This is a genomic window from Clostridium sp. CF012 (assembly GCF_018861755.1).
In the GTDB taxonomy this organism is placed as follows: domain Bacteria; phylum Bacillota; class Clostridia; order Clostridiales; family Clostridiaceae; genus Clostridium_AD.
On sequence record NZ_JAHLEF010000008.1, the window covers coordinates 1 to 113,380 of the forward strand.

Consider the following 113,380-nt stretch of genomic DNA (forward strand, 5'->3'; position numbering starts at 1 on the left):
CCATCGCAGAAATTCTATGAAAAAAACGGATTTGAAACACTTTGTGATTTGATAGTTCTTGGTAAATAGTGTGGAGATAAAATTAAGTATATAGATAGTTATATAAGAAAATAATGTTTCGTCATATTCTTAAGTGACGACATGGTAGATTATTGTCTCAAATAGTCTTTTTTAAAAGAGTCTATATAATATAATAAAAAAATTAGGAGGTAGCTGAAATGAAAGGAAAAATTTCACTTATTACAATTCTGACTAATGATGTAGAAAGTATGCTAAAATTCTATAATAAAGTTCTTGGCTTTAACATAAGTATCCAATCAGGCGAGTATTTTGAACTTGAGAATGAAGGTGTTCGATTTGCAATCTGTTCAAGAAAAGTAATGTTTAATTTTACTAATTATCAACAATTTCAAGATATTCCAACAGGTCAAAGATTCGAATTAGCATTCCCTTTGTCATCTAAAACAGAAGTAGATAGTACATATTCTGAAATCATCAAGAAGGGTGCTGTTCCAATTAAAGAACCCTCAGATATGCCATGGGGACAAAGAACTGCATTTTTTGCCGACCCTGATGGCAATGTCCATGAGTTATTTGCAGATTAAAGTCTGAGAAATATAAGTGTAGTGTGAGTTTTATTAGGCTTTCTTTTTATTATGCGTCACAAGTAATTTGTGTCCCAACTGTAGAAAAATGCGTCACAGTTGATTTAATAATAAGAAATGTTATAAGTTTTTAAAAACAATATTTAATGATATTATATTCCTAAACAATAAAATTTAATTGTTAACCAGATTAGGGGGTGCATTATGCCAAAAAATGATAATATGCTAGCAATTTTATGGATGCTGAATTCAGGTACAAAAATAACTGCAAAGCAAATATCCGAAAGGTTAGAAATAAACATACGATCAGTTTATCGTTATATGGATGCACTGTGTGTTAGTGGAGTGCCAATAATATCGGAGCCTGGTCATAACGGCGGATATAGTTTGCTTAACAATTTTATCCGAGCACCCCTGTTTTTTGATCTTGAAGAGAAAAAATCACTTTTGCATGCTGCTGTTTTTGCAATGGAATCAGGATATCCTTTTATGGAATCACTAAATAATGCAACATCAAAGTTAAAGATGTTTTCGAATCAAGAACAAGAAAAAGTTCTCAATCGTCATTTAGTTGGATTTGAGGTAGTGAGCCGTATTTGCGATCCAGCTGTCAAACCTATATTAATGGAACTCGAGCAAGCTGTTGCAAATGAATGCTCTATGGAAATTGAATACTGTACAGGTTATGAAGGGCATCCCAAGCATAGGGTTGTTGACCCCTATGGGATGCTTTACTGGAACAATAAATGGTACGCTATTGCATTTTGCCATCTTAGGAATGAAATTCGTAACTTTAGGGTAGATAGAATAATAAATATTATAAGCACTAAAAATACGTTTAAGCGTCCTGAAGCTTTTTCGGCACGTGAGTTTTTTACAGAAAGCTTATTATCGAATATAGAAAGTAAAGTAGGACTTTGCACTTTAGTAATTGAGGGCAAGTCAGAAGCATTGAATGACCTAAGTGCACATTGGTTTTTAGGATATCATCTGATAAAACGAACTGAATGCAGAACGATTTTTTTAATGGATGAATACTCAATCCATACCTATGTTCCTCATATTCTACTTCCATATGGTAAAGCAATAAAGGTGCTTGAACCAAATAGTTTTAAAGCTGCTATGGCATCAATTCTTAAAGATTTGCTGGACTATTATCTCCACTGACTGAATTTGTCAGTAAAGATAATATATAATTGATTAAGATGGAGCTTGAAACCATCCTGTGATAAATAGTACTAATAAAATGAAAGTGGAGGAATAGCAAATGAAAAACAAAGTATATCTTTATGTATTTGATACAATGGCAGACTGGGAAATAGGTTATTTAAGTACTGAAATCAATTCGGGAAGGTACTACAAAAAGGGATTAATGCCTCTAGAAATAGTAACTGTAGGAATTAACAAGAACCCTATTACTACAATGGGAGGTTTAGAAATATTGCCAGAAATTGAACTTAAGGAGTGTATTATTGAAGAGACAGTTGCTTTGATTCTACCTGGTGGGAATACATGGACAGAAGCAATTCATGCTCCTATTATAAGAATGGCTGAAGAATGTTTAGAGAAAGGTATTGTTGTAGGGGCAATTTGTGGTGCTACAATAGGACTTGCTATGGAAGGAGTATTGAATAAGCGAGCTCATACAAGCAATGACCTGGGATATCTTAAAATGGTCTGTCCAAGCTATGCAGGAGAAAAATATTATAAGCAAGAATACGCAGTAACTGATAGAAGTTTGATTACTGCCTCTGGAATAGCTCCTCTTGAATTTACTTTGCACATATTGAAAATTCTAGAGGTGTTTTCACCACAAACATTAGATTCTTGGTACAATCTTTATAAAACTCAAGATGCAAAATATTTCTTTGAGTTGATGGGATCGATTCAATAGTAGAAAATTGAGTGAATCAAAGTTATTTATATAAATATAAAAGTATAAAGCCAAATGCGGAGTTGGAGATTATTATAGACTTTCAAGTGAGTCTGTTTCAAAGTTTATGTAAACTTCCATGATTGATATAGAATAAATATAAGTCATGGAGTTTTTTTATGGAAAGAAGTTAATACTACTCTGAAAGCTTATGAACCAAATATATCTATGCTTCTTCAAAGGTTAAAAGAACGCTATAAGGGGTAGAGCCAATTTAGAGGAAGCCCTTAAATTATGGATAATATCTTTTAATGCAGGATTTTCAACAAACTTTGATACTAAAGAAATTCTAATAAGGTACTTAGATATAAATCCTAAATTCAGTTCCGTAGCTTGTACAAAAGCTAGGGAAATAGTTGGTGCTTTAATGTGTGGACATGATGGTAGAAGAGGTTCTATTTATCATGCAGCAGTTTATAATGAATATAGAAATAAAGGGATTGGCAAAAGGATGGAGCAACGTTCTTTGGAAGAATTAAAAAAAATTGGTATTATTACAGGATTCTTATTTATTAACATTAATAATCCTGGTTCTAAAGAATTTTGGAATTCCATTAGATGGATTGTTATCTCAGACATAAAATACTTATATAAAGAGTTTTAATTTAGGCCATAATTTTCGTATATAGTGAAATGAATTAGTTGAGATTCACCGCTTATTAGGAGTGTAATGCATAAAATATCGCATAATAAAATGTTGCCATTCGCCTTGGCTCGTAGAGTACTCAACATGATAGATGTTGTACTGAAGTATATCTTTCAAATTCAGAAAATATTAAAACAGCCGCCAAGCCATGTCTGGAAAGGCTCAGCAACGTCGGAAACACGAAACATTAGTGGAAATCCCTGAATTCAATACTATTAAAATCATAGAGATGGAAAATCATTAAGATTCATTTCTAGAAGATTTAAACTAATGTGCATTTGTATAAAAAAGGAGGAGAATAAATGAGAGTTGGAGTTTTTCAGTTCAAAGGTAGTGACAACATTTCGGACAACCATGAAGCAATAATTAGGGCTATTACTAGAGCATCTCAAAATAAGGTTAGGCTTCTTGTTTTTCAAGAATGTGCAACTTGCGGATATCCGCCTGTTGAAATACCTATTATTAAAGAAATAAATTTTGAAATTCTAAATTCATATTTACATGGTCTATCAAAGTATTTCTGGCATTAGCGGAAATTGAGTATGAAATAAAAAAAAGGGGTATAACCTAATGTTAATTGCAAAGGAAATATTAGGCGATATTGTGATCAGTTATCATAATATTTTACAGAACAATCTTATTGGTATTTATGTACATGGATTAAGGTTAAGTGAAATTGCTATCAATGAGATCACGCGCCCCACGTGGATTGAGAGGAAAGGGTTTTGAAGAAGAATATTGTTTATTTTAAGTACGAAAGGGGTTTTAAAGTGGACACAATCGAAGCGATTTATAAAAGAAGAAGTATAAGAAACTATTTAGATAAGCAAGTTGAAAAAGATACGATTATAACTTTGTTGAAGGCTGCTACAGCAGCACCAACGGCAGCAAATTGTCAACCGTGGGAGTTTATAGTTATTGATGAAGCTGAAAAACTTCCTGAACTGAAAGATAAATTGATTTTCGCGAGATACAATGCACCTGTTGCTATTGTTGTGTGTGGGAATATGAAATTATCTTTTAAAGGCCCATCTCAAGAAATGTGGGTTCAAGATTGCAGTGCGTCGATAGAAAATATTTTGATTGCGGCAACAAGTGTTGGGCTTGGTTCAGTTTGGATAGGTATATACCCTCTTGAAAGTAATATAAAGTCATTAAAAAAAATACTAAATATGCCTGAATATGTTACTCCACTCGGTATTGTATATGTTGGATATTCTGCAGAGGAAAAAGAAGCGAGAACACGGTTTAATGAGAAAAGAGTATATTGGCAGGAGTATGAACCTAGCCGTAAACACAAGACAAAGGATAAGCCTGTTATAGGACATTACTAGAGGTTTTACTGGGTATCGTCCGTGGTCACCTCGGAACAAGTGGGGCGACCAACTTCATTTTAGCTGGATTTAATAAGGAAGAGATATACGTTGCCCTAGATATTAATCACAATTGTAAGGGTTTCATATGGTTTATTTTAGAGGGGGCATTTCATTCATTTCCATATCTTCACATTATCGCAGTCAAGAAAGAAAATCGCAAACTTGGAATAGGGAAAAAACTATTAGAGTTCCTTGAGGACATTTGCTTTATAGACTATACAAAACTATTTTTAGTATTTGCAGATTTTAATATAGGTGCCAAAATGTTGTATGAAAGTATTGGATACATAGAAATTGGTATTATACCTAGCTTGTACAGAGAAGGAATAACTGAAGATTTAATGATGAAATTAAGAGAAGCGAAAATATGCTAAAAGGTACACGAAATATTAATGGTTTGGCGTCCGCCTTGACTGGTGGGCTCTTTTTATATAGCAATGTGTAAATTTATGGTATATAATCTATATATAGGTTATCACTTAACTATCTCCAAGTCATGTTATGTGAAATTACTTGCTCCTTGCGTTTACTACCCCTAAAATCATTATGTTAATAATTAATATCCCAAAATGAGGAGGTATATATGATTAATTTTAAAAATCTTACAAAAAAATATAAAGGTTCAAATATAGTAGCCCTTGATTCATTTACTTTTGATGTTAATGATTGTGAAATTATTTGTTTATTAGGTCCTAATGGTGCTGGTAAAACTACATTAATAAAATGCTTAGCTGGCTTAGTGATTCCAGACAATGGAGAAATTTATATTAATGATGAAAAAATTAATATAAAAAATAATAATTATTTAAAGGATATAGCCCTATGTTTAGAAGGAGCTAGAAATCTTTACTGGAGGATAAGTGTAAAGAGCAACTTTTATTATTTTGGGGCCTTAAAGGGAATTAGTAAAAAACAAATTGATGCTGATATAAAAAAATATAATGAACTATTCGATATTAATGATCTTTTAAATAGAAGGGTCAATACATTATCTTTAGGTCAAAAGCAAAAGGTATCAATACTTGCAAACATATTACTTACGCCTAAGATACTAGTACTAGATGAACCCTCTAATGGATTAGATATTGAGGCTAAAGAAATGCTATTAAGATTATTAAATATTATAAAAAAACAAGATAATACTACTGTACTAATAGCTTCACACGATGTGGATTTCATTAGAAAAGCCGTTGATAGAATTGTAATTTTAAATAAGGGAAAAGTGCAAGATATTTTAGTTAACGATAATATCTCAAATAGTTTAATTGAGAATAAATATTTGAAAATTGTTTCATCTTAATCGCAATATTCAACTCAGAGGGGAGAACTTAAAATGAAGTATTTAGATGCATTATGTGCTGAAATAAAAATTTCTTTAGAAAGTGAATGGTCTTACAAAATGAAGTTTATAAGTGACATCATATTTATGGGAGGATTGTATATAGTTTTATTGTATATGAATACTGGAACTAGTCTAGGTGATTATTATGCATCACCTAAAGATTCTAAATCCTTACTATTAATAGGATATATATTATGGAGTTTTTCTATACTGGCAATAAATTTAGTTAGTTCTAATATAGACGCCGAAGCTACAAGAGGAACCCTGGAACAAAAGCTAACCTCAATAATTCCATTATATGTTTTAATGATAGGAAAACTTATTTTTTGTATGTTAATGGAACTTATAGAATTAGCTATAATACTTACGATATCTGTTTTAATCTTCCATGTAGGCGTATCCATAAATCTTAAAGCTATTATTATTTTATTAATTACTATTGCAGGAATGTATGGTATGGGATTAATTTTTGGTGGACTCACACTGAAGTTTAAGAACATAGGTAGAACAATGTATATCATTCAAACATTATTATTGTTTTCTTCAAATACATTAATGGTTGTTTCAAATAAGTTTTCAATTATTAATTTAATCCCATTAACTAATGGAAATGACCTTATTAGAAAGGCTCTTATAGGACAGGTAATTCCTATGACAGATTATTTAGCATTAGCTGCAATTTCTCTAGCATGGCTTGCAATAGGGATTGTTACTTTCAATTATTTCAAAAAATTGAGTAGAATTGATGGACTTGTAGGCTCCTATTAACATACTTTTACATGATTTTAATATAGTTGGAAGTAGTGAATATAATCCACAGGAAACACATCAAAAGGAGTATGGGAACTTTCAAATTTGCTATTAGTATAGGTCAAAATTATGTTTTAAAAACGTTTGAAGGAAAGAAATATGAATATTTTATTAGATGGGTTAGACTTTGATAAAGCGTGGGCATATGATACATTAAAAAACATAATTAAGGCGGACTGCAAAATCACTATTGTTCCTTTTTCTTTTCATGAAGATTGGATAAAAAACGCTGAGGAATGGGGAAGTCTTATAATAAATTAAACGGTGGATATTATAGCAATATTGTACTGCCATTTCTAGCGTATGGGATAAGGGAAGACAATATAAGGTGGGTTAATTATTTTGAAGATGATAAAGATAGCTCAAAAGATAAAATCGATACTAGTGATATTATCTTTTTTACCGGTGGTTTTCCGGATAAGATAATGAGTAGATTAGCAGAATTTGATTTAATTAATACAATTGAACATCATCAGGCTATTATCATGGGGTGGAGCGCTGGTGCAATGATGCAGTGCTATAGTTATTATATCTCACCGGATAAGGCTTATCGAAAGTTTAGATACGAAATAGGATTGAATTGTATTAAGGATTTTGCTGTTGAGGTTCATTATAAAAATACAGAAGTGCAAAATGCAAGTATTAAAAAAAATATAAATGAAACTGGAAAAAACGTATATACTACAGAGGCTCAAAGTGCAATTATAGCAGATGGTTGTAAGGTTATATTATTAGGAAATGCAAAGGTATATAAGGGATTAAATAAAGTATAAATCTATATAAAGCTCAAGTAACAAAATGAAAGAAATTATGAAAAACCCAAATGTTGCATTAAATCACAATCTGTTTATAGCTCATGGTATAGGGGAAAATATAGGGAATCCGCTAGAAGAACAAAACAGAGAACTAAAAGAAGAATTAAAGAAGATATTCTGTACATTTTATCATAAACATGTATATGAAGAAGATACAAACACTTGTATTTTGAAAATCACCTTAACAGATTCACTCGTATTTGCTCATGACTATAAGTACTTCGTCGATTTTAAACAAAAAACTGCTACGCGAGAAGAATGTGTGATTGATATAGTATTTTAAATGAGACAATCCTATTGGAGTGAGTGCTAATTAAGGGCATCTATTTCACATTTAGAAAATTACGTTACAAATTTGACTAAAGGGAGATGTACATATATGAAAAAATGTTATGAACAAGGAGTGCCCACCATAGATGAAGCCAGATTATTATTGAAGGAAGCAGAAGATTTATTTCCGGGACCATGGGTACAACATTCACTTTGGACTGCTCAAGCAGCTAAGCTAATATCTGAAAATTATGAAGAGCTGAACCCAGATGTGGCATACGTATTAGGGATGCTCCATGATATTGGGAGGAGAAATGGACTGCCAAAGGGTGTAACAACTATTGGACACCTGTTAGGTGGCTATAACTATTCTAAAAAACTAGGATATGATTTTTTAGCAAAAATTTGCATAACCCATTCTTGCCCATCTAAAAGCATTAATGATATTGAAGAAGTTGTAAATAAAAGCTGTAGCCATGAAGATTATAAGTTTGTTGAGGCTTTTTTTAATAAACTGAAATATACTGAATACGATAAATTAATACAATTATGTGATGCTTTAGCATTACCTGATGGTTTTACACTGATAGAAAAAAGACTGATTGATGTTGCCCTGCGATATGGAGTGAACGAATATAATGTTCCAAAATGGAAAGCATTCATCGAACTAAAAAATTATTTTGAGGAAAAAATAGGAAAATCTGTATACAGCATATTACCAGGCGTTATTGAAAATACTTTTAAATTATAAAATTAAATTTTCTCTCAAGAAGATACCAATTTAATCCTACCTAATGTTTATATTAAGAGTTAGATAGGATCGCATTATTCATTTATTCCAATAGTACAGAGTTGAGGAAGTTAAAACTATTGAAAAAGCGAGGGTACAAATATTCCATCTGCTAACAAAATGTTCAAGTTCGCTTTGCATGAGAAGATTGCAAAGCACGCCGAGAAGCTAAGTGCGGTCGCACTAAGCTTCTCGGTGTATTGAACACAAAACGTTATATGAAATTCAAGCTCTAGGAATAGGTTTTAAAGATAAAATAAATATTAACTTTATCTTAAGAGAGGAGATGGTATTGATGCAAACAAATGGGTTTGCAGGAGTCAATGAAACACAACTATACTATGAGGCAACAGGAGAAGGAGAAGCCATTGTCTTACTTCACAGTGGATATACGGATTTAAGGCTATGGGATGACCAATTTGAACTATTTGGAAGGTATTTTAAAGTTATTCGGTATGATATAAGGGGCTTTGGCAAGTCTAACAGACCAAGCCACCCATTTTCGCATTCAGAAGACCTAAAAGAGCTGCTGAATTATCTTGGGATTGATAAGGCACATTTGGTTGGGGTATCTATGGGTGGAGGCATTGCTATTGATTTCACTCTTCAATATCCAGACTCGGTGGAATGTTTAATCTTAAGTGGCCCCTCATTAAATGGCTTTAATTACACTATCGACGAGCCCACTAGGCAAAGATCTTTGGCGGGAATGTCTATAGCAAAGAGAGATATAAATTTTGATAAATCGGTTGAGTTCATGCTCAACGATCCAATGTGGAGGCAAAGTAATTTAAATGCTCATGAACGTTTAAAGAATATGTTTACAGATACATCATTAGAATGGGCTATAAAAGACATGGAAATAATAGCCTCCCCACCTGCAGCAGAAAGACTCTCTGATATAACTAAAAATACACTACTGATTGTTGGTTCAGAAGAATCAGAACCTATCTTAGAAGTTGTAAATCAATTGGAATCATGTATAACTATGGCACAAGAAGTTATTATAAACGATACTGGGCATTTACCTAACTTAGATAAACCTGAGATGTTTAATGGAATTGTACTAGACTTTTTACTGAAATGTTCGAACATCATATAACAAAAGGTTGCCGTTAGCTTTGGCCAAGAGTAATTTGAATAAGACCAAGTTATTTATGAAAGTGTATCTATCAAATTAAGAGAATCATAAACCAACGCCAATCACATTCCCACCCCAAGTGCGGTCGCACTAGGGAAATTTTTTTATAAAGGAGTATTTATAGAACGAAATGAATATTGAGAAGAAAGTATGGGGGGGAACTCAGTTATAATCTAACACGCATATAATGATTTTGTATATTTTATATGGGGGAGGGATAATGTGAAAAAATTATTTTTCATAGTAGGATTTACTTTAATTATGATAATGTTGTTTGTTGTCTATAAAAAAACTAATGCTATAGTTACTATAACTACCGTCAGAAATTCATATTCTCCTATGATGTCTTATGGAAGTGGAGGCATTAAAATGACACCTAATTTTAAATCTAAGAAAAAATACACTAAATTAGAGTATCATTGGATTACTGATGAAGGGGAATTTATTAGCGATTTTACTCATTTGGGTAAAGAAGTAAAAAATCAAGGTGAAACTGTATTATGGAGTGCCATTGAAAATGATAAAGTTGTAGATATAAAAAGTCCTTTTGATATACGATTAGAAGTCATAGATTGTGAGGGGCGGGAAATATTAGCGAATACGAAAGTAACCATTAACCCAAATAAAGATTTTTATGAGATAAAAAAATAGAATTAGTAGCTTCAAATCAGTGCTAATATTAATTCGCATATTGCATATATTTCACCATGATTATTCTGTAGTATGAATCATATTTAAGGATAGCTGGAGTAGATATTGCTCAAAGTGTAGTGCCTAAAATGACCTATAACAAAATGTTGCCGTCCGCCTTGTCTGGTGGACTCTTTTTTTATAGTAATGTGTAAATTTATGGTTTATAATCTATATATAGGTTATCGTTTAACTACCGCCAAGGCGCATTCCTTTACCAAGCGATCGCGCTAAGGTTCAGAAACGTTAGCAGACATGGCCACATTATTTAATATTTAATCGATAGGGGGTATAGTATGAAAATTCAAGGCGTTTATGTTCCACTTATAACACCTTTCATAAATGACAAAGTTGATTTTAATTCTTTCAAAAGAATGATTGACTACTATTCAAGTAAAGACATCAGTGGAATTATTCCATTGGGTACTACGGGGGAAAGTCCAACTATTTCTGATTATGAGTACGAAGAAATAATATCAAAAACCATGGAGTATAATAACAACCGTCTTCCAGTATTTATAGGAATTGGTGGTAATAGCACAAGTAAGGTTATTAATCAATTAAAATTAGTAGAAAAGTATAATATTGATGGTATATTATCTGTGTGCCCATATTATAATAGACCCGACCAAAGAGGTATATATGAACATTTTTTAAAAATTTCAGAATCAACTGATTTAAATATTATTATATATAATATACCTTATAGAACTGGTAGAAATATTGAAAATGACACTATTTACAAGTTAGCAGAATTGAAAACCATAGTTGCTCTTAAAGATTCTTGTGGGGATATAAAACAAACAGCAAGCCTAATTCTAAATCCACCTAAAAATTTTTCGATTTTAACAGGAGAAGATGTATTATTTTATACCACTTTAACACTTGGTGGTGATGGAGGAATTCTGGCTTCTTCACATCTAAATACAGAAGAATTTATTGACGTTTATAATGCTGTGAAAAATAACAATCATCAATTAGCACTTGAAAAATGGAAACCCCTATCTAAATTTATCCCGATGTTATTTGAAGAGCCTAATCCTGCTCCAATTAAATACTGTCTAAATAGGTTGGGCCTTATTAATTCTGCTGAAGTAAGATTGCCTTTAACAGAAATTACAGATGATTTAAAGAATAGACTTGAGAATATTCTATTTGATAAATAATTTGTCTAAATGATTATAATTATATGAATTAGTATACAATTTTTATAAACTATATCACAACATTCTTATAGTATACAACAATCATTACGTTAACCTCTCTATTTCAAGAAATGAAATTAAGGAAATTTATAACTTAGTATCACAGCAGTACTCAATAGATAATAATTGTATACTAATTGGGGGATTTTCTGGTGGTGCTATTGCATCTATTGATGTTACCATGTCTAATGCAATACCTATAAAGGGTTTTATTGCTCTGGGTCCAGGATTAACATAATCATTTACTAAAGAGAATGTTAAGTTAGCTGCTAAAAGAGGTGTAAAAGGGGTATTCATGGAAGGGGAGCTAATAATGCCATTGCCAGAACAAGAAGAAATGGTAAATACGTTTGAAAAAAGTGGATTTACACATAAATTCTTTATAAATCAAGGAATAGGACATGCAATTCCAGAAGATTTATCATATAAATTAAATCTAGCAATTAAATTTATATGTAATTGTTAATTTTAAAACAATATTTAATAAGAGGTTTTATATCTGGCACTTCTGCTAACAATGCACTCCCATTCGCTGTGGCGGGTAGTGTAATTTTTATAAGTTTATGTGTTAAAATATGGCTTGAAGACAAAATTAAGTATAATGAAACAAGCCACAGCCAACCTGCAAGCCTAAGAAAAGAGTTTTCTAAGGCTTGCAGGTTGCGGGAGTGCGGAACGTTAGTTGCAATTCCAGGTAAGATTTCTCACAGTACTTTGAAAATGTGAAATAGAATTTATTTATATTTGATGAAGGAGATAAAATATGCTACTAAGAGATTTAATGCAAAATATGTTTTTACCTAAGAAAGAAATTTTCATAAATAAAATAGTTAAGATTAGGGAAATTGATCTCCACTTAATTTCTATAACTATGGAAGAACACAAGAATGTATTATGGGCAATGTATCAATTGCCGTGCCATCTTGATGAAGGGATAGATTCAGAAGAAAAAACAGAGTACACATCAAATCGAAATGAGATGATTAATAATATTAGCAAAAGAATGAGTTCTCCTCATATTCATATATCTGAAATAATGATTCAAAAACAAAAGATGATATTTTCTTCTTCAAGTGAAAGGTCTATGTCTGATAGAGCTTGTGAAGGGTATATGCAACTGCAGCATTTCATCGAAAAAGGAATGGATACAACAAATTGGAATGAAGTTGATTTGGCTAATATAATTATAGTAACTTATGAGCAAAAGGAAAGTGAAGAATTTCCTGCAATAGATTTGTCAAAGAAATTAGATATTACTTTAAAAGTTAGTAAAGACTTTAAGCAAGTGCTAATAAATCAACCAATAACCCTCGAATTTGGTGAAGTTGAAAAAGGTGAAAAACTTTATTTCTATGACTCCATTGAAAAGAAAAACCGCATTTTTTATATTGATAAAATGAATCATTATGATATTTGGGAAGAAGTAAATCGTAATCTTGAAGATCAATTGATGCAAGTTTTGCCCAAAGAACAGATTATGGAGGTGAAAGAACAATATCTGATTGGTCTAGAGAAAACTTGCCCGGAAGGAATGAACTTAGCAATGCTTGAATATGAAACCCAAGATGGTGTGCAGCTTGATTTTTATTGCAAAGAATATTTGGATGAAGTACCAGCGCCTAAAACTTCTTCAGTATCCACGATGCTTTTTAAATCAGATAGAGAACTTGGTAGTAATGGGTTTAAAAGTAGAGTGCGCATGATTAAACCAGTAGAAAAAGACTTTAATGGTAGCATTGACGTTGAGCTATTTTCATTATTCACGGAAATACCGGAAGAAATAATAACGGTTTTAAATTAATATTTACCATATAAATTAAGGTTTAGCCTCACTTATTGCACAGCGTTCTTGAAATATATATACAAGAATTAACATTAATAATATTAGTACTCTTAATATTGAGGTGCATAATTTGCATGTTAAAAATAGAAAGATATTGTGGAGATTATTTTTATAACAAAAGTGGTAACTTAATGCAGCAATCTGACTTCCATAAATAATTTATGGAAACCGAAAAGGAGAAAGAATATGATTAAACAGTTAGAAAATTTTGAAATAGAAGAAGTTATGGAGATATGGGTAAAGACTAATATTACTGCTCACAGTTTCATACCAGAAAAATATTGGATTGATAATTATAACGTTGTTAAAGATGAATACATGCCCAATTCTACAACTTTTATTTACAAAGAACATAATATAATTAAGGCATTTATAAGCATTATGAACAATTCATTTATTGGTGCATTATTTGTTTTACGAGGTTATCAAGGGCAAGGCATAGGCCGAAAACTACTGGAATACTGTAAATCTTTATATTCAAGTTTAGAATTGGGAGTTTATACAGAAAACATAAGTGCAGTTAACGTTTATAAACATTGTGGTTTTGTAGTTAAAACAGAAAAGCCCAATGAAGATTCTGGACATCTGGAATATACAATGTTTTGGACAAAACAAGAACAATATTAAGTCACAACGGCAACAAGAAACGTTATCTGAAGTTTTAGGCCCATGGAAGTTTATTTTTACGCATTTAGTGATACAAAGAATAGGTAACAATTATATAATTATGCGCAAGTCATGCTCAATTAAAGTATGGAGGAATTAAAATGATTTTTCAATCAAAAGGTTTTTATATAGATTTAGTTCAAAATAAAGATTTAAAGGATATTGTTGAAGTATATAATTCAAATAAGTATTTTTTAATAAATCATATGGATATTGACAATGTTAAATATGAATGGATACTTGAAGAGTTAGAATCCATGAAAAAAGCCAATTTTTATTCTTGTAAGGTAGTTGAAAAAAGTTCAGATAAAATAATCGGGATAGTAGATTTCAAAATAGGTGAGGAAACTTATGTATCATTATTAATGATACACAATGATTATAAAAATAAAGGGTTTGGAAAATTAATCTATCGAGCTTTAGAGGAATATGTTAAATCAGTAAAAAGTAAATGTATGAGAGTAGATGTAGTTATTAAATATGATGATACCGTACTTAATTTCTGGGTTGAAAATGGTTTTATAATAATTGAGGATATAGAATTAAATTGGACAGGAAAAATTTTGCCAGCAGTTATTATGAGGAAATTTCTGTGATTATTTAGTTGAATCTTTCGCATATTCCCTATTAACATTAGCAAAGAAGTAGAGAAAATTTATTCGCTACTTTCTTATTTTGAAAATTATATGGTAAGAGATTCAGTCTGATTTGACCTAGTTGAGACGTAAATATTATTAACAGTAAAATAAATTTTAAATCGCTGAAACTTTTTATATAGGTTCTGAATCTTATTGTTGTAGAAAGGAAGTGGGATAGTGAAAGGTGAAATAGATGTCTCCATGATAGTTAAGAGCATCAAGATAGGACACATTGAGAAAAAATAAAAAGAAGACCTTTAAGAGTACTTTTGATTGCTGCAGCGATTTTAACCATGTCGGTAGTTACCGTATTTGCAGCAAGAGAGCCGATTATGAAACTAATAAAACGAATAAGCCTTGAATCACGGATTAACAATATAGTAGAAAAGGGAATGGGTGACAGACTTAATATATCTAAGATAGACAAGGATATTAAAATTACTATAACAGATGTAGCTGCAGATGATATTCAAACCTTAATATCATTTAAAATTGAAGATTTAAAGAGTGGAAAAGAGTATAGAGTGAAATATGATGAAGGAATAGATATAAGGGAAAGATGGGGAGGACAAATAAAAGATACAACTATAAAAATGTATAACTCTGTTTTTAACACTGGAGGGGTAAAGGTACGCTGAACTTATATCCTATTGATACTGACAAAAAAACAATAAACCTTGCTTTTGTAAAGATTGAGACAAACACAGGTGATATTAAGGAAGTAATCCAAGGAAGCTGGAATTTTGAGATTCCCATTAAGAAATATTCTGGTAAAAGCTACAATATTAAAGCAAGTATAAAGGTTGATGACTATGTAATTTTTTTTAATAGAATAACCATAGCGCCTACACTTACAACACTTTATTTTAATCACAGCAGTGGGTATAATCGAAATGAAGAAATATCAGGGCTTGAGGATATGAGAATAATATCAAAGGGTAAAGAATATAAGCCCTATAACTTTGGCAATGGAGACTGGAACCCATATTCAACTATAGGCTATGGAGATAATGAAATGATATTTGATTCTATGTATTTTGAAAATGCTAAGGATACCCCAATAAAGCTAAGCCGGCTAAGTACAAAAATTACTGAAGAAAAGCCAAAGGAATTTGTTATCAAGCTGGATGAAACTAGCCCTCAGGAATTTGAGTATCTTGGCACAAAGCTATATATTAATAATTTAAAGGTAGGCCAGGATATTGCATTATAGACAATGCTAGAAAAGTAATTGTATTTAAAAGCGAAGAAAGATTATTAATATTAGTCCCTATTGGAGGAAAGAAAATGAAAGACTTCTATTCTGATAAGTTCATTGAAGCATTAAAGAAACATGACATACATAAATTAAGAACGATTCCAAAATCAGATTTGCACAATCATTTTGTATTAGGTGGTAGTAGAGATTATATTCAACTTCAAACTGGAATAGAAATTCCTTTTTTAAAAGGAATTTTAGCTAGTATGAAAGATATGAATGATTGGAATAACATGTATATTGGCGAAAGATTTAATACCAAAGAAATGCGAAAACTGCTAATTGATGCAACTTTCGTTCAAGCGAAAGAAGATGGAATTAAAATTCTTGAGATTGGAGAAGACGTTTGGGGGTTAGGAGAATTTTTTGATAATAGCATAGAAGAGTTAATTCGTGTATTTCAAGAGGCTAACCAAAGGATAGCACCAGAAGTTGAAATTGCGGTTACAAATAGGATTATCAAGACATTGTGACGCAAATTATCTATTAAAGTGTTTAGACCCTTTCTGGGGACACAATATTTTTTATTCGATTGATTTATATGGTGATGAATTAGCACAACCAATTGAAAAATTTATCCCGATTTATAAGAAAGCTAAAAATGAGGGATTGAAGCTTAAAGCCCATATTGGAGAGTGGGGAACTGCTGATGATGTGAAAAAGGGAGTTGAACTGTTGGGATTGGATGAAGTGCAGCACGGAATTGCTGCGTTCAGTTCAGAAGAGGTGATTCAGTTTTTAATAGATAATCATATTCGGTTAAATATTACACCTACAAGTAATGTCAAACTGGGCAGAGTTCAAGAATTAAAAACACATCCTATTAGAGATCTTTATCGTTGTGGAGTCGATGTAACTCTCAATTCTGATGATATACTTATTTTTGATAGCGGTATCTCCAAGGAATACTTAAGATTATATGATGCAGAAACATTAACCGCAGAAGAGCTTGATGATATAAGAGTTAATGGTTTGCGAAGATTATGAACAATATATCAATTTACATTTATGTTAGAATATTCTTCTGACGCACCACAATTATTATGAAGTATGAAGCTAAGAAATGATAACTGGAGCAGGTATTGCTCAAAGTGTAGTGCCTAAAACTGCGTATAATAAAATGTTGCAGTCCGCCTTGACTGGTGGACTCTTTTTTATAGCAATGTGTAAATTTATGGTTTATAATCTATATATAGGTTAGCGTTTAACTACCGCCAAGGCACATTAAGGTGTTTCTGAAATTGAGGATTATAATGTTTAAATCAGCTCCTATGAAGGCTATTTATATAATCTATAAGAAGGAAGGTTTTTAGAATGAATAACAAAATGGTATATTTAAAGATAAGCTCAGCTGATTATGAAATACTAACAAATATAATGACTTCTGCATTTAACGAAGATACATCTATGCACACTGATTTCGAAGAAGACGGTCCTGGTGGATACAATGACGGTAGTTTACTTAAATTGCTCAATGAACATGAAGGTTTTCAAAGCTATAAAATAGTTTATCAGAATAATATTATTGGTGCTTATACTGTTGCAATTAAACAGGCTAATGAATACGCTTTAGAAATGCTATTTATCGATCCACATTACAGAAAAAATCATTTAGGAATTATAGTGTGGAAAGATATAGAAGAAAAATATATAGATGCAAAAAAATGGACTGTTGAAACCCCAGATTATTCAAAGAGAAACCACCATTTTTACACTAAAAAGTGTGGATTTGTATTTAAAAGAGAAACCATATGAGATAACGGTGCTAAATCTTTTATTTTTGAGAAACAGAAATGACATTACAAGTATTAGATTTATGGAACATAAATCTGTATTTCAATGATTTATTTATTATTGATACTTTAAAAACAATACAATTTTAAAATTGATTATATAGGTTTTCAAAAGTTATTGGACATGCTTTTATTAAGATGTAGTTGTAATTTATCGCAAATTAAATTTCTTCTAAAAGGTGGAGATAACATGGTTCATGATACAGAGAAGATCATAGATACATTAATGAATAGTATTTCAACAATGAGGGATGTACAATCAATCGGCATAAGTGGTAGTAAAACTCCGCTTCCCAAGGCAGGAGAGAGTGATATTGATGTTTTTATATATTGTGATATGATACCTGAATTTGAGAAGAGGCAAGCCATAATAAATCATTTAGGTGACCAGATACAGGAAGGTAAAATCAATGTCTTTAAAGAAGGACATTGGGGGATAGGAGATTTTATACTTATAAATGGTATTGAAACTTGGTTAATGTATTTTACAGTAAGTGAAACTTTAATTGATGTAGAATCTATACTCAATGGTGAATATCCAGACAAATTGGATAATTATTATTATCCTATAGGTCGATGTGCCATGTTAAATAATATAAATGTTTTATACGACAAAAATGATTTTTTATATGAATTGAAAAAAAGATTATCCGAGTATCCTGATAAATTGGCAAAATTACTTATACAATATCATTTGGATGAACTCGAAGATACAGAAGATTTAGAACGTGCTGTAATCAGAAAGGATGTACTTTTTTATCACTTTGCAATAGATATTGCAATTGACCATTTCCTTCAAGCACTGTTTGCTATTAATAGAACCTATTTCCCAAGCCGAAAAAGAACACTTGATTTCATTGAAAATTTTAATATTAAACCCCAAGAATGTAGCGAAAAATTATTAGAAGTTGTTAACTTAGGTAGTTTCTCAGAAGGTATTAACCAATCTTTTATGTTGTGGAATAATATGGTTAATTAATTGAAAAAAATGGATAATATCTAATATTATTAATTCGCAATTTTCATATACTGCACCACAATAATTATGTAGTATGAAATATATTCAAGTAAGCACGGTCGCGCTAAGGCTCAAGAATGTAAGGAAAAGCAAGTATTGGCTTGTTTATTTATTAAAAGATGTGAGATTGAATGATAAAGTTTTTGATAAGTACAAGCAAACTTATTGTTACTTATATAATACGAAATATCTAGCATAAAACTCGAGGGAGGTTGCGGTAATGGAAATTGAAAAATATTCACAAGAAAAAATTGATATATTTTGGAAATCATTTTTGAGAGAAACGAGCAGATATGAAACAACAAAGTATTTAGAGGTATTTCATTTTGAATTAACTGAAAAATGTGCCAATGAATTATTGCGTTTGGTGTTAATTGGGCAAAAGAAGGCTACGGCAAGTAGTTTATGGGGGTATGAAATTGAAGGTGAGCGTGCACCAGAGGTTGGTGATTTAAGTATTGTCACTGATTGGGAAGGTGTACCACAATGTATTATTGAAACAATTGCAGTAACAATTATTCCATTTTCAGATATTACTTATGATATTTGTAAGCGTGAGGGCGAGGATGATACCTTGGAATCTTGGCGTGCGGGACATATTCATTTTTTTAAGGAAGAAGGAAATGAACTTGGGTATGAATTTAGGGATGATATGCCAGTGATTTTTGAAGATTTTGAAGTAGTATATCAAGTATAGATTTTATAGGTAAAATAAATCTAATCTCTATTGCTATAGTTGAGACATAACATTCTTATAGTACGCAATAAATCTAAGGATAACTGGAGTAAGCTTTGACATGCTTGAAAAGTAGTTGTGCTTTTATACGAACCTATAAATTGTTCAGATTTTGCTTGCACCTTACGCAGCGTAATCATTTATACTTTCTTTACGATATTAATTGTATATTAATAATTCAAGGAGGAGAAGAAATGAAGCTAAAAATTCAATGTAATTGTTTAAATATTGATTGGGATTATGTATCTGAAATATTGAAAAAAGTTGGAATGGCATATTTTGAAGGAGAAATGCATAAGAAAGCCTTCGAAAATAGTCATACGGTTATATTTGCTTTTGATGATGATAAGCTAATTGGATTTGGTCGTGCAATTTCAGACGGAACCTACCAGGCTGCAATTTATGATGTAGCTGTATTACCTGAATATCAAGGTAATAATGTAGGTAGGTCAATTGTTAATGGTATTTTAAAATGTATTCCACAATGTAGTATTATATTATATGCATCACCTGGCAAAGAAATTTTTTATGAAAAGTTAAATTTTAAAAAAATGAAGACGGGAATGGCACTATTTAGTAATAAAGAAAAAATGCAGGAAAAAGGTTTTACTCAATAATTTAAATAGTAATGGTATTTATTTTGTGTTACCGTTGGTTTCTTATTTAATTTAGTTCGTATCTTTCTTTATATTGCACAACAGTTATTCATACCTCCGTTTTGATCAAAACTAATGATAATAAATTTGCTATTGGTGAAATGAATGAGGGAACAGCATTTCCTTTTAAGCTTCATTATGTTGGCGGAGGGATAGATAAGAGTGATATTAAAGGATCCATTTTAGATTTAAAGCATAATATTAAAAAAGAAATTTTTGAAGAGATAGGTATCGAGGTTGAAAATAAAAGAATTATGAAAAGCTTGAAGCCTTGCTATTTAAAAAGTGGGGGTCTAAGTAACTTTATATCAGCTATTTACATATTGGAATTATTAATTAATGAAGATGAGCTTAAAATACTACTAAATAAGCATAATGAAGAGTTAGCATTAAAAATGGAAATGCAAGAAATAAGATCCTTAATTTTTCTTGATGCTTAAAGACAAGCTATAGAGGAATTTGTAAATAACGATAAAAGAGAGAATGATGGGAATCTTATAGCAACATTGGAGGCAGTAGTTGGAATAAGACCAGTTTTAAGATTCAAGTAAATAAGGGGGTGATATATGGGTAATAAAAGTGTTAGGTACATAATTATATAAGTGTAAATAAAAAAACAGTGCAAAAACTATTTTTTAAATATGACAAAGAGGCTCAAGTAGAAAATTTACAACTATTGAAAAGATAGCCAAGCTGCACATGCGAAGCAAAGCGAAGTCGCTTCTAAGCTTCTCGGCGTTAGGAATTAGTAACGTTAGCTGAAGAATACGCTAACGTTACTATACATCAAACTAATCCTAAGTTATAAATAATGAAATAAAAAAATGTTTCCGTCTTCCTTGGTTGGTGGACTATTTTTTTATAGCAATGTGTAAATTTATGACTTATAATCTATATATAGGTTAGTAGTGAATCTACACAAAGGCACATTTACCCGTCTAAGTGTGCGGTCGCACTAAGGCGGTTATTATATGCCATTCCAAAGATAGTTACTTAGGATACGTTAATTAATGTTATTAAAGATAAGGTACAAGCATGAAAAATTAGTTGGAACAAGGTGTGCCAACTATGGAGGCTGCAAGATTGCTATTGCTAGAAGGATCAAAGTTAAAACCTGGTCCTTGGATTGAACATTCAATTAATGCCGGAAGAGCGGCAGAGTTGATATCAAAGATATAAGAACTAGAACTTGTTTTGGAAGATGGGATTACTGTAGTGATGAAGTATGGTTGATGTGGCATTAAGGCATGGGACACATGAGCATATTATTACTAAACGGAAAGCAAATTTCAAAATAAACTATATTTTGAAGAGGAAATGAGAAAGTCAATATATAGTGTATTACCAGGTATTATAGAGAATACTTTTGAATTATAAAGGTTGTTATTTGGTTTGACCTGATTGAGACGTAGTTGTAGTATGTGACGAACTGTTTAAAATCGCTAATAGAAGTAAACAACAAATATAAATTTATTAAGGGGAAACAAAGATGAGTATTTCGATAAACAAAACTAAAATGGAATTTAATAAAGTAGCAGAAGAATATGATTTTATGGAATCATTATTTGATAATAGTGAATTTTTCGTTTTAGAAATGTCAGATAACAAAGGTTCCGCATTGGATATAGGTTGTGGTTCAGGTATTTTGGCATATAAATTGTCAAAATATTACGATAAAGTAATAGGTATTGATATATCGGAAGAAATGTTACATATTGCTTCTAGTAAAAGACAATCACCAAATATCAAATATATAAATATGGATGCTAATGAGTTGAGGTTATATAAAAAGTTTGATTTGATAACAAGTCGGACAACTTTTCATCATATAAATAATATTCCATTATTACTCACCGAAATTAAGGATATGGTTAACCCTGGCGGTAAAATTGTAATTGTAGATGTTATATCTAACTTTGAAAAAGAACCAACGATATTTAGTATTATTGAAGCATTTGCAAGACTTATACCTAATTGTAAAATGTTTGGTGCAAAGATTGGATTTAGAATATTTAAATTTAATATTTCAAAGGATTGGCTAAAGCATTTAGCTTCAGATAGGTATTTATCAGAACAGAAATTCAAAAATTTATTTACTACTTATTTGCCAGGATGTAGAATTGTCAAAAATGGTTATCAAATGCAGGTTATCTGGGAAAATAAAAATATATAGGATAGGATACTGCAGTTAATACACTATGGAAGTTAAAAAAAGCAAAAAAGAATTTGTAAACTGTATTTTAGAGTGTGGCAACACGAAACGTTAGGCGAAATATTATTTAAAATAGAAATGGAGATGGAAAATGAAAGATTTAATAAGCATAGAAAAACTTACAACAAGAGAAATCGTAAATTTATTGGATTTCGCAGATGACATTAAGGAATGGCATAAAAAAGGAAAGGAATATAAACCATTAAAAGATAAGACAGTTATAACATCATTTCCGGCAACAAGTCTTAGAACTAGAATCTCATTTGAAACGGGAATATTCCAATTAGGTGCAAACTCAATTAATATGGAAATTGAATTTGCAGGAAAAGAACCCTTAGTTGATAAAGTAGGATATTTAAACTGTTGGATAGATTTTTTAGTTATTAGGTATCCACGTCAAGATATTATAGAGCAAATAGGGAGAAATGCAAATTTTTCAGTTGTGAATGCAATGTCAGGGCAAAGTCATCCTTGTGAAATTTTGAGTGATCTACAAACAATAAGAGAAAAAAGAGGTAATTTAAAAAGTTTAAAGTTTGTTTTTGTTGGAGAAGGAGCGAATATATCTAATACATGGTTTGAAATAGCTGCAAAGTTAAACTTGAATTTAACGCAGGTATGTCCAGAAGGATATGAAGTAAATGAAAGACTATATGAATATGCAAGAATTAATTCTAAAGGTGAGATAAGTGTAACAAATGACATTAAAAAAGGATTGAAAAATGCAGATATTATATTAACAGATGGTTGGCCAGTGAAGAGAGAAAATCAAGAACAATTTAAAAAATTTCTACCGTATCAGATTAATATGAATACTATTAAAATTGCAAATACTGATTGTCTTATAAACCCTTGTCCACCATTTACAAGGGGAAATGAGATTGATGATGAAGTAATAAAATCAACCCATTTTATTGGATATAGTGCAAAAGAAAGATTATTACATATGCAAAAGGCAATCCTTGCTACACTAAAAAAATAGAAAGTTACTCCGCCTGTTGCATATTCACTCTCTGAATGAAATTAGATATATTTATGAAACACAAAATGTTGCTGTCCGCCTTGATTGAAGGGTCCTTCGAGTGTGGTCAAGTTACTGGTCGGCTATTACTATAATGTATCAAGGTTATATGGATTAGGCGATGATTTCATTGATAAGTTTAATCTTTATAAAAATAATATTGAACCTAAAATAGTTATGCCATTTCCATATGCACTAGAAGTATGTAGAAAGTTTATTACATTGGGTGGAAGAAACTATATTCTAACTCATGGAGGAAATTCAACACTAAAAATTCTTCAGCATTAGTAATTGGGGATAGAGAATGTGAGATATTAGGAGGAAATGCGGCAGGAATTAGGGTATGCCTGTACAATACAAATAATATTGAATTTAATGAAGCACAATCTTTGTTATTTACTACGCCATGTTTTTAAAAATTAAGTAAGGGAGGTAAGTTATACTATGATTATGTATCATACAGATAAAAAAGTTGATTATGAAAAGTTAAAAATCTTATTTGATGAGGTAGGATGGAATGATAAAACTGAGGATATTAATAGATTAAAAACCATGGTAAAAAATTCTCAAATAGTAGTTACTGCATGGGATGAAGAAATAATGGTTGGATTTGCCAGGTGTACAACTGATTATGTATTTAATGGACAAATAAATAATGTAGTAGTGGATTCGAAATACAGAAGAAAAGGCATTGGTAAAGTTTTAGTAAATAAGATAGTAGATAGTAGCAAACAAGTTACCTACATGTTAAGGGGAAGTAGCAGCAATGAGGAGTTCTATAGAATTCTAGGTTTTGAAAATGGTCCAATATCTTTGATTTATAAACGCAAAGATTAAGGAAAATATCTCTTTAAATCTATTATAATAACGAAAAAACGATATTAGTTACTTTAAGGGGCAGGGGGGAATATAAATTGGATATTAGCAATGTTTTTTTCGAAAAAATGATTGATAAGATAAATAAAGTAAAACCATTTTCGGGAGTAGTATTAGTTCAGCAAAACGATAAGATAATTTTTCAAAAAGCATACGGGTTTGCAAATATAAGTGAAGAAATTGCAAATACAATGGATACAAGATTTGGTATTGCTTCTGGATGTAAGATATTTACTGCAATAGCAATATGTCAATTAGTTGAAAAAGGGGTATTATCATTTAATACTTTATTAAGAGATTTTTTAAATACTTCATTTATTGAATTTGATCAAAATATTTCTATTCATCATTTATTGACACACAGTTCAGGTATACCAGATTATTTCGATGAAGATACAATGAATGATTATAGTGCATTATGGAATGATATACCGATGTACCGTATGAAAACCCCTAAGGATTTTATTTCAATGTTTGCTAGTCAAAAAATGAAATTTAGTCCTGGAGACAAATTTCAATACAACAATGCAGGATTTATCTTATTGGGATTAATTATTGAACAACAAACAGGTATGCATTTTACAGAGTATGTTGAAAAAAATATTTTTCTTCCCTGTGGTATGTATGATTCAGGGTATTTTTCTTTAGATAAGTTACCTAAGAATGTTGCATATGGATATATTAAAAATGAATTAGATGATTCTTGGAAAACAAATATTTATTCTATTCCTATTATCGGAGGCCCTGATGGAGGCGCATTTATAACAGCACTTGATATGATTAGATTTTGGAAGGGGCTTTTGGGGTGCAAGTTACTAAGTAAGGACTATGTACAAAAACTTACGACAGATTATATTTCAGCTGGTAATGATGAGTATTATGGATATGGTCTATGGATAAATAACCGAAGGAATGAAATTTTTAAATATCATGCTATGGGTGGAGATCCTGGTGTATGTTTTAGATCATCAGTATATCCAAAAAAAGATATTCAAATTGTAGTTATAGGAAATAAAGAGTATGGTGCTTATGCTATCACAAAAGAAATCGAGAATAGTATATTGCTCCAGAATTAAAGCACACAGAAGGGTCTCGGCGTCTAAAGTATGTGAAATTATAGCATCTGATAGGATATATTCATGATATTTAAGAGGATTTAAAATTGAGGGGGAAAAGTATGAATGAAAAAATAAGATTAGAAGCTGCATTAGATACTGATGCAAAGCAAATAAGAAATATGATGATTTATGTTGAAAGTGATGAAACTGACAGATGGTATGATAATGGTGAAAGACCTTTTATACCTGGTTATAATTCTATTGATATGCAAAAATATAATTACTTTCAAATTTAGAAAGCAATTAACATAACTCATCAGATAACAAAATGTTGACGTCCACCTTGGCTGGTGGATTTTTTTATATAGCAACGTGTAAATTTATGGTTTATAATCTATATATAGGTTGATTGCTTAAGCATTTAGTAAATTTTATTTTTAGTCATATTAATGTGAGTTGGATTTTTAGAATATTAGTACAAAAAAGTCATATGACGAAAGGAAGCTTAGCATGTTTGAAGAACTTAACAGGGAACTTATAAATGTCAAAGAAAAACTATTGAGAAAAAAGAAATTTCAAAGTTCAGTTAACCAGACCAGGGAAGCATTGCAAAAGGAATTAGAAAGAAAGCTAGAGCTGGAAAACATTCTTAAAGATGAGGATAATGATGTTAAAAAACTTGAATCATTAAGTATTACTAGTATATTTTATTCAATACTTGGGAGTAAACATCAACAGCTTGAAAAGGAGAGGCAAGAATTGCTTTCTGTCAGGCTAAAGTATGATGAGTGTTGCAAATCAGTTTTAGCATTAGAGAGTGAACTTGTATCTTATAAATCCTCATTAAACAGTCTACTTGGCGTAGATTGTGAATATGAAACTGTATTGAAGCACAAAGAAGAGTTTATACTGCAATTAAATGATGGTAATTCTCAAAAACTACTTCAACTTATAGAAACCCTAGCTGACCTTGAAGCACAGAGGAAAGAATTGAAGGAAGCAATTGCATCAGGTGATGCTGTACAAATAGAACTTGGACATGTAATAAATTCTCTTGAAAGTGCTGAAGGCTGGGGAACATGGGATATATTAGGTGGAGGTTTACTTGCCACTGCGGCTAAGCACTCACATATTGATGAAGCTAAGGAATATGTACATCATACAAAAATTGCATTGATTCGATTCCAAAATGAATTATCCGATGTGAATTTAATAATGAATATAGATATAAATATTGGGTCTTTCGAAACCTTTGCAGATTATTTTTTTGATGGTCTTATATCTGATTGGGTTGTACAATCAAGAATTCATGAATCATTAGACTGTGCACAGCGTGTTGCAAACAATGTAGACAGTGTAATAGGTTCACTGAAAGAAAAGTTAAATACTACAGGAAGCGACTTGCTTTCAACAGAAAAAAATATTAAATTTCTTGTTGAACAAGCATAAATGCAGCTTGAGAGCAATTATTATTTGTTTAATTTACGATATATGATTGGAGGATGAATATGATATTTAAAGAATTTGGCAATAAAAATATGCCAGTTATTATTTTTATTCATGGGGGCGGATTGTCATGGTGGTCATGGAAAGCACAAATTGAAGCATTAAAAAAGGATTTTTATATTATTACCCCCATTATTGATGGGCATGGTGATGCTTGGGATACCACATTCGTAAGCATAAAGGAATCAGCTGAACAGGTTATTAAATACATAAAAGGAAATTATAATGGAAAAGTTTTCGCAATCTGTGGTCTTTCTATTGGTGCTCAAATTACTGTTGAAATATTATCCAAAGAATCTGATATTACTGAAAATGCTGTTATAGAAAGTGCATTGGTTTATCCTATCAAAATGGCAATTGCACTAACTGTACCAATGTATAATATGTGCTATGGTTTAATTAAAAAAAGATGGTTTGCAAAATTACAGGCTAAAACATTGAATGTACCAGATGAATTATTTGAGAACTATTATAAGGAAAGTTCACGAATGACAAAAGAATCACTAATCAATTTTACTATAAGTAATGGGGATTATCCAATGCCGGAAGCTTTATGCAACACAAAAGCAAAAACATTAATATTAGTTGGTGAGAAAGAATTATCAGTAATGAAAAAATCTGCAAGGTTACTGCACGAAACCATTATCGGAAGCTTTTTAAAAGTAATTGAAAAAAGCGGACATGGCGAAATTAGTTTAATCTATCCAGACAAATACCTTAATCTGTTGCAACAGCTTTTTATAAATAATATTAAATGAGAACAATTGTCCTTTGTAATAACTAGCTCCCATATATCAAAATGATCAAGATTTTGACCATAGCAAGGGGCGTGGGCAACACGAAGCTTAGGTGTAATCTTTTATTAAAGATGAAAGGAGAATAAAGCATGAAAATTTTAGTCATGGGTGGAACCGAATTTGTAAGCAGTTCTTTAACGAAATATTTAATATCAAGAGGTTATATCGTGGATATATTTACAAGAGGAATTAAGCCTACTAGCTATAGTGGAATTAGAAAGCATTTAAAAGGCGATAGAAAATCAATTGAAGATTTAAAACTAAATATCTCAAATGAAAGTTATGATTATATTTTTGATACATCAGCATATGTAAAGGAGGATGTGCAAAAATTAATTTCAACTTTAAATAAAGAAAATTTAAAAAGATATGTATTTTGTAGCTCAGGGGCTGTGTACACACCTTCAGATAAGATAAATACAGAAGAATTTACACGAGGTGAAAATGTAAATTGGGGAAGCTATGGATTAGATAAAAAGAAAGCTGAAGACTATTTATTTGGACTATGGAAAGAAGAAAAATTTCCTATAACTATATTTAGACCAACTTACATATATGGAGAAGATAATAATTTATATAGAGAAACCTATTTATTTGATAGGGTAACCAAAGGATTAGATGTTCCTATACCAGATGGGGATGAAGAAACACAATTTGTATATATAAGCGATTTGGTTAAAGTATTTGAAAGTGCTATACATACAGATAAAACAGTAGGACAAGCATACAATGTAACCAATAGCGAGACAGTAACTTGGCAACAGTTAGTTGAAACAACTATGAAGGTAGTGAATAGAAAAGTAAATATAATAAAGGTTGATAGTGAAAAAGTAAATATAAGTATAAGAGATTATTTTCCTTTTAGAAATGTCACATATCTCTTAGATACAAAAAAAGCTGAAGAAGATGGGTTATATATGCCACAAATTGATTTATTTGAGGGATTAGAACTAGCATATAAATGGTATTGTAATGCTAAGCCAGAAGTAAAGGATGAAAAAATGAATAAAATTGATTTAGTATTAGAGATATAAAGAAGACTACACTTAGTGGAAATCTTATTGAAAATTTGAGTAGAGGTGTTGTATGGAAATAACGATAGTAAAAGGAAGTATGGATTATATAGTTGATTGTGAAGATTCATTATTAAATTCTGAACTAGGAATAAGATATTTTTCAGAAAAAGGAAGTGCTAGAAAGGCGTTAGAAGATGGGTTTAAGAAGGATGAGATATATGTTGCCCTAGATATTAATCACAATTGTAAGGGTTTCATATGGTTTATTTTAAAGGCAGCATTTCATTCATTTCCATACCTTCACATTATTGCAGTCAAGAAAGAAAATCGTAAACTTGGAATAGGGAAAAAACTATTAGAATTCTTTGAGAATATTTGCTTTATTGACTATACAAAACTATTTTTAGTAGTTGGAGATTTTAATCACCATGCCAAAGTGTTGTATGAAAAGATTGGATACATAGAAGTTGGTATTTTACCAGGTTTGTATAGAGAAGGGATAAATGAATATTTGATGATGAAAATAAGAGATGAGGAAAAATCTTATTTAAAATGAAAAAGAAACAAAAACAGCCCCGCGAAAGGTTTTTAACTGCATATAACAAAATATTGTATATTTATAATTATCAATGAGAGGTGAAAAGTATTTTATGAGAATTGCAGTAGTTGCTGATATACATAGTAACCATATTGCTTTTGAAGCAGTATTAAAGGATATAAATAATAGAGATATAGATATGATTTTTTTTCTAGGTGATTATATTTTTGGAGGTTATGGATCAAATGAAACTGTTGATTTGTTAATGCATTACCAAAAGCAAAGTAAAAAACATTTAATTATATCAGGTAATATTGATGAATTCATAGCTCCAATAGAAGAAAATGCTGATTGGATATATCCGGTAAATAAACAAATATACAACGAACTAGGTACAGAACGTGTATCATATTTGAAGGCTCTTCCATCAAATGTTTTAGTTGAAGAGGAAGGAATCTCTATGTATTTGTGCCATAATCCATCAGATATTGAAGTCTTTACAGTAGTTGATAGTTTAAAAAGAGAAAATAATATTCCTAATATAAGAGGGCTTGCTGAGGTTGCCATGGGTATGGAAAGTGATGTTTGTATTTTTGGGCATTATCATTTGTTTATGGATGAAGAAGTAAATGGGAAAAGGTTTATATGTCCTAGCTCTGTAGGAATGCCATTTAATGGAGACCCAAGAGCACAGTATATTATATTAGATATTTTTGAAGGTAATATAACAACATCAAGGCAGTATGTTGAATATGACAGACTAAAACTAGTAGAAGGCTTTGATAAAAAGGGGTATTTTGAGAAAGATGGCAATTGGTCGATGAATATGGTTACTACTATATTAACAGCACATAATTATATTGGTACACAAGATCTTAGGAAGTAAGGTTAGTAGAATTAATTAGTCCATACAAAAGGTTATATGACATAGACCTTCTGGTTTCTATGTACTAAAAAAAGGAATTGATATTATGAATTTAATATATGGAACCTATAATCCATCTAAGTTAGAAAGCATGATAAAGATCCTGGGCGGATTGAATATTACTATTACTGATCTCGGAACTCTCGATATGGAATTAAAAGAGGCTGAAGAAACAGGGAAAGATCCATTATCAAATGCAACCCAAAAGGCCAGATCTTATTTTGAACAGATTAAACAACCCATATTTTCTTGTGATACTGGATTATATTTTGAAGGGGTTGATGAAAAAGACCAACCCGGTGTACTTATAAAAAGAATTCATGGAAAGAATTTGACTTATATAGAGATGCTCAGTTACTATAGCAATTTAGCAACAAAATATGGTGGGAAGTTAATTGCATATTATAAGAACTCCATATGTTTGGTAATGGATGAGAATAATATTTATAAATATGAGGGCGAAGATATATATTCTGAAAAATTTTATATTGTAGACAAACCACATAAAAAATATAGAGAAGGTTTTCCGTTAGATTCATTATCTGTAGAGATAGAAAGCATGAAATATTATTATGATTTAGAGGGTAGTGAGAGTGAAAATTTAGGAGTTATTTATGGATTTAGAAATTTTTTTATTAAAAGTCTATCTGATTATTTAAATATTAATTCGTTTTAAGTTTGTTGAAAACTAACAAAGTTCTATGTACTATAACAAAATATTGCATCTACCTTTGCTGGTTGAACATTTTATATAGCGCTATGTAAATTTATTACTTATTAGTGGTCATGCATATACCCAATTGGATAAAGTAAGGGAGAGACAAATTAAAATATTTAATACACATGATTTTGAAACCCATGGTGTTCCTGAATGGTACTTAAGCATCTGAGCTTGGTATTATGTGGTGAATTTATTAAAATGCTAATACATTTGGAGGATAACAAATGTTATATAAAGAAGATATAATTAAAATACTTAAGTATATGGACTTGCCTTTAAGCGAATATTGGATAACCTCTGGTGCAGGATTAGTACTTCATGGAGTTAAAGAAAGAACAAATGACATTGATCTAGGGTGCACCACTAATTTAATTGAGTATTTTCTGAAAAAAGGTTGTAAGTACAGAGTGACGGAAGATAATTCAAGAATTATGGAAATAAACGATAAATAGAAATACTAGAAAATTGGTTTGTTGATGAAATAGAATTCATTGATGCATTACCTGTAGGTACTTTAGAAAGCATTAAAAAGCAAAAATCAGAGTTAGGAAGAGAAAAAGATATAAACGATATAAAAATGATAGAAAAATATATCGAAAGCAAAAATTAGTGAATATTATTCTTTATATAAAATTGTAATGCCATTTAATTCATTTGACTTTACCACAGTTCGTGAAAGGGGTGTACTATGGAAGAGAAATTTATTAAGGCACTAGAAAGTAACGATTTAGATGAAATGAGAAAAATACCAAAAGGAGATTTGCATAACCATAGCACAAGAGGTGGCAATAAAAGATATATCGAAGAATGGGCAGGCGTAAGTATACCTAAATGTCCCAAACTTAAGGATCTTAATGACATGAATACCTGGAATGCACAATATATTAAACCATTAGTTATAGGCACTTTGGGCTTTGAAAAGCGAATAGAAGCAGCTTTTATGCAGGCTAAGATGGATGGCGTAACGGTACTTCATATGAGTGTCGGTTTTGGGGAAGCAGTTTGGTATGATAACTCTGTAGATGATTTGGTACAAGCATTAAAAAGAATTCATCAAAGATTTGCTCCAGAGGTTCTTTTTATACCAGAAATCGCATTGAGCTCATTTACACCTATTGATGAAATGAATGAAGGGTTAGAACAATTTTTATCTCAGGATTATTTTAAATCTATTGATATGTTTGGAGATGAATTTGCTATACCAACTTTTAAAAAAGTATTTAGAAAAGCTAAAGAAAAAGGATTAATCTTAAAAGCGCACGTGGGTGAATTTGGAACTGCTGAATTAATTAGAGAGGCAGTAGAAGAATTAGAACTTGACCAGGTACAGCATGGAATAGCTGCCGCAAATTCTCAGAGTATAATGAGATGGTTATGTGATAATAAAATACAGCTTAATGTATGTCCGACAAGTAATATTTTACTTAGTAGAGTAGAAAGTTATAAAGTTCACCCTATTAGAAAACTTTATGATAATGGCATTAAAGTAACTATAAATACTGATGATATGCTTATTTTTGATCAAAGTGTTTCTCAGGAATTTTTTAACCTTTATAATGCTGGTTTGTTTAATGCAAATGAACTAAATGAAATAAGAGAAAATTCACTAAATTTAATTAGGGGGAAGGGACAATATGGATAGATTAGAAATGGTTCGAGATATTGTTGATGAAATTTTAAGACAACAACTCAATAAGGAAAAAAGTCGCTGTGGCTTTGTTCATCTTTACGGAGTAGCTTCTCTTTGTGGCTTACTAGCACTTAAAAGAAATTTAAATTCAGAATTATGTTCAATTGCAGGGATGTTGCATGATATTTCAAGTTATAAAACAGGAGATTATGTTGATCATGCAAAATTAAGTTCTGATGAGACAAAAGGAATAATGGGCGAACTGTGTTGTTTTACTGAAGAAGAGATAGCAATAATTTGTGAAATGATTTTAAATCATAGTGATAAGCAAACTATTAATGGTATTTATAGTGAATTGTTAAAAGATGCAGATGTTCTACAACATTACCTTTATAATACCTCATTTGAAATAAATGATCATGAGAGAAAAAGGTTAACAAGAATAATTGAAGAATTGGGAAGTAGTATAGAATAATAAAATTAAGATTAATTAAATGCAAGGCAAAACTAATCATACTATTATTATCCAGGATTGTTTAGCATATTGCCACACTGGAACTTTATGTTAATACAATATTTAGAGGTCGGGGAATAGCTAAAGAACTAATGAATCAATTAGAATTGTTTACAAAGAAATTAGGATTTAAAGATTTATATTTAAGAACAGATCATACAGCAGATTATTATAAAAAACTAAGTTAGGGATATTTTTTTGAAACAAAAGACGAATTTGGAATAAGTACAGAAGTTTTTAAGAAAGATTTATAGAACTTATTTGGCGAATTTAACGACTATCAAGTCTAATTGGTATAAGCATCACATAACAAAAATTCTTCATTTAGCTTGGATTGAAAAGGCATCAATGCAAATAAATTTATGGGGGAATAATTTATGAATTCAAAATATATTATATCAGCCGATGGTGCTAAAATTGCATACAATGTTTTTGGAAAAGGCTTGCCACTTGTACTAGTTCATGGTATGGGATCAAATAAAGAAATGTGGGTTGATAGAGGTTGGATAGAAATCTTTAAGAACTATTTTACTGTCATTACAATTGATATAAGGGGTAATGGAGAAAGTGACAAATCATATAACCCAAATTTTTATTCAGCAAATAATATACTAGAAGACATTAATATCGTTGTCAATGAATGTGGATTTAATGAGTATAGCTATTTCGGGCATTCATATGGTGCAACTATTGGTTTACAATTATGTAAACGAAATAAAAATATAAAAAAAGTTGTATGTGGTGGTAGTATTTTTGGCAATAAATTTTTCAAGGAAATAGTACCGGAATGGATTAATGAATATGAGAGCTTGCATTTAAAAAAGAAAAATAATATGCTAGATCAACAAAATCTATCGAAAGATGATGTAGAATGGATAGAAAAAACTGATTTTAACTTAGCAATTGCTCAACTTAAAGCATGGGCTAATTGGGAAGGCATTGAAGTTAAGGATATTAAAACAAGTTTAGCAGTGTATTCAGGAACTGAAGACAATCCACAAGTTTTAGAGAATTTAAAAACTAATGAAATTGAAATAAGGAAAAACGATATTGCTTTAAAAATATTTGATAAGCTTAACCATTCTGATTTAGTAGGCAAAGCAGATATTGTATCACCTTGGGTTTTAGATTTTTTGTTAAAATGAAAAATAAAAGGGAGTGATGCAAATGAATTACATACTTGCTGCTATAGGGTATGAAGCAAGTGAATTAAGTAGGATAGCAATTAAATCGGAGTCATATTGGGGCTATGATTATGATTTTATGGATAAATTCAAGGTTATTTACGAAGTAACTGAGGAATTTATCAGAAAAAATCCAACATTTATCATTTATGAAAATGATAAAATTGTAGGATTTTATACTATTTTAATTAAACCGGAAGGAAATTCAATAGAGTATTTTTATATTGAACCTCAATGTATAGGAAAAGGTTATGGAAAAAAGATGTGGGACCATTTAGCAAATTATTGTAAAGCACATAGTATAAAGGATTTTACACTAGTAACTAGTCCACAAGCTAAAGAGTTTTATGAAAAAATGGGAGCTATACAAATAGGCGAAGTCGAATCTACTTTAAAAAAGGGAAGAAAAATTCCAAAACTCAAGTGTAACTTATCAGATATTTAATTCAGCTATCTAAATACGTGTGGTACTTACTTCAGCGGGTAGTAGTCAACAGAACAAATTGTTGCAGTCCGCGTTGGGTTGTATCAGAACTATAGAAAATTGAGGAGGCAAAAAATTATGCCAAAAGTAAAGCTAACCATAAAAGAAAGTGAATGTAGGTGCGGTTATTACAATAAGGGTAATAGTTTTATTGTTGATAATATATGTCCACCTATTTGTCATGAACTTTGGAATAGCATTTATCCAAGTGTGTATGCTCTTCTAAATGGTGCTACATTAGACTGTGGCGATTGTAAAGATACAAAATTTGAAATGAAATGTCCTGATAATGGTAGGGTTGTTATTTGTGGAGAAATAGAAGGGAAGGGAGATAAGTAATTATCTTCTTATCATTAAATTTTCGGGAGGGAAAAGATGGGTAAAATCGATTATACAGAGTTTACAAATACATATTCTATTGTTGCATTTGATCCTATTAAACATCAGTTGGGGATTGCAATGCAAACCCACAACTTTGCTGCATGTAACCGCGTCATTTACGCAGAACCTGGTGTTGGTGTAGTTGCAAGTCAGTCATATACAAATCCTAGTTATGGATTTGAAGGCATTAAAATGATGAGAGAAGGGAATTTGCCGGAACAAATACTAAAAGATTTAATAGAACAAGATGTAGATTCAGAATATAGGCAAATTGGTATTATAGATGCTAATGGTAATGTTAGTGCACATACAGGAAGTAATTGCATTAGAGAAGCAGGACATAGAATAGGTAAACATTATTCATGTCAAGCAAATATGATGTTGAAAGATACAGTTTGGGATGCAATGGGAAGTGCATTTGAAAGTTGTGATGGTGAATTAGCTGATTGTATTATGAATGCAATGGAGGCCGCTGAATCTGAAGGTGGGGATATTCGCGGAGCACAATCTGCAGCAATCACTATAGTTACATCTGATCCAATTGACAAACCATGGTTAGGCTACATTTATGATTTTAAGGTATATGATAATCCTAAACCCTTAAAAGAACTCAGACGACTCATTAACTTAAAAAAAGCTAATAACTGCATTGATAGTTCTCATATTATACTTCATGAAAGTAGCTTAGATAGTACAAAAATATCTTCATCAATTAAGCAGTTTACTCTTGCTGTAAATAAAATACCTAATGAAGATAGTAGAGTACAGCAACAATTTTATTATGCGCTGAGCTTATTAAAGTGTGGTTTAAAAGATGAGTCAATTTCTTTGCTTAAAAGCGTATTTACAGCTGAACCAATTTGGAAAGAGGTTGCATCTAGAATTGCAAAAGCAGAATCTAATGAATGTCTTTCTGAAATAATAGATAATCTTTAAGCTTAAAGGATAAAACTTATAACATGAAAGGGTGTGCATACTATGTCGCCAAAAATCATGATTGACTGTATTAAATATCTTGAAGAAAACAATTATATCATTAAAAACCCAACTAAAAAATCTGTTGAACTAAAAAAATTAGCGATAATTAGAGTTTAGTTGCAATACAAATTGCTTTAAATTTATTATAAGACTAGATGTGCTAAACATGATGACATTTAGCTGAATTAAATTAAGAAATTAGAGGAGGGATACTATGGAAAAAACAAAGATCTACAGAAATATTGCTAAGCTAAAGAATATTGACATGTTTTATTTTGATACCAAAGCTGAAGGGCCAACTATTCTTTGTCTTCATGGAAGATGGGGAAGAGCAGAAACCTGGTATGATTTTATTAATCACTATGGAAAACAATACAGAATTATCGCACCAGATAAAAGAGGACACGGATTGAGTAGTAAACCTTTAGCGGAATATACGACTGAAGAAATGGCTGAGGATATAATTGAACTGTTAAATTTTTTAAAGATAGATTCAGTTATTTTAGTAGGCCATTCTATGGGTGGAGCAGTAGCTGGATATTTAGCAGCAGTATATCCTAAGTACGTAAATGCATTAGCTATACTTGACAAATCTGCAGCAGAACCTGCAGAGCTAAACGATTTACCGTTAGATAAAAGTCAACTCAGTGATCCTTTAACAAAAGACTGGCCTTTACCATTTGCCACACTAAATGCAGCAATGAATTTTATTAAACAAGCTACGGATTCAAATTTGGAATATCAATATTTTATGAATAGTTTGGTGGAAACTGTAGAAGGATATCAGATGATGTTCAGTCCTAAGGCTATGGCTATTGGCATTGCACATAATAAAGAGTGGTATAATCTATTACCAAACATAAAGTGTTTAGTACTGTTAATCAAATCAAAAGGCAACGAGGTAATACCAGATGAAGACTTTATAAAAATGCAATCTCTACTTCCAAATTGCATTGCCCGTGAAATGTCACATCCAGACCACAATATTCATTTAAAAAATATAGAAGAATTTTATAAATATTTTGATGAATTTTTAACATATTAATAAGTATAAATTATTTACAAAAACATTTTATCCGAAAAACTGACAACGTATTAGAGAAAATAATTATGCCCATTTATATGTTGTATTTATTGATAAGGAAGTTGTTGGTTGTGGACAGTTTCAAGTTTTTGGGGAAACAAGGACGAAAGTATACTTTTAACAATATTTTTTATACCTGAATTGGAATAGGAAGAGCGATAATTCTATAAAATTGGTTGAAACGCTTATCAAAAAAATATGCAAAACCATTGTATGTTAAATTAACGATAATAATTACAATGATACTGAAAATAAATTAGAGAGCGTTTAGATTGTTCTATTTCCTAAAATCAGACGAGGTAGTATGGGGAAATAAAGACAGAAAGAAGGTGGCAAACACATGATTAAGAAAATCCTTCAAAAAATTATTAATTTAAACATAATTAGGGTTCTAGAAGAAAATAACACTACAACTTCACAATCAAATAGTAGGATACAGACTAATAGACTGCTTGAATTTATAAGAGACAATAGAGAATTATCAGCTATACCAGATGTATTTCAACTATTGTTAAGTAAAAATGCAGAAATTAAGTTACAGTCTGCAAAAAGTCTCCATGCTATTATGCGTACATTGAATTCTACTCAGTTAATAAAAGTTGATAAAATATTCAGAGCTAGGGGCTCATATGACTGGAATTATAATTTGGAAAACAAAGAACCTAAAGAGTTACTACATCATTTATTGTCAGAAGAGGAGAAGGTGACAATATTAGGTTTATGCAGTTTTCATCCCAATGGATATTTTAGGGAGAAGGCAATAATAAATCTTTCACAGTTGGAAAAAGGTTATGCAATACCTTACCTTTTAATCAGAGTTAATGATTGGGTAAGGGAGGTGAAAAATGTTTCAAAAAAATATTTGCTGAGTAATCTGAATCCAGGAAACGCTATGAATCTCGTTAATAACTTGCCTTTGGTCTTAAGATTGGGAGACTGCTGCAGAGATGAACATGATGATATTATCAATTCAGTTGTTTCTATGTTATCTAGTCCCGAATGTTCTTCAAAGCTAATAAGTGGAGTATTGTCAATTGATTCAAAGGTAAGATTATCTTGTTACAAAATAATCCTTGAAACAAGGATTTTAGATAATAAAAATATAATAGATTATTTAATTAAAGACCCCAATTCTTATATAAGACTTTTTGTACTTAGGAATATACAGAGAAAGATAGCACTTGAAGAGTTTATTATTATTTCACAGTTATTACTCAATGATAGATGTTCTCAAATTAGGATACTTGCACTTGAGACCATATATGAATTTAATCGTCAAGATGCTGTAGCTATATTAATAAATAGTTTATTTGACAGAAATAACTCTGTAAGAGAGTTATCACGTTATTTACTTATGAAGGATAAAAAATATGATTTTGCATCATTATACCGTGATGCGATACAGAAAAACGAGAAAGTATATTCCAGCATCTGTGGTCTAGGAGAGACGGGGAATATTAACGATACAAAAAATATTGCTGAATTTATGGACTCTAATAGTGTCAAAATCGTAAAAGCATCTATAAATACATTAGCACGACTGGATTTTGCAGGCTATAAAGAGAAATTCATTTTAATTTTAAATGACTGCAGACCTGGCATTTCTAAATCTGCTAGAAGAGTGTTATACAAAGAGCTTGACTCTAGCGATGCAGATATTATATATAATATATTTAAACGAACTATATATGATCATGCAAAAACTAACTCTTGTTTTCTTTTGTGTTCATTAAGTAAATGGTATGCTATAAGCTATATTATAGAATTTTGTGCAGATAAAAATGAAACTATTGCTACACTTGGACAATATTCACTGGAAAATTGGAAACTAAAATTTAATCGCTCCTTTACAACCCCTACTAAAAATCAGGTTTTAGCGATAAGAAAATCACTAATAATCTTTGGAACGTCAATTAAAGATAGTGACAGGAAATTTATCGAGTTTAGTATTAGAAATTTTTAATAAGTAGAATTGAAGTGTAATTATGAATAAAACTGCTTAAAGCAAAATACACCAGTTCGCTATGAATGAAAAGACTTTCACACAACATTTTGTCGAAGATTGGCCATGGTAAAATAAAACTGTGGGTAACTAAAAATCACTTTACAATATAGCAAATTAAAATATTTTTATTATAACAAATAAGGGAGGATTTTAATTATGACAAGAAAAGCTTTTAGTGCAGCAGGTGCGGTTGCAGTTGGACCGTATTCACATGCAATTGAATCAGGAGATTTAATATTTTTATCTGGACAAACCCCAATAGATTCGCTAACTGGAAAACTTGTAATAGGTGATATTTCTGACCAAACAGAGCAATGCTTTAAAAATCTTTTCAATGTATTGGAAGCAGCAGGTTTAACACCTGACAATGTCGAAAAAGTTAATGTATTTTTAACTGATATGAGCACATTCAATTCAATGAATGTTGTTTATATGAAACAATTTTCCTTACCTTATCCTGCTCGGACAACTATAGGCGTAGCATCTCTTCCACTAGGGGCTCAGGTTGAAATCGAAATGATTGCAAGGAGAAAATAATCTAACACTAAATAATCTGTGATGCTTCTTCAGCATTCATGATGCTTTTTAAATCAGATAAAGAACTTGGCATGAGACTAAGCTTACTTAATTTACATAGCAAATTTGAATTGCATAGGTGTGAAGTTATGAAGTACATGTGCGTTAGGTGGATTAATAAATGAAACATTTGATATTTAAAAATGGAGATTTAGTTTTAATCAGAGAAGCAAGAGTTTCTGATAATAAAAGTCATGATATTCTGGGTAACACAGTTACAGTAACAGTTGATAGACCACTAGGTACATATCATCCAAAACACAGAACTATTTTTTATACTGTTAATTATGGCTATGTTGAAGGTATTATTGCTGGTGATGGTGAGGAGCAGGATGCTTATATTGTAGGGGTTAAAGTTCCTGTAAAAAGTTTTAATGGCAAGGTAATTGCTGTGATTCATCGGTTAGATGATGTGGAGGACAAATGGGTTGTTGGCCCAGAAAATATGGTATTTACAGAAAATGAAATAAAGAAGGCAGTACAATTTGTAGAACAGTTTTTCCAATCAGAATATTATTGTTTTTATACTTAAATCCGCAAGTCTAGAAAAATTACAGAATAATAGAAAACAAGAACAATATTTATCTAAGTACTTTAAATATGGAGGTTAAAAATGCTGAGTTATCGTAAATTTGATAAAGAAAGTGATTATAATATAATGCGTCGTATAGTGCAACGTAATTGTGTGCAAACTGGGCATTTATATCCCCAGTTACATGTAGGAAATTTGGATTTTGAAAGATATGCTTTCGAAGAAATTCCAGATATATTGTATAAGACAACTTGGCTTGTGTCTGACGATAAAATAGAATTTGGGTTTATCACAATCCAGGAAGATGAGTTTTTTATAAGTGTTCTTTCGGAATTTGAACACTTTAAACAGGATATACTGGATTATATAGAACATAATTGTTATACGAAGGGGACCACCATTACAACAGATGCTAATGCTGAAGATGAACTGTTAAGTAGTATTTTGGAAGATCGGGGGTATACAAAAACTGAATATTTCCGTTTTTGTGGTATATGTGATTTATCTAAAATACAGACTTATCCTTCATTGCCGCTTGGATTCAGCCTCCGTCTAACTCAGAAAAAAGATGTAGCAAGACGTGTCGAATTGTTTGGCCTCGCTACTGGAGGAATAGGAACAACCTCAGAAAGATATGAAAGAATGATGAATGCTCCCTCATACGGTGATGCAATGGATTTTGTAGTTCAGATGTACAATGAAGAAATCATTGCTTACTGTACAATTTGGGACGACCCTATCAGTAAGATAGCAATATTAGAGCCTGTTGCCTGTGTAGAGGAACATCGCCGTAGAGGCATTATGAAAAGCACTTTATTATATGGTATGAATGTGTTGAAAGAGCGTGGAACTAAATATATATACGTTGGAACTGGAGGCAAAAACATTGCTTCACAGACGCTGTATAAGAGTGTTGGGTTTTTAGAGTATGGGGCAGACTGTGAATGGCAGAAGACACTATAATATTTTAATAAGATAATTGTTAGAAGAAATAGGACTTCTAGTTACTCCAATTAAATTGAATAATTCTTAGGGTCTTCATCAAAATAATTTTGATGAATGAACATCTGTAGCATAGGACGTACAAAAAATATATAAATTATATAGGAGTGAAACTAAATATGAAAAATTATGTTATTGAGGAAAGCACAAGAGAAGAATATAATTTAGTTAATAACGGGATAGTTGAATATAATTTATCGAAAGTTCCTTTTACGCAAGAACCATCTTTTATTCCAATTAATAAAGTTATAAAAGGGGCAAATAGAGAAGTGCTTGCAGGAATAAATAGTATATTATATTGTTGGAATTGCTTATATATAGATGTTTTGTGGGTTAAAAAGGAGTTTAGAGCAGAGGGTTATGGCAGGTTGCTTTTAAATAAGGTAGAGGAAATTGCAAAAGAAAGAGGGTGCAAATTAATACATCTAGATACTTTTGATTTTCAAGCAAAAGATTTTTACATTAAACAAGGATATGAGGTTTTTGGTGTGTTAGATGACTGTCCATTGGAACATAAACGATATTACATGAAAAAGAATATATAGTTCGCATTTTTCCATATTATGAAGAGATGTAGTTTTAAATCCCTTATTAATATAGAAAATTAATAGAGAAGGAAGGGGGTAAATCTATGGAAATAGAATTTTATGAGTTAGGAAAAATTGATGAAGAAAATTTGAAGTTCGCGGTAATAAGTGCTCTATATCAGGGAAAATGGATTTACGTTAGAGAAAATCAGAGCACCTCGTGGGAGATACCAGGAGGGCATAGAGAAATAGGTGAAAACATTGAAGCTACAGCTAGAAGAGAGTTATTTGAAGAAACTGGTGCGAAAAAATTCAATATAAAACCTGTTTGTGAATATTCTATTTGCAATTTTTCTATGGATAATTCTAATGAAAAATCTTATGGCAGGTTATTTTTTAGTGAGGTAGAAGAGATAGGAGATTTACCAATTTCAGAAATAAGTGAGATAAAATTATTTGACAGATTACCGGACAATCTAACCTATCCTGAACTTAATTCTCTTATGTATAAGAAAACACTTTATTTAAAATAAATACATACTGGGATCAACTAATGGGTATTTCAATGAAATGAAGACTTAATTAAACATGATACAAAAAAATGATTTATAAATGGGTTTATTCAATTTAGTAGTAAAAGGTTTTATCTTGGAGGAGAGGTGATTTAGATTGGCATTTTCTGATGAGTATTTTATGCTAGCAGCAATTGAAATGGCACAATATGCTAGAGATAAAGGGGAGTATCCTTTTGGAGCTGTCCTTGTATATAATGCACAAATAGTTCATAAGTCATATGATCGTAGCATTGAGTTGTGTGACCCCACGTTTCATGCAGAGTTAGCCTTAATTAGTGAATATTGCAGGTCAAATCACAAGTTAAATCTACAAGGATATTCACTATATTCAAGTGCTGAACCCTGCGTTATGTGCTCAGGGTCAATAAAATGGTCCCACATTTCCAAAGTGATATTTAGTGTATCTCAGAGTATGCTTCAACAAATGAGTGGTGGTAGGACAAAGCCAAGCTGTGACAGCATACTTAACACAGGTCAGAAAAAAATAGAGGTCATAGGTCCATTTATATCTGATGAGGGTTTAAAAGTTTTTGATGGATATACATTTATATCAAAGAATGACCGAATTAAATTCAGTGAATCAGATTTAACTTAATAACTCACGGTATAAGTTATTTGTATCTTTGACGTCCGCCTCGACTGGTGGATTATTTTTATATAGCAATGTGTAAATTTATGACTTATAATCTATATATAGGTTAGTTTGCTAGGAAATAAAGTGTTAGTAAAATAAGGCGAAGAATATTTCTCATAGACATGTGTATGAAAGGAGTATAACTATGACATTTGATGAATTATATGATATAGCAAAAAATACATTGAATCATAAAAAACTTTCGAAAAAATCTTATGCAGGTTCCGTTGCGGCAGCAATTTTGAGTGAAAGTGGAAGAGTTTACACTGGTGTATTATAGATACGCCAAGAGCTTTGGGGTTTTGTGCAGAGCATGTGGCCATTGCTACTATGATTACCGCTGGCGAAAGCAAAATAGTAAAAGTGATTGCAGTTTATAAAGATGGAACAATAATTCCACCTTGTGGAAGATGTAGAGAATTTATTTGTCAAATTCATGATGAAAATTATAAATGTGAGGTAATGATGAAAGATAACACAATACTTACTATTGATGCTTTATTACCATACCGTTTCGAATAGAAGTAGTGAATAATATTTATACTCTACGTTTTTCTGAAAATTAAATGGGGGAGTTATTATGAAGTTAATTAAATCGTTTTTAGCAGGTATAAAACGGTTAATGATTTTAGGTTTTATATCATTTTTTATAATTATTGGAGGTATATCTTATTGCGATTTTAACAAAATATATGTAGCACCATCATAAAATAGTTCTGCTTTATGGTTTTATAAGGTAATTTAACACTAAGGTTTAATTAGTAGTTTTATTTAGATGTTATATAGCTATTTTACATATAATTAATTTTTGATAATAATAGAAATTAAGGGTGGGGGGGGATTAAAGTGCCTATTGAAATAGAAACCGAAAGACTTATACTAAAGGATTATTGTGAAAATGATTTGGAAAATATTTATAGACTTAACTCTGAACCATTAGTATGGAAATTTTCAACCAAAATAGCTACAAATCAAATTGAGGATTCAAAAACTCTTCTTGAAATTGTATTGAAAAACTATGATAAAAACAAGCAGGATTTTCAAGCTTTATTTTTAAAAGATTCTGTAAAATATATTGGAGAAGCTGGTATCTTATCTTTTAACAACCAAAGTAACAGAGCAGTAATTGGATATAATTTACTACCTGAATATTGGAATAATGGATATGCAACTGAAATAACAAAAGCTCTGGTGAAATACTTATTTGAAGATACAAAGACTGAACGAGTTGAAGCCTTAGCAATGGAGGCTAATAAATCATCGACAAAGGTATTGGAAAAGTCAGGTTTTGTTCTAGAGGGATTATTGAGAAATTATGCTTATATTAATAAACAATATTTTAATGTATGTTACTTTGGAATGATTAGGCATGATTATATATATTAATAAGTACCAAATCTCCGTTCACCATTACTGGTGGGCTCATTAACATTAGTAAGACTTTAGTTACAGGCTTTGTTTAACATAACATTCTACTCAAAAGAAGAGGAGGATTTAAGTTTGATAAAAGAAAATTTGAAAATTGTTATTATAACTGACGTTCATGGAAATTTACCCGCATTAAAAGCAGTCCTGAATGAAGTAGAAGATATATCCTATGATTATATAGTTCACCTTGGAGATTCTATTGGAATTGGACCATTTCCTAAAGAATGTTTAGAGTTATTGCTGAGGACTGATAAATTAAGTATGATTATGGGAAATCATGAAGCATATTTTGCTTTTGGAATTCCTAACCCCCATCCGAGTCATATGAGTGATGGCGAATATGAACATCAAAAATGGGTACATTCAACTATTGGCGAATCTTTGAAATTAAATGTATCTGAATTTCCATATTCTATTTCAAGAACACATTTTAATATTAATGTAACATTTATACATTATCCACTTGTTGATAGCTGTAATGATTTCAAGCCTATTTGCAAAGAACCAAATCAGGACAATTTAGATCAACTTTTTAAAAATATAGAATCAGATATAATATTTTATGGTCACCATCATCCATTCTCCGATATTAAGGGTAGGGGTAGATATATAAATCCAGGTTCGCTAGGATGTAGTCATGATTCGCTTGCTAGATTTACAATTTTAGAAATTTCTAAGGAGCAGTATTCAATTAAACATAAGATGGTAACATATTTAAAGGATTCGATATTCGAAGAATTTGAAAAGAGAGAAGTTCCAGAAAGAGAACTTATTTCAAAACTTTTTTTTGGAAAGCATTAAAATAGTTAGCTACTAAACGGAATATAGAAAAAAGCCGATGGAAGTCTTTTGTTGTAAAGAGAGGTGTCATTTTTATGAGATTATTTCATGAAAGTGAAGAAAATAATATTGAGATATTTGAATCACGAATGAAGAAAAAAAACTACACTAAATTGACCAATATGCACATCTAATATCATATTTTATTGATAGCAATGGAGAAGCAATTTATATCTCAAAATTGGATACTAGGACACGAATTGTAGACTTATCTACAAAGGAAGTGGATATTAAATAAATTTCATTTTAGTGAGTAATTATAATTGGCGCTTTGTTGGAAACATTATGTAAAATATAATTATTAATTAAAGTGATAAAGTTTAAGCTTATTGAAAATAAGGAGTGAAGAACTGTGGAAATTGTACATTTAATTGATAATAAAGAATTTATTAATGAGGTAGCTGGTTGGTTATATAAAGAATTTGTTCAGAACATTAGAAATGATATAGATTTAGATTACGTAATTCGAGCTTTACATAATCGTAGAAAAGATTCTACACCCATTACATTAATAGCTGTTGAAGATAATATTTGTCTTGGAACTATAACATTATTTCAGAATGATTTGAAAACAATGCAATTGACTCCATGGCTAGGTGCACTTTATGTTAAGGATATATATAGGGCAAGGGGAATAGCGGAGAAACTAATGAATGAATTAGAATTGCTTACAAAGAAATTAGGATTTAAAGATTTATATTTGAGAACAGAGCATACAGCAGCTTATTATAGAAAACTAGGCTGGAAATATATATGTAAAACAAAAGATGAACTTGGAATAGATACAGAAGTTTTCAAGAAAGAATTATAAGATATATTTGAGAACGTTATGTGAAGTTAATTTATATGGAGGTATTAAATATGAATTTGGAAGAATTAAACCCTAAGAAAAGATTTAGCAGTAGAACTAACAATTATGCTAAATATAGACCAGGTTATCCTAATGAAATAATAAGTTATTTAATTGAATTTACTGGGCTTAGCAAAACCTCAGTCATCGCTGATATAGGATCAGGCACAGGAATTTGTACTAAAACATTTTTAGATAATGGAAATACTGTGTATGCTGTGGAACCAAACGAAGATATGAGACAAGTAGCAGAACATTTACTCGAAACTTATGATAACTTTCACTCTATTGATGGATCTTCTGAGAATACTAAGTTAAAATCTGAATCAGTTGATATTATTATTGCTGCACAGGCCTTTCACTGGTTCGATCCAAAACCAACAAAGGAAGAGTTTTTAAAAATACTTAGACCTAATGGTGTAGTTGTTTTATTATGGAATATTAGAAATGTAAAATCAGATGGATTTATGCAAGAGTATCTAGAACTTATAGAAAGATATGGAGAAAACTATACTAGTGAGTCAAATGGTGACATTATGCCAAAGTTTTTTGATTATAGAACCATACATAAAAAAGTTTTTAATAATCCTCAATTAGCTGATTTTGATAGATTAAAGGGAGAACTAGCATCATTTTCTTACATTCCAAATGAAAGTAATCCTAATTTTCAACCTATGATATCAGAGTTACAAGATTTATTTGATAAGTATAATAGTAATAATGGAAATGTGGTTTTAGAATATGAAACTCATCTGTACTATTGCAAAATTAAATAAGGAAAAAAGTTTAGAGGTCTCATATTTTACTAATAAAATCAAAGAGTAATGTGGGGATAGTTAACGAATGTTATAAGCTGATTATAAAAAAAAATTGGGGGAATAAAATGACAACTTTTTATTTAGTTAGGCACGGAGAGCCAACATATAAACCAGTTGATGAGAGAAAGTTTATTGGACATGGAAGAGATTTAGCACCATTAACTAAAAATGGAATTGAGGGAGTGAAAAAAACAGCTAATGATAGTAGACTTAAAAATTGCGAAATAATTGTTTCATCACCTTATACAAGAGCATTACAAACTGCTGCGATTTTATCAAAAGAATTAGGAATAGATTTAGAGGTTGATATAGATTTACACGAATGGGTGCCAGATATTATTAACTTCCAACATAAAACTTCTCAAGATTGTTTTGATTTATGTAAGGATTTTGATTTATATAATGGAACACCGCCAAAAGATGAACTTAAAGTATGGGAAACAGCAGAAAGTATGAAAAAAAGAATAGATAGCGTTTTAAAAAAATATACAAAGTATAAAAAGGTAATAGTGGTAAGTCACGGTATGATTATAAGCACAATTAGAAATCAAGCTGAAATTGCATATGCAGAAATTATTGAATTTTGTACATAGTAAACACAAAATCGTATTTTAATTATAATATTAATCATTATTTTTTTTAGTTGAGGTCAAGGAAGGGAGATTTGAATATGAAAAAAATATCGAAAAATCTTTTAAATCAAATAAATAACTTTATGAATACAGAAGCTAGACCATTAGAAAGATCTATATTCAATTATTATTTTAATGATTCAAGTGCTGATGATATATTAGATTCATTAGGAACATTTCAAAACTTAGATGGAGGATTTGGTAGAGGTATCGAACCGGATTTTAAACTTATAGAGTCTTCACCCATGGCAACATCCATTGGCTTAAGATATTTGAGTAAGCTAGATAATAGTGATAAGGCGCAAACTATGATAGCAAAAGCTATTGAATATCTTGAGTCAACTTTTGATACTAATAGAAATGGTTGGTATAGCGTTCCAAGTAATGTTAATAGCTATCCTCATGCACCTTGGTGGGAATTTAGAAATGATATAAATATGACAGTTATTGATTATTCATGGGGAAATCCTACTGCTGAATTAATAGGCTATCTTTATAAGTATAAAGAATATCTTAATAACCTAGATATTTATTCACTAAAAAGCTATGCTATAGCAAATTTGAATAAACGTACAGAATTTAACTCAGAACATGAGATATTTTGTTATATTCATATGTATAATGCTCTAGACGAAGAAGTTTCTAGCCAAATAGTAGATACACTAAAATTAGCTGTTTCTCAATTGGTTAACTTAACCCAATCTGTGTGGATAAATTATGTACCCACACCGTTAAAATTTATTAACATTGATTCTATGAACTCTTTTGGAATAAAGCGTAAATTTATTGATCAGAACTTAGATTATTTATTAGATAAACTTGAAGACGATGGTAAGATACTGCCATCATGGCAGTGGGATAGCTATTTAGAATCATGGGAAATTGCTAAAATTGAATGGACGGGAATCCTAACTCTTGAGGCTTTATTGTCTTTACGTAAGTTTAATCGGATATAGATATAGTATTCTAAAATATTAGCACTATATATTAATATAAGGAGAGTGGTATCAATGTGCAAATTGCTATTAACTTCAGCAGGGTTTGAAAATCCTAAAATAGGAAAAGAGTTCTTAAAGTTGATTAATAATAATCCATCAATTAATAAAATTTTATTTATTCCAACTGCATCAAGAACAGAAGAGGAGTTATATTATGTAGAAAAGTCAAAGGAGGAACTTTTAGCAGTTGGAATAAAAGAAGAAAATATAATAATATATAATTTAGATTCCACCATTTCTGATGTAACATTAAATGAAATAAGTGTAGTGTATGTCTGTGGAGGCAATACTTTCTATCTACTTTATAAAATTAGAGAAGCAAAATTCGAAACTGTATTAACTAAGCTAATACAGCGTGGAATTTTATATGTAGGAGTAAGCGCTGGAAGTTTGCTAGCGGGGCCCAATATTAATATACCTGACTATTCAGATTCAAATGATATTAGTATAAGTGATTTTAACGGATTAAACATTACTAACATAGTAGTCGTACCCCATTATTCTGAAGAACAAAGTGAGCTAATAAAGGAAGCAAGGCAAAAGACTAAGTATTCAATCATGCCTTTAACAGATAGACAAGCCCTGCTTATAGTTGGTGAAGACAAAACAATAATTGAATAGAATATTATTCTTTGACTATTCACTATTTTAATATACTTGTGCAGATTTTGTGTATAAGGAAATAAATTTAGCGGTACATGAAAGAGGGTATTTTCAAGCAGGAAATGAATTACCAGTGTTAAAGGAAACGTTGGCGTTAAATAACAAATCACTGGATTTATGGATGAGGTAAGATATTTAAATCACATGCAATTATGAAACAATAAATAAACAAAGCGAGGATTTAATATGAATAATGATATAAATGTTGTATTTTTCGACTTGTTCTATACATTGGTAACACCAATGTATAGTGATTTGAGAAATGAAAATGATGTACTAAGAATAACAAAAACACAATGGGAAAAATATTCAGAAGACTGTGAATTGTATGCAAAAATAGCGACAGGAAAGGAAAAGAGTCCTCAGAAGATAATTGAAAGTATTATTCGGAAAATGAAAATGAAGGTTAATGATTGTGATAAAAAAGAAATTCTAAAGTTAAGAGAAGAGAGATTTAAAAAATCATTAATTGATGTAGATTTAACAATTATTGATGTTCTTATAGATATAAAGAAGATGGGGATGAGATTATGTTTACTTAGTAATGCAGACATAATTGATGTAATGCATTGGCAAAAATCTCCTCTAAATAATTTATTCGATGAAACAATATTTTCATATGAAGTTGGATATTTAAAACCACAAACTGAAATCTACGAAATTGCATTAAAGAAAATGAATGTTAATCCAGAAAATTGCATGTTTATTGGAGATGGTGGTTCTGATGAATTGAAAGGTGCAAAGCGATTAGGAATAAAGACTATATTTACAGGATATTTATTAAAAAGGGACAAAGAAGAACATAACACTATAAAAGAATTTGCAGATTATTATATCGAAGATTTTAAAGAAATTAGAAATATATTATTTGAGTAATTCGATGTAGATTACTTATAACACAAAAATAGTTTTATTTAAAATAGGATGATTTGATGTAATGTATAACATACTTGCAGCTGAAGGTTTTAAGCAAGCGAATAAGTAGAATAGAATTCGAATCTGAAACTCATCCCCCCGCCTAGCTAAGAGCTAGGCGGGGGAATGAGTTGAGTATAAAACTAATGTGATTTTTTTCAATTCGTGCCGAAATGCTAGCTTTATTTCTGTGGCAGCGACAAAACGTTTTTTATTTCCAGAATACTAAGTCCCCTTTTTTTGAAATCTTGTATTTCTTCGATTTTGGTTATTGCTTTTTCTCTGGAAAACCGACGTGTCAGGTTTTCTTCTTCCTGTTCAAAGGGAAGCATACCTTCTTCTGTATAGAATTTCAGAGTGCTATAACGGCATCCAGTTATCCGTACTAGTTCCCCAATGGACACATATTCGGATGCTAGTATTTTTTCCATGGTACGCTGACGGGACATATTAATTCCTCCCTATCATTAATATAGTAGGTATTTCCTTAACCGTACACCTTGAACAGGAAACCTATACTGCTTGGCAGTGGGTATGGCTTCATAAAGAAAATTATCTATTTTGATAAGAGGTGCTTCTCCTTCACGTATCACGGTAAATGTATGGCCATTTTGCTTCAGACGCGCCAATACATCAATTAAGCGTTGTTCCTTATTGGAGAAAAGCGCTTCCGTATCAATAAAAACGGATTGTGAACGTTGAAAAACCGGAAAAATAAAATTGACACCTGTGCCTGTAGGCGTAGACATAACCTGCTTCTTAAATGTTAAAAAATTCTTTACTAACATTTCTATGGATTTATGAATATTAATAGGAAATACCTGTTTTGCCAAGTAGTTACATTCAAATATTTCATTCATTCTGGTGACTACCCGTTTAAACTCCTCTTTGGAGAAAATGTCATAAAGACAACCACTTTCCCTCAACAGCCAAAACATAAGAATGGTTTCGTCAGTCATATTACCATCTTCTAAAATTTCAGCACGAAGATTTTCTGTTACTCTGGTAAATAATTCTGCATTGCTGCGGTATTCCTTCATTGAAATACCCGCTGTCATAAACTCCAAATCACATCCTAGCAAATTCGGAATTTCTTCCAATGCATCAGTCCCTTTAAGAGAATCTGCAAAAATGAGCTCAATCTTTTTCAATTGTTTATTCGATAATTTGGTAACGTGGGCGAGGTAATGTGGAAGGGTATCGCTTAAATTTTCTTTTCTACCTAAAATAGCCTTTAAAACAGTTTCTTGATACAAAGTAATTGAATAATGTTCTAAATCTTTTTTGGCGAAAGTGAGTACATCCTCTTTCATGGTAAATCCATGGTCTAAATACAATTCAAAGATCGCTGCAGCAGCCATACACCGCAAAGATACTTTCTTTGCGGTAGTTAAATGAAGACTATCTTGGGCATTGAGCGCTATAAGAGTAAAGTTTTGAGAAAAACTAAGTTCCATAACAATGATTCCTCCCGATCCAAAGAGTTAAATGATAAGTAATTTTTTATTACCATATATTACACATTACTTATTACTTATTACTTATTACTTACGATTTAAATATAACACACAGGAAAAATAAAGTCAATAATCCAAATATATCAATTAAGACAATAACTGTTCATCAAAAGCAACTTTAAATTCAAACTATTTTTATGTAGCAATGTGTAAATTTATGACTTATAATCTATATATAGGTTAGTAGTAAAACAATTACCAAGGCACATTTAACAGTGTTAGTGCAGTCGCTCTAAGGGGGTGATCGTCGACAACAGGAAAGGTTAGTGCAAATTCATGAGTAAGTACAGTAGAATATAAAATTATTAGAGCATATTAATATAATTACGTTCGAAAAAGATTATTTATATTAGAAGAGGTGTAGGTGTTATGATAAATTATACTGATAATAAAACTAGGAGGAGTCGCGGAAGATGAAAAATAAATATTCCATTAAAAATATTGGAAATATATTAAGTGTTATTTCTTTTACAATACCATTAATTAATTTTATCTTCATATTAAATTGGTTCTTTAAAATAACTCCATATCAAAAATTAGAAGGCATGCCTTTAATGTTAACACCTATAATCTGTCCAATCGGCCTTGTATTTGGTGTTTTATCAATGGTAATTATACGTAATAAACTTGCGAAATGGAGCATTATTTTCAATGCTATATTAATAGCACTACCTTTTTTATATTGGACTTTAGGAACTTTGCTTTTGGGGCCTTAAAATGTATGTCACAAAATTCATGTCAGAAGCAATAAAATAACATTGTTAAAAACAAATCAAATATCAGTTTTATATTGATATTAAATATGTATTAACTATATAATTATATGGTTAATAAAAGATAGTGAAAAAGGTTGAAGGAGGAATAGTAATGAGTATTAAAGAAGAAAAAAAAACATGTCCGCTTTGTGGACAAGATAATAATTGTCAACATGGGCAAGGTGGATGTTGGTGCGATACAGTTAAATTCCCAAAGTATATATTAGATTTGATTCCTAATGACAAAAGGGGTAAAGCTTGCATATGCAAGTCTTGTTTAGAAAAGTATCAGAAATAATTGGTTTAGGATAGTTGCTAAAGATAATATTGGCTAAACATAACATGATGGCTTTAATTGAAATTCAAAAATTGTAGAATAAGATTTTATAGTTTGATAAGTGGAGGAACTTATGATTAGTATTCAAGTACATCACAAAAGGAGCATTATATAGTGCCAAATTACCAGTTAAAAGGAGGGAAAATAATGCAATGTAAGATGAAAAATATATCTATAAACTATGAAATGATAGGTAATGGAAAACCAATTGTTATGCTACATGGTTATTATGTAGACCACAGATTAATGACTGGATGTATGGAACCTATTTTTAAATCTAAAGTGGGTTATAAAAGGATATATCTCGACTTGCCAGGTATGGGGAAATCAGAGGGTGCAGAGTGGATTACGAGCTCTGATGATATGCTTGATATTATAATTAGTTTTATTGAAAAAATCATCCCAAATGAAAATTTCCTACTTGTAGGTCAGTCATATGGCGGATATCTTTCAAGAGGCTTAATTCACAAAATGGCGAATAGAATAGACGGTGTTTTATTAATTTGTCCACTTATTATACCAGATTATGAAAAACGAAGTGTTGAAGAGCATGTTGTTTTAGTAAAAGACGATAAGTTATTATCTAAATTGACAACAGAGGATGCTGAAGATTTTAATTCTGGGTTCGTGGTTCAAAGTGAAAAAATCTATGAAAGAAATAAAAATGAAATAATGACTGGCGTTGAAATTGCAGATAATACATTTTTACAGAGGCTTCAACAAAATGGATATGCACTCTCATTCGATGTAGATAAGATAAATAAAAAAGTTGATAAACCTACTCTTATATTGTTAGGAAAACAAGACGATTGTGTTGGCTATAAGGATGCGTGGAATATATTGGAAAACTATCCGAGAGCAACTTTCGCTATACTTGATGGAGCAGGACATAGTTTGCAGATAGAACAGGAAAAAATATTTAATTCATTAATTAACGACTGGCTTGTAAGAGTTAATGAGTAATAATGGTCTTATAGTATAACTAATTTTAAGTGGAACTGTAGTTCTTCAAGAACAAATAGTATAAAGGATATATGTTATGAAAAATGATTTAAGCCTTTACCAGGATGTTGGTATTATAATTCTAGAAACACAGTATAAGGTTGTGGATACATTAGTAAAATGAGACTTCTGTATATTGAATTTTAGCCTTAATTTTGATGACTTTCCACCAAATCCTATTACAAAATCTTGACGTCTGCCTTGCCTTGTAAGCTCTTTTTATATAGCAATGTGTAAATTTATGGTTTATAATTTATATATAGGTTATTCTTCCATTGCGGATAATGCTCATAGCTATACTAAGCGAATCCTGCTAGGGCTCTGGAACGTCGGCAAAACGGAAAATTAGGTAAACCCTTTTCAAAGCAGGGCTTTGCCAGAAGAATTGAACATTAATTTTGGGGAGGTTTCTAAATGGGTAATAATTCGATATTAGATGGTAATATAAAAATTATTGTTCAAAGAGTAGTAGCAGAAGGTTGCGGGGCAATTTTACTTACAGGTCCATCAAGTTGTGGTAAAGGTGAAATAGCTAAGGAACTGAGCAGTTTTTTATCAATACCAAAGGAAAGACATCTCTCAATGGGGGATATTTTACGTAGGACAATAAGAAAAGCACGTGAAAATGAAAACTTTAGGGACAGACTTGCTACTGCTTACAACATTAGTGATAGAATATCAGTATTTGAAGAAGCCGAAAACAGAGTAGAAAATATCTCAAAAGCTATAAAATATAAAAGTGAATTAATAGCATTCTACGGGGGTAGAGAAACAATAAGTCAATTGGATTGGTTAGAGTTTTGTGTTATAGAAGGCTTATTAGTCCCTGATGAATGGACGGTAAATATTATAAATGCTACATTTGAAGACTCAGAAGAGTTTCAGAAAGAAATATTTATTCTAGATGGGTATCCACGAACAATCAAAGCAGCAGAAGAGCTATTAAACATTTTTGCTGAGTTTAATATTCCAATTATAAAGGTAATACATTTATCAATATCCAAAGATGAAATGATTAAAAGGGCTTTAGTAAGAAAAAGATTTGATGATAAAAAAGATAGTTTAGAGAAAAGATACCAGTTTTACGTAGAAAATGTACAACCAAGTATTGATTATTTGAAAGTTCGTTTAGGGTCATCCAAAGTTTCCTTAATTGATGCACATCAACCAGTTTATAATGATCTAGATATCATAGATATAGAAAAGTCAATAAAACAAGTTACTCTAAATGTTTTACAGTCATTAGGCTTACCTAGTTATTTATTAGATATGAAGAATTAAGAAGAGTGTATTATGCTGGGGATCAGAAGCAAAATAGTGAAATAAAAAACGAGGAGATTTGTATGGAAAGAATTGCAATAATATCCGATATTCATGGAAATATGCCAGCATTAGAAGCTGTATTAGCAGATATTAATGATAGAAATATTAAGAAAATATTTTGTCTTGGAGATTTAGCTGGAAAAGGACCTAGTTCAGCAGAAGCAGTAGATAAAATTAGAGAACATTGTGAAGTAGTAATTAAAGGCAATTGGGATTATTATATGACTGAAATAAATGATAATGAAGTTCTAATGTGGCATCAGACCAAATTAGGAGTTGAACGATTAAAATATATGAAACAGCTACCAATATATAAAGAGTTTTATATAAGTGGAAAACTATTAAGACTATGTCATGCTTCCCCAAACGATCTTTTTCATAGAGTTTACCTTTCAACGAAGCAAAGTGAACGGATGAAATTGTTTGCAGCAACACCAACTCTTAATACTGACGCAGACGTAGTTGGATATGGGGATATACATGGTGCTCATATTGATAATTTCGATGGAAAAACTATTTTTAATGTTGGAAGCGTTGGTAATCCACTTGAAATCCCCCAGGCTTCTTATGGAATAATTGAAGGAAAGCTGAATGATAAATATAAATCATCCTTTGCAATATCTCTTGTTAGAGTACCATATGACATAGATTTAGCTATTGAACAAGCCGAATTAACAGATATGCCAGATAAAAAAGAATATATTAATGAATTAAAGACAGCAATATATAGAGGTAAATGAACATTAGCATATTAGTACCGGAGTTACTATAGCGGGTTATTTTGGAGACGAGCTAAAACAATTCATTCAAGGTTGTTTTAGCATAAAAGATAGCTAGGAAAGGAAGACAATTATGAAAGTAATGGTTATTGGAGCAAGTGGGTATTTGGGAAATACAATATATAAAAAACTAAAGATGTGTAGTAATGATGATATTTATGGAACTTGTTGTAAATCAAATAATCAGAATTTTTTAAAAATTAACTTATTAAATAGCTTAGATATAAAGAAATTACTTGAGTGCAAACCTGACGTAATTATTATGAGTATTTATGACTTTGAAGAAGAAATGTCTTTAGCATTAATAGGGATAAATGAGATTGTTAATAGCATTTCTCAAGATATACGCTTAATTTATGTTTCCACTACAGTTGGAAAAGGAAAACAGCAAGTTGAGCAAGTAAGTCCTCATGTACGTATGCCTGATGAGCATTTATCAAAATATATTAATGGCAAGATTAAAGGAGAAAGTATAGTCGGTAAGCATTCTAATCATGTTATTGTGAGGCCTGGGAATATATACGGTTACGATTATGATAACCAAATGGATTTGAGAATGGAAAAATTACTGCAAATTTCAAAAACAGGTGAAACATATTCTAGAACAGCTAATGTGTATGCAAGCTTTGTTCACGTACAAGATTTGGCAGATGCTATTGTTGAGCTTACATATAGCGATTTTAAAGGAATAATTAATATATCAGGAGAAAAATCGGTAAGCCATTATACTTTTAATATGTCTTTAGCAAATCTATTGGATATTGACAACAGCTTTATAATAGCTGATTATAAGCCAGATGAAGTATACCATAGTTTAAGCAACGCCAAAAGAAAGTTAATACTCACCACATTAATACGAGACATATAATTATCTAAAACATTACAGGGCAAAAGGCAATAATTAGATTCTTTGAAACATATATTCAAAAGAATACTTCTTAGGTTTAGTTTTGTTATTCAACCTCAAGGATTAAAAACTATTGAAGCATCTACTAACATAGCCTTGTAGTTCGTTGTGACAGTCAAGGAGACAAGTTATGTATTGAAGTGTATATTATTACCTAAATTTAATGTATAGGTTAGGAAGAAGTAGAAGTTAATAAACAAATCAAAAATTCCTATTGAAGAAAAGGGGGATTTATGTGTCAGTAAATATTAACAAATTAGAAGAATTAATAACTAAGTGGAAAGATATTTTAAGATTAAGGGACTGGGATATAAAACTACAAATTGTAGATAAAGAATGGAGAAAATCTGGAGATATAAAAATTGATAGAGATGACAAAAAAGCAGTCATGCTAATTAATAATAATCCAAAATCTACAAATCTTGAAGAGTTAGTAGTTCACGAATTATTACATTTAAAATTGTGGGGTATGGATCAAATGATTGAAGGATTTATAAACGGAGTGTTTGGAGAAAATGAAAATGATATAAAAAAAGAATTTGCAATGAATCAATTCTTTATTTTGCTTGAATCAACAGTTGAAGATTTAACTAAAGGATTTTTAAAAGCAAATGTTTGTGGTGAAGAATTAAGCTTTGGAAGATTGCAGAAATTAATAGATAATGAAATAGGGTGTTAGTATAATTCAAAACGTTTGATACATTCTCAAAATGTGTCTTAAGAGAATTCCTTAATAGAAAATAATGTATATATAGTATATTTAGAAAATATGCAAAAATAATGGGGGAATAAATATGAAATTGGAATTATTAAGAGCTACTAGTGAAATGGAAGACCAATATTTTGATTTTATCAATGATTGGGAAAAAGATGGTGAAGAAATTGTCCCATATGCTGCAAGATTATTAGAAATGGATTATAAAACTTGGTTGCAGCATACCTATAAAATTGAAACTGTAAATACTGGTTTTGTTCCTGCACACACATACTTTTTAGTTCAAGAAAGTAAGAAAATTATTGGAGCAGTAAATATTAGACATTATCTAAATGACTATTTATTTAATTTTGGTGGGCATATTGGGTATGGCGTTCGTCCCTCAGAACGAAAAAAAGGATATGCATCATTGATGTTATCTATGGCTTTACCTATAGCAAAGGAACTTGGAATTGATAAGGTTCTGATTACTTGTGATAAAAATAATGAAGGTTCAGCTAAAACGATTATAAAAAATGGCGGAGTTCTAGAAAATGAAGTGCTTGAAGAGGGAGAAATAACACAAAGATACTGGATAGAGGTTTAAATGTATGAAGGGTGAAATTATGATAAGAGATAGTACTGAAAGAGACTTAAAAGCAGCAAGATTTTTTGGTATACCTTTTATTTGTGCAAGGTATGGTTTTGAAGAGGTTAAAGAATAAGATTATGTTATTTATAGTTTTGACGAACTTTTAAAGTTGGTGTAAAAATTTAAGTTGGACTTTAGAGCATAAAACATCTGGACAAGCAGGTTTAGTGATAAATAGTTGTGGAGATCCCCCAAAAATACCGTCGGCATTTACTAGATGGTATTTTTTTAGTGGCTATGTGTAAAAATATAACTTATAATCTAATTATAGGGTAGGATTGTAACCTTTAAGACACTAGAAGGAGAATAAATATGACTATTGAAAGTCAAAGAGAATACTTCAACAATACATATGAAAAATGGAAAGAAATACCTGACGAAAAAGGTAGAATTATAAATAAAGCTATAAATATTTTAGGGATATCTGAAGGACATTCTGTACTCGATGTAGCATCAGGAACAGGAGTTTTATATACAGTTTTAAAGAATATAAGATTAAGTAATTATGTGGCCTTAGATATATCAGAAAATATGTTGAAAGAATTACAGCATCTATATCCTGATGCAAAAGCTATATGTGATGATTTTGATAAAGATATGCACTTAGAAGAAACCTTTGATTATATTTTAATATTTAATAGCATACCACACTTCGAAAGCTTAAATACAGTATTTTCAAATGCTAGAAAGCATTTAAAAATTGGAGGCATTTTTGCAATAGTACATTCAAAAACTCGAAACGAATTAAAAGAACATCATAAAAGAATAGGATTTAATCTGGGAAGAGAAGCAATTCCTAGTGATGATACTTTATATGAGCTTGTAAAGAAATATGATTTTAGAGAAGTCATAATAAGAGATGATGATTTTTTCTATTTTAGTTGTAATAGGTAATCACGGCGCAATTACAATAAACTATTTAACTGAGAGGTGTAAATGTATGATAGAAAAATTAGTTGATATAGGTACAAAAAAATTGGAAGTTACAATTCATGGTACCGGAATGCCAATAGTTGTTATTGAAACTGGAAAGAGTTCTGGGCATAGTTTTAGTTGATTCAAACTCTGTTGATGAGTATAAAATGGATGAGCTTAAAAATGGACTTCCAATCTTTAGCAAAACATTTTCTAAAAATACAATTGTAGAAAATTGGAAAGTATTATCAGTTAAGAATGAAGTACAACTAGAGGCTCTCATTTCGCCTAAACTTTTACCAGAACAAATGGCTTATACAGAAGAGATAAAGAAAAACATCTTAAAGTTTCAAATTAATCCAAATATGTACTCGGCTATGGCATCAGAACTTCAATTAATGTCACAGAGCGGACAAGAAATAAAAATATGTTTAAAGACATTAGATGTTCCATTAAAAGTATTAGGGAGAGATATGGAGTTAGCAGTTAAGTGGAATGTTGATATGGGAATTCCAAAAGATGAGGCTATTAAGGTTGAAACCCTATGGAATAGTTTAGTAAGGGAAGAAGCAAAAAACTCTTCAAAGGGAAAGTTTATAGAGGTCAAAGATTCTAAGCATTCAATTTATCGTACTAATCCTGAAATTGTTATTAAAGCAATAAATGAAGTTATAGAAGAAAGCAACTGAAAATTCTATAAGAGCTTTGGTTTTGATTTTAATGGACAGGTATTTAGTAGTGAACATATAATGAGATTAGACTATTAATTTGTATTGAAGGAGACAAATATGAAAGAGGTTTATATAAATAAAGAAGGGCTTAAGGCAAGAATACATGAGTGGGGAAATGCAGAAAATCCAACAATTATATGTTTCCATGGGTTAGGTAGTACAAGTCTCAGTTTTATAGAGTTAGGACATTTATTGCAGAATGAATATCAGATTATATCCATAGATTTACCAGGCCATGGGAAAACGCCTCAATTTTTAAGAGAAGAAGATTATGAGATGCCTAATATGATTAAATGGATTGATAAGATTGTTTCTAACATAACAAAAGATAAATTTTATATATTGGCTCATTCTTGGGGTGCAGACATTGCACTTCATTATATATATACATACCCATCAAGAGTGATTAAGGTTATGCTGATAGATGGTGGATATTATATAAAGACAGATATGTACGCTTACAATGCATTAAGGCCAGGAATGAAAGCTTCTTTACAAAATGAGATAGATTATTATATTAAGGACTTTGATGAATATTGTTTTGATACTTTGCAAGAGCATATTGATGTAGAAAAGAATAACTATATTAGATGGTCTTGTTTATTAGAAGAGGCCTCAAGAGATTTAATAAGAGTAGAAGATGGTAAATATAAATACCATGCAAATAGTGGCACTGCAATAGGTGCTATAAGGTCAATGTATCATTATCCGCCTGATTCTATTTATAACAAGTTACCAAGTTCAATCAATTTGTTGCAAAGTACGTTACCAGAATCTATGAATGAAATCAGAGAAATTTTGGTTGAAAAATTTAAAAGTAAAACAGGTTCAAAGATAAAGAGAATTGAGGGAGCGGGTCATATGCTTCATTGGGAAAAACCTGATGAAGTTGTTAAAGAAATTTTATATTGGTTTAAGTAAAGGGTTTTAAACATAATATGTTATATGCAAAATTAAGTTTTTTTATAAAAAGAATGGAGTGATACTTTGGAACAATTAATAGATTTAACACATATAATTGCGGATGACATGCCTATTTATCCAGGAGATATTACAACAAACTTATTTCAAAATAAGTATCTAAGTGTAAACGGCCACAATAATTTTAGGTTGGAAATCAGCATGCATACTGGTACCCATATAGATTCACCTATGCATTTAACTGAAAGCAATAAGTACATATCTGAGTTTTCTTTGGAATCATTTATTGCTACTGGTTGCATCATAGATGTAAGAAATCAGCCTATAATAAAAATGAAACCAGCATATGAAGAATTAATAAAAGAAAACAGTATAGTGCTACTTTATACAGGATTAGATAAGTTTTATGGTATGCCTGAGTATTATGAAGAGCATCCTCTCTTAGACATGGATTTATGTAAGTTCTTATTAAAGAAAAATATTAAAATGATAGGTATAGATATGCCATCACCAGATAGATATCCTTTTGAAATTCATAAATTTCTTTTAGGAAATAAAATATGTATAATTGAGAATCTAACTAATCTTGATAAATTATTGGGTAATAAAAATTTTGAAGTTATAGCTTTTCCTTTAAAAATAAAAGCAGATGCTTCAATGGCAAGAGTTGTTGCAAGAAGTCTCTTGTAATCACCGTCTCTGATGAGTTTGTAGAACGGCATGCTATTGGCAGGTGTAAGATAAGTGTAATTAATATGTAGATTCATCAACAGCTGCAGTTGGCGGATGGTTGCTACATAAAGAAAATGTTATAACTGAAAATTTACTACCATTTTGTATTATAACACTCTCCTACTACTTGCATATACGCGATATTTAAACAATTATATTTTATTATTCACGAGGAGGAAAATAAAGATGAGAGATTGTTCAGTAATTTACCCAGGGGATTTTAAATTATATCCATGTTGGTACAAGAAAATATTGGTTATGACTGGTTCAGGAAATGAATAAAATAGAAGATACATTATTTAAGGAAGGATTAAGAGAAGGTAACCTGCTTAAATTAAGAAAGGTATCTAAAGTGGACGTACATAATCATTGTGGATTAGGTATGAGGTTTTCAACTTTTAATAAATGGGCCGGTGGTTATGTTAGTGAACCGCCTAAAAAGATAGATGGAATTATAGGGATAGATAACTATATTTTTAATGAAACCATTAAATTTATTAGTAAGGAAGAGGATATAGCATTTTTAATAGAAGAAACTGTAAAGGAAGCTATAGAAGACGGAGTAAAAGTTTTAGAGTCCAGTATAGATTGTCATAATCTAATGTATTTTACTAATAATGATAAGTTTTTTAACACAATACTTAATATTAGAGATAAATATAATAAATCAATAGACTTTAGACTTGAGGTTGGGATGTCTAAGAGTATATCTAAAAAGGATTTAAATGAAATGTTAATACCTTGTATAGATAGCGGAGTGTTTAAAGCCATAGATTTATATGGAGATGAAAGTAGAGATGACTTCGAAAGATTCCAAGAATATTACAAATATGCCAAAATTAAAGGCCTTAAGCTTAAAGCCCATGCTGGAGAATTTCAAGGAGCTGGAAATGTAAAAAAAGCTATAGAGATATTAGGTATAGATGAAATTCAGCATGGTATAGGAGTGTCTTCAAATGAATATGTAATGGACCTTATAAAAGAAAGGAATATTAGATTGAATATTTGTCCAAGCAGTAATTATATATTAGGAGCTGTTAAAAATATGAATAGCTATCCTGCTAGAAAATTATTTGATAAAGGGCTACGCATTACAATAAACACAGATGATTTATTGCTATTTAATAGTGGGGTATCTGAAGAATATTTGTATTTATATAAATTAGGTTTGTTCAATGAAGATGAACTAAATGAAATAAGAAAATTCTCATTAGCGTAAAGTTATTAATTAGAAGGGACAGGTCCGAACTTTTTACAAAGTATTTAATCAGAGGGGGATATCTATGAAAGTTATAACATTGTTTGAAAACAGAACTATCTCAAAAGAATATAAAAGTAAGCATGGTTTATCGTTGTATATAGAAACAGCTAATCATAAGATATTATTCGATACTGGTACGGATCAAACATTTTCCTATAATGCTAGTAAGTTAGGTGTGAACTTAGAAGATATAGACATAGCAGTTATATCACATGGGCATTATGATCATGGTGGCGGACTAGAAACATTTTTAAACCTCAATAGTAAAGCAAAGATTTACATTGGGAAGGGCGCATTTGATAATCACCTTATAAAAGTATTTGGGTTTATTAAGTATGATATAGGTTTGAAGAAAGAATTAATCAATAATAATAGGTTTGTGTTTGTAGATGGAATGATGAAAATAGATGATGAGCTTACTTTATTTGGTGATATTAAAGGGAATAAGCTGCTTCCTAAAGGTAATGATAAGTTATTAAAAGAGTTTAGTAACAACTCCATAAAAAAAGATGATTTTGACCATGAAATTAGTCTATTGATTAATGAAAATAACAAAAACAGTCTATTCTGTGGTTGTGCTCACAAAGGTATTATTAATATAATTGAAAGAGCAAAAGATATTATAGGTAGTGATTTAGCCGCAGTAATTGGTGGATTTCATTTAATGAGAATGAATGTTAATAATTCAGATTCCAAAGTTTTTTTAAACGAGCTTTCAGCCAATCTAATTAGCAGTAATGTAAACAAATATTATACTTGCCATTGCACCGGTGAACAAGCTTATAGTTATCTATGTAATACCATGAACAATTTAAATGAGTTAAAAACAGGAGTGGTTATTGAAATATAGGTAGCAAAAGTACGCCCTTAAGAACAATGTAAGTATTTATACTGTAAGCGATGGTGAGGGGATAATCGTTTAAGGAAATTATGCAAAACTATATGGGATATTGGAGTTATAGAAAATGGAGTTTATATTAGAAAGTGTAAACAGTATTCTTGGCAAAGGCAGGTAACAAATTTTGATCAAAATTCAAGGAGAGATTATATATGAAAATAAATAGTAGGATTTCTATTGTGCTATCCTGTGTTCTAATTGCGATATTCTGTTCAAGTTGCAATAAAAACACAAATCCACAAAATCAAGTGACACAGCCCAAGACTCAACCTGCCAATAATGAGAATGTAGATGTAAAGAAAAATATATCTACGGAGCCAACATCTCAAAAACCTACTAAATCATCCATAGAACCATTTATTGTTTTAAAGGATAAAATCCATCCATCATTTCCTGAGTACACATTTAAAGTATATGGGCAGAAAAAGGATAATTTATACAGCGCAAACAAGATTGAAGTATACAATGAGGTAAAAAACAAAGAAAAATTGCAAGAATTAGTATTCAGCGATACAAGTACTCCAGATGGTAATCAATTAGGTATAGTAATTGAAGATATGAACTTTGATGGGTATAAGGATATTAGAATACAACAATTTCTCCCAGCTACGGGGAATGTACCATACTATTATTGGCTTTGGGATAAAGCAACATCAAAATTCATAAAAAATAATGACCTGGAAAAAATCACTTCTCCTATATTTGATTCTGAGAGCAAATTAATCAAATCAAATGTTAAAGGAAATGCAGGCACATACTATGATTATGAGTATAAATATATTGATAGCAAGCCTACTCTTATTAGAGAGGTTGAAAGAATCGCAGATTTAGAAAAAAACCTTTGGCATATAACTATAAAAGAATTAGTTGAAAAAGAAATGAAAGTAACAAAGAAATATGACGAAAAAATCAAATAAAGATGGTATTAGCAAGAGGTATTGTTATATTAATAACTAAAAAGAAGGAGCATTTAAATGGCGCAGATATTCAATGAAAAAAACATACCCTTTGAACTCAGGCAATCACCAATTCCAGAATTCTCATGGCATACGAGTCAGAAGTTGTCAGAAATAGTTAAGTCAAAACATCTACAGTTTGATGTAAGATCCCTTGATGCGGGCAAATACTCTTACCCATATCATTTTCACAGAAATTCTGAAGAGATATTTGTAATTTTATCTGGAAAAGCTACACTTCGAACACCAAATGAATTTGTGGAATTAAATAAAGGTGATATTGTATTTTTTGAAATTGGACCAGAAGGTGCCCATCAACTTTATAATCATACAGAGGAACCATGTATGTTCATAGATATAGGTACTAATGTTGGCTTAGATGTCTGTGAATATCCTGATTCAGGAAAAATAAATATTTTACCATATCACGAAGTGTACCAAAATAATCAAAAGGTGGATTATTATAAAGGTGAAGATAAAGTAAGTGAAAAATGGCCAGATATAATAAGTGTAAGTAATTTAAATACAGAGAGATTAATATTAATACCAATGTCTTTAGATATAACCAAATCCCTTATGGAAGAGAATACTACGGTCGTTGAAAAACTCGGACTAAATACGGAGAGTGATTGGCCAACAGAAGATACTAAGGATATTTTACACATTATTAAGAGTTCTTTAGAAAAATCAATCATTCCAACTGGATTTGAATGTTGGATGATTGTAAAAAAAGATACTATGAAAATAATAGGAGACATTGGATTTAAAGGACAACCTAATGAAAAAAAGGAGATTGAAGTAGGCTATGGTTTAGTAGAGAAAGAAAGCGGTAAGGGATTTGCAACAGAGGCATTATGTAAAATTTTAGATTGGGCTTTTTCTCAAAGGAATGTAGATGTAATTAAAGCAGATTGTTTAATAAATAATTTGGCATCTATACATGTATTAGAAAAGGTGGGAATGAAAGAAACAAATAGAGACCAGGAATTGATTTATTGGGAGCTTCAGAAAAATTCAATATAAAATTTTTTTAAGAAAGTTGAGGAGGGTAAAATGAGAAAAATAAATTTAGGTGTACCTACCATAGAAGAAGCAAAGTTGATTTTAGATGAAGGAAGCAAATTGAATCCAGGCCCTTGGGTAGAACATTCCCTGTTTGTAGGCAAAGCAGCAGAATTAATCGCTAAAGAAGATAAGGAGTTAGATAGGAATATTGCATTATCATTAGGGATGTTACATGATATTGGGAGACGATATGGCGTAACGAGTATGAGGCATAGTATAGATGGGTATAACTTTTCAATGGAGAAAGGGTATGATTTATTAGCGAGAATTTGTATTTCTCATTCTTTCTCTTATAAAAACATTGATGCTGTATTTGGAAAATGGGATTGTTCAGATAAGGAATACAAATTTGTTAAAGAATATTTGGATAAGATTGATTTTACAGCGTATGATAAATTAATTCAGTTATGTGACGCATTAGCTTTACCTACAGGATATTGTTTAATGGAAAAAAGAATGCTAGATGTTGCTATGAGACACGGAGTAAATGAGTACACTATTGAAAAATGGAAGGCGATCTTTGAAATAAAGAATTTTTTTGAAGAAAGGATTGGCAAATCTATTTATAGTGTTTTACCCAATGTCGTAGAAAATACGTTTAAATTTTAATATGAAAGTTTGAAAGTTTTTATTTATTCTGAAGGCAGTATATATTTAATTTGGAGGGATTTATGAATATTTGCATAGTTGAAAAAAGTATAAAAGAAATTGAACTTATAAAGCCATTGTGGGAGCAACTTAATTGTGTCCACTTTAAAAAATCAATTTATTTTAAAAGTAAATTCGAAAAATTCACCTTTGATAAAAGAGTAAAGTCTATTTATGAAAAAGCACAAACTGGTACTATAAAGATAGATATGCTTTGGAATAGTGAAACTGAGAATTATGTAGGATATTGTTTAAGTTCAATTGAAGATAATTTAGGAGAAATAGAATCTATCTTTATCGAAGATCAATATCGTAAATTTCGCTTAGGTGGAAAACTTATGGAGAGTTCTTTGAGTTGGTTTGAGTTAAATGGAATAACAAATATTCAAATTGGTGTAGCATATTCAAACGATGAAGCATTGCCTTTTTATGAACGCTATGGTTTTTATATTGGAAACTATATCTTAAAAAGAAAGTAATGTTTTTATAGTAGTTCTTAATTTAAGTAGACGTTAAATATGTAGAATGCATAGCAAAAAGGAGTAAGTATATGTATAAAATTCATTATGCAAATGTAGATGATGCTAGAATATTAGGAGAAATTCATTCAAAATCGTGGAAAGTAGCCTATAAAGGTATTGTTCCTGAAGATATATTAAATAATATGTCTTCAGAAAAAAGACAAAGATATTTTGAAAAGGCATTATCAGAAGGTTGGGAGGAAGATGCTATAATCTTTAAAGAGAATATAGGGGTAGGGCTAATATGTATTGGTAAATGTAGAGATGAGGATAAGGATAATTCTTATGGTGAAATATGGGGTATATATTTATTACCAGAGTATTTTAATAAAGGTATAGGTTCTAAATTAATATACTGGGGATTAAATGAATTAAGAAATAGAAATTATAAAAAAATTACTCTTTGGGTTCTTGAAGAAAACACACCTGCGCGAAAATTTTATGAAAAAATAGGATTTAATCATGACGGTACTGTTAAAGAAATTACTATTGGAAAAAAATTAAAAGAATATCGCTATGTAAAAATTATTGAGTAAAAGTTAAGGAGAAATTATGAATAATAGATTTTTAGAATTTAATGATGGTTATGCATTAATCTCATTAACAGAAGATCATCTAAGAGATCTTTTCAGTTGGAACATCGAAGAAAGTCACTTTGAACAATATACTTGTCGTCCTCTAAAATTGCCACAATCATTTGATGAATACGCATATAAAACATTAAAGTCACTCTCTGAAGAAAAACTAAAGACCTACATATTAATCAAAAAAGAAGATGTTAATAAACCGTTAGGGAAAATTACACTATTTGATTTTAACTCAAGAAACCACAGCGCTGAATTTGGATACTATTTGCCAGGTTGCAATAGGAAAAAAGGCTTGGGAATTATTCTGTTAGCACAATTTATAGAGAAATCTTTTACAGATAATGAATTAAATCTAAATAAAATATATGCAACAACATCATCAAATAATATACCATCTATGAAACTTCTAGAGAAATTTGGTTTTAAATTGGATGGAAGGCTAAGAGAGCATTATTGGGTTAATGAAGATAAATATGATCAACTTATCTATTCAATGCTTAAACATGACTGGAATGAATAAACGCTTATAAAAACGGAGGGAAAATGTTACTAAAAAAGTAGAAGAGACATATGATAATACCATGGGTATAAATTCTGAATATCACAGACTAGCCTAACAAACAATAATATTAGGGGGTAACAGTATGAATGAAAGTGGATTTAATAAATTGTATTGGGGATTTCTATTTATAATGCTGAGTTTTAGGATTCAAGGATTTGATATTTTACCTAATATAGTGGGTTATTTATTCTTTGCATCCGGATTTAGCCAACTTATTTCAAGTAGTAATTATTTTAACATAGCTGCAAAATACAATATTCCCATGATAGTATTGTCCATATTTACGATATATGAAGCTCCGGCACAAAGTGGTGGTATTAATTTAGGGTTACTCGGGATATTCAGTATACCAATAGCTATTGCTTCCTTTGTGCTGAGTTTATTAGTTGTGTATAATTTATTTATGGGAATTAAAGATATGGCTAAAAATCAAGAACAATCTGATTTAGTATTAGAGTCCGAAGAGAAATGGAATCAATATAAGCTCATTCAGATTGCGGCAGTTTGTTCATTTATATTTATCTTCATACCTTTATTAGGTGTACTTTACATTATTACTATTTTAGTAATATCGGTTATAATCACAATAGGAATATTAGGCTTCATAAAAAGGTGTACTGAAAGGTTAAGCCATTAAAATTATTTACTACAATTCTGTCCACCTTAGCTGGTGGATTTTTTTATATAGAATTGTGTAAATTTATGGGTTATAATGTATATATAGGTTGACGCTTATGCAATGACAACGTCACCCTCCAAAACCAAGGATAAATGCTATCTTGAATTTTAGAACGTGAGCAACAGTACACAATTTATTGGGGGCTTATATGAAAACAATTGATGATATTACGAATTTTATTTTCCTTGAGAATAATCCTGAAAAAGCAGATATTATCTTTATACCTGGAGGCTCTTATGCTGAATTAGCAGAAAGAGCAGCAAAACTCTGGAGTAATGAATATGCACCACTTATTCTTCCATCGGGCAAATACAGCATTAAACGTGGATACTTTCCCAAACCGTTATCAAAATCAGAAATATATTGTGGCACATATAATTCGGAATGGGATTTCTTAAAGGATGTTTTAATTAAAAATGGTGTTGATGAAAATAGAGTTTTAAGGGAGGATAATGCGCAATTCACATATGAGAATGCGTTTAAATCTCGTGAAATAACAGACAACCTAAATTTACATATAAATAAAGCAATAATATGTTGCAAATCCTTTCACGCAAGACGTTGTTACATGTATTACCAATGGGCATATCCAGATACAGAAATAATTATTTGTCCATCGGTCGTGCAAGGAATAAACAGGGACAATTGGTTTAATACAGAGAATGGCGTAGAGATAGTAATGGGTGAACTAAGTAGATGTGGTTCACAGCTTAAAGAGTATATTATGGAATTCACTAAAAACTAGTTGTAATTTCCAAGAAGTTTAAAAACTAATGAGAATGGAGGAATATCTTATGTGTAAATTCATAATTGGAGTTGATTTAGGAGGAACTAATATCAAAGCTGCAATATTTAATCTGGATTTACAATTATTGATTGAAGTTCGTAGGTCAACGGAAGCCAAGCAAGGTCCTAGTTATGTTCTAAACAAAATTATAAATATAATAGAGGAGATGCTTGAAAGTCTTAATATTACGGACAAATCAATTTATTGTATGGGAATGGGTATTCCAGGGCTATTGGATCCAAAGCAGGGCATATCATATTTCTCCCCAAACTTTCCAGATTGGGAAAATATACATGTTGTTGACGAAATAAAAAGGCGCTTTGATTTCCCAATATTTATTGATAATGATGTTCGTGTGAATTTATATGGAGAGTGGCGATTTGGTGTAGGTTTGAACTTTAAAAACCTTGTACTTATCACATTGGGTACTGGCTTAGGGTCAGGAATAGTTATTGATGGAAAAGTTATATATGGGGCAACCTCTAGTGCAGGTGAAATCGGACATATGAATATGTATCGGGAAGGGCGTCCTTGTAAATGTGGAAGTTCTGGGTGTTTAGGAAGATATGTTTCAGCAAGTGGAATGATTAATACTTTTATCGAAAAATTAAGTGGTGGAAGAAAGAGTATAGTAGAAGAATGGATTAATCATGATATCAATAATATTAAAGCGAGTATGATATCTCAGGCATATGATTTGAATGACGATTTAGCAATTGAGGTAATGCATCAAACAGGAGAGATACTTGGCTTTGGTTTGGCAAATGTTATTAACTTATTTAATCCAGAGACCATTATTGTAGGTGGTGGAATGTCTTATGCAGGGGACCGATTGTTAACTACTGTACGTGAGACAATTAAAAGCCACTCATTAAAAATATCTGGTCAAGTTTGCACAGTTGTACAAGCTCAATTGGGTGATTGTGCTGGAATGATTGGTGCAGCTTGGTATGCTAAAGATAGGATTGATAGTTGAGGACATGTGAAGATTATTTATATTAAGAGAGGTAGTGTTAATATGACTAAGGAAAATATACTTAATATCTTGAATGGACAGGTAATGTTTGATTCCTTTAAACAGAATCATTTTAATGGAAATGGCGTATATGTGCCTTTTAATGAAGCAATGTGCGTAGGTAAACTTACAGAAGATATCTTCTCCTGTCAATTTATCACATTCCGCTGTGAAGCTCACCAAGTAACAATAGAGCAATATAATCAATTAACTCTTCAACCCTTACAAATACTTTTTAATAATCAATTTTCTCGTATTTTATTATGGTTTGATGATGATATGTTTTGTCAAATTAATCTTCTCACAATCCTTGCATATTTAGATCAACATAATTATAAAGGCAAAATAACTTTCAATTTAGTAAATCGAGACTTTAAAATAATTGATTGCTTTGAATTGGGTGTACAAGGATTCGATGAAATATATAAACAAGTCATAATTAATAGATGTATGCCTGAAAACATCAATTTATCTATAATGGAAAATGGAATTCGGCTTTATCTTGAATATTTAAAAGAGGAAAATGAAATCACAGCATATATTAAGCAACATGAAAATCTACAAAAGGATACCTTAGTAATTGAGTTGTTAAAAACATTTCTCCAATATGGTCTAGGTGATACTCAATATATGCAATTAATTGAAATTCATAGGAAGGCATAGAAATTGAAAGTCAAAAAAAGAAAAAATAACTGGAGGAAATAGAAATGGAGAAACAAAAAATATTTGTGATAGGTGATAGTGTGTCAATACACTATGGTCCATATCTTAAGAAACTGATAAATCATAAATTTGAGTATGATAGAAAAAGGGGTATAGAACAAGCGTTAACAGATTTGGACAAACCGATTGGAGCTAATGCAGGGGATAGTGGAATGGTGATGGAGTACTTAGAAGAGGAATATAAGAAGAATATAACATATGAAGTATTGCTTATCAATTGTGGATTACACGATGCTCGAGTAGATAGAACTTTAAATAAAATTCAAGTTGAGTTGGAAGAGTACAAAATTAATTTAACTAAGATAATTGGAATATCAAAAACTATGGCAAATAGGATCATATGGGTTGGATTAACACCGGTTATAGATGAGATTCATAATTCAAGAAAAGAAGGGGTTTTAAGATATAGTAAAGATGTCCATGCTTACGATATTGCTGCAAAAGAAATAATGGATCGGTTTAACATACCCTGTATAGATATGTATAACTTCACTAGGAAATTGGGAACTGATATTTATTCTGATCATGTTCACTTCAAAGAAGATATTAGAGAACTACAAGCAACACTTATAGCCGATTATTTAAATTGTATGTAAATAATAAAAAATTAGGAGGATTAATATGAAGACATCAAAATCAAAGGTCCTTATCTAATATTAAGTGGGAGATGGCAAAGGGTTTTGTAGTGAAAGGATCAGAAACTGAAAAATTTCTTCAAGAAAAGCTTGAATATCTGGGATTAACACCAAAAGAATATAATGAATTTATAGTATATTGGCTTCCAGTTATGAAAGAGAATAAATATAATCTGCTGTTATAACAATTAAGAAACTTAATATTAGGTGGTGAAAATTTTGGAAAAACAATTAGACGAAATGAATGGAGAAGAATTAGGAAGGTTGTTTCCCATTATTATAAGTGAACATGATCCAAAGTGGCATGATTTATATTTGTGTGAAAAAACGAACATTGAGCAAAGTATAGGTTTAAATAATATTATAAGAATAAACCATTTTGGGAGCACTTCTATATATAATTTGTATGCGAAACCTACCATAGATATTTTATTAGAAATACAAAATGATATGTATACAGAACAAATCATCTATTTACTAAAAGGCATTGGTTACAATTATAGTCCCCAGCCCAATAATCCTGCCCCACATATGATGTTTATGAAAGGGTATACTCAAAGCGGATTCAGTGGCCAAGCATACCATGTCCATGTGCGTTATAGTGGTGATTGGGATGAACTATATTTTCGAGATTATTTGATATTATATCCTGAAATTGCAGAAAAATATGGAGTGTTAAAATTACAATTGAAAGAAAAGTATGAATTTGATAGAGAGGGATATACAAATGCAAAATCTAGCTTTATCAAAAATATTACAGAACAAGCAAGAAAAGAATTCGGAAAACGGTATTAACATCAGAGAACGAAGCGAGGTAATAATCATGATAATTTGGATAAATGGAGCATTTGGTTCTGGAAAAACCCAAAGTGCGTACGAATTGCATAGACGAATTCCAAATTCATTTATATATGATCCAGAAAATATAGGACTTTTTATAAGAAAAAACATACCAAAACAATTAAATAGTGGAGATTTTCAAAATTATACAATGTGGCGTGAGTTTAATTATTCTATGCTAAAATATATTGCAAATAAGTATAAGGGTACAATAATAGTCCCAATGACCATAAGCAATCCGCAGTACTTTAACGAAATTGTTCTTCAATTAAGGAATGATGGATTTTTGATAAATCATTTTGTATTATGTGCTTCAAAGGAAACCTTACTTAAACGTCTAAGATGCCGTGGTGATGGAAAAAACTCATGGGCTGCACAGCAGATAGATAGTTGTATAAATGGATTCAATAATGAAAAATTTAAACAACATATAGATACAGAAAATTTATCTATACGAGGTGTAGTTGAAAAAATAGCATTGTTATCAAATATAAATTTATTGCCTGATAATAGAAGTAAAATTAGAAGGGTATATGATCGCATTAAAACACAATTAAAAAATGTTAGATTATAGCATATATCCAAAAATATTCTAAATATGTATTGACTCTAACCTAAGGTAGGGGCTTAGAATAACTACAAGGGGGGTGATATCTTGAAAATCAGTGAGTTCGCAGAAAGAGCGGAAGTAACTGTAAAAACACTACTTCATTATGATAAAATTGGATTATTAAAACCAGCACAAAGAACTGACTCTGGATATAGAGTTTATTGTGAAGAGGATTTTTTAATGCTTCAACAGATTAATACTTTGAAATTTATTGGTTTGTCTTTAGCTGATATAAGTCATATTTTATCTGAACAAGTAGGGAATTTAGAAGGTATAATTCAAGTTCAAAAAATAGCTTTAGAGGAAAAGAAAAAAAATATAGAATCAGTTATAACCGTCTTTAACAAAGCTGAAAATCAAATAAAAAAAAATGGATTTTTAGAGGTTGAGAATCTTATTGATATTATCAAGATAACCAATATGGAATATAAAGTAAAAAAACAGTATAAAACAGCAGAAAACTTCAACTTAAGAGGAAATCTCCACAGTCATAATATTAATAAAATAGATTGGAATCATTGGTGCTTTAATAAAATGAAGTTTCCCAATAAAGCAAGAATACTGGAATTAGGTTGTGGTACTGGGGATTTGTGGAATGAAAACAGAGGAGATATAAATGAAGGCTTGAGTATTACTGTATCTGATTTTTCTAAAGGTATGCTCTATAGTACAAAAGAAAGATTGGAACAAATTGGTCATAGCTTTACATATGTGGAGATTGATGCACAAGATATACCTTATAAAGATGAGTGTTTTGATGTAGTAATCGCTAGGCATATGCTTTATTTTGTTCCAGATATAGAAAAAGCCTTAGGGGAGATTCACAGAATTCTTGTTAAGGGTGGTATGTTTTATGCGACCACCAATTCAGCTGAATCTATGGCGGAACTAAATGACCTTGTAGAAAAGTTTGACTCTAAAATAAGATTAAATAATAATGGAATGTGCGAAAGGTTTGACTTAGAAAATGGACAGCCATTATTAAAAAAATATTTTAATGAAGTTAAAATGGATACGTTAGAAGGAAAAATTGTAGTGAATGATGCTGAACCTATAATTTCTTATAAAGCTTCTACAATAAAGGGAAGTTCAATACTTGTGGGAGAAAAAAAGCAAGCATTTAGAAAGTATTTAGAATCATATATAGCAGAAAACGGCAATATATCAATAACTACAAAAGCCTGTATATTCAAAGCTAAAAAATGAGTATTGTATTCCAATGATAGTTTATTAAAGTTATGTATAAGGGCCTCGGCCTTCGGAGGGGCAGACGTATAATACCTACCAGCCATTTCATAAGGGGGATAACATGAAAAGATTTATGATTGGTCAATTTGAAAGATTCGATATTAAAAAGCAGAATAGAGATTTTAGAGAAGATTTTTTTGGAGTTGAAGTTACTCAAATGGAGTCACTTGGTGAGTTGCAAATATTGAAAGATAATATTGATAGTAGAAATTTAAAAATAGGCATTCATTTTCCACTATTAAAAAATCAATGGAGAGCTAGAGATCCTCAATATCTTTCTAAAGATAATAAGACTTATGAAGAATCAATAAAGTATATGGAAAGTGAATTTGCAAGAGCAGAAGAATTTAATCCGGATTATATTTTGCTTCATTACCCAAAGCCTGTTATTTTGGATGACAATGTTGATTGGTCATCCTGGAGATTTTATGATGACACTGAACATTATTATGAATCAGAGATATCATACAAGTATTTTGAAGAGAGAAGTAGAAATTTTTTCAGAATATTATCTGAGCAAGGTAAAAAATATAATTTTACCCCAGTTTTAGAATTGGATGGATTGAATAGATATGTATATGAAACAAATTTACTTGAAGGTTTATTAGATGAATACTCAAATGTAAAATTATGTCTTGATTTTGGTAGAATACACTTACAAGATTGCATTGATGATAATTTTATATGGAGAGAGATAATTAGAAAGTTTGGAAGATATACTCATTTAGTACACTTGTGGAATGCTAAGGTTGATTCAAATGGCCATTACCCGGCGCTTAAATCTCTGAAGGTAGAAGATGGATGGGGAGATATGGAACCTTACTTTAAGGTTATGAATGAGGAGAATGATAATTACAAGGTATTATTTGAACATAAGTCTGACTTAATAAGTGATATAGAGCTTGAAGAATGTTATCAGTGGATTTGTGAGCTTGTTAATATATAGTCTGCAGTTCTTGTGATATACGAGTATAAAACTAAGCACTAATAAAGAATACAGGAATGTAATTTGTATAATTGCATTAGGGGGACAAATAGAAAGTAGAGGTTTAAAATGTAGAGTAAAGAGGGGGAGAAACGCAATGACAAAACTTATACTTATACGACATGGGGAACCTGACTATAGTTTAGTAACAGAGCGAAATTTCAAGGGCCATGGTATTGATTTGGCTCAACTTACGCCTAAAGGAATAGAACAAGCAATGGCTACTTCTAAAGATAAGAGATTAGAGGGAGCAAGCATTATTGTATCCTCACCATATACTAGAGCATTACAGACGGCAGCAATCATTTCAAAAGAAAGGTCACTTGATATAAGTATTGAGGTAGACATTCATGAGTGGGTACCAGATTTAACATTTAACAATATATCTGATGAGGAAGTTAAAATTGCTAGCGTAGAATGCACTAATTGTAGAGGTGAATATACTGATGACGATACAAAAAAATGGGAAAAAATTAGTGTAGTTGCAAGTAGAGCTTTTAAAGGTTTAGAAAAGTATTTAAAATATGAAAAAATAATTGTGGTAACCCATGGTATCGTAATGAGACAGTTTAAATATCATAACGAAATTCCATATTGTGGAATCGTTGAAGTGGATTTTTGTAAAGATTTTAAATGGTGTGGATGGGTTGAAGACCACGATAGATAAAAATCAAGATAGGTGGTTTAATAATATGAATTATCCATCATTAAATCATAAAAATTATAATGACAAGGCATTTTAGATGGAAGGGGAATTATAATATGAATGAAGATATAGTTATAAGTTTTTGGGAACTTATGAGCGAGGCATTGTTTGATAGGGTAGGAGAACTAATAGATAAGGATGCTAATATATGGTTACCAAATACAAGAGAAGTATTTAGAGGAAGAGATAAATATATTGCTTTTAATAAAAAATATCCAGGACGTTGGATAATAAAGTTAGACAAGATTTTTTCTAAAGCTGATATGGTTGTTTCAGCAGTAAAAGTTGAAGCAGAAGATAACTCTAATAGCTTTTATGCAACTTCATTCTTTATTATAAAGAATAACTCGATTCATGAAATAACTGAATACTGGGGGGATAATTGTGAACCGCCTATATGGAGAATTGAAGAATCATTATCTGAAAGATACTAGTATTGAAATTATTAACAAGATGTGAAATCTTAAAAAGATCATAAAAGGAGAATTTCATGTTAAATATAATCCAAAATAACTTACCAATTAAACTGTCCGATGAATATTTAATTAGATATATAAGCAATGATGACAAAAAAGATCTTTTTCAAATATATAGTAATGAGAAAATAGCAAAGTATATTGTACGAGAAACTCACTGTTCTATAAAGGATACAGAGGAGTTTATACAATTAATTAATCGACGCATGAAAGTTGGAAATAACATATATCTAGGCATTTGTGAAGAACATTCTCAAAAACTTATTGGAATTATCAGGTTTCTAGAAAAAGAGGATCCAAGTACTCTAACAATTGGATATGCGTTAAATGAAGACTATTGGGGACGTGGTATACTATATACAGTGGTAACTAATTTAATTAAATTCATTAAGTTAGAGGGAACTTATAATAGAATATGTGCAACAGTAAAACCAGAAAATATAAACTCTCAGAGATGCGTTGAAAAGCTTAGTTTTAAATTACAGGGCAAATTTAATAAAATCGAGATTCTAGGTAATAAGGAAATAGAAACTGAACGACTATTATATTATAGAATTTTATGATTTTATTAGTTATTAGGGGATTATTATATTGACTATTAATAAACCTTACGGAAGGCTTGGTGTTAAAAAATGAAGGAAATTGTTTTTGTAACAAGTAATAAAGTAAAAATAGCATCAGCGCAGAGAGATTTGAAAAATATAAAAGTTTTACGATGATGGAGGAATTTTTAAATGACAACATTTAAATATAATCAGTATTTAAGGACTGTTGAACTATGCCGAAAAAATATTGATTCATTTTCTAAATATCCATTTTCTTTAGATGCAGTACGTAGCTTGTTTGCTTTGGAGCTGCATCCAAAAGTAACTTTTATTGTAGGTGAAAATGGTACTGGAAAATCAACTATACTTGAAGCAATTGCTACATCCTATGGATTTAACCCCGAAGGCGGAACTAAAAATTTCAATTTTTCAACTACCAGTACTCATTCAGATTTATATAAGTACTTGAAATTAGTTAAAGGAATTATAAGACCGGAAGATGGTTTCTTTCTGAGGGCAGAGAGCTTTTACAATGTTGCAAGCAATATTGATGAATTAGATAAGAATGGAAGGGGACCAAGGATTATAGATTCATATGGAGGACGTTCATTACATGAACAATCCCATGGTGAAGCGTTTTTATCCTTGTTTGTCAACAGATTTAACGGAAAAGGTTTGTATATTTTAGATGAACCTGAAGCAGCCTTATCACCATCACGACAAATGGCTATGCTTGCGAGGTTGCATGACTTAGTTCAGCAAGATTCTCAATTTATAATTGCTACTCATTCTCCAATTATAATGTCTTATCCAGATGCAATAATATATGAATTAAATGATGGATTTAAAAAAGTAGAATATACAGATACTGAACATTACCAGGTCATGAAGGAATTTATAAACAATACTGACAGAATGTTAAGTTTAATTATGGATTAATAATTTTTAGAGCAAAAAAAATGAGAAAAAGTGATTATTTAAAAATCCACTAAAGGGGATGGCATAATTCTTATAATTAGTATCATTATTACATTACTTATAACTGGAATAATTGGTTATTTATCAAAGTCTAAGGTTAAAACATCTAGTGATTTTATATCAGGTGGGAATAAGCTTGGAGTCATGGGTGTTACAAGTATGCTTATGGGATCAATAATAGGTGGAGCATCTACTGTAGGAACAGCTCAAATGGCATATAATCGAGGGATTGGAGCAGTATGGTTTATATTTGGGCTTTCAATTGCAAGTATAATGTTAGGATTATTTTATTCAAAACAGGTAGATAAAAAATCTACAGAAACAATTCCGCAGATAATAGGAAATGCATATGGTAAAAAAGCAAGAACAGCATCAAGTATTCTATTATCACTAGGGATGTTTATTCATATTAATGGGCAGGTTATAGCCTGTACGGCCTTGTTTACTGTAGTATTGGGAATGAGTATTACTAAAACTGCAGTAATTGTTGTATTTCTACTTGTAGCATATGTAGTATTTGGAGGCTTTTGGGGAAGCACAATGGTAGGTGCACTAAAAACAATTCTTTTATATGGGACAAGTATTATATGTGGTATATTATTAATATTTAAGTTCAATGGAATTAGAGATATAACTTCTGTTTTACCACAAGAACCATGGTTTAATTTGTTCAGCGGAGGAGTATCATCTGATTTAGCTTCTGGAATATCTACAATAATTGGAGTATTATCAACTCAAACTTATTTTCAAGCTATAATGGCAGGAAAGAATTCTAAAACATCAAGAAGAAGCGCTTTTTTAGTAGCATTTTTAGTTTTTCCAGTTGGAATCGTGTGCACAATGATTGGCATGTATATGAGAATTCATCATCCGGGTATTTCACCAAGTGAAGCCTTTCCATTGTTTCTTATTAATTATTTAAACCCTATTTTCGGAGGAGTATGCATTGCAACTGTACTGATTTCATCTATAGCAACAGGAGCAGGCCTCACTTTAGGAATTGCAACTATGTTTGTTAGAGACATTTATGCTCAGTGCATAAATAAAAATGCTGGAGATAAAAAACAGCTCTACATATTGAGAGGAACTATAATTTTCATTGGAATTATGACTTTGATAATAGTAATAAATAATAGTGATTCTATGATACTTAATTGGGGATTCCTTTCTATGATTTTTAGAGCTACACCAATTTTTATTCCAGTTGTTGCAGCAATGTTTTTTAGAGGCAGGATAAAAATTGAAGCAGGTATATATTCTATAGTAGCAGGACCCTTATCTAGTTTAATATGGATATTATTGGGTTTTGAAAAAATAAATTCAATTTACATAGGATTAACCGTTAGTATTTTGGTGATTTTGGGTATGAGTAAGTTTTTTAGGTATAAACAAGGTATTGATGGTACGTTACATAGTAAGAATTTCTAAGCTCTAATAAATATGAGGGGGAATTAAAATGATAGAATCAAGATGTGGTATTGATTGCTCAGGATGTGAATACAAAGAATCTACTGGCTGTGTGGGTTGCGTTAATATAGAAAAGCCCTTTTGGGGAGAAAAATGCCCTGTAAAGTCATGTTGTGAAAGTAAAGAATTACTGCATTGTGGTGTATGCGAGACTTTCCCCTGTGCTTTATTAAATAGTTTTGCATATGACAAGGAACAAGGAGATAATGGTATGAGAATAGAACGATGTAAAAAGTGGGCAAGTGAGTGCAAATAATCAAAATCAGCTTTATAATATTAGTAGGAAGGGGCTTAAAATGGAACCTTTTACAGAACGAGTTGTAGAAATTATAAAAGGGATACCTGAAGGTAAAGTTATGACATACGGTCAAATCGCAGCCCTAGCTGGAAGCCCCAGAGGAGCTAGGCAGGTAGTTAGAGTGCTTCATACCTTAAGTGAAAAATATAAACTACCTTGGCATAGAGTAATAAATTCAAAAGGGGAGATAAGCATAGTGGATTATGAGTCTCGTAATTTACAAAAGGAACTTCTTGAAAGCGAAGGGGTGGCATTCACTAGCCATAACACTATAAATCTAAATGAATTTCAATCTCATGGGCACAATAGCTTTATGGAGTTCGGAATTTAAACATAAAGCTTAGAATAAAATAATTAAAAATACTCCATAATAATTTACGGAGTATTTTTTCTATAAATATTATGCTAATACAGATAATATTATAAAAGGTAGATCTAAATTTTTTTATTCCTATATATGAAAACAATAATATTCACAGCAGATAATCCAACTAAAATATATATTGCTCTAGCAAGGAATGGTACGGATCCAAAGATAAAACTAACTAAATTGAAATTCAATAATCCTAAAAGACCCCAGTTTAATGCTCCTATCAATACAAATATAAATGAAAGTTTGTCTATCATAGTAAGTTTATACATAATTCCCCCCAAACTTTTATAATTGTTCTACTTGTTTAAATTATATTAGAAATATTTTATTTTAGAACTATTTAATAATTTCTTTAAAGCGTATATAATATCAAGGTAGATAAATTTATGTACTAAAAAATATTTAGGAATGTACAAATGAAATATACGAACATTTTCATTACTATTAACAATATTGTATGTTATAATGTGAATGAAATTTGTTTTATAATTTAATACGTACGTATGGAGGCAAAATATGAGAAATTCTTATAATACACCGTTAAACAGTAGATATGCATCAAAAGAGATGAGTTATTTATTTTCAGATGACATGAAATTTAAAACTTGGAGAAAGCTTTGGGTTGCATTAGCTGAGGGTGAAAGGCTATTAGGAGTCAATATTACGCAGGCTCAAGTTGAAGAACTTAGGTCTAATGTAGATAATGTAAATTATGAAGTTGCAGAAGAAAAGGAAAAAGAAATTAGACACGATGTAATGAGCCATGTATATGCATATGGGGTTCAATGTCCTAGTGCTAAGGGAATTATTCATTTAGGGGCGACGAGCTGCTATGTGGGCGATAACACAGATTTAATAGTAATGAAGACTGCATTATTATTAATTAAAAAGAAACTAATTAATGTAATAAATAAATCCTCAAAATTTGCGACAAAGTATAAAGATGTTCCTACTTTGGGTTTTACCCATTTACAACCAGCTCAATTAACTACTGTAGGTAAAAGAGCAACACTTTGGATTCAAGAATTAGTAATGGACCTAGAGAATTTGGACTTTGTAATAGATAAGATTAAGCTGTTAGGAGTCAAAGGAACAACCGGAACACAGGCAAGTTTTATGAACTTATTTGAAAATGATGAGAAGAAAGTAAAAGACTTAGATAAATATGTAGCAAATAAAATGGGTTTTGAAAATACATACCCAGTAACTGGTCAAACCTATTCTAGAAAAGTAGATTCTATAATATTAAATACACTTTCAGAAATAGCTCAAAGTGCTTATAAATTTAGTAATGATTTAAGATTACTTCAAAGTATGAAAGAAGTAGAGGAGCCTTTTGAAAAGAGTCAAATTGGATCCTCTGCAATGGCATACAAAAGAAATCCTATGCGTTCTGAGCGAATTAGCTCACTGGCAAGATATATCATAATTGATGCATTAAACCCAGCTATAACGGCCTCAACGCAATGGTTTGAAAGAACTTTAGATGATTCAGCTAATAAGAGAATATCCGTAGCTGAAGCATTCCTCGCCCTTGATGGAGTACTGAATCTATATATGAATATAGCAGGGAATATGGTAGTATATGAAAAAGTAATTACTGCTCATGTAAACAGTGAGCTTCCATTTATGGCTACAGAAAATATTCTTATGGAAGCAGTTAAGAGGGGCGGGGACAGACAAGAGCTTCATGAAAGCATTAGAGTTCATTCAATGGCTGCAGCAAGGCGTGTTAAAGAAGAAGGCTTAAACAATGATCTTATAGAAAGAATTATAAATGATGATAGCTTTAAGATGTCAAAAGAAGAGATTCTAGCAGTAATTGACCCAATTAAATTTATAGGTAGAGCTCCAAGTCAAGTTGTAGACTTTATAGAGGAATATGTAAATCCAATATTAGAGGCTAACAAAGATGCTATAGGAGTAGAGACTTCTATAAACGTATAATTAATGATATCGATAAGAGATACAACTTTAAAGAATAGAAATTAAAATATGTGAAGCTATCAGTAGTTAAAACTGGTAGCTTCTTAATTTTAGCTATAATTTTAACAGAAAAATATAGCTAAAATTAAATGAATTTATAATAATATAAAAATAAATTAAATTACTTTTGATAAAAAGAAGGATTTTGACCCCCTCTTGTAGAATAATAATGTCGTGAAATGTAAGTTTCACGACATTATTATGTTTTTTGGAGGTACCTATGAAATCTGATATAAATAATATTTATAACAATGAATTGCCTCAGTTTCTAAATGATTATTTTAATTATTTAGCTACTATTAAAGGTTCTTCTATCGCTACTATTGTTGCATACACTGCGGACTTATCCTTGTTACTAAAGTTTTTGAAAATGTATAAAGGCTTAGTACCCTCAGAAAAAGCTCTGCACATTGAGGAAATTAGCATTATGGACCTAACTCTAGATACATTGAAAACCCTTACTTTGCAGGACTTATATGCCTTTGTATCCTATCTTGGAAAGTCTAGAGCTAATGGGAACTATGCTAAAGCAAGAAAAATCGCAGCTATAAAGTCCCTATTTAAGTATTTAACCACTAAAGCCAAAGTGCTAACTACAGACCCTACAATAGATCTGGAGTCACCTAAACTGGGCAAGCGAAGCCCCGTTTTCTTAACCTTAGATGAAAGCAAATCGCTATTAGATGCTACAACATCTAGAGATAAGCATTCCATTAGAGATCATAGTATTATTACGCTATTTTTGAATTGCGGTCTCAGACTATCGGAGCTTTGTAGTATAAATATCTCTGATATGAAAAGTGATACACTATCTATTATTGGAAAAGGAAATAAAGAACGAACCATATATTTAAACAAAGCTTCATTGAAGGCAATTTATGAGTATTTACCTGTTAGAAATGAAGCTAAAGAAAAAATTCATGTTGAAGATAAAGATGCCCTTTTTATCAGTGGCAAATATGGAAGAATTAACAAAAGAACTGTAGAAAGGATTGTTAAAAAGCATATAGGCAATGCTGGCCTTAATAAAGCTAAATATACTCCGCATAAGTTAAGACATACTTCAGCTACTCTTATGTATAAGTATGGAAATGTTGATATTAGAAGTCTTCAAGAAATTCTAGGTCATGAAAATATATCTACTACTCAAATATATACTCATGTAGATAATGATAAATTAAGAAATGCAGTTAAATCAAACCCACTTGCTGATGAATAAAAAAATATATACTACTAGAATTGCTAAAGTATCCCCCACTCTCAGAAAATTGGGGGCTCTCTCCAATGCAATTTTATGTAGTATATACTTTTCTTAACCTATTAAAGGATTAGAGCCATTACTTTTTTAGTGTTATAAGCCCTGGGAACTCCTCATGAAGTAATCCAGAATTATCCTCTTCATTTTCAAGTAGGTCTTTAACCCCTTCTATGTCATCTATGTATTCCCAAACTTCATTGTTTTCAGGTATAAAATCATCCTTATCTAGGTTAGATTGTTCACTCGCTGCTAACAATGAATCATATTCTTCAAATTTTGTTAGTTCTTCTGGCTCTGGTAGCTCATCAATTTCATTTACACTATTATTTTCTTCTGTTTCTGGTAAATTAATTTCATGCTTATCATAAAAATCGGCTTCTAATTCTTCTTGTAACTCTTCAGCCTCAAAGACTTCATCAATTTTTATCGCTTTAACATCGTAGCCTTCCAGTTCTAAGCATTTTCCACAATTATTACATTTTTTATTAGAATTTAATTCGCAGACTTCACATTCTCCACAACTATCACAAATTTTCCTATCATTAAATATACAATTTTTAGACATACAACACCACGCTCCATTTATTTAAGATACTTCACAATAGACAATTATAACAAATAAGACTTCAATAATCAAATAAATAACTCATTTGGGTGAATAAATTCTATATATTTTTCATTAATTGTATGTAATTATACACTTATACAGATTGCCAAAAAAACCGAACATAGGTTTGATTTTATTTCATATATATGGTATAATTTTAATACGAATGAGAGGTGTTTCTATGTTAACTCAAAAAAAAGATAAACAAAGTGAAATATATAACTACATAAAGGATCAGGTTCAATTAAAAGGATATCCACCGTCAGTAAGAGAAATATGCGAGGCTGTAGGATTAAAATCTACATCAACTGTACATGGCCATTTAGAAAGATTAGAAAAAAAAGGATATATTCGTAGGGACCCTACCAAACCTCGCGCAATCGAATTACTAAAGGATTGTGTCATTAGAAAAGAACTAATAGATATCCCTATTATAGGAAAAATTACAGCTGGAATACCAATTTTGGCAGTTGAAAATATTGAAGACACCTTTACTATTCCATTGAATTTTACTAAAACCAACAATGAATTGTTTATGCTTAAAGTTTCTGGTAACAGTATGATTGAAGCAGGAATATTAAATGGAGACCTAGCTATAATTGAAAAAATCAATACCGCTAAAAATGGCGACATAGTTGTAGCTCTTATTGAAAATGAAGCAACTATTAAAAGATTTTTTAAAGAAAAAGGTCACATAAGACTTCAACCTGAAAATTCAACTATGTCCCCTATCATAATTGATGACTGTGCAATCTTGGGAGTACTTGTTGGTATTTACAGAAAGTACTAAATCATCACCAGAAGCGTTACAATATTATTTAGTATACAAAAAACCTGCAATGTTTATAATATTTGCAGGTTTTTGTTTTTCCTTACTTCCTATATACTTTTAAATAACTTTTGAAAGCGCTATTAGTATTCCAATCTTAGCATGATCAAAGGTTAATCCGCCCTGTAAATATGCTATATAAGGCTCTCTAATTGGTGCATCTGCAGATAACTCTATAGATGAGCCCTGAATAAATGCGCCTGCCGCCATTATTACCTTATCTGCATATCCTGGCATATCCCAAGGTTCACATTGAACAAACGAATCAATGGGAGAACCCTCTTGTATACCCCTACAGAAATCAATCACCTTTTCCTTATTATTAAATTTAATAGCCTGTATTATATCGCTTCTTTTATCAGTATATTTAGGAAGAACCTCAAACCCTGCAAGCTCCATAATTCTTGCACAGAAAATAGCGCCCTTCAATGCTTCCATAGTTACATGTGGTGCTAGGAATAATCCTTGAAATAAAGTACGCATCACTCCAAAAGTAGAACCACACTCCCCTCCTATACCAGGAGTTGTTAGTCTATAGGACGCCTGCACTACATATTCCTCTTTACCTGCAATATATCCACCTGTAGGTGCTATCCCACCGCCAATGTTTTTTATAAGTGAACCAGCAACTAAGTCTGCACCTACATCTGTAGGTTCCTTAACATCAATAAACTCCCCATAACAATTATCTACAAAACAAATAATCTTTGGATTTATAGCTTTTGCAGCGTTTATAATCTCTTCTATTTCACAAATTAAAAGTGCTTTTCTCCAACCATATCCTGTAGATCTTTGAATATGAACTAGCTTTATTGACTTATCTTCTATTAGATTCTTTTTCATTAGGTCAATATCAACTTTAGAGTTATGGTTTAATTCTAATTGTTTATATTTTACACCATAATCTTTTAATGAGCCTATATCTTCCGTAACATTTATTCCTATTATATTAAGAAGTGTATCGTAAGGTGTTCCACATACCGACATCATGGTATCATTAGGTCTTAAATTACCAAATAAAGCTGCCCCTATGGCATGTGTTCCATTTACGAAATGTGGTCTAACCAACGCACTCTCACAATTAAAAATCCTTGCATATACTTTATCTAGTGAATCACGTCCAATATCTCCATAACCATATCCAGCTGAGTTTGTAAAATGAGATTCGCTAATTCTTTCGTCTTGTAAAGCTGTCAAAACCTTAAGTTGATTAAACTCTCTTATTTCATCAAGAATTTCAAACTCCTTTTGTACATCTTGTATTGCTATATCATATAATTCTAGGGTTTTCGAACTTATTTTATACTTATTTTGAAGATATGCTTTTGTTATATCTATCATGCTACCAGGTCTCCTTTTGTCATTAATTTATTATATATGTAGTCGAAATCACTCATAAAGCAGTTGAAGTAAAATGCATAGCCTATTTAGCTATTTTAACCGCCTTAGTAATAATAACATATATAATACCAATGTAGAATAGTTTTATATGTGAATTAAATTAATATGAATCTAAAGATACTATAATATAGAGCAGATCAAAGTATAGGTTTTGTACACTCATTATGTTTTGTGCTTATTGTCATCTCAACTGCACAATATAGACGTAACCTGCCCAATTTATCTAATTTCTTTAGTAGTTCTTACAATTGTTTATCACTGACTTAAAGAACATTGCGAAACAGACTAAGTATTATGGCACTCTAAATAATTAACCCTTTTTCTAGTCTTTATAGCGTATTCTATTTCACCTTTTGTACTTTCGCCTATATATCCGTTTTTGTTAATCACATAAATTTCATCAGACATATCAATTTTTCTTTTATGTATATCGTCAAGCATTACTTTAATTTCAGGAGTGATGACATTTTTAAACTCACCATCAGCATGTCCAAACAATCCTACTGAAATAACTATATTCCCTTCTAAAGTTAATTGTTTTTGTACTTTCAAGAACTCATCTTTAAACCTCGTACTCCCGCACAAAGTTATTACTTTATACTTTCCTACCATAATATCCTCCATTTAATTCGCCTTATTTTACAAGTTTGACATAACTCTTTAAGTGAGAAATGTCTTCAGATATATCTGATATGCCCTACACTTATAAAGTATTTCACATTTTTGGGACTTCCCATTATAAACATTATAAGAATAATGGGAAGTTGAATAATATATAAAAAATGCAAAATTACTCCATTACTTTAGTAATTCTAACAGTTGGTTGTGTCGTCCGTTAAGAATAATGTGTCATGAAAAAATATGAAAGTACATTTTTGTTATTTTTTCATAATTCCATCGCTCCACATAACAGTATATTTACCTTCAGCGTTTTTAGGTTTTAAGCTCAATGTATATATACCTAAAGGACTCCCAGAATCAAATTGCAGATAACCAAAATCAGGATTATTATTAATACCATTTTCACTATTTTTATCTGGTAAAATCTCCAGTTTCTCAGTTAATTGCCAACCTGAAAAATTTGGTGGATAGGTTAATTGCCTATAAGTTTTACCATTTTCATTACTTGCATACCCCTTAAATACAGCCTCACCTTTAGGACCTGTAATTTCCCAATCAACTTTACCTTCATTTAAATCAAAATCTATTCTTGAGAAAAATCCATCAGTGGATTTAATTTCATATTTACTTGTCACAACTTCTGATTTTGATTTAGAAAAGTCACCTTTATTTATACTTAAATTTAATGTCCTATTGTTAGAACAAGATATTAACATTAGGAGCAGAGGTAAAAACAAACATAATACTACTCTATTTTTCTTTCCCATATTCCCCTCCATAGTAATTTATTTTGGTTAGTATTAATTCGTCATATTATACCAGTGTGACGCACTTTGAATAATGTGAATTAAGTATTTTTAAAGCTATTTAATACACCTTTAAAAACTTCCTTAGTTCTTTTCTAAATTAAAGGTTTAAAGTACAACTAAAACCTAATTTTAAAGTTAATTCTTTTTTCTTCAGAAGAATTGAATAAATTCTTCTATTTCAATTAGAATGGTGATTATTATATCTTCTTCTTTTTAAATATATCAAGTAGTATTAAATAATCAAAAAATTCTGGAGTTTCATTTTCAATATGGTATTCACTAATTCCTTCAGCTATATGTAGCTGTTGCTTTAAGGGTTCGCAAGTTGAAGTAATCGCTCCTAGTCTCTTTTCTACAAAGACAATAATTGGACTTCCTTTATTAACTTTATTATTTTCTTCGTAGTAATTTTCACTTTTTTCATCATGCACGACTTCGTATGCTTCAAACTCAAATTCTTCAATGGTTAAATTTAAATCTTTATTTTTTGTACAATTTAAAAAATTAAATTTTGTAATATTATAGAAAATTGGGCTTGCTTCTGAAGGAGGTTCAATTTTATTGAGATTCACAATATGATTTAGGTAATCAATTACTTCTGAAATATTCCGAACTTTCTGCACTTTGTCCTTATATTCCTTGATTAAATATTGTTTATATATATCATAATCCATATTAACACCTCATAACTTATATTTTGACAATATACATAATTTTTAGTTAATTCCCCATGTTCCACCTATATTTGTGAAGCTATGAACACCACCACTTAAATAAGATACTTGCAGACCATTATATGTTCATTTCTTATACTAATAATATTATTCATGAATACCCCTTCTTAATTTATTACTGCGTATTTTTCTACAGTTATGACATAAAATATGAATATTCTGTAGTAGCCTTCTTATTTAGACCTACTTAACACTACCATCTCTGTTTTGCCACTCCACTCTACCTTAACTTTTATATCCCTATCTGAGATACTTGGTATTCCACCAGTTATTTTCATTTTACCAGTATATTCATTTGTATTATTTAGTAAAAACTTACCATCTTCTCCCTCTTTAGGTCCATCAATCAAGTATTTAATTTCACCTACTGGCTTATCATCAGTTCCGATAAATTTAAATGTGTAATAACCATCATGTGATTCTTCATTTCCATCAATTTTATAAGATACATACCAATTTTGATTTTTACCTTCATAGTTAATCACAACATTCTTACTCTCACAGCCAATTAGAAATATTAAACAAATAACAAGTACGAAAATGATTTTTTTCATATACAACCCCCTCTTTAATTACAGCACATTATGAATTAATTATTTGTAGCAACTATTATTTTTCTTAGTTTCTGAGTGTTATCTTTTGAGATAGAATATCCTGTTTCAGTATTATCTTTATACATATACATACCCTTAGAACTGTCTTTTCCTATCCACAAATATACAGTTTGTATACTTTTATTAAAATCATATATCTCAAATATATACTCTGGTGATGCTACATCTAAAATTCCTGGCATTTTTTCAGAGTTACTTATGATTGTTGAAATTTCCTTCAACGTTTTTTCGTCATTAATAGATAGAATCGGGGTATTTATTTCTTTACTGAAATCTTTAGCAGTATAAATATCAATTCTTTGGTATTTAGTTATATTATTGGGTTCGTTTGGACTTGAACAAGCAGTAAATAATCCTATAAAAATAATTGCTGAACAAAAAATTATAATAACTTTTTTCATAATTTTACTATTCCCTCCTAATAAAATATACTTATGGTATGTTGTTCTAATTAACCCTTCATACTATTAGACGATGAAAAGCCCAAAAATGTTTTTGTTTTTAGATGTTTTATAAATTATCCTTGGGATATAAACTTGGTAATTGTCATCTTTAGTATTTATGACGACATAATATACAAGTGTTCATCAATCGTAGTTTTGCGATAGTTGTACAATAAAAGAAAACTGCGAGATAAATTGTATACTTATTTATTTGATTTATCCTTTGTATAAGGTTTTCTCTTCTCAGAAGATGTATAGACAAGATAAGTGCTGTAATATATATTTTTATTTCTTTTTCTTAACAAAAAAATTAAATCAGCTAAATCATTACTTGAAAACCAAAAAACTGGAACCTTTATTGTTATATTTTCTTTTCTATCAATTGTTGGCTTTGTTTCAAAAAAAATTTGTGCAGGGCTTCTGTATTCAACTATTTCTTCTATGGATTCTATTTCAGAAATCTTAACTATATGTGTCCTAAAGGTTTTTTTTATTTTTATGTAATCTTGAGTAATTTCTATATATATCTTTTTAGATAAAAGCTTATACAGACTCAAAACAAAGTAAATACTAGGTAAAAACATTATTACAATAGCAGTAACATTCCAAAACATTTCATTTCTGCTAACTTTTTCGGATAGCATAGCGTTTCCTAAATATAGGAACATGATAGGTATCGCTAATACAAGTAGGGTTATTAGCATATATCCACTTAATTCTTTCGGATAAATAACATGATTAAAAACTGTATTATTATTATTATTTCCTTTATTTTTTTTCTTCATAATATTCCTTCTCCAATAAATACAGATTATTCTTCTGATTTGACTTTTAATTAGTACGTCTCATTTAATTAATTCGCCATATCCAAGTTATTCATTTTCACTGCACTCATCAATTAAGTATTCATTTTTTCGACTGCCCATTATTAGCCTAATGGGTATAGACACCCCCTACCCAATTCATCTGATTTCTTTACTAATTATTACAGCTGCTTATGAAGAATTTTATAAAGAAAGCGAATTATAACTTTACATTTACAGAATCCAATTTAGATAAAATGTAATCTTTAAATTTGCTCACTATCTCACCGTTACCCCAGTAGGAAATCATTTTTTGGACAGGTATATCTGAAATAGGAACATCGAAACCTTCTGGAATAAAAAGCTGTTCAATTGAAGTACCGCATTTCTCACTAGGTTGTTTTGCTAATTTTCCTTGGTATGCTCCAGTGAAAACAACTGGTTCTTCACCTGGACGGCAGTATGCCAAACAATCTTGAATAATAATAGTACGATTAGTCTTGCCTTGCATTAAGTTAATAAAATCATACGAAGAAAACCATTCATTCACATATTTGATAAAGGGACCAGGAAATCCATTCAATGTCTCTATGAAAAAGCCAGCATCTGTTACTAAAACGGGTTGATTTAGCTGTTTACTTGCCCAACTAGCTGAATACATAGCTACTTCTTGTACACTTTTACTTTGAATTTCAGGGGTATCTAGTTTTTTTTGTAAAAGAACTATTCCTGTATTGGTAAATGCCTTTAAAGCAACATCAAATTTAACATCGTTACCTGTAACATAAATTAATGTATTATCCACTATATACACTCCTTTTTATATCTCATTTAATGTGATTTTTAAAAATAATTCGCATTAATATACCGTTGTGACGCAAGATAAGAACATTGTAAAATATGGTTATATATTGTAATCACTTTTTATTTTAAAGATATACTAATTTGTGTAGCAATAGCAGCATTAACTTTACATACTCCACAAAATACTGCTACTACCTCAATTCCTTCATAATCTCCTGAATAAAACTTTAGCAATTTAATTACTAGCATGATATATTCCCGCTATTCTTCTAACACACAAAGATCTTTATAAAACATTATTTTTCAGCTCCCCACGATATTTCCAACACTCATCTGTTAAGTACAAGTTTTCCCAAATTCCAATTATAGACACAACCTACCTATCCAATTCTACAACCTTAATTGTAATCCTTTGATTTTTATAATTTTATCAATTTCTTGTTCATCTTCAGTTTCAATGTAACTTTCATATTCATGTGAAGTATTAATTAGCCAAGGCTTATGATTTTTTATAAAAGACAAGTCCTCAGGCAGGTTACTCACCAAAACATACTGTACCTGGCCATTCAAATTGATCTTTTACTTCATTTAATGATGGTTGTGATTTTTCTAAAACGTAATTAATATTAGTATTTATACCAATATCATTTCTTACTACTAATACAAATTCACTGCAAATTTCAAAAGCCAAATCTATTAAGTCCTTATAAATCATTTCTTTTGGATTAGTTTCTATAAACATATATTTTTCTCCTAATGATTATGACTTAACAGCAACTACTTACCCTAAGTTTAGTAAAATACTATTCACCATTCCCCCCCTAATTTAACAATTAGTATGTCATTTATTACAAGGTTACAATAATTACAAAGCACGGTTATAACAACCTTTATGAAAATTGAGAACTAAATCAATTTCATATATGCTTATAATTCAATCCAATATCGCTGAGTTAATATCTCAAAATTAGGAACTTCATTTTCCAATATTCCAGCACAAAATTTTATGGTCTTTGCAGAAGCAAGATTATCAGCGTCACATGTAATTAATACTTTTTTCATTTCCAATTTTCTACATTCTGCCAATGCAATTATCAGCATTTCCTTAGCATAACCTTTTCTGCGTTCAAATCTTCTTACACTATATCCAATATGCCCTCCGTAATTATATAAATAATCATTTAATGAATGCCTGATATTTATCATACCAACTAATTTATTATCTTCTTCCCTGATTGCTAAGAACACGCTTGCAGTTACTTCAGTATGTTTTGTACTCTCTTTTTCGTTATCTGATACAAATTTCATCCATTCTTCATAAACATCATATTTTTCTAAATATGATGCGCCTGCCATATTATCACCATTCTCCATAAATTCATTTTTGTATTCTAAAACCTGTTGTTTATATTCGATGGATGGTCTTAATAATCTCATAACATTCCTCCCATATTGTTTATAATAATCGAAGTTTACTATTTAATACTGAAACGTACTATTCTACCATTCATGACTAACTGAAACTATACATCACGCTTAACTGTTCAGTCTAAGATTCTTTGCATTTTTTACAACAATTAATTTATCTATATATTGCCTTAGCATTTTTTCAAAATCGGTTCTATTGTTTTCAAAATCCTTAGTCCACTGATACATTTGCTTTAACATTTTAAAATCTGACTTGTAGTGGCACTTTTCTATTCTAAGTTGTTGCTTGATATAACGTAACAAAATACGATATTTTCGCTTCCAAAGTGGTGTATCAAGAAATATTATCTTATCAGCCATATCAAATAAATAATGGCAGCTTTCTCTATAAGTGCCTTCAATAATCCAATCACCGATACTATCAATATCTTTAATAACTTCTAATTGTTGTTCGGAAGTTCGTTTATATCTTCCTGTTTCTGTTTTATGATGAACTATACAATCTAATTCATAATATGTAATGTTCAATTCTCTTGATAGATTCTTAGCAAGTGTAGTTTTGCCACTTGCTACTATTCCAATTATATAAATCTTACTCATAATTTTCACCTCAACAAATTCCTGTTTATTCAAATGCTTCCCTTACCGCACAATCAGTTAGCATCTCATGTTTTTCCACTCCACCTCCTGGTAAATCCCATATTGGAATACCTTTTCGTTTAGAAAGTAACACTCTATTTTTATTAAGTATTATAGTAAATGCACCTTGTGTAATAAGTTTACAGGTCAATTATGCTTCTAATATTTTTGCTATAATATAATCATATGAAACTTTTGAAAAATCCGTTGAATCTACAATAATTCGTATATCCCCATAGTCAAAATCTCTGCACGGTTTAGTGGCTTTCTTAAAAAACTCAAAATCACTAAAGTAATTAATTGAAACAAGACCCTGATGTCTTTCCTCCGTGGTATCTCTTGCCAAAAATCGCCTGTGTATAACCGCAACATCTCCGTCAAATAACACCGTAATTACTCTGTATTTGTATTTTCTGACTTTTGAATTTAATATATCGGGACATGGATTTGTAAAATTACTTTCAAGAATAAATGTCTGATTGGTTTTCATAAGCATTTCACAAAAGTGAAAAGATAAGTTGTACGCTAATCCCCCGTATTTTTGAGATTCTATCCGGATATTTGTATCATAATGAACTTTATCCCATATTATTTCTTTAAGCTTATCTTTGCAAACTAAAGGTACTTGCATTTTATCTGATAAATAGTTTGCAAATGTGGTTTTTCCTGTTGCAGGCATACCAGCAATTATTATTAAAGTTTTAATCAAATAATTCACCTCGTCCCTTATTAGCGTATATAAATAATCTTACGAAGAATGTACATTAAGTTGGTTAAAGATTATATTAGTTAGACTTAATGATTAAAAATTGTGACAATTATAACAAGCAATAGAATAATAGTAACAATAGTTGAAATACACATGGTGATTAGCCTAGTCTTAACGATGACATTATTACTGAAATTAGTAATAATGTCGTATAAATCTGTATACCACCATATACAAGAACCAATCATAAGTGCAAATAAAATAAAAACTTCCATGGCACTCCTCCCCCCCTCGACTCATTTTTAATCACATTAAAATTATTCGACCCTTCTATTTTTATAATAATATTCTTTATCATGTTCATTTATTTTCCTTAATACACGACATGGATTTCCTACAGCGATTACATTCTCAGGAATATCATGAGTAACAACACTTCCAGCACCTATAACTGAATTATCCCCTATCGTGATACCTGGTAAAATCACTGCATTGGAACCTATCCATACATCATTACCAATTCTTACGGGAATTGAAAACTGAGTACCTGGTCTGCGAAGTTCTGAGTCAACGGGATGCCCTGTAGGTGTTATTGTTACATTAGGTGCTATCATTACATTTCGCCCTATATAAACATCAATATCATCTACGATTACAAGATTAAAATTAGCATAAAAATAGTCGCCAATATGAACGTTTCTACCATATGCCATGTGCACTGGTGGTTCAATCCAAATATTCTCACCCATATCGCCCAACAATTCTTTCAGTAAGTCTTTCCTTTTTATTTCTTCACTTGGACGTGTATGGTTATAATCATATAATAATTCTTTACATCTTTTACGCTCCTCTTCAAGACCCTCTCCTACATCTATATACAACATACCATTTTTCATATTCTCTCTAATTGTCATAATAACCTCCATAATTTATAATATTATTATCCATGCTAAGCTAATTGATAGTGACAAATTATTTGAGTTGTTTTGAAAAAACAACTGTATCTTCTATTGCTGTTTAATATTATTTTCACTTAACTCATTCCATAACTTTTTAAAACATAATTCAGTTTCATTGTCTAAATAACCTACAAGTGCATAGGCATACATAAATTATTCCCCCTCGTATTCTTTAGGAGCACATAACAATTATCAATTGTTATACCCCTTAAAATCATCAAATAAAGTCATATCATCTTCAAATTTTTCATTTTGTTAGAGGAAGTTCCCCATACCTCAGAATGATAGTGAATTAACTTAGCTATAGGTTGTTCTAATAATCACTATTTTTTTTCACAACCTTTAAATCCTTTAGAGCCACTTATCGCACAAACAACGACGACATATATTGCAAATAATAATCCAATTGCTGTAGTAAACCTATCTGAAGTTCCCACCGTTTTGTAGCCAGAAGTGAATAATTGAAAATATAAAGCAATAAAAATTAATGGGAAATTAATCAATGACATTGTTACCCCCGCACCTTTACACACCTTTTTCTCATTATACTTCCCTTTCTCATCTTTACTCATCATGTTATAACCCGCAACTAAGAAAGAACATTTACCACACAACAGAATCATAGTGATAATTGAGAAAATGCCTACTATTATCCAAATAAACCACATACTAATTCTCCTTTCAAAATACATAAAGTATAAATGCTCTTTACTTCGTTATAAATTACAGTTACGACACCTTAAATGAAAAATACGAATTAAAACACATTAAAATTCACTTCAGAAATAATACGATATTCTGGTTCCTTGACTTTATTTTCTCTCTACAATTTCACCATTATTTTTCAAAATACTCTTCTCTGGAATATAACCTCTTACAGAACTTAATGGATAAACAATACTATCTTTTCCTATTATTGTCCCTGGGTTTAAAACTGAATTACATCCTACTTCCGATAAATCGCCTACAATTGCACCAAATTTCCTTAAACCAGTTTCAATATTATCTGTACCATATTTTACTTTTACTAATGTTCCATTGGACTTTAAATTGGAGATTATTACACCTGCCCCCAAATGGGCTTTATACCCTAATATTGAATCACCAACATAATTATAATGCGGAACCTGCACTTTATTAAAGAGGATTGAATTTTTAATTTCAGTTGAGTTTCCAACTACAACATCATTACCAATGATAACATTTTCTCTAATGTAAGCGGAATACCTGATTTCGCAATTGTAACCGATAATCGCTGGGCCTTTTATAAGAACACTTTTTTCGATAGTAGTGCCTTTGCCAACCCATACAAATTCATCTATTCTTTCAAAATCGCCTGGCAGATTTTTTGCGTATTCAAAAATGAAATTCTTAATTTTTGTAAGGGCTTCCCAAGGGTACTTAACCCCTTCAAATATGGCTCTTGTATCTAATTCTTCAATGTTTAATAGTTCGTCAACGGAAATGTTCATCATAATCCTCCCCTAATTTATTTCGTCATTAATTGCAAGTTTGACATAACCCTTTAACTGAGCAATGTCTTCAGCTATCACTGATATGCACTATCACTATCAAGTTTTACACTTTTTTTGATACCGATAGATGAGCCACCGGTTTTACCACCACATATGGCAGTCAAACACTACTCTTAATATCCCATATTTATTTATGCTTTGTTTTGTTATCTGAATTACTAAACAGCCTAAGTGCTTCTATATATATACTTTTAATTGCATATCCAATCATTAGCGAAAGAGGTGCTAATACTAAAAGTATATATTTAATATTCGTAAGCATTAACTCATATTGTGTTTCTGATGGGAATTCAAAACCAAGCTTCAGTCTAAATATAACCAATAATAATATAATTATTGAAATACGACCAATCCATATAAATATATTTGACCATCTTTTAGTATTTTCCTCACAATGCCCCCCTAAATAATCAATTACACCCTTTAAAAATCCTTAATTGACTTCAAATCTAACTAAGAAAAAAAATCAACTAGAATATCCTTTATTTTCTCTTTATTTTCTCTTTAATTTAATTTCAAGTACCATTCAGGAGCGGCATGGGTTTCAAAATCATGTGTATTAAATATTTTAATTTGTCTCTCCCTTACTTTATCTAACTGGTTATATGAATGACCACCAAGCATACTTGCATGAAAATTTAATGCAACAAATAAATTATACTTCCTCCAAAATATATCTGTAACATTGCCATTAAAATAACCATCTATCTGGCCTTTTGAAAACTGTACACTTATATCATTTGTATATTAATGAATATTTAAGTAATTAAATTCTTGTTTTTTTCTATTATAATCCTTTATGGTAGAAACTTTCATTAGTACTGTAGTCCTATTATTGAGTTGTAGCAAATATTTTTCATCATTAGAATAACCTTTTATTAAAGGCTTAATATTTTCAACTTTATATTTAGTAGTAAGATATGATAGGGCTTCATCAATAATTGTATTTTGCATGTCGTTCATTAAAAAATCCCCCTCAGATAAACAATTTTTGCACCACGGGTATTTAACTTGGAAATCAACTCCTTCAACATAGGTGACACCCCCTATAGTCTCATTAAAGACGTTCTTGAGCCATGTTAGCTCTTAGCTAGGCAAAAGAATGTGTTTTGGCTAATGCATAGGATCGCCCCTAATATAGACAAAGCAAACTTAGGTTACTCCTTTTCTAAATAATACCTTTGAATCATATTAAGAGTAAAGTAATATAGTTTCTTTCTAAAATTACCCTCTAGAAATTTTGCGTTTTGCTTGTTTAAATAAAAATTATATAAATTCTCTAACATTTCTAAGTCCACTGTATCTGAAAATGCTTCTTACAGAATAGAAAGATATCATTCTTTCTTATGCTTACTAATCCTTTTTCAATACATATACACCTAATTGTTTCCCCAAGCATTTTTTATTTGAGTTATAGTACCATTGTTTATATCGTAATCAGAAATCCTATCTCCTAAATCCATAACAGATTTAAGTATTCTTTTAATACGAATAGGAATAAAATATTGAGGTTCAATTTTGGTATAAAAAAGTGTTATGTCTTGTCCATATATTACAACATGGTATTTAATGCTATCAAAAGCGTATAACCACAAACTTTATTTACTATCGTCATACTTTTTATTCTCCTATAATTGCTTGTTAAATTGAATTAGTTTGTTTTAGTAGTTGGGTTTGGCTTCACATTATATTTTACATGCACCTTGCCAGTTGGTTTTCCATAATACCATTATTCTACAAATTTGTTTAATATCCTTTATAATTTAGAAATACTTGTAATTTACATGTAGCTTAATTTTAATATTTAATAAAAATTAAATATTGTATTTAGAGTGGCTATATGTTATATTATGGTTAAAGTTTAATAGTAAATTTTGGTTGAAAGGAGTGGATTATTTTATGCAAAAGTTATATGAGGTGATTTTGAACTAATTGCATATAGGTTCAAAAGGTTTTTTAAGAGTACTTAGTGTACCCTTTATTTAGTATACCTTTTGAGCAACTTTGATTTAACCTTTCAGACTTAATAGTTAGCATTAATTTGCACGGTACGGGTTAGCGTGTATTTTTTATGCCCAAATATTAGGTATACCACAGTAGGTTGATCTTGCTGTGGTATTTTTATATTCTTTTTTATGTAGATATTTCTTATGCAAATTTATTCAAAACTTCATAATAACTTTATTTGAACCTCACATTTGGCTTTAAAATTTTAGTAAGCGTAAGGCTTACAACAGAAAAGGAGACTTTATGAGTTTAGAAAAGTTAGGATGGAATAAATATTTTGAAAAGAGTTTTGAACCCTATTTAGACAAAGGGTTCTGTGCCGCAAGAGTAATAACTCAGCACAAAGGTAACTACATCGTATGTTCTGAAAAAGGAAATTTCAATGGTAAATTGAGCGGCAAGTTTATGTATAATGTAGATGTAAAAAAAGATTACCCTGCAGTTGGTGATTGGGTGGCAATTAAAATAATCAATGATACTGATGCTATTATATACGTTATATTACCAAGAAAAAGTTACTTTGCTCGAAAACTTGCTATATCAGGTGGCAGAAAAATGAAAAATGGTATATTAGTTGGAGGAAATATAGAAGAACAAATTATAGGTTCAAATATAGATACAGCATTTATTGTAAGTGGTCTAGATGATAATTTTAATATAGGTCGAATTGAAAGATATATTACCTTAGTTCGGAGTAGCGGAGCAAAGCCAGTTATACTATTAAATAAATGTGATCTTTGTAATAACATATCTGATTATATAGAAAAAATAGATAGTATTGCGAGTGGTATATCTGTTTATTCCATTAGTGTATTAAATAATATCAATATGAACATCTTTGATAAATTTTTATGTTGCAATGAGACAATAGTATTTCTTGGATCTTCTGGAGTTGGCAAGTCTACTATTATTAATTATCTTTTCGGTGGTGAAATACAAAAAACAAATACTATAAGCAGTTCTAATGGGAAAGGTAGGCACACTACAACAGGCTCTCAGCTTTTACAACATATAGCAGGCTGCACAATTATAGATACTCCAGGGATTAGGGAACTACAGTTATGGGCTGATGAAGATATACTTTCAGAAAGCTTTCATGATATCTATGCTTTAACAGAGCAATGTAGATATAGAGATTGTAAACATGATAAAGAAGTTGGCTGCGCAATTAAAACAGCCATTGAAGATGGGAAAGTAACTATTGAAAGATTCAATAGTTACAAAAGCCAATTGAATGAATTGAAAACTCTAAAAGCTACTAGGAAATGCTATGACAAGAGTAGAATAAATAGATTTAATAAAATAAAGAAGAAAAGAGGGTATATTGAATGTTAAAATTAAAAAATTTGTTTAATAATAAAGATTTAGCCCATATGGTACTTAGTAATTGGGAAAGTGATAATGTAGATTCTGATTTATTAAATTATTATAGGATTTCATCAAATGCAGTTTATTGGTGTAGAAATCAAGGTAATACTTTTTTTCTTAGATTTGCATCTGCTGAAGAAAAATCCAAGGAAAGCATCCTTGCTGAACTTGATTTTTTAAGATTTTTAAGAAATAATGGTTATCCTGCAGTAGACACTATATTATCTAAAGCTGGTAATGAACTTGAAGAAGTAAATACACCTTGGGGAATATACTATGCGGTTGCATTTAAAAAAGCATCTGGTAAACAAATAAGTGAAATATCTTTGACAGATGATATTATCTCCGGATTAGGTAAAGCATTAGGAAAATTGCATAAACTAAGCAGTGAATATAAACCAGTAAATGATAAACGTAATGACTGGAAAGAAACAATAGAGTGGATGGAAGACGTATTATCAAATTTTCCAGATGAAATTGCGGCTAAAGGTGAACTATATATTCTTAAGAATTATTTTTCAAATTTGCCCGTTACAAAGGAGAATTTTGGACTTATCCACTATGACTTTGAAACTGACAACGTATTTTATGATGAAATTTCAAAAACCTATAATCCTATAGATTTTGATGATGCAATGTATCATTGGTACGCATTGGATATTGAGCAATCCTTAGACAGTATGAAGGAAGATATGCAAGAAGAACGAGTAGAATCCTCAATAAATCAATTTATCAAAGGCTACCGCTGCGAGTATGATATTTCCGATGATATGCTTAAATTATTACCTGTGTTCAGAAGATATGCTAATTTATATGGATATGTTCGTTTGCTACTCTCTATAAGAGAAAAATGGAATAATGAACCAGAATGGATGGTAGACTTAAGAATTCGTTTAGAGGACTTATTAAATATTAGGAAATGTTCATTTACAAAGCCAATTTAATTTATTTAAAAGAATTATAAGTATAGAAAATCCTGGACTAATTAAACAGTCCAGGATTTTTTAATTTGCTATATCACTCATTTATTTGTACTCTACTTCCCCTTTTGTTCAGGTTTACCAATATCAGCAAAAGAGCCTGCGCTAGTCTATTTTAGCGCTTAAATGGTTCGTTTATCTCATCGCTTAGTAAATCAGAATATGCTTTTACTTTACGGAATGTATTGCCCATCATTTCTTGACTCCGATAATCTCTTAGTTTTTTCATATCATATTCTGCCATGAATATATCCTGTGTTTCAGCGTCTGCCATTACAATTATATTATCAATAGGCACCCCCTTTTTATCCCAAGTGATTGGACTAAAGGCACAGGAGCACCCCCCATTCTTTCCTGGCGGGTTTGCCATAACAACTCCAACCATATTTTCATAGGCTCTGGTAGACAGCACTTGAACTCGAGGGGGCATTGATCCACAATCATTTGGAAGTAAAATCACTTCTGCTCCCTTTAGCATAAGTATTCTCGCACTTTCAGGATACTCCCTATCGTAGCATATCATTATTCCAATCTTTATACCCTCAAAATCACACACCTTAAATTCATTTCCACATTCAAGCATTCGTTCATCAGCAAAATCACAAGTATGTACTTTGCTGTATTTCATAAGAATTTCTCCGTTTTTACTTATTGTATAAGCTGAATTCTGCGGTCTGTTTATTCCTTTTGTATATCCAGTAATAACAATACCGATACTTAGTTCTTTCGCAATCCCGCAAAATGCTTTTATGTATTGGCTGTTCTCATCTATAGCTAAGTCGTTCCATTCTCTAAACTGTGAAGTTTTCATAATTTCTTCAACTGTTAATGTTTCATCTACGCTTGGAAATTCATATCCTGTAATCCAGCATTCAGGAAATAAAACAATATCAGCACCACGTTCTTTCGCTTTTTTGACGATACTTAATCCCTTTTCTGTATTGCATTTGCTGTCATAAGGATCTCGGTTTTCCTGTACAATTGCTATCTTAAATATATTGGTCATATGCTATCCCCCACTGGAACTTATCGTTTATAATTTTTTTATAATAGCTAATATAACATCATCCTCAAACTTGCCTTTCATAATGGTTTCTAAAAAACATCTCCCAATCTATTAGTCTATGTATATAATATTTTCAAGTTAAATATACGCATACTTATTAGCGTAAGTGTATATTTATCATCTATTTATTTAGAACGTCCAAGAATAATTTAACATTGTACTCTTTTTTCCATTCTACCATTTTAGCTTTGTATATTTTTTCACTTTCCGCATCCAATAAATATGCTTTAATTGAAGCTATAACTTCAGTATCTAATGTTCTCTTTACTGCTGCTTTTATTGCCTTTGCTTCAATAATGTGATAACCAAATGACGATTTAACTGGTGAAGACACTTGTCCTGTTTTTAAAACATTTAAACCCACCATAAAATCCGGGTCATAATTAGTATTAGTTTTAGCAATTTCTCCTAAATCTTCTGATATAGGTAATAATTTATCTGCTGGAGTAGCTGTAGCTGCCTCTACTTTTACTTTGTTACCCTCATATTGTTTAAATAGAGTATCAAAAGTTGCAGTCTTATTTTTTATTTTAGTATCTACAGTTTTTGATTCTGCTTCAGTTTTGAATAATATATGCCTAGTCATAACCGTTGCTGGGTCTACAAAAGTTTCTTTGTTTGCTGCATAATATTCTTTAATAGCTGCATCAGTTATTTTTATATCTTTTGTTAAATATTTTACAACTGTCTGTCCTATCTCTTGTTCCCTAAAAGCTACTTTTAAAGTGTCTAAGGTATATCCATAAGTCGCTATATCTGCATTGAACTCTGCTTCAGTTTGATAATTGGCTTTTGATGCTGTGATTTTTGCATCTACTGCTTTAGTTAAAGTTTCCTCTGTAGGTGTAATCTTTAACTCTGCTGCTTTTTTAAATAAAATTGACTTTTCTACTATGGTATTTAAATATTGCTCTTTAGAAGTATTAAACTCTGTTTTAGAAGCTGCATCTTGAGTAGTTGCAAAGTCTTCACCATACTTAGTTTTTAATTCTTTTATTTTAATTTTTAAATCTGTTGCATAAACATCAGCCAATGTGATGCTCTTTCCGTCGACTTCCCCTACAATAGTTTTTTCTTCTACTGTTTTAGTGGGTGCCTCTACTTTTTTATCAGTTTCTCCTTGGCTACACCCTTGCAAAATTAGCCCCATTGTTACTAGCATTACTGTTAAAATTTTTTTTTTGAATTTCATTACGATACCCCTTTTTACTTGAATTTTAAATTATATATTAATTGTTTTTTTAAACAGCCCCCCTAATTTTAATGCAAATATCTTATAAATGTATATTTTGACTTATTATAGCATAATCCTAGAAATTTATATACAATATCACTATTTATGTTTAATATAGTATAATTTTAATGTAAGTTATTTATCAAATTAGCTTTGGCGGGTTTATACATTGGAGAATTATATGTTATAATTTGCATATGAGTTAAGTCTACCAAGTAGTTTAGATTAGCATAATTTAAGTAAGTTTGTGGGGGTAGAAATGGAAAATGAAGTTCAAATCATGATTCAGCAATTTGTAAAACACTATTCAGACTTTAGAGATGTACAAACTAAATGGAGAGAACCTTTAGTAGCATATGCAGATGCTAAGAATGAAATGTTTTATAATCTTAAGGATGTGGTTAGTCCTTCACATGCGCTACCTGTAGATATTTTACCTGAAGCTAAAACAGTAGTAACTTATTTTATACCTTTTGATGAAGGGGTAGTTAAAAGTAATATCCAAGGAAAAGAATGTTCGGAAATTTGGGTAAAAGCCTATTTAGAAACTAATCAACTAATATTAGATATAAATATTTTCATTAAAAATGAATTAGAAAAATTAGGGTATAAATCAAATACTATACCCGCATCACATTTAGATCCTAAGAAATTAATTAGTGACTGGTCTCATAGACATGTTGCGTTTATAGCAGGACTTGGAACATTGGGATTAAACAATATGTTAATTACAGATAGTGGATGTTGTGGTAGAATTGGTAGTTTTATAACAGACTTAAAGATAGACCCTACTGAAAGAAAAAATGCAGAGAATTGTCTGTATAAACTTAGAAAAACCTGCAAAAAATGTATAGTTAGATGTGAAAACAAATCTTTAAGGATTGATAATTTTGACAGACATGGGTGTTATAAAATGTGTATGTGTAACGCTGAATTTCATTCAAATATTAAGGCAGACATTTGTGGTAAATGCTTAGTTAACGTTCCTTGTTCTACAATAAATCCAGTAAAAACTAAAGGTGGTTACATTATCTTATAGCCACTTTCACAAGAATAATTCTATTGATTCCTTTATTTCTTATAAATTACTCATTATTTATGTGCACCTTTGAAACCAAAGAAAAAAAGCCCCTATTGCATTTATATTCTGCAACAGAAGGTCATTTACTTTTCCCCTTTTTTATCTATAATATTCAGTAATATCTTCTACTGAATTCAACCCGAAATTTTGGGGTATTGGAAGATTTTTTAAATCTTTTCCTTCAAATTTGCCATCCACATAATATTCAACTCCAGTAACCTTCTCAAACCACATAAGAATTTTATCAATTAATGGAATTTGAATTTGTACTATTTCGCTAAAACTCTTAATAATGCATAGTCCAAATGGAAAATCTTCCAAAAAGTATCTTGACGTAAAATCTGGAATATAGCCCTTCTCAGTTATTACCATTGGAGACTGGATATTCTTAAGCGCAATAATATTGCTGATTTTCGTAGTCATCTGCTGTGGTGTTTGTGCCCCAAAATACTCTTTTACAAACCCAACCTTCTTCAAATCAACTGTATCCAACCTACGGCACAATGTCTGTACCTCTTCATCACAAGCAATTAGCATTGTAGAAGCTTCATCCGTCCATTCAGTATAAAACCCAATCATCTTTTCCCAATAAACTCCTTCGCTATAATTGTGAAACATTTCATAAAGTCTTGAAGTATGAAGAATTGGATTAGCTGGTGTAAGGGCAACATGAAGATAATTTACTAGCGGATTACACTTCATATCAAATAAATCCTCTAGTACCTTGCATACTTTTTCTGAATTGTCGGCAGGGATAGCTCCTATAAAAAGTTCTTTTTTCTTACCCAAGTCATACACGGATTTTCCGTACTCCTTTATTCTAGCAATACCATAAACCCTCTGAAATCCAAATATTGTGTGGCCACTTTCAATAAGTTCTTTGCAATAGAATTCGCTACCGCCATTACCTGGCATCAAGCCGATCCATGCTCCTACTTTAAGAAAAGGCTTTATCTTCTGTATAGTTTTCTTAAACATATATGATGGAAGCGTGGATATAATGATGTCCGCATCACTGACTGCTTCTTCTGGATTATTTGATATTATATCCACTCTTCCTGAGTACTTAAATACGCCATCATTATCACACACCTCAATATCATGGTTCCAGTCATGTGGTCTAGAAGTCAACAATCGGACAGAAATATTTTCTTTCCTTCCCAGTTCGCCCATTACAAGTGTACCTATATTCCCGCCACCTAAAATACATATATTCATATTTTCTCCTCCTAAATTATATTTACTATTTTATATTATCTTTTAATTTATAAGATTTCACCCTAGTTGCAGCTAAAAATGAAATGCTCTTATAGTTATTAAATTAGATTTATTGTTCGTACATACCTCTAGTATATCATATAAGCTCATTTAACCCCAGTATAAATAGATATACTAAAAAAGCTTGGGTATACTATGTTTTACTTTGAATTACACCCTCTAATGGATATTCATCAAAAATATTTTAACTGTTATATACACAAATGGTGGCAATAGGTTTAAAAAATAAACTGAAAATATATATCAGGATTTCAAGAATGTAATGAACTTATGGGAGATATAACAATTAATGTTAAATTTAGAAATGGAGACAGTATAAAGGTATATTATAATTGCATGAGTATTCAGATTCTGACTTTAAAGTTCAAAGTATGAATTAATAGAAAATCTCACCATCAAATTCCCTACAACTTGAAAGCCACTTTTCCGAAGGCGCGTAAGGTATCCTTATTCCAGGCATACTCTCCCCCAATATAACTTTAGGTTTAATCTTACCATGATAGTCACTTCCACCTGACACATAAAGATTATGACTTTTGCAATAATCAAGAAGGAAATTTGTTTTATCCATTGTGTGAAGCGAATGATAACATTCAATACCATCAATTGCATTTAATGATACTATTGAGTTTAGAAATTCTTCATAATTCTCTGAATAATAGACATAAAGATGGGCAAGAAATGCCTTTCCTCCTGCTTTCTTTATTATTTTAGTGATTTCCTGTATTGATAGATAATTCTTTAATTGGTTTAGATAAAATGGACTGTTTTCATTATTAACACAGGTTCTGTAAAAACCATTAACGCCTTTCCACACGTCTGTAGAAAAAAGTTTTTCGTTTTCAGGATATTTCTTAAAATTAAAAAATAATACTTGTGTTGCAAAGTATTTGCCACCTGTGATTGAAAGGGTTTTGTCATATTTAATACCTAGATTTTTACAAACATTCATCATTGTTTTTAGATATTGGTTTTCTCTTTCAAGAAATTTTTCTTCTGAAACTATTCCTGTTGCTTCAATAGTTTCAAGATCTATATCGTATGCTAGTATTTCAATAGGGGTCCCCTTATATGCAACGGAAAATTCGCATCCTGGGATGATTTTACCACTGAAGTAGTTATGTACTTTTTCTTTTTCAAGCTTTTTATATGCACTTATGGAGTCATGATCTGTAATAGATATATGGCTTAGTCCTGCTTCCTGCGCTTTAGTAAGTATTACTTCTGGTTCATCTGAACCATCAGAAGATGTCGTATGAAGATGTAAATCTATCATTTTAAAATCCCTCTCCTTTTTTTGAGCTAAATGTTCCTTATATTTCGATGTTAATTTTTAAGAAATATATAAATAAGGATAAATTCCATATACAACTAAACCATTTTATAATTATATTTTTCAAGTATATCAATTGGTAATTCCATTCTAGCTGTCAATAATGGATTTACTATTTGACATACTCTTAAGTCACCAAGCAAAGATATAAGAAGTCCAACTTCATGTGAATCCATCTTAAGTTCACTGACTAGAAATTGGTGCATATTGATTACTGCTTGTTTACTTGCTTTGTCTATTGTTGATTCTGTAGATATTGTCATTAACCTATGGTCTGTAATGACAATTGGTAAAGGAAGTACCTTATTCTTGACTACAGTAACCTTAACAGTTACTTCACCACTTACCTCTAGTCCACAACCTCCAGTTTCTCCATCTCCCATAATTGCGTGTAAATCACCCATAGCAAGTAACGCACCGCTTACATTAACCGGAAGATAAACAATTGCACCTTTTGTTATTCTTTTACAATACATGTTACCCCCATGACTACCAGGTATAAACGTTGAAATTTCTCCATCAGTAGGAGCAACGCCTATTACACCTATCATAGGATTAACCGGTATTTTAATCAACTCGTTAAAAATGGCGAAGTTATCTTTTATTGGAACTATCTTTATTTTATCTAGTTTGTAAACATCTCCAAGTAAACCCTCACCTGAGTGTACTGTCATTGTGCCGTTATCATCGATTTTAATATCAATGATTTCAATTTTAAGTATGTCCCCTATTTCAGCATCTTGAACATAGAGCGGACCAGTGGCTGGGTTTATGAATTCACTTTTAACATCACTGATAGATTGCGCTTCACTTATAAGTTCATTGTTAAAACAATCAGATGTTTCAAAAATTAAAGTCTCTCCTGATATTATTGATGCTACTGGTTTGTGATCTTTTGATAATGTAAATACTGATTGTTCTTTGTTAATTTTCTTCATTACTTCACCCCATCGTAAAATTAATTAATATGATAAAAACTTAAAATAAAAACAGCAAATTTATAATACACCATTATTTTTTACTGTCCTAGTATAAATTTTTACTGATTTTAATTTCAATTAATTTTCCAGTTCCATTTTCTGTATAACCTAGTATGCCTCTCTTTATATCTACTCCTACTATTTCTGTTATTATTTTTGTTTTTTCTGAGTAATCTAGACTTCCATTTTCATGTTTTTTATAGTAATCCATTTTCTTATTAAAAAAATTAATCTTATTGCTATGTCTTAAATTATCGCTGTTATTTACGTTAATGTTTTTCATGTCTTTATCTTTTCGTTTAATAAATGTTAATACTTCTCCTAGTATATCAAGTATAATTTCAAATATATCATCAACCATTTATAATTCCTCCTGTTTAATACAAATTTACACAAGGTTTAAGTATTTCTTAAGACTGTAATAAACCCATCGATTATCTGATGACTTATTTTGAAGCCTTTACTTTGATAGAATTTTAACGCGTTATCGTTTCCATTTGATACAAAGACAAACAAATCATTTACTGATCTAAACGAATTTAACCATTCCATAGACTTTTCGACCAAAACGGTACCAATGCCAATATTACGATAACCCTCTTTTATATAAAACTGAGAAAGACAACCTACTTCATCATTTTCTACCGAATCAAGGTCAAAAAAAGTAGCAAATTCATTAGAATATGACTTCTTAAAGGAAATATTGCTATACACATATCCAATAAATTCATTATCATCTTTAGCTACCAGTATATAGTTAGCATTAGCATTCTTAACAGATGGAATCATTCTAGTTTCAAAACTCATGCTATCAAACAACTCAGAATGGATATAGGATTTAGTTTTTTGATAAGACATTAATTCATTGCATAGATCCTTAATACAAATTATATTATCATTGGAAATAATTTCATAATGGATACTCATATTAATCTTCCTTTCTTTTATATCGAGTGTAGCGCACACTGATCTTCTAGTATTTAAGTCCATAACCTATGGGGAACAAAATATTATCTTCTTTAATAGGTAAATTTTTATTGCTTTTAGGCCAGGTGACTGGAAGCTTTCCTTTAAAGTTTGCCTCACCATAGATTACTTTAGCTACTCCTTCTCCTTCTGAACCTGGGAGCCAGGCTTCAACTAAGGCTGACCACTCCTTTAGATTATCACTGATTATCCTTGGTCTTCCTGATACCATAATTGTTACAATTGGGTTGTTTAACTTTTTAGCAACATTTAAAGATTTTATATTCCCCTCTAAGGCCATGCCATCACCGAGTCCAAGAGTTCCATCATCGCCCTTTCCTTCAGCATAGCTTTCCTCTCCTATAACTACAACAGTTACATCTGCCTCCTTAGCTTTTGTTATATCAGTTATTATAGTTCCACCGTTTTCTTTAGCAATCATCTCGAAGCCTTCCAATATGGTTACTCCAGAGGGTTGTCTTTGATTTCCTTGCCAATCAATGGTCCATCCACCACATTGTATACCTACACTATTTGCAGCAGGACCAGTTACGAAAATTTTGGAGTTTTTCTTTAAGGGCAATATACCATTATTTTTTAGAAGAACCATAGATTCAGTAACAGCAGTTTCTGCAACTTTTCTATGCTCTGGGGAATTAAAATTATTCTTAATTAAACTGCTATTACCAAGATTATTTTCGAAAAGTCCTAGGTCAAATTTAACTGTTAATATCCTTGTAACCGCATCATCTATTCTTTCCTTTGAGATCTTTCCATCTTCCACACCAGCTTTCAATGCATCATATGTTTCTTTCCACTTGCTTTGCTCCATCATCATATCTATACCAGCATTTATAGCGATAATAACTTGATCATTAAAATTACTGGCATTTATTTGATGAACTCCTTCCCAATCAGAAATTACAATTCCTTTAAAGCCTAGATCTTCTTTAAGTATATCGGTTATAAGATGCTTATTACTATGATTTTTAATTCCATTTATACTAGAAAAGGATACCATTACTGATTTTACACCTGACTTTACAGCTTCTTCGTAGGGTGATAGTTCTTCTTTAAGTAACTTGTCCCCTTCAATTATTGTATTACCTTGATCAATTTTATATCCACTATCACCAGTTCCCCATATTGTTGCCCCATCAGCGATAAAGTGTTTTGCTGTTGCAGCAATACCATAGGATTGAAGTTGTTTAATGTACACTGAGGATAGGGTTTTTACAAGCTCTGGATTTTCACTATAGCCCTCATAATATCTACCCCATCTTAAATCCTTAGGTACGGCTACACATGGTCCAAAATTATATGTTATACCTGTAGAGAGCATTTCCTCAGCAGTTACTGTTGCTATATTTTTCATTAATTCTGTATTATTTGCAGCTCCTAAACCAATGTTGTGTGGAAAAACAACAGCATCCATTACAATATCGTGCCCATGTACTGCATCTACTCCATATATTATTGGAATACCTAATCTTGTATCAGCTGCACTCTGCTGATATCCTTTAATCATTTCAATCCACCCCTTGGGAGAATTATCATTTGGTGTGGAACCTCCTCCACTTAAAATGGAGCCAATATTATATTTTGAAATCTCGCTTGCATCTTTAGAATCCCTTGCAACTTGAATCATCTGTCCGATTTTTTCATCCATCTGCATTCTACCAATTAAGTCTTTAACTCTTTCCCCTGTTGAATAACTCTTATTCTTATAAATTGCTATTTTTTCTAAAGTTTCTTTATCAACTTTAGACTTTTTATCAGTATTAGTACATCCTATTGATAATGTACAAGAAATGCTAAGAAATAAACATATTACTAATTTAACTCTTCTATTCATTTTTTTATCACTCCTATTTAGATTATAATTAATATTTTACAAATTTTGCGATATATCTTCGAACATACAAATGTACCTTAAACCATTAAAAAATCATGATTTTTAGAATTTAATATAGAAACTCCCTGTTAAAAACAAAAAAAATACAAAATATATAAAATTTAGGAATATTTATTTATATAAATAATATAACATAAAATAATGGAAAAGAAACCGAAATCATTAAATTTATCACAAGTTTTGTAAGAAAATATAATAAGGTTACATTACCCCAAACTTTTATCCTACAAAAAAACAAAAAAATAACACCGTTTTAAGTCCGGTGTTATTTGCAAATATCTAAATTATAGGGGGAGCCTATTCATTAATAATAGCCCATATATGTGGCATTGATATGACAAATATGATAATAATTTATGAACAACCCCATGAATTATTGTTTGTAATAATTAGCTTGCTCTGCAAAATTATTTTCTATGCTATGAGGGAGTGGCAAATCCATCATTGTTTTAAGTCCTGATCTGCTAGCAATAACTTGTGGAATCATATTTACAGCTATAGCTATAGTTCCTATCCCACCAGGCGTTTCAGGTTTTATTTCTAAATGCAGATCTGCATCGCCTTTTATGTCTATATAATCGCCAGTATCCACGCCTTCACTTTCTGGTTGTATTTGTTGCTGCTGTTCTAAAGTTATAATTGGTTTCCCGTCTTTGGTAGCTATAGCTATATGGTTACACCCAGCTACCATACCTGGTTCCACCTTAGAAAAGGGGGTTTCTCTATGAGTATTTGATATTATTGGTTCTAGAGTTTCTGTTATCTCGTCATACTCTAGCCCTAATGCTTTTGCAATCATTGGTATAGATTGAGCAGAGCCTACGTGACCAACTATTGTGCCGTTTTCAATTCCTGTTTCAAATTCTTCTAGAGCTAAACCTACACCTTGTGTGCTCAGTACAGTTGGACCAAAGGGAGATAAATCACTTATCCTTTCTGCTCTAACAGAGATTACGCTTTTACAGGTAGCAGATAAGGTAATAATTAATGTATCTAAAACAAATCCTGGATTAACCCCTGTACCTAAAATTGTCACATTATTTTCTTTTGCGAGTCTATCCAAATCCATAGATAGTTCTTTTTCAACAATGTAGGGATAAGCCATTTCTTCAGCAATTGTAATACAGTTTTTCCCACTTTCTACTATTGCTCTTATAGCTGGATATACACCTTTAACAAAAGAATCTATAGCAACAATAACTATGTCCGCTTTTGTTCCACTCATTAAAGTATCTACATCATCACTAACAAGTACTCCTATATTTTCAATATTTAAAACTTCTCCTAAATCTTTAGCTAATTTTGAAGGATCTTTATCTATGGCACCTACAATTTCTATCCCCTTCTTAGTAACGATCATTTTACCAATACCAGTCCCCATTGCCCCAAGTCCCCATAGGATAACTTTAATCGTCTCCATTACTATTTTCTTTCCTTTATTAAATCCCTAACATCTCCAATTATAGCTCGTGGAACTGGTAAATCCAGCATTGTTTTGAGACCTGGTTCTGAATTCATTACTAGAGGAATCATATTAACACATATAGCTATTGTAGCAATCCCACCTGGTATTTCTGGTTTTATTTGAAGGTTTAAGTTTGGTACTCCTTTAATTGTTATATAATCTCCAGTTTCAATATTTTCCATTTCAGGTTTGATTTGTTGAGGATGTTCCATTGTGATAAACAATTTATCTCTAAAATCTGCAAATCCTAATTGTTTACATCCAGCAACGTCTCCCGCCTTTACGCTCACAATATCTGTGCTACGCGGAATCGTTGTAAGAATTGGTGATTTTTCTTGTCTAATATTACTTAACTTTATGTTAAAGGCTTCTTCAAACATTCCAAAGGACTGTAAAAATCCAACGTGTCCATCTATTTTGTTATCAATAACCCCTTGTATAAAGTCTTCTTTTTTAAGTCCTATACCTTGCTCAACCATAACAGCCTTACCAAAGCAAGCTAGATCATTTACTCTAGTTGCATTTATGCTTTCTACTGTATCAGAAACTCCAGTAAGCATTATAGCAACTAAGTCCATTATAAATCCAGGATTTACTCCAGTCCCTAATATTGAAATATTATTTTCTTTAGCAATTCTATCCATTTCATCTGATAATTCTGGGTCTAGTGCTCTTGGGTAGGACATTTCTTCAGCTGTTGTCACAATATCCATGCCAGCTTCTGCTGCCATTTTTATTAATGGGAATACAATTTTTGTAAAGGAAGCTGTAGCCATAAGACAAACATCTGCATAACCCTTCTTTATAACATCCTCAGCATCTTTTGTAACTATACAAGAATTATCTTCATTCGCGTCTACTCCTAATACCTCATAAAGTTTTTTGCCAACTTTACTAGGATCCATGTCAATAGCGCCTACTATAGTAAAGCCTTTTTTACCCAGTACCATTGAAGCAATACCGCTACCCATTACACCTAATCCCCAAACTACTACTCTTATTTTGTTTTTCATAATATTTTCCTCCTAAACAATTTTTATATTATAGCTATACGATTAAATTAATTTTTGTAATATTTTTCAACATAAGGAGAAGTCATTGCTGCCATTAAGCACCCATAATCTACATTAAAATCCACTACATCCCCCACTGATAGCTCTTTTTTACAATCAGTTATATCTAAAATAAGGTGGTCGCTGCTTGCACCAAAAATACTTATATCAGGATCCACTGGAACTAAACCTTCAAG

Annotated in this window: 153 protein-coding genes (1 of these 153 cut by a window edge); 116 read left to right on the forward strand and 37 right to left on the reverse strand. The window is 30.7% G+C overall.

Features of this window, described 5'->3' with window-relative positions; genetic code table 11:
* Positions 1-218 precede the first annotated feature (218 nt).
* The 73 genes from KPL50_RS09390 (at position 219) to KPL50_RS09730 (ending at position 50,112) form a co-directional block, all read left to right on the forward strand.
* Positions 219-605: a VOC family protein gene (locus tag KPL50_RS09390; protein WP_216298210.1), complete on the forward strand. Its 387-nt coding sequence runs from the start codon at positions 219-221 to the stop codon at positions 603-605.
* A gap of 204 nt (positions 606-809) precedes the next feature.
* Positions 810-1,772, forward strand: a complete 963-nt coding sequence (locus KPL50_RS09395) for a YafY family protein (RefSeq protein WP_216298211.1) — start codon at positions 810-812, stop codon at positions 1,770-1,772.
* 100 nt (positions 1,773-1,872) lie between these two features.
* On the forward strand, positions 1,873-2,499 hold the full coding sequence (locus KPL50_RS09400) for a type 1 glutamine amidotransferase family protein (protein ID WP_216298212.1): 627 nt from the start codon (positions 1,873-1,875) through the stop codon (positions 2,497-2,499).
* Between the two features lie 331 nt (positions 2,500-2,830).
* Positions 2,831-3,142 carry a GNAT family N-acetyltransferase gene (locus tag KPL50_RS09405; RefSeq protein ID WP_375372911.1) on the forward strand — a complete coding sequence of 104 codons (312 nt, stop codon included), beginning with the start codon at positions 2,831-2,833 and terminating at the stop codon, positions 3,140-3,142.
* Positions 3,143-3,486: 344 nt separating this feature from the next.
* Positions 3,487-3,714, forward strand: a complete 228-nt coding sequence (locus KPL50_RS09410) for a hypothetical protein (protein WP_216298213.1) — start codon at positions 3,487-3,489, stop codon at positions 3,712-3,714.
* 240 nt (positions 3,715-3,954) lie between these two features.
* On the forward strand, positions 3,955-4,518 hold the full coding sequence (locus KPL50_RS09415; RefSeq protein ID WP_216298214.1) for a nitroreductase family protein: 564 nt from the start codon (positions 3,955-3,957) through the stop codon (positions 4,516-4,518).
* Between the two features lie 83 nt (positions 4,519-4,601).
* The gene (locus KPL50_RS09420) at positions 4,602-4,934 is read left to right on the forward strand and encodes a GNAT family N-acetyltransferase (RefSeq protein ID WP_309245163.1); all 333 of its coding nucleotides are present in this window, start codon (positions 4,602-4,604) and stop codon (positions 4,932-4,934) included.
* Positions 4,935-5,143: 209 nt separating this feature from the next.
* Positions 5,144-5,860, forward strand: coding sequence for an ABC transporter ATP-binding protein (locus KPL50_RS09425; RefSeq protein WP_216298215.1), 717 nt, complete (start codon positions 5,144-5,146; stop codon positions 5,858-5,860).
* A gap of 33 nt (positions 5,861-5,893) precedes the next feature.
* The gene (locus KPL50_RS09430) at positions 5,894-6,670 is read left to right on the forward strand and encodes an ABC transporter permease (protein WP_216298216.1); all 777 of its coding nucleotides are present in this window, start codon (positions 5,894-5,896) and stop codon (positions 6,668-6,670) included.
* A gap of 141 nt (positions 6,671-6,811) precedes the next feature.
* Positions 6,812-6,973, forward strand: coding sequence for a hypothetical protein (locus KPL50_RS09435; RefSeq protein ID WP_216298217.1), 162 nt, complete (start codon positions 6,812-6,814; stop codon positions 6,971-6,973).
* Positions 6,949-7,485 (forward strand): Type 1 glutamine amidotransferase-like domain-containing protein, encoded by a 537-nt coding sequence (locus tag KPL50_RS09440; protein WP_216298218.1) that lies wholly within the window; start codon positions 6,949-6,951, stop codon positions 7,483-7,485. The genes KPL50_RS09435 and KPL50_RS09440 overlap by 25 nt, the downstream gene beginning before the upstream one ends.
* A gap of 25 nt (positions 7,486-7,510) precedes the next feature.
* A complete protein-coding gene (locus KPL50_RS09445) occupies positions 7,511-7,810 on the forward strand; it encodes a hypothetical protein (RefSeq protein WP_216298219.1) in 300 nt (99 codons plus the stop codon).
* A gap of 96 nt (positions 7,811-7,906) precedes the next feature.
* Positions 7,907-8,548 carry an HD domain-containing protein gene (locus KPL50_RS09450; RefSeq protein WP_216298220.1) on the forward strand — a complete coding sequence of 214 codons (642 nt, stop codon included), beginning with the start codon at positions 7,907-7,909 and terminating at the stop codon, positions 8,546-8,548.
* A 334-nt stretch (positions 8,549-8,882) separates the two neighbouring features.
* Entirely contained in the window at positions 8,883-9,689 is an 807-nt protein-coding gene (locus KPL50_RS09455; RefSeq protein WP_216298221.1) for an alpha/beta fold hydrolase, read from the forward strand.
* Between the two features lie 261 nt (positions 9,690-9,950).
* Positions 9,951-10,379 carry a hypothetical protein gene (locus tag KPL50_RS09460; protein WP_216298222.1) on the forward strand — a complete coding sequence of 143 codons (429 nt, stop codon included), beginning with the start codon at positions 9,951-9,953 and terminating at the stop codon, positions 10,377-10,379.
* Positions 10,380-10,714: 335 nt separating this feature from the next.
* Entirely contained in the window at positions 10,715-11,584 is an 870-nt protein-coding gene (dapA, locus tag KPL50_RS09465; RefSeq protein WP_216298223.1) for a 4-hydroxy-tetrahydrodipicolinate synthase, read from the forward strand.
* Positions 11,585-11,753: 169 nt separating this feature from the next.
* On the forward strand, positions 11,754-11,861 hold the full coding sequence (locus KPL50_RS27855) for a hypothetical protein (protein WP_375372912.1): 108 nt from the start codon (positions 11,754-11,756) through the stop codon (positions 11,859-11,861).
* A 75-nt stretch (positions 11,862-11,936) separates the two neighbouring features.
* Positions 11,937-12,089 (forward strand): hypothetical protein, encoded by a 153-nt coding sequence (locus KPL50_RS09475; RefSeq protein ID WP_216298224.1) that lies wholly within the window; start codon positions 11,937-11,939, stop codon positions 12,087-12,089.
* Positions 12,083-12,349, forward strand: coding sequence for a hypothetical protein (locus KPL50_RS09480; RefSeq protein WP_216298225.1), 267 nt, complete (start codon positions 12,083-12,085; stop codon positions 12,347-12,349). Before KPL50_RS09475 ends, KPL50_RS09480 begins: the two co-directional genes overlap by 7 nt.
* 37 nt (positions 12,350-12,386) lie before the next feature.
* Positions 12,387-13,424: a hypothetical protein gene (locus KPL50_RS09485; protein ID WP_216298226.1), complete on the forward strand. Its 1,038-nt coding sequence runs from the start codon at positions 12,387-12,389 to the stop codon at positions 13,422-13,424.
* Positions 13,425-13,652: 228 nt separating this feature from the next.
* A complete protein-coding gene (locus KPL50_RS09490; protein ID WP_216298227.1) occupies positions 13,653-14,093 on the forward strand; it encodes an N-acetyltransferase in 441 nt (146 codons plus the stop codon).
* Positions 14,094-14,233: 140 nt separating this feature from the next.
* Positions 14,234-14,728, forward strand: coding sequence for a GNAT family N-acetyltransferase (locus tag KPL50_RS09495; RefSeq protein WP_216298228.1), 495 nt, complete (start codon positions 14,234-14,236; stop codon positions 14,726-14,728).
* 284 nt (positions 14,729-15,012) lie between these two features.
* Positions 15,013-15,408, forward strand: a complete 396-nt coding sequence (locus tag KPL50_RS09500) for a DUF4179 domain-containing protein (protein ID WP_309245164.1) — start codon at positions 15,013-15,015, stop codon at positions 15,406-15,408.
* Between the two features lie 281 nt (positions 15,409-15,689).
* Positions 15,690-15,983 (forward strand): hypothetical protein, encoded by a 294-nt coding sequence (locus KPL50_RS09505; RefSeq protein WP_216298230.1) that lies wholly within the window; start codon positions 15,690-15,692, stop codon positions 15,981-15,983.
* A gap of 74 nt (positions 15,984-16,057) precedes the next feature.
* Complete coding sequence (locus KPL50_RS27710) at positions 16,058-16,501, forward strand: hypothetical protein (protein ID WP_309245157.1); 444 nt, start codon at positions 16,058-16,060, stop codon at positions 16,499-16,501.
* Complete coding sequence (locus KPL50_RS27715) at positions 16,461-17,015, forward strand: hypothetical protein (protein ID WP_309245158.1); 555 nt, start codon at positions 16,461-16,463, stop codon at positions 17,013-17,015. Before KPL50_RS27710 ends, KPL50_RS27715 begins: the two co-directional genes overlap by 41 nt.
* 76 nt (positions 17,016-17,091) lie before the next feature.
* The gene (locus KPL50_RS09515; protein ID WP_216298231.1) at positions 17,092-17,229 is read left to right on the forward strand and encodes a hypothetical protein; all 138 of its coding nucleotides are present in this window, start codon (positions 17,092-17,094) and stop codon (positions 17,227-17,229) included.
* Positions 17,230-17,342: 113 nt separating this feature from the next.
* Positions 17,343-17,783, forward strand: a complete 441-nt coding sequence (locus KPL50_RS09520; protein WP_216298232.1) for a GNAT family N-acetyltransferase — start codon at positions 17,343-17,345, stop codon at positions 17,781-17,783.
* Between the two features lie 228 nt (positions 17,784-18,011).
* On the forward strand, positions 18,012-18,800 hold the full coding sequence (locus KPL50_RS09525) for a DUF4037 domain-containing protein (RefSeq protein ID WP_216298233.1): 789 nt from the start codon (positions 18,012-18,014) through the stop codon (positions 18,798-18,800).
* A gap of 259 nt (positions 18,801-19,059) precedes the next feature.
* On the forward strand, positions 19,060-19,536 hold the full coding sequence (locus KPL50_RS09530) for an ASCH domain-containing protein (RefSeq protein WP_216298234.1): 477 nt from the start codon (positions 19,060-19,062) through the stop codon (positions 19,534-19,536).
* A 233-nt stretch (positions 19,537-19,769) separates the two neighbouring features.
* On the forward strand, positions 19,770-20,192 hold the full coding sequence (locus KPL50_RS09535) for a GNAT family N-acetyltransferase (RefSeq protein WP_216298235.1): 423 nt from the start codon (positions 19,770-19,772) through the stop codon (positions 20,190-20,192).
* Positions 20,193-20,293: 101 nt separating this feature from the next.
* Positions 20,294-20,671, forward strand: coding sequence for a hypothetical protein (locus tag KPL50_RS09540; protein WP_216298236.1), 378 nt, complete (start codon positions 20,294-20,296; stop codon positions 20,669-20,671).
* Positions 20,672-21,720: 1,049 nt separating this feature from the next.
* Positions 21,721-22,404 carry a class I SAM-dependent methyltransferase gene (locus KPL50_RS09545; RefSeq protein ID WP_253200545.1) on the forward strand — a complete coding sequence of 228 codons (684 nt, stop codon included), beginning with the start codon at positions 21,721-21,723 and terminating at the stop codon, positions 22,402-22,404.
* 130 nt (positions 22,405-22,534) lie between these two features.
* Positions 22,535-23,425 (forward strand): ornithine carbamoyltransferase, encoded by an 891-nt coding sequence (locus KPL50_RS09550; protein WP_216298237.1) that lies wholly within the window; start codon positions 22,535-22,537, stop codon positions 23,423-23,425.
* Positions 23,426-23,527: 102 nt separating this feature from the next.
* On the forward strand, positions 23,528-23,752 hold the full coding sequence (locus KPL50_RS09555) for a hypothetical protein (RefSeq protein WP_216298238.1): 225 nt from the start codon (positions 23,528-23,530) through the stop codon (positions 23,750-23,752).
* A gap of 2 nt (positions 23,753-23,754) precedes the next feature.
* Positions 23,755-23,880, forward strand: coding sequence for a hypothetical protein (locus tag KPL50_RS27860; RefSeq protein WP_375372913.1), 126 nt, complete (start codon positions 23,755-23,757; stop codon positions 23,878-23,880).
* A 28-nt stretch (positions 23,881-23,908) separates the two neighbouring features.
* Entirely contained in the window at positions 23,909-24,301 is a 393-nt protein-coding gene (locus KPL50_RS09565; RefSeq protein WP_216298239.1) for a GNAT family N-acetyltransferase, read from the forward strand.
* 77 nt (positions 24,302-24,378) lie between these two features.
* Positions 24,379-25,416, forward strand: a complete 1,038-nt coding sequence (locus tag KPL50_RS09570) for a serine hydrolase (protein WP_253200546.1) — start codon at positions 24,379-24,381, stop codon at positions 25,414-25,416.
* A 101-nt stretch (positions 25,417-25,517) separates the two neighbouring features.
* Positions 25,518-25,694: a hypothetical protein gene (locus tag KPL50_RS09575; RefSeq protein ID WP_216298240.1), complete on the forward strand. Its 177-nt coding sequence runs from the start codon at positions 25,518-25,520 to the stop codon at positions 25,692-25,694.
* 214 nt (positions 25,695-25,908) lie between these two features.
* A complete protein-coding gene (locus KPL50_RS09580; RefSeq protein WP_216298241.1) occupies positions 25,909-26,847 on the forward strand; it encodes a hypothetical protein in 939 nt (312 codons plus the stop codon).
* Positions 26,848-26,906: 59 nt separating this feature from the next.
* Positions 26,907-27,662: an alpha/beta fold hydrolase gene (locus KPL50_RS09585; RefSeq protein ID WP_216298242.1), complete on the forward strand. Its 756-nt coding sequence runs from the start codon at positions 26,907-26,909 to the stop codon at positions 27,660-27,662.
* Positions 27,663-27,790: 128 nt separating this feature from the next.
* A complete protein-coding gene (locus tag KPL50_RS09590; RefSeq protein WP_216298243.1) occupies positions 27,791-28,735 on the forward strand; it encodes an NAD-dependent epimerase/dehydratase family protein in 945 nt (314 codons plus the stop codon).
* Between the two features lie 52 nt (positions 28,736-28,787).
* Entirely contained in the window at positions 28,788-29,273 is a 486-nt protein-coding gene (locus KPL50_RS09595) for an N-acetyltransferase (protein WP_216298244.1), read from the forward strand.
* Between the two features lie 94 nt (positions 29,274-29,367).
* Positions 29,368-30,141 (forward strand): metallophosphoesterase, encoded by a 774-nt coding sequence (locus KPL50_RS09600; protein ID WP_216298245.1) that lies wholly within the window; start codon positions 29,368-29,370, stop codon positions 30,139-30,141.
* An 85-nt stretch (positions 30,142-30,226) separates the two neighbouring features.
* Positions 30,227-30,856, forward strand: coding sequence for a non-canonical purine NTP pyrophosphatase (locus KPL50_RS09605; protein WP_216298246.1), 630 nt, complete (start codon positions 30,227-30,229; stop codon positions 30,854-30,856).
* 269 nt (positions 30,857-31,125) lie between these two features.
* Entirely contained in the window at positions 31,126-31,353 is a 228-nt protein-coding gene (locus KPL50_RS09610) for a hypothetical protein (RefSeq protein WP_216298247.1), read from the forward strand.
* Between the two features lie 236 nt (positions 31,354-31,589).
* A complete protein-coding gene (locus KPL50_RS09615; RefSeq protein ID WP_216298248.1) occupies positions 31,590-32,543 on the forward strand; it encodes an adenosine deaminase in 954 nt (317 codons plus the stop codon).
* On the forward strand, positions 32,536-33,006 hold the full coding sequence (locus KPL50_RS09620; protein WP_216298249.1) for an HD domain-containing protein: 471 nt from the start codon (positions 32,536-32,538) through the stop codon (positions 33,004-33,006). Before KPL50_RS09615 ends, KPL50_RS09620 begins: the two co-directional genes overlap by 8 nt.
* A 77-nt stretch (positions 33,007-33,083) precedes the next feature.
* Positions 33,084-33,233 carry a GNAT family N-acetyltransferase gene (locus KPL50_RS27425; RefSeq protein WP_290443223.1) on the forward strand — a complete coding sequence of 50 codons (150 nt, stop codon included), beginning with the start codon at positions 33,084-33,086 and terminating at the stop codon, positions 33,231-33,233.
* Between the two features lie 189 nt (positions 33,234-33,422).
* A complete protein-coding gene (locus KPL50_RS09630; RefSeq protein WP_216298250.1) occupies positions 33,423-34,190 on the forward strand; it encodes an alpha/beta fold hydrolase in 768 nt (255 codons plus the stop codon).
* A 22-nt stretch (positions 34,191-34,212) separates the two neighbouring features.
* Positions 34,213-34,674, forward strand: coding sequence for a GNAT family N-acetyltransferase (locus tag KPL50_RS09635; protein WP_216298251.1), 462 nt, complete (start codon positions 34,213-34,215; stop codon positions 34,672-34,674).
* A 117-nt stretch (positions 34,675-34,791) separates the two neighbouring features.
* Positions 34,792-35,052, forward strand: coding sequence for a TIGR04076 family protein (locus KPL50_RS09640; protein ID WP_216298252.1), 261 nt, complete (start codon positions 34,792-34,794; stop codon positions 35,050-35,052).
* 36 nt (positions 35,053-35,088) lie between these two features.
* The gene (locus KPL50_RS09645; RefSeq protein ID WP_216298253.1) at positions 35,089-36,030 is read left to right on the forward strand and encodes a DUF1028 domain-containing protein; all 942 of its coding nucleotides are present in this window, start codon (positions 35,089-35,091) and stop codon (positions 36,028-36,030) included.
* 256 nt (positions 36,031-36,286) lie between these two features.
* A complete protein-coding gene (locus KPL50_RS09650) occupies positions 36,287-37,117 on the forward strand; it encodes an alpha/beta fold hydrolase (RefSeq protein ID WP_216298254.1) in 831 nt (276 codons plus the stop codon).
* Positions 37,118-37,496: 379 nt separating this feature from the next.
* Positions 37,497-39,119, forward strand: coding sequence for a HEAT repeat domain-containing protein (locus tag KPL50_RS09655; RefSeq protein WP_216298255.1), 1,623 nt, complete (start codon positions 37,497-37,499; stop codon positions 39,117-39,119).
* A 198-nt stretch (positions 39,120-39,317) separates the two neighbouring features.
* Positions 39,318-39,698, forward strand: a complete 381-nt coding sequence (locus KPL50_RS09660) for a RidA family protein (protein WP_216298256.1) — start codon at positions 39,318-39,320, stop codon at positions 39,696-39,698.
* 160 nt (positions 39,699-39,858) lie between these two features.
* Complete coding sequence (locus KPL50_RS09665) at positions 39,859-40,269, forward strand: inorganic pyrophosphatase (RefSeq protein WP_309245159.1); 411 nt, start codon at positions 39,859-39,861, stop codon at positions 40,267-40,269.
* An 81-nt stretch (positions 40,270-40,350) separates the two neighbouring features.
* Entirely contained in the window at positions 40,351-41,232 is an 882-nt protein-coding gene (locus tag KPL50_RS09670) for a GNAT family N-acetyltransferase (protein ID WP_216298257.1), read from the forward strand.
* Positions 41,233-41,390: 158 nt separating this feature from the next.
* On the forward strand, positions 41,391-41,816 hold the full coding sequence (locus tag KPL50_RS09675; RefSeq protein ID WP_216298258.1) for an N-acetyltransferase: 426 nt from the start codon (positions 41,391-41,393) through the stop codon (positions 41,814-41,816).
* An 86-nt stretch (positions 41,817-41,902) separates the two neighbouring features.
* On the forward strand, positions 41,903-42,331 hold the full coding sequence (locus tag KPL50_RS09680) for an NUDIX domain-containing protein (RefSeq protein ID WP_216298259.1): 429 nt from the start codon (positions 41,903-41,905) through the stop codon (positions 42,329-42,331).
* Positions 42,332-42,467: 136 nt separating this feature from the next.
* The gene (locus KPL50_RS09685) at positions 42,468-42,968 is read left to right on the forward strand and encodes a nucleoside deaminase (RefSeq protein ID WP_216298260.1); all 501 of its coding nucleotides are present in this window, start codon (positions 42,468-42,470) and stop codon (positions 42,966-42,968) included.
* A gap of 184 nt (positions 42,969-43,152) precedes the next feature.
* Positions 43,153-43,287, forward strand: a complete 135-nt coding sequence (locus tag KPL50_RS27865; protein ID WP_290443217.1) for a hypothetical protein — start codon at positions 43,153-43,155, stop codon at positions 43,285-43,287.
* Positions 43,288-43,322: 35 nt separating this feature from the next.
* Positions 43,323-43,529 (forward strand): hypothetical protein, encoded by a 207-nt coding sequence (locus KPL50_RS27870; RefSeq protein WP_253200548.1) that lies wholly within the window; start codon positions 43,323-43,325, stop codon positions 43,527-43,529.
* 58 nt (positions 43,530-43,587) lie between these two features.
* On the forward strand, positions 43,588-43,716 hold the full coding sequence (locus KPL50_RS27435; RefSeq protein ID WP_290443218.1) for a hypothetical protein: 129 nt from the start codon (positions 43,588-43,590) through the stop codon (positions 43,714-43,716).
* Between the two features lie 137 nt (positions 43,717-43,853).
* Complete coding sequence (locus KPL50_RS09695; RefSeq protein ID WP_216298261.1) at positions 43,854-44,393, forward strand: GNAT family N-acetyltransferase; 540 nt, start codon at positions 43,854-43,856, stop codon at positions 44,391-44,393.
* A gap of 114 nt (positions 44,394-44,507) precedes the next feature.
* On the forward strand, positions 44,508-45,236 hold the full coding sequence (locus KPL50_RS09700) for a metallophosphoesterase (protein WP_216298262.1): 729 nt from the start codon (positions 44,508-44,510) through the stop codon (positions 45,234-45,236).
* 391 nt (positions 45,237-45,627) lie between these two features.
* Positions 45,628-46,086 (forward strand): GNAT family N-acetyltransferase, encoded by a 459-nt coding sequence (locus tag KPL50_RS26970; RefSeq protein WP_216298263.1) that lies wholly within the window; start codon positions 45,628-45,630, stop codon positions 46,084-46,086.
* A gap of 50 nt (positions 46,087-46,136) precedes the next feature.
* Complete coding sequence (locus KPL50_RS09710; protein ID WP_216298264.1) at positions 46,137-46,901, forward strand: class I SAM-dependent methyltransferase; 765 nt, start codon at positions 46,137-46,139, stop codon at positions 46,899-46,901.
* A 107-nt stretch (positions 46,902-47,008) separates the two neighbouring features.
* Complete coding sequence (locus KPL50_RS09715) at positions 47,009-47,536, forward strand: histidine phosphatase family protein (protein WP_216298265.1); 528 nt, start codon at positions 47,009-47,011, stop codon at positions 47,534-47,536.
* Between the two features lie 77 nt (positions 47,537-47,613).
* Positions 47,614-48,531 (forward strand): hypothetical protein, encoded by a 918-nt coding sequence (locus KPL50_RS09720; protein WP_216298266.1) that lies wholly within the window; start codon positions 47,614-47,616, stop codon positions 48,529-48,531.
* A 54-nt stretch (positions 48,532-48,585) separates the two neighbouring features.
* Positions 48,586-49,194 carry a Type 1 glutamine amidotransferase-like domain-containing protein gene (locus tag KPL50_RS09725; protein ID WP_216298267.1) on the forward strand — a complete coding sequence of 203 codons (609 nt, stop codon included), beginning with the start codon at positions 48,586-48,588 and terminating at the stop codon, positions 49,192-49,194.
* 49 nt (positions 49,195-49,243) lie between these two features.
* Positions 49,244-49,366, forward strand: a complete 123-nt coding sequence (locus KPL50_RS27440) for a hypothetical protein (RefSeq protein ID WP_290443219.1) — start codon at positions 49,244-49,246, stop codon at positions 49,364-49,366.
* A gap of 56 nt (positions 49,367-49,422) precedes the next feature.
* Positions 49,423-50,112, forward strand: coding sequence for an HAD family hydrolase (locus KPL50_RS09730; RefSeq protein WP_216298268.1), 690 nt, complete (start codon positions 49,423-49,425; stop codon positions 50,110-50,112).
* 221 nt (positions 50,113-50,333) lie between these two features.
* Here the strand turns inward: KPL50_RS09730 and KPL50_RS09735 are convergent, their stop codons facing one another.
* Both KPL50_RS09735 and KPL50_RS09740 read right to left on the reverse strand, forming a co-directional pair.
* Positions 50,334-50,600 (reverse strand): helix-turn-helix domain-containing protein, encoded by a 267-nt coding sequence (locus KPL50_RS09735; protein WP_216298269.1) that lies wholly within the window; start codon positions 50,598-50,600, stop codon positions 50,334-50,336.
* An 18-nt stretch (positions 50,601-50,618) separates the two neighbouring features.
* Entirely contained in the window at positions 50,619-51,608 is a 990-nt protein-coding gene (locus KPL50_RS09740; protein WP_216298270.1) for a hypothetical protein, read from the reverse strand.
* A gap of 473 nt (positions 51,609-52,081) precedes the next feature.
* Between KPL50_RS09740 and KPL50_RS09745 the strand changes: the two genes are divergently transcribed.
* The 37 genes from KPL50_RS09745 (at position 52,082) to KPL50_RS09925 (ending at position 80,237) form a co-directional block, all read left to right on the forward strand.
* Positions 52,082-52,384 (forward strand): hypothetical protein, encoded by a 303-nt coding sequence (locus tag KPL50_RS09745; protein WP_216298271.1) that lies wholly within the window; start codon positions 52,082-52,084, stop codon positions 52,382-52,384.
* 151 nt (positions 52,385-52,535) lie between these two features.
* Complete coding sequence (locus tag KPL50_RS09750; RefSeq protein WP_216298272.1) at positions 52,536-52,721, forward strand: cysteine-rich CWC family protein; 186 nt, start codon at positions 52,536-52,538, stop codon at positions 52,719-52,721.
* A 186-nt stretch (positions 52,722-52,907) separates the two neighbouring features.
* Positions 52,908-53,723, forward strand: coding sequence for an alpha/beta fold hydrolase (locus KPL50_RS09755; RefSeq protein WP_216298273.1), 816 nt, complete (start codon positions 52,908-52,910; stop codon positions 53,721-53,723).
* Between the two features lie 453 nt (positions 53,724-54,176).
* Positions 54,177-55,043: a nucleoside monophosphate kinase gene (locus KPL50_RS09760; protein ID WP_216298274.1), complete on the forward strand. Its 867-nt coding sequence runs from the start codon at positions 54,177-54,179 to the stop codon at positions 55,041-55,043.
* Between the two features lie 62 nt (positions 55,044-55,105).
* On the forward strand, positions 55,106-55,825 hold the full coding sequence (locus KPL50_RS09765) for a metallophosphoesterase (RefSeq protein WP_216298275.1): 720 nt from the start codon (positions 55,106-55,108) through the stop codon (positions 55,823-55,825).
* A 112-nt stretch (positions 55,826-55,937) separates the two neighbouring features.
* Positions 55,938-56,732 (forward strand): NAD-dependent epimerase/dehydratase family protein, encoded by a 795-nt coding sequence (locus tag KPL50_RS09770; RefSeq protein WP_216298276.1) that lies wholly within the window; start codon positions 55,938-55,940, stop codon positions 56,730-56,732.
* A gap of 274 nt (positions 56,733-57,006) precedes the next feature.
* Complete coding sequence (locus KPL50_RS09775; RefSeq protein ID WP_216298277.1) at positions 57,007-57,450, forward strand: hypothetical protein; 444 nt, start codon at positions 57,007-57,009, stop codon at positions 57,448-57,450.
* Positions 57,451-57,565: 115 nt separating this feature from the next.
* Positions 57,566-58,072: a GNAT family N-acetyltransferase gene (locus KPL50_RS09780; protein ID WP_216298278.1), complete on the forward strand. Its 507-nt coding sequence runs from the start codon at positions 57,566-57,568 to the stop codon at positions 58,070-58,072.
* 357 nt (positions 58,073-58,429) lie between these two features.
* A complete protein-coding gene (locus KPL50_RS09785; protein ID WP_216298279.1) occupies positions 58,430-59,011 on the forward strand; it encodes a class I SAM-dependent methyltransferase in 582 nt (193 codons plus the stop codon).
* Between the two features lie 125 nt (positions 59,012-59,136).
* Positions 59,137-59,721, forward strand: coding sequence for a hypothetical protein (locus KPL50_RS09790; protein ID WP_216298280.1), 585 nt, complete (start codon positions 59,137-59,139; stop codon positions 59,719-59,721).
* A gap of 99 nt (positions 59,722-59,820) precedes the next feature.
* On the forward strand, positions 59,821-60,684 hold the full coding sequence (locus tag KPL50_RS09795; RefSeq protein ID WP_216298281.1) for an alpha/beta fold hydrolase: 864 nt from the start codon (positions 59,821-59,823) through the stop codon (positions 60,682-60,684).
* A gap of 66 nt (positions 60,685-60,750) precedes the next feature.
* Positions 60,751-61,374: a cyclase family protein gene (locus KPL50_RS09800; protein ID WP_216298282.1), complete on the forward strand. Its 624-nt coding sequence runs from the start codon at positions 60,751-60,753 to the stop codon at positions 61,372-61,374.
* A 316-nt stretch (positions 61,375-61,690) separates the two neighbouring features.
* The gene (locus KPL50_RS09805; protein ID WP_216298283.1) at positions 61,691-62,635 is read left to right on the forward strand and encodes a hypothetical protein; all 945 of its coding nucleotides are present in this window, start codon (positions 61,691-61,693) and stop codon (positions 62,633-62,635) included.
* 64 nt (positions 62,636-62,699) lie between these two features.
* Positions 62,700-63,527 (forward strand): MBL fold metallo-hydrolase, encoded by an 828-nt coding sequence (locus KPL50_RS09810; protein WP_216298284.1) that lies wholly within the window; start codon positions 62,700-62,702, stop codon positions 63,525-63,527.
* Positions 63,528-63,727: 200 nt separating this feature from the next.
* Positions 63,728-64,492, forward strand: a complete 765-nt coding sequence (locus KPL50_RS09815) for an XAC2610-related protein (protein WP_216298285.1) — start codon at positions 63,728-63,730, stop codon at positions 64,490-64,492.
* Between the two features lie 57 nt (positions 64,493-64,549).
* Positions 64,550-65,554: a GNAT family N-acetyltransferase gene (locus KPL50_RS09820; protein ID WP_216298286.1), complete on the forward strand. Its 1,005-nt coding sequence runs from the start codon at positions 64,550-64,552 to the stop codon at positions 65,552-65,554.
* Positions 65,555-65,584: 30 nt separating this feature from the next.
* Complete coding sequence (locus KPL50_RS09825; protein ID WP_216298287.1) at positions 65,585-66,205, forward strand: HD domain-containing protein; 621 nt, start codon at positions 65,585-65,587, stop codon at positions 66,203-66,205.
* Between the two features lie 62 nt (positions 66,206-66,267).
* Positions 66,268-66,723 carry a GNAT family N-acetyltransferase gene (locus KPL50_RS09830; RefSeq protein WP_216298288.1) on the forward strand — a complete coding sequence of 152 codons (456 nt, stop codon included), beginning with the start codon at positions 66,268-66,270 and terminating at the stop codon, positions 66,721-66,723.
* A 71-nt stretch (positions 66,724-66,794) separates the two neighbouring features.
* On the forward strand, positions 66,795-67,301 hold the full coding sequence (locus tag KPL50_RS09835) for a GNAT family N-acetyltransferase (protein ID WP_164955279.1): 507 nt from the start codon (positions 66,795-66,797) through the stop codon (positions 67,299-67,301).
* A gap of 16 nt (positions 67,302-67,317) precedes the next feature.
* Complete coding sequence (locus KPL50_RS09840) at positions 67,318-67,872, forward strand: GNAT family N-acetyltransferase (RefSeq protein WP_216298289.1); 555 nt, start codon at positions 67,318-67,320, stop codon at positions 67,870-67,872.
* Positions 67,873-67,996: 124 nt separating this feature from the next.
* Positions 67,997-68,551, forward strand: a complete 555-nt coding sequence (locus KPL50_RS09845) for a hypothetical protein (protein WP_216298290.1) — start codon at positions 67,997-67,999, stop codon at positions 68,549-68,551.
* 190 nt (positions 68,552-68,741) lie between these two features.
* Positions 68,742-69,338: a YdcF family protein gene (locus KPL50_RS09850; RefSeq protein WP_216298291.1), complete on the forward strand. Its 597-nt coding sequence runs from the start codon at positions 68,742-68,744 to the stop codon at positions 69,336-69,338.
* Positions 69,339-69,387: 49 nt separating this feature from the next.
* Entirely contained in the window at positions 69,388-70,356 is a 969-nt protein-coding gene (locus KPL50_RS09855; RefSeq protein WP_216298292.1) for an ROK family protein, read from the forward strand.
* A 42-nt stretch (positions 70,357-70,398) separates the two neighbouring features.
* Positions 70,399-71,058 carry a hypothetical protein gene (locus tag KPL50_RS09860; protein ID WP_216298293.1) on the forward strand — a complete coding sequence of 220 codons (660 nt, stop codon included), beginning with the start codon at positions 70,399-70,401 and terminating at the stop codon, positions 71,056-71,058.
* A gap of 44 nt (positions 71,059-71,102) precedes the next feature.
* Complete coding sequence (locus KPL50_RS09865; RefSeq protein ID WP_216298294.1) at positions 71,103-71,714, forward strand: SGNH/GDSL hydrolase family protein; 612 nt, start codon at positions 71,103-71,105, stop codon at positions 71,712-71,714.
* A 71-nt stretch (positions 71,715-71,785) separates the two neighbouring features.
* A complete protein-coding gene (locus tag KPL50_RS09870; protein ID WP_216298295.1) occupies positions 71,786-71,938 on the forward strand; it encodes a hypothetical protein in 153 nt (50 codons plus the stop codon).
* A 25-nt stretch (positions 71,939-71,963) separates the two neighbouring features.
* Complete coding sequence (locus KPL50_RS09875; RefSeq protein WP_375372909.1) at positions 71,964-72,548, forward strand: GrpB family protein; 585 nt, start codon at positions 71,964-71,966, stop codon at positions 72,546-72,548.
* The gene (locus KPL50_RS09880; RefSeq protein WP_253200549.1) at positions 72,481-73,167 is read left to right on the forward strand and encodes an AAA family ATPase; all 687 of its coding nucleotides are present in this window, start codon (positions 72,481-72,483) and stop codon (positions 73,165-73,167) included. The genes KPL50_RS09875 and KPL50_RS09880 overlap by 68 nt, the downstream gene beginning before the upstream one ends.
* An 81-nt stretch (positions 73,168-73,248) precedes the next feature.
* Positions 73,249-74,409 carry a MerR family transcriptional regulator gene (locus KPL50_RS09885; protein ID WP_216298297.1) on the forward strand — a complete coding sequence of 387 codons (1,161 nt, stop codon included), beginning with the start codon at positions 73,249-73,251 and terminating at the stop codon, positions 74,407-74,409.
* A gap of 103 nt (positions 74,410-74,512) precedes the next feature.
* A complete protein-coding gene (locus tag KPL50_RS09890) occupies positions 74,513-75,397 on the forward strand; it encodes a TIM barrel protein (protein WP_216298298.1) in 885 nt (294 codons plus the stop codon).
* Between the two features lie 136 nt (positions 75,398-75,533).
* Entirely contained in the window at positions 75,534-76,103 is a 570-nt protein-coding gene (locus KPL50_RS09895; protein ID WP_216298299.1) for a histidine phosphatase family protein, read from the forward strand.
* 95 nt (positions 76,104-76,198) lie between these two features.
* A complete protein-coding gene (locus KPL50_RS09900) occupies positions 76,199-76,576 on the forward strand; it encodes a hypothetical protein (RefSeq protein ID WP_216298300.1) in 378 nt (125 codons plus the stop codon).
* A gap of 56 nt (positions 76,577-76,632) precedes the next feature.
* Positions 76,633-77,181 (forward strand): GNAT family N-acetyltransferase, encoded by a 549-nt coding sequence (locus tag KPL50_RS09905; protein ID WP_216298301.1) that lies wholly within the window; start codon positions 76,633-76,635, stop codon positions 77,179-77,181.
* 171 nt (positions 77,182-77,352) lie between these two features.
* Positions 77,353-78,102, forward strand: coding sequence for an AAA family ATPase (locus KPL50_RS09910; RefSeq protein ID WP_216298302.1), 750 nt, complete (start codon positions 77,353-77,355; stop codon positions 78,100-78,102).
* Between the two features lie 111 nt (positions 78,103-78,213).
* A complete protein-coding gene (locus KPL50_RS09915; RefSeq protein WP_309245165.1) occupies positions 78,214-79,569 on the forward strand; it encodes a sodium:solute symporter family protein in 1,356 nt (451 codons plus the stop codon).
* A 28-nt stretch (positions 79,570-79,597) separates the two neighbouring features.
* Positions 79,598-79,864 (forward strand): DUF3795 domain-containing protein, encoded by a 267-nt coding sequence (locus KPL50_RS09920; RefSeq protein ID WP_216298303.1) that lies wholly within the window; start codon positions 79,598-79,600, stop codon positions 79,862-79,864.
* A 40-nt stretch (positions 79,865-79,904) separates the two neighbouring features.
* Positions 79,905-80,237, forward strand: coding sequence for an MGMT family protein (locus tag KPL50_RS09925; RefSeq protein WP_216298304.1), 333 nt, complete (start codon positions 79,905-79,907; stop codon positions 80,235-80,237).
* 104 nt (positions 80,238-80,341) lie between these two features.
* Here the strand turns inward: KPL50_RS09925 and KPL50_RS09930 are convergent, their stop codons facing one another.
* A complete protein-coding gene (locus KPL50_RS09930) occupies positions 80,342-80,548 on the reverse strand; it encodes a DUF378 domain-containing protein (protein WP_216298305.1) in 207 nt (68 codons plus the stop codon).
* 247 nt (positions 80,549-80,795) lie between these two features.
* On the opposite strand from KPL50_RS09930, the gene purB reads away from it, so the two are divergent.
* Together purB and KPL50_RS09940 are read left to right on the forward strand one after the other, a co-directional pair.
* On the forward strand, positions 80,796-82,226 hold the full coding sequence (gene purB, locus KPL50_RS09935) for an adenylosuccinate lyase (protein ID WP_216298306.1): 1,431 nt from the start codon (positions 80,796-80,798) through the stop codon (positions 82,224-82,226).
* A 259-nt stretch (positions 82,227-82,485) separates the two neighbouring features.
* Complete coding sequence (locus tag KPL50_RS09940; protein WP_216298307.1) at positions 82,486-83,484, forward strand: tyrosine recombinase XerC; 999 nt, start codon at positions 82,486-82,488, stop codon at positions 83,482-83,484.
* Between the two features lie 118 nt (positions 83,485-83,602).
* On the opposite strand, the gene KPL50_RS09945 is transcribed toward KPL50_RS09940, so the two are convergent.
* Positions 83,603-84,088 carry a hypothetical protein gene (locus KPL50_RS09945; RefSeq protein ID WP_216298308.1) on the reverse strand — a complete coding sequence of 162 codons (486 nt, stop codon included), beginning with the start codon at positions 84,086-84,088 and terminating at the stop codon, positions 83,603-83,605.
* A gap of 223 nt (positions 84,089-84,311) precedes the next feature.
* Between KPL50_RS09945 and lexA the strand changes: the two genes are divergently transcribed.
* Entirely contained in the window at positions 84,312-84,920 is a 609-nt protein-coding gene (gene lexA / locus KPL50_RS09950) for a transcriptional repressor LexA (protein WP_216298309.1), read from the forward strand.
* Positions 84,921-85,019: 99 nt separating this feature from the next.
* On the opposite strand, the gene KPL50_RS09955 is transcribed toward lexA, so the two are convergent.
* The 22 genes from KPL50_RS09955 to KPL50_RS10055 form a co-directional block, all read right to left on the reverse strand.
* Positions 85,020-86,300: a methionine gamma-lyase family protein gene (locus KPL50_RS09955; RefSeq protein ID WP_216298310.1), complete on the reverse strand. Its 1,281-nt coding sequence runs from the start codon at positions 86,298-86,300 to the stop codon at positions 85,020-85,022.
* Positions 86,301-86,645: 345 nt separating this feature from the next.
* Entirely contained in the window at positions 86,646-86,972 is a 327-nt protein-coding gene (locus KPL50_RS09960; RefSeq protein WP_216298311.1) for a hypothetical protein, read from the reverse strand.
* A 266-nt stretch (positions 86,973-87,238) separates the two neighbouring features.
* On the reverse strand, positions 87,239-87,748 hold the full coding sequence (locus KPL50_RS09965) for a hypothetical protein (protein ID WP_216298312.1): 510 nt from the start codon (positions 87,746-87,748) through the stop codon (positions 87,239-87,241).
* Between the two features lie 239 nt (positions 87,749-87,987).
* On the reverse strand, positions 87,988-88,464 hold the full coding sequence (locus KPL50_RS09970) for a hypothetical protein (RefSeq protein ID WP_216298313.1): 477 nt from the start codon (positions 88,462-88,464) through the stop codon (positions 87,988-87,990).
* A gap of 233 nt (positions 88,465-88,697) precedes the next feature.
* Positions 88,698-89,078 carry a hypothetical protein gene (locus tag KPL50_RS09975; RefSeq protein ID WP_216298314.1) on the reverse strand — a complete coding sequence of 127 codons (381 nt, stop codon included), beginning with the start codon at positions 89,076-89,078 and terminating at the stop codon, positions 88,698-88,700.
* A gap of 35 nt (positions 89,079-89,113) precedes the next feature.
* Positions 89,114-89,539 carry a hypothetical protein gene (locus tag KPL50_RS09980; RefSeq protein WP_216298315.1) on the reverse strand — a complete coding sequence of 142 codons (426 nt, stop codon included), beginning with the start codon at positions 89,537-89,539 and terminating at the stop codon, positions 89,114-89,116.
* 245 nt (positions 89,540-89,784) lie between these two features.
* Positions 89,785-90,366 (reverse strand): hypothetical protein, encoded by a 582-nt coding sequence (locus KPL50_RS09985; RefSeq protein ID WP_216298316.1) that lies wholly within the window; start codon positions 90,364-90,366, stop codon positions 89,785-89,787.
* 238 nt (positions 90,367-90,604) lie between these two features.
* Positions 90,605-91,189, reverse strand: coding sequence for a non-canonical purine NTP pyrophosphatase (locus KPL50_RS09990; RefSeq protein WP_216298317.1), 585 nt, complete (start codon positions 91,187-91,189; stop codon positions 90,605-90,607).
* A 119-nt stretch (positions 91,190-91,308) separates the two neighbouring features.
* Positions 91,309-91,437: a hypothetical protein gene (locus tag KPL50_RS27445; RefSeq protein ID WP_290443220.1), complete on the reverse strand. Its 129-nt coding sequence runs from the start codon at positions 91,435-91,437 to the stop codon at positions 91,309-91,311.
* 141 nt (positions 91,438-91,578) lie between these two features.
* Entirely contained in the window at positions 91,579-91,710 is a 132-nt protein-coding gene (locus KPL50_RS27450) for a hypothetical protein (RefSeq protein WP_290443221.1), read from the reverse strand.
* A gap of 13 nt (positions 91,711-91,723) precedes the next feature.
* Positions 91,724-91,930, reverse strand: coding sequence for a hypothetical protein (locus KPL50_RS26975; protein WP_253200551.1), 207 nt, complete (start codon positions 91,928-91,930; stop codon positions 91,724-91,726).
* Positions 91,931-92,115: 185 nt separating this feature from the next.
* Positions 92,116-92,625, reverse strand: a complete 510-nt coding sequence (locus KPL50_RS10005) for a GNAT family N-acetyltransferase (RefSeq protein ID WP_216298318.1) — start codon at positions 92,623-92,625, stop codon at positions 92,116-92,118.
* A 99-nt stretch (positions 92,626-92,724) separates the two neighbouring features.
* On the reverse strand, positions 92,725-93,216 hold the full coding sequence (locus KPL50_RS10010; RefSeq protein ID WP_216298319.1) for a hypothetical protein: 492 nt from the start codon (positions 93,214-93,216) through the stop codon (positions 92,725-92,727).
* Between the two features lie 25 nt (positions 93,217-93,241).
* On the reverse strand, positions 93,242-93,406 hold the full coding sequence (locus KPL50_RS10015; RefSeq protein WP_216298320.1) for an NUDIX hydrolase: 165 nt from the start codon (positions 93,404-93,406) through the stop codon (positions 93,242-93,244).
* Positions 93,407-93,964, reverse strand: coding sequence for an AAA family ATPase (locus KPL50_RS10020; protein ID WP_216298321.1), 558 nt, complete (start codon positions 93,962-93,964; stop codon positions 93,407-93,409).
* Positions 93,965-94,050: 86 nt separating this feature from the next.
* The gene (locus KPL50_RS10025; protein ID WP_216298322.1) at positions 94,051-94,239 is read right to left on the reverse strand and encodes a hypothetical protein; all 189 of its coding nucleotides are present in this window, start codon (positions 94,237-94,239) and stop codon (positions 94,051-94,053) included.
* Between the two features lie 42 nt (positions 94,240-94,281).
* A complete protein-coding gene (locus tag KPL50_RS10030) occupies positions 94,282-94,878 on the reverse strand; it encodes a maltose acetyltransferase domain-containing protein (RefSeq protein WP_216298323.1) in 597 nt (198 codons plus the stop codon).
* Positions 94,879-95,246: 368 nt separating this feature from the next.
* Positions 95,247-95,591, reverse strand: a complete 345-nt coding sequence (locus KPL50_RS10035; RefSeq protein WP_216298324.1) for a DUF3784 domain-containing protein — start codon at positions 95,589-95,591, stop codon at positions 95,247-95,249.
* 144 nt (positions 95,592-95,735) lie between these two features.
* Positions 95,736-96,395: a UDP-N-acetylglucosamine pyrophosphorylase gene (locus KPL50_RS10040; RefSeq protein WP_216298325.1), complete on the reverse strand. Its 660-nt coding sequence runs from the start codon at positions 96,393-96,395 to the stop codon at positions 95,736-95,738.
* 190 nt (positions 96,396-96,585) lie between these two features.
* On the reverse strand, positions 96,586-96,780 hold the full coding sequence (locus KPL50_RS10045) for a hypothetical protein (RefSeq protein ID WP_216298326.1): 195 nt from the start codon (positions 96,778-96,780) through the stop codon (positions 96,586-96,588).
* Between the two features lie 425 nt (positions 96,781-97,205).
* Positions 97,206-97,421 (reverse strand): hypothetical protein, encoded by a 216-nt coding sequence (locus tag KPL50_RS10050; protein ID WP_216298327.1) that lies wholly within the window; start codon positions 97,419-97,421, stop codon positions 97,206-97,208.
* Between the two features lie 416 nt (positions 97,422-97,837).
* On the reverse strand, positions 97,838-98,053 hold the full coding sequence (locus tag KPL50_RS10055; protein ID WP_216298328.1) for a hypothetical protein: 216 nt from the start codon (positions 98,051-98,053) through the stop codon (positions 97,838-97,840).
* Positions 98,054-98,708: 655 nt separating this feature from the next.
* Here KPL50_RS10055 and rsgA point away from each other — a divergent pair.
* Positions 98,709-99,800, forward strand: a complete 1,092-nt coding sequence (gene rsgA / locus KPL50_RS10060; protein ID WP_216298329.1) for a ribosome small subunit-dependent GTPase A — start codon at positions 98,709-98,711, stop codon at positions 99,798-99,800.
* Positions 99,794-100,777: a phosphotransferase enzyme family protein gene (locus KPL50_RS10065; RefSeq protein WP_216298330.1), complete on the forward strand. Its 984-nt coding sequence runs from the start codon at positions 99,794-99,796 to the stop codon at positions 100,775-100,777. Before rsgA ends, KPL50_RS10065 begins: the two co-directional genes overlap by 7 nt.
* Positions 100,778-100,928: 151 nt before the next feature.
* Here the strand turns inward: KPL50_RS10065 and KPL50_RS10070 are convergent, their stop codons facing one another.
* Both KPL50_RS10070 and KPL50_RS10075 read right to left on the reverse strand, forming a co-directional pair.
* On the reverse strand, positions 100,929-101,819 hold the full coding sequence (locus KPL50_RS10070) for a carbon-nitrogen hydrolase family protein (RefSeq protein WP_216298331.1): 891 nt from the start codon (positions 101,817-101,819) through the stop codon (positions 100,929-100,931).
* Positions 101,820-102,000: 181 nt separating this feature from the next.
* Positions 102,001-103,071, reverse strand: coding sequence for a peptidyl-prolyl cis-trans isomerase (locus KPL50_RS10075; protein WP_216298332.1), 1,071 nt, complete (start codon positions 103,069-103,071; stop codon positions 102,001-102,003).
* Positions 103,072-103,372: 301 nt separating this feature from the next.
* Between KPL50_RS10075 and KPL50_RS10080 the strand changes: the two genes are divergently transcribed.
* On the forward strand, positions 103,373-104,152 hold the full coding sequence (locus tag KPL50_RS10080) for an epoxyqueuosine reductase (protein WP_216298333.1): 780 nt from the start codon (positions 103,373-103,375) through the stop codon (positions 104,150-104,152).
* Between the two features lie 141 nt (positions 104,153-104,293).
* Here the strand turns inward: KPL50_RS10080 and KPL50_RS10085 are convergent, their stop codons facing one another.
* From KPL50_RS10085 to orr, 9 genes are all read right to left on the reverse strand, one after another.
* Positions 104,294-105,412 (reverse strand): NAD/NADP octopine/nopaline dehydrogenase family protein, encoded by a 1,119-nt coding sequence (locus tag KPL50_RS10085; protein WP_216298334.1) that lies wholly within the window; start codon positions 105,410-105,412, stop codon positions 104,294-104,296.
* Between the two features lie 436 nt (positions 105,413-105,848).
* Positions 105,849-106,748, reverse strand: coding sequence for a PHP domain-containing protein (locus KPL50_RS10090; RefSeq protein WP_216298335.1), 900 nt, complete (start codon positions 106,746-106,748; stop codon positions 105,849-105,851).
* A 95-nt stretch (positions 106,749-106,843) separates the two neighbouring features.
* Positions 106,844-107,743: an acetamidase/formamidase family protein gene (locus tag KPL50_RS10095; protein ID WP_216298336.1), complete on the reverse strand. Its 900-nt coding sequence runs from the start codon at positions 107,741-107,743 to the stop codon at positions 106,844-106,846.
* Positions 107,744-107,831: 88 nt separating this feature from the next.
* Complete coding sequence (locus KPL50_RS10100) at positions 107,832-108,146, reverse strand: hypothetical protein (protein ID WP_216298337.1); 315 nt, start codon at positions 108,144-108,146, stop codon at positions 107,832-107,834.
* Between the two features lie 38 nt (positions 108,147-108,184).
* Entirely contained in the window at positions 108,185-108,712 is a 528-nt protein-coding gene (locus KPL50_RS10105) for a GNAT family N-acetyltransferase (RefSeq protein ID WP_216298338.1), read from the reverse strand.
* Between the two features lie 46 nt (positions 108,713-108,758).
* Positions 108,759-110,606, reverse strand: coding sequence for a glycoside hydrolase family 3 protein (locus tag KPL50_RS10110; RefSeq protein WP_216298339.1), 1,848 nt, complete (start codon positions 110,604-110,606; stop codon positions 108,759-108,761).
* 433 nt (positions 110,607-111,039) lie between these two features.
* Positions 111,040-112,086 (reverse strand): 2,4-diaminopentanoate dehydrogenase, encoded by a 1,047-nt coding sequence (gene ord, locus KPL50_RS10115; RefSeq protein ID WP_216298340.1) that lies wholly within the window; start codon positions 112,084-112,086, stop codon positions 111,040-111,042.
* A 2-nt stretch (positions 112,087-112,088) separates the two neighbouring features.
* Entirely contained in the window at positions 112,089-113,144 is a 1,056-nt protein-coding gene (gene ord, locus KPL50_RS10120) for a 2,4-diaminopentanoate dehydrogenase (protein WP_216298341.1), read from the reverse strand.
* A 47-nt stretch (positions 113,145-113,191) separates the two neighbouring features.
* On the reverse strand, positions 113,192-113,380 hold the 3' end of the coding sequence (orr, locus tag KPL50_RS10125; RefSeq protein ID WP_216298342.1) for an ornithine racemase Orr. Its footprint extends 882 nt past the window's final position; only the last 189 of its 1,071 coding nucleotides appear in the window; its start codon lies off the right edge, out of view; the stop codon is at positions 113,192-113,194.

What these genes read in the sequence shown, in the direction of transcription:
- KPL50_RS09665 (WP_309245159.1), top strand. Translation starts at nt 39,859, where the DNA reads ATGAAACATTTGATATTTAAAAATGGAGATTTAGTTTTAATCAGAGAA.
- KPL50_RS26975 (WP_253200551.1), bottom strand. Translation starts at nt 91,930, where the DNA reads ATGTTTATAGAAACTAATCCAAAAGAAATGATTTATAAGGACTTAATA.
- KPL50_RS09630 (WP_216298250.1), top strand. Translation starts at nt 33,423, where the DNA reads ATGAATTCAAAATATATTATATCAGCCGATGGTGCTAAAATTGCATAC.
- KPL50_RS09580 (WP_216298241.1), top strand. Translation starts at nt 25,909, where the DNA reads ATGTTTGAAGAACTTAACAGGGAACTTATAAATGTCAAAGAAAAACTA.
- KPL50_RS09770 (WP_216298276.1), top strand. Translation starts at nt 55,938, where the DNA reads ATGAAAGTAATGGTTATTGGAGCAAGTGGGTATTTGGGAAATACAATA.
- KPL50_RS09670 (WP_216298257.1), top strand. Translation starts at nt 40,351, where the DNA reads ATGCTGAGTTATCGTAAATTTGATAAAGAAAGTGATTATAATATAATG.
- KPL50_RS09930 (WP_216298305.1), bottom strand. Translation starts at nt 80,548, where the DNA reads ATGTATAAACTTACTATGATAGACAAACTTTCATTTATATTTGTATTG.
- KPL50_RS09515 (WP_216298231.1), top strand. Translation starts at nt 17,092, where the DNA reads ATGATAACTGGAGCAGGTATTGCTCAAAGTGTAGTGCCTAAAACTGCG.
- KPL50_RS09450 (WP_216298220.1), top strand. Translation starts at nt 7,907, where the DNA reads ATGAAAAAATGTTATGAACAAGGAGTGCCCACCATAGATGAAGCCAGA.
- KPL50_RS09820 (WP_216298286.1), top strand. Translation starts at nt 64,550, where the DNA reads ATGGCGCAGATATTCAATGAAAAAAACATACCCTTTGAACTCAGGCAA.
- KPL50_RS09880 (WP_253200549.1), top strand. Translation starts at nt 72,481, where the DNA reads ATGCAAAATCTAGCTTTATCAAAAATATTACAGAACAAGCAAGAAAAG.
- KPL50_RS09650 (WP_216298254.1), top strand. Translation starts at nt 36,287, where the DNA reads ATGGAAAAAACAAAGATCTACAGAAATATTGCTAAGCTAAAGAATATT.
- KPL50_RS09780 (WP_216298278.1), top strand. Translation starts at nt 57,566, where the DNA reads ATGAAATTGGAATTATTAAGAGCTACTAGTGAAATGGAAGACCAATAT.
- KPL50_RS10080 (WP_216298333.1), top strand. Translation starts at nt 103,373, where the DNA reads ATGGAAAATGAAGTTCAAATCATGATTCAGCAATTTGTAAAACACTAT.
- KPL50_RS09760 (WP_216298274.1), top strand. Translation starts at nt 54,177, where the DNA reads ATGGGTAATAATTCGATATTAGATGGTAATATAAAAATTATTGTTCAA.
- KPL50_RS09985 (WP_216298316.1), bottom strand. Translation starts at nt 90,366, where the DNA reads ATGAAGAAAAAAAATAAAGGAAATAATAATAATAATACAGTTTTTAAT.
- KPL50_RS27865 (WP_290443217.1), top strand. Translation starts at nt 43,153, where the DNA reads ATGACATTTGATGAATTATATGATATAGCAAAAAATACATTGAATCAT.
- KPL50_RS09430 (WP_216298216.1), top strand. Translation starts at nt 5,894, where the DNA reads ATGAAGTATTTAGATGCATTATGTGCTGAAATAAAAATTTCTTTAGAA.
- KPL50_RS09905 (WP_216298301.1), top strand. Translation starts at nt 76,633, where the DNA reads ATGTTAAATATAATCCAAAATAACTTACCAATTAAACTGTCCGATGAA.
- KPL50_RS10040 (WP_216298325.1), bottom strand. Translation starts at nt 96,395, where the DNA reads ATGAACATTTCCGTTGACGAACTATTAAACATTGAAGAATTAGATACA.
- KPL50_RS09505 (WP_216298230.1), top strand. Translation starts at nt 15,690, where the DNA reads ATGAGAATAATATCAAAGGGTAAAGAATATAAGCCCTATAACTTTGGC.
- KPL50_RS09890 (WP_216298298.1), top strand. Translation starts at nt 74,513, where the DNA reads ATGAAAAGATTTATGATTGGTCAATTTGAAAGATTCGATATTAAAAAG.
- KPL50_RS09640 (WP_216298252.1), top strand. Translation starts at nt 34,792, where the DNA reads ATGCCAAAAGTAAAGCTAACCATAAAAGAAAGTGAATGTAGGTGCGGT.
- KPL50_RS09680 (WP_216298259.1), top strand. Translation starts at nt 41,903, where the DNA reads ATGGAAATAGAATTTTATGAGTTAGGAAAAATTGATGAAGAAAATTTG.
- KPL50_RS09845 (WP_216298290.1), top strand. Translation starts at nt 67,997, where the DNA reads ATGAATGAAAGTGGATTTAATAAATTGTATTGGGGATTTCTATTTATA.
- KPL50_RS09675 (WP_216298258.1), top strand. Translation starts at nt 41,391, where the DNA reads ATGAAAAATTATGTTATTGAGGAAAGCACAAGAGAAGAATATAATTTA.
- KPL50_RS09490 (WP_216298227.1), top strand. Translation starts at nt 13,653, where the DNA reads ATGATTAAACAGTTAGAAAATTTTGAAATAGAAGAAGTTATGGAGATA.
- KPL50_RS09595 (WP_216298244.1), top strand. Translation starts at nt 28,788, where the DNA reads ATGGAAATAACGATAGTAAAAGGAAGTATGGATTATATAGTTGATTGT.
- KPL50_RS09765 (WP_216298275.1), top strand. Translation starts at nt 55,106, where the DNA reads ATGGAAAGAATTGCAATAATATCCGATATTCATGGAAATATGCCAGCA.
- KPL50_RS09615 (WP_216298248.1), top strand. Translation starts at nt 31,590, where the DNA reads ATGGAAGAGAAATTTATTAAGGCACTAGAAAGTAACGATTTAGATGAA.
- KPL50_RS10070 (WP_216298331.1), bottom strand. Translation starts at nt 101,819, where the DNA reads ATGACCAATATATTTAAGATAGCAATTGTACAGGAAAACCGAGATCCT.
- KPL50_RS09815 (WP_216298285.1), top strand. Translation starts at nt 63,728, where the DNA reads ATGAAAATAAATAGTAGGATTTCTATTGTGCTATCCTGTGTTCTAATT.
- KPL50_RS10075 (WP_216298332.1), bottom strand. Translation starts at nt 103,071, where the DNA reads ATGAAATTCAAAAAAAAAATTTTAACAGTAATGCTAGTAACAATGGGG.
- KPL50_RS10085 (WP_216298334.1), bottom strand. Translation starts at nt 105,412, where the DNA reads ATGAATATATGTATTTTAGGTGGCGGGAATATAGGTACACTTGTAATG.
- KPL50_RS09830 (WP_216298288.1), top strand. Translation starts at nt 66,268, where the DNA reads ATGAATATTTGCATAGTTGAAAAAAGTATAAAAGAAATTGAACTTATA.
- KPL50_RS09445 (WP_216298219.1), top strand. Translation starts at nt 7,511, where the DNA reads ATGAAAGAAATTATGAAAAACCCAAATGTTGCATTAAATCACAATCTG.
- ord (WP_216298341.1), bottom strand. Translation starts at nt 113,144, where the DNA reads ATGAAAAACAAAATAAGAGTAGTAGTTTGGGGATTAGGTGTAATGGGT.
- KPL50_RS09980 (WP_216298315.1), bottom strand. Translation starts at nt 89,539, where the DNA reads ATGAAAAAAGTTATTATAATTTTTTGTTCAGCAATTATTTTTATAGGA.
- KPL50_RS09795 (WP_216298281.1), top strand. Translation starts at nt 59,821, where the DNA reads ATGAAAGAGGTTTATATAAATAAAGAAGGGCTTAAGGCAAGAATACAT.
- purB (WP_216298306.1), top strand. Translation starts at nt 80,796, where the DNA reads ATGAGAAATTCTTATAATACACCGTTAAACAGTAGATATGCATCAAAA.
- KPL50_RS09745 (WP_216298271.1), top strand. Translation starts at nt 52,082, where the DNA reads ATGAAAAATAAATATTCCATTAAAAATATTGGAAATATATTAAGTGTT.
- KPL50_RS10050 (WP_216298327.1), bottom strand. Translation starts at nt 97,421, where the DNA reads ATGAACGACATGCAAAATACAATTATTGATGAAGCCCTATCATATCTT.
- KPL50_RS09735 (WP_216298269.1), bottom strand. Translation starts at nt 50,600, where the DNA reads ATGTCCCGTCAGCGTACCATGGAAAAAATACTAGCATCCGAATATGTG.
- KPL50_RS09585 (WP_216298242.1), top strand. Translation starts at nt 26,907, where the DNA reads ATGATATTTAAAGAATTTGGCAATAAAAATATGCCAGTTATTATTTTT.
- KPL50_RS09545 (WP_253200545.1), top strand. Translation starts at nt 21,721, where the DNA reads ATGAGTATTTCGATAAACAAAACTAAAATGGAATTTAATAAAGTAGCA.
- KPL50_RS09645 (WP_216298253.1), top strand. Translation starts at nt 35,089, where the DNA reads ATGGGTAAAATCGATTATACAGAGTTTACAAATACATATTCTATTGTT.
- KPL50_RS09960 (WP_216298311.1), bottom strand. Translation starts at nt 86,972, where the DNA reads ATGGTAGGAAAGTATAAAGTAATAACTTTGTGCGGGAGTACGAGGTTT.
- KPL50_RS09715 (WP_216298265.1), top strand. Translation starts at nt 47,009, where the DNA reads ATGACAACTTTTTATTTAGTTAGGCACGGAGAGCCAACATATAAACCA.
- KPL50_RS27710 (WP_309245157.1), top strand. Translation starts at nt 16,058, where the DNA reads ATGAAAGACTTCTATTCTGATAAGTTCATTGAAGCATTAAAGAAACAT.
- KPL50_RS27435 (WP_290443218.1), top strand. Translation starts at nt 43,588, where the DNA reads ATGAAGTTAATTAAATCGTTTTTAGCAGGTATAAAACGGTTAATGATT.
- KPL50_RS10005 (WP_216298318.1), bottom strand. Translation starts at nt 92,625, where the DNA reads ATGAGATTATTAAGACCATCCATCGAATATAAACAACAGGTTTTAGAA.
- KPL50_RS09925 (WP_216298304.1), top strand. Translation starts at nt 79,905, where the DNA reads ATGGAACCTTTTACAGAACGAGTTGTAGAAATTATAAAAGGGATACCT.
- KPL50_RS10025 (WP_216298322.1), bottom strand. Translation starts at nt 94,239, where the DNA reads ATGGAAGTTTTTATTTTATTTGCACTTATGATTGGTTCTTGTATATGG.
- KPL50_RS09785 (WP_216298279.1), top strand. Translation starts at nt 58,430, where the DNA reads ATGACTATTGAAAGTCAAAGAGAATACTTCAACAATACATATGAAAAA.
- KPL50_RS09870 (WP_216298295.1), top strand. Translation starts at nt 71,786, where the DNA reads ATGGCAAAGGGTTTTGTAGTGAAAGGATCAGAAACTGAAAAATTTCTT.
- KPL50_RS09425 (WP_216298215.1), top strand. Translation starts at nt 5,144, where the DNA reads ATGATTAATTTTAAAAATCTTACAAAAAAATATAAAGGTTCAAATATA.
- KPL50_RS09860 (WP_216298293.1), top strand. Translation starts at nt 70,399, where the DNA reads ATGACTAAGGAAAATATACTTAATATCTTGAATGGACAGGTAATGTTT.
- KPL50_RS09635 (WP_216298251.1), top strand. Translation starts at nt 34,213, where the DNA reads ATGAATTACATACTTGCTGCTATAGGGTATGAAGCAAGTGAATTAAGT.
- KPL50_RS09855 (WP_216298292.1), top strand. Translation starts at nt 69,388, where the DNA reads ATGTGTAAATTCATAATTGGAGTTGATTTAGGAGGAACTAATATCAAA.
- KPL50_RS09525 (WP_216298233.1), top strand. Translation starts at nt 18,012, where the DNA reads ATGGTTCATGATACAGAGAAGATCATAGATACATTAATGAATAGTATT.
- KPL50_RS09400 (WP_216298212.1), top strand. Translation starts at nt 1,873, where the DNA reads ATGAAAAACAAAGTATATCTTTATGTATTTGATACAATGGCAGACTGG.
- KPL50_RS09535 (WP_216298235.1), top strand. Translation starts at nt 19,770, where the DNA reads ATGAAGCTAAAAATTCAATGTAATTGTTTAAATATTGATTGGGATTAT.
- KPL50_RS09865 (WP_216298294.1), top strand. Translation starts at nt 71,103, where the DNA reads ATGGAGAAACAAAAAATATTTGTGATAGGTGATAGTGTGTCAATACAC.
- KPL50_RS10100 (WP_216298337.1), bottom strand. Translation starts at nt 108,146, where the DNA reads ATGGTTGATGATATATTTGAAATTATACTTGATATACTAGGAGAAGTA.
- KPL50_RS09655 (WP_216298255.1), top strand. Translation starts at nt 37,497, where the DNA reads ATGATTAAGAAAATCCTTCAAAAAATTATTAATTTAAACATAATTAGG.
- KPL50_RS10095 (WP_216298336.1), bottom strand. Translation starts at nt 107,743, where the DNA reads ATGAAGAAAATTAACAAAGAACAATCAGTATTTACATTATCAAAAGAT.
- KPL50_RS09945 (WP_216298308.1), bottom strand. Translation starts at nt 84,088, where the DNA reads ATGTCTAAAAATTGTATATTTAATGATAGGAAAATTTGTGATAGTTGT.
- KPL50_RS09605 (WP_216298246.1), top strand. Translation starts at nt 30,227, where the DNA reads ATGAATTTAATATATGGAACCTATAATCCATCTAAGTTAGAAAGCATG.
- KPL50_RS09740 (WP_216298270.1), bottom strand. Translation starts at nt 51,608, where the DNA reads ATGGAACTTAGTTTTTCTCAAAACTTTACTCTTATAGCGCTCAATGCC.
- KPL50_RS09835 (WP_164955279.1), top strand. Translation starts at nt 66,795, where the DNA reads ATGTATAAAATTCATTATGCAAATGTAGATGATGCTAGAATATTAGGA.
- KPL50_RS09440 (WP_216298218.1), top strand. Translation starts at nt 6,949, where the DNA reads ATGGGGAAGTCTTATAATAAATTAAACGGTGGATATTATAGCAATATT.
- KPL50_RS09520 (WP_216298232.1), top strand. Translation starts at nt 17,343, where the DNA reads ATGAATAACAAAATGGTATATTTAAAGATAAGCTCAGCTGATTATGAA.
- KPL50_RS09435 (WP_216298217.1), top strand. Translation starts at nt 6,812, where the DNA reads ATGAATATTTTATTAGATGGGTTAGACTTTGATAAAGCGTGGGCATAT.
- KPL50_RS09590 (WP_216298243.1), top strand. Translation starts at nt 27,791, where the DNA reads ATGAAAATTTTAGTCATGGGTGGAACCGAATTTGTAAGCAGTTCTTTA.
- KPL50_RS09395 (WP_216298211.1), top strand. Translation starts at nt 810, where the DNA reads ATGCCAAAAAATGATAATATGCTAGCAATTTTATGGATGCTGAATTCA.
- KPL50_RS09455 (WP_216298221.1), top strand. Translation starts at nt 8,883, where the DNA reads ATGCAAACAAATGGGTTTGCAGGAGTCAATGAAACACAACTATACTAT.
- KPL50_RS10090 (WP_216298335.1), bottom strand. Translation starts at nt 106,748, where the DNA reads ATGATAGATTTACATCTTCATACGACATCTTCTGATGGTTCAGATGAA.
- KPL50_RS09475 (WP_216298224.1), top strand. Translation starts at nt 11,937, where the DNA reads ATGCCATTGCCAGAACAAGAAGAAATGGTAAATACGTTTGAAAAAAGT.
- KPL50_RS27445 (WP_290443220.1), bottom strand. Translation starts at nt 91,437, where the DNA reads ATGCTAGTAATTAAATTGCTAAAGTTTTATTCAGGAGATTATGAAGGA.
- KPL50_RS10030 (WP_216298323.1), bottom strand. Translation starts at nt 94,878, where the DNA reads ATGACAATTAGAGAGAATATGAAAAATGGTATGTTGTATATAGATGTA.
- KPL50_RS09940 (WP_216298307.1), top strand. Translation starts at nt 82,486, where the DNA reads ATGAAATCTGATATAAATAATATTTATAACAATGAATTGCCTCAGTTT.
- KPL50_RS09850 (WP_216298291.1), top strand. Translation starts at nt 68,742, where the DNA reads ATGAAAACAATTGATGATATTACGAATTTTATTTTCCTTGAGAATAAT.
- KPL50_RS09660 (WP_216298256.1), top strand. Translation starts at nt 39,318, where the DNA reads ATGACAAGAAAAGCTTTTAGTGCAGCAGGTGCGGTTGCAGTTGGACCG.
- KPL50_RS09975 (WP_216298314.1), bottom strand. Translation starts at nt 89,078, where the DNA reads ATGAAAAAAATCATTTTCGTACTTGTTATTTGTTTAATATTTCTAATT.
- KPL50_RS09610 (WP_216298247.1), top strand. Translation starts at nt 31,126, where the DNA reads ATGTTATATAAAGAAGATATAATTAAAATACTTAAGTATATGGACTTG.
- KPL50_RS09900 (WP_216298300.1), top strand. Translation starts at nt 76,199, where the DNA reads ATGAATGAAGATATAGTTATAAGTTTTTGGGAACTTATGAGCGAGGCA.
- KPL50_RS09600 (WP_216298245.1), top strand. Translation starts at nt 29,368, where the DNA reads ATGAGAATTGCAGTAGTTGCTGATATACATAGTAACCATATTGCTTTT.
- dapA (WP_216298223.1), top strand. Translation starts at nt 10,715, where the DNA reads ATGAAAATTCAAGGCGTTTATGTTCCACTTATAACACCTTTCATAAAT.
- KPL50_RS09805 (WP_216298283.1), top strand. Translation starts at nt 61,691, where the DNA reads ATGAATAAAATAGAAGATACATTATTTAAGGAAGGATTAAGAGAAGGT.
- KPL50_RS09550 (WP_216298237.1), top strand. Translation starts at nt 22,535, where the DNA reads ATGAAAGATTTAATAAGCATAGAAAAACTTACAACAAGAGAAATCGTA.
- KPL50_RS09920 (WP_216298303.1), top strand. Translation starts at nt 79,598, where the DNA reads ATGATAGAATCAAGATGTGGTATTGATTGCTCAGGATGTGAATACAAA.
- KPL50_RS10010 (WP_216298319.1), bottom strand. Translation starts at nt 93,216, where the DNA reads ATGAGTAAGATTTATATAATTGGAATAGTAGCAAGTGGCAAAACTACA.
- KPL50_RS09495 (WP_216298228.1), top strand. Translation starts at nt 14,234, where the DNA reads ATGATTTTTCAATCAAAAGGTTTTTATATAGATTTAGTTCAAAATAAA.
- KPL50_RS09755 (WP_216298273.1), top strand. Translation starts at nt 52,908, where the DNA reads ATGCAATGTAAGATGAAAAATATATCTATAAACTATGAAATGATAGGT.
- KPL50_RS09810 (WP_216298284.1), top strand. Translation starts at nt 62,700, where the DNA reads ATGAAAGTTATAACATTGTTTGAAAACAGAACTATCTCAAAAGAATAT.
- KPL50_RS09710 (WP_216298264.1), top strand. Translation starts at nt 46,137, where the DNA reads ATGAATTTGGAAGAATTAAACCCTAAGAAAAGATTTAGCAGTAGAACT.
- KPL50_RS09750 (WP_216298272.1), top strand. Translation starts at nt 52,536, where the DNA reads ATGAGTATTAAAGAAGAAAAAAAAACATGTCCGCTTTGTGGACAAGAT.
- KPL50_RS09725 (WP_216298267.1), top strand. Translation starts at nt 48,586, where the DNA reads ATGTGCAAATTGCTATTAACTTCAGCAGGGTTTGAAAATCCTAAAATA.
- KPL50_RS09840 (WP_216298289.1), top strand. Translation starts at nt 67,318, where the DNA reads ATGAATAATAGATTTTTAGAATTTAATGATGGTTATGCATTAATCTCA.
- KPL50_RS09390 (WP_216298210.1), top strand. Translation starts at nt 219, where the DNA reads ATGAAAGGAAAAATTTCACTTATTACAATTCTGACTAATGATGTAGAA.
- KPL50_RS09970 (WP_216298313.1), bottom strand. Translation starts at nt 88,464, where the DNA reads ATGGATTATGATATATATAAACAATATTTAATCAAGGAATATAAGGAC.
- KPL50_RS09955 (WP_216298310.1), bottom strand. Translation starts at nt 86,300, where the DNA reads ATGATAGATATAACAAAAGCATATCTTCAAAATAAGTATAAAATAAGT.
- KPL50_RS09530 (WP_216298234.1), top strand. Translation starts at nt 19,060, where the DNA reads ATGGAAATTGAAAAATATTCACAAGAAAAAATTGATATATTTTGGAAA.
- KPL50_RS10105 (WP_216298338.1), bottom strand. Translation starts at nt 108,712, where the DNA reads ATGAGTATCCATTATGAAATTATTTCCAATGATAATATAATTTGTATT.
- ord (WP_216298340.1), bottom strand. Translation starts at nt 112,086, where the DNA reads ATGGAGACGATTAAAGTTATCCTATGGGGACTTGGGGCAATGGGGACT.
- KPL50_RS10110 (WP_216298339.1), bottom strand. Translation starts at nt 110,606, where the DNA reads ATGAATAGAAGAGTTAAATTAGTAATATGTTTATTTCTTAGCATTTCT.
- KPL50_RS09410 (WP_216298213.1), top strand. Translation starts at nt 3,487, where the DNA reads ATGAGAGTTGGAGTTTTTCAGTTCAAAGGTAGTGACAACATTTCGGAC.
- KPL50_RS09485 (WP_216298226.1), top strand. Translation starts at nt 12,387, where the DNA reads ATGCTACTAAGAGATTTAATGCAAAATATGTTTTTACCTAAGAAAGAA.
- KPL50_RS09910 (WP_216298302.1), top strand. Translation starts at nt 77,353, where the DNA reads ATGACAACATTTAAATATAATCAGTATTTAAGGACTGTTGAACTATGC.
- KPL50_RS09895 (WP_216298299.1), top strand. Translation starts at nt 75,534, where the DNA reads ATGACAAAACTTATACTTATACGACATGGGGAACCTGACTATAGTTTA.
- KPL50_RS09730 (WP_216298268.1), top strand. Translation starts at nt 49,423, where the DNA reads ATGAATAATGATATAAATGTTGTATTTTTCGACTTGTTCTATACATTG.
- KPL50_RS09965 (WP_216298312.1), bottom strand. Translation starts at nt 87,748, where the DNA reads ATGGGAAAGAAAAATAGAGTAGTATTATGTTTGTTTTTACCTCTGCTC.
- KPL50_RS09575 (WP_216298240.1), top strand. Translation starts at nt 25,518, where the DNA reads ATGAATGAAAAAATAAGATTAGAAGCTGCATTAGATACTGATGCAAAG.
- KPL50_RS09825 (WP_216298287.1), top strand. Translation starts at nt 65,585, where the DNA reads ATGAGAAAAATAAATTTAGGTGTACCTACCATAGAAGAAGCAAAGTTG.
- KPL50_RS10035 (WP_216298324.1), bottom strand. Translation starts at nt 95,591, where the DNA reads ATGTGGTTTATTTGGATAATAGTAGGCATTTTCTCAATTATCACTATG.
- KPL50_RS09620 (WP_216298249.1), top strand. Translation starts at nt 32,536, where the DNA reads ATGGATAGATTAGAAATGGTTCGAGATATTGTTGATGAAATTTTAAGA.
- KPL50_RS09720 (WP_216298266.1), top strand. Translation starts at nt 47,614, where the DNA reads ATGAAAAAAATATCGAAAAATCTTTTAAATCAAATAAATAACTTTATG.
- KPL50_RS09565 (WP_216298239.1), top strand. Translation starts at nt 23,909, where the DNA reads ATGATTATGTATCATACAGATAAAAAAGTTGATTATGAAAAGTTAAAA.
- KPL50_RS10065 (WP_216298330.1), top strand. Translation starts at nt 99,794, where the DNA reads ATGTTAAAATTAAAAAATTTGTTTAATAATAAAGATTTAGCCCATATG.
- rsgA (WP_216298329.1), top strand. Translation starts at nt 98,709, where the DNA reads ATGAGTTTAGAAAAGTTAGGATGGAATAAATATTTTGAAAAGAGTTTT.
- lexA (WP_216298309.1), top strand. Translation starts at nt 84,312, where the DNA reads ATGTTAACTCAAAAAAAAGATAAACAAAGTGAAATATATAACTACATA.